This is a genomic window from Burkholderia sp. SR8, assembly GCF_052851275.1.
The window spans coordinates 114574-207985 of the sequence record NZ_JAULUC010000011.1 but is presented as its reverse complement, the minus strand read 5'-3'; the positions used below and the strand labels follow the sequence as shown (position 1 = coordinate 207985).

At 66.5% G+C, this 93412-nt stretch carries 86 protein-coding genes and 1 tRNA gene; 32 read left to right on the top strand and 55 right to left on the bottom strand.

The window, feature by feature from the left end; translation table 11 throughout:
* Positions 1-388: 388 nt before the first annotated feature.
* A complete protein-coding gene (locus tag Q3A80_RS16805) occupies positions 389-919 on the bottom strand; it encodes a cytochrome b (RefSeq protein WP_446330070.1) in 531 nt (176 codons plus the stop codon).
* A complete protein-coding gene (locus Q3A80_RS16800) occupies positions 919-2010 on the bottom strand; it encodes a catalase family peroxidase (RefSeq protein WP_446330069.1) in 1092 nt (363 codons plus the stop codon). The genes Q3A80_RS16805 and Q3A80_RS16800 overlap by 1 nt, the downstream gene beginning before the upstream one ends.
* Before the next feature lie 157 nt (positions 2011-2167).
* Here Q3A80_RS16800 and Q3A80_RS16795 point away from each other — a divergent pair, with 157 nt between their 5' ends.
* Positions 2168-2686, top strand: a complete 519-nt coding sequence (locus Q3A80_RS16795) for a sigma-70 family RNA polymerase sigma factor (protein ID WP_446330068.1) — start codon at positions 2168-2170, stop codon at positions 2684-2686.
* Positions 2683-3444, top strand: coding sequence for an anti-sigma factor family protein (locus Q3A80_RS16790; protein WP_446330067.1), 762 nt, complete (start codon positions 2683-2685; stop codon positions 3442-3444). Before Q3A80_RS16795 ends, Q3A80_RS16790 begins: the two co-directional genes overlap by 4 nt.
* A gap of 446 nt (positions 3445-3890) precedes the next feature.
* Here the strand turns inward: Q3A80_RS16790 and Q3A80_RS16785 are convergent, their stop codons facing one another.
* The 3 genes from Q3A80_RS16785 to Q3A80_RS16775 are packed head-to-tail and all read right to left on the bottom strand — an operon-like array spanning position 3891 to position 9280.
* Entirely contained in the window at positions 3891-4964 is a 1074-nt protein-coding gene (locus Q3A80_RS16785) for an Imm72 family immunity protein (RefSeq protein ID WP_446330066.1), read from the bottom strand.
* 51 nt (positions 4965-5015) lie between these two features.
* The gene (locus Q3A80_RS16780; RefSeq protein WP_446330065.1) at positions 5016-6509 is read right to left on the bottom strand and encodes a hypothetical protein; all 1494 of its coding nucleotides are present in this window, start codon (positions 6507-6509) and stop codon (positions 5016-5018) included.
* Positions 6506-9280, bottom strand: a complete 2775-nt coding sequence (locus Q3A80_RS16775; protein ID WP_446330064.1) for a type VI secretion system Vgr family protein — start codon at positions 9278-9280, stop codon at positions 6506-6508. The genes Q3A80_RS16780 and Q3A80_RS16775 overlap by 4 nt, the downstream gene beginning before the upstream one ends.
* A gap of 1052 nt (positions 9281-10332) precedes the next feature.
* Here Q3A80_RS16775 and Q3A80_RS16770 point away from each other — a divergent pair.
* Both Q3A80_RS16770 and Q3A80_RS16765 read left to right on the top strand, forming a co-directional pair.
* A tRNA-Val gene (locus tag Q3A80_RS16770) sits at positions 10333-10409 on the top strand.
* 321 nt (positions 10410-10730) lie between these two features.
* Positions 10731-11246, top strand: a complete 516-nt coding sequence (locus tag Q3A80_RS16765; protein WP_446330063.1) for a DUF2628 domain-containing protein — start codon at positions 10731-10733, stop codon at positions 11244-11246.
* 74 nt (positions 11247-11320) lie between these two features.
* On the opposite strand, the gene Q3A80_RS16760 is transcribed toward Q3A80_RS16765, so the two are convergent.
* Together Q3A80_RS16760 and Q3A80_RS16755 are read right to left on the bottom strand one after the other, a co-directional pair.
* On the bottom strand, positions 11321-12202 hold the full coding sequence (locus Q3A80_RS16760; RefSeq protein WP_446330062.1) for a sigma-70 family RNA polymerase sigma factor: 882 nt from the start codon (positions 12200-12202) through the stop codon (positions 11321-11323).
* Entirely contained in the window at positions 12202-12678 is a 477-nt protein-coding gene (locus tag Q3A80_RS16755; protein ID WP_446330061.1) for a carboxymuconolactone decarboxylase family protein, read from the bottom strand. The genes Q3A80_RS16760 and Q3A80_RS16755 overlap by 1 nt, the downstream gene beginning before the upstream one ends.
* A gap of 596 nt (positions 12679-13274) precedes the next feature.
* On the opposite strand from Q3A80_RS16755, the gene egtB reads away from it, so the two are divergent.
* The 5 genes from egtB to Q3A80_RS16730 all read left to right on the top strand — a co-directional run bounded on the left by egtB (position 13275) and on the right by Q3A80_RS16730 (position 16989).
* Entirely contained in the window at positions 13275-14513 is a 1239-nt protein-coding gene (gene egtB / locus Q3A80_RS16750; protein WP_446330060.1) for an ergothioneine biosynthesis protein EgtB, read from the top strand.
* Positions 14497-15510, top strand: coding sequence for an L-histidine N(alpha)-methyltransferase (egtD, locus tag Q3A80_RS16745; protein ID WP_446330059.1), 1014 nt, complete (start codon positions 14497-14499; stop codon positions 15508-15510). The genes egtB and egtD overlap by 17 nt, the downstream gene beginning before the upstream one ends.
* A 271-nt stretch (positions 15511-15781) precedes the next feature.
* Entirely contained in the window at positions 15782-16084 is a 303-nt protein-coding gene (locus Q3A80_RS16740; protein ID WP_446330058.1) for a hypothetical protein, read from the top strand.
* Between the two features lie 58 nt (positions 16085-16142).
* Positions 16143-16397, top strand: coding sequence for a hypothetical protein (locus Q3A80_RS16735; protein WP_446330057.1), 255 nt, complete (start codon positions 16143-16145; stop codon positions 16395-16397).
* A 217-nt stretch (positions 16398-16614) separates the two neighbouring features.
* On the top strand, positions 16615-16989 hold the full coding sequence (locus Q3A80_RS16730; RefSeq protein WP_446330056.1) for a hypothetical protein: 375 nt from the start codon (positions 16615-16617) through the stop codon (positions 16987-16989).
* Positions 16990-17223: 234 nt separating this feature from the next.
* Here Q3A80_RS16730 and Q3A80_RS16725 read toward each other — a convergent pair whose 3' ends face one another.
* From Q3A80_RS16725 to Q3A80_RS16690, 8 genes are all read right to left on the bottom strand, one after another.
* Positions 17224-20259, bottom strand: coding sequence for a type III restriction-modification system endonuclease (locus Q3A80_RS16725; protein WP_446330055.1), 3036 nt, complete (start codon positions 20257-20259; stop codon positions 17224-17226).
* Positions 20259-22277, bottom strand: a complete 2019-nt coding sequence (locus Q3A80_RS16720; RefSeq protein WP_446330054.1) for a site-specific DNA-methyltransferase — start codon at positions 22275-22277, stop codon at positions 20259-20261. The genes Q3A80_RS16725 and Q3A80_RS16720 overlap by 1 nt, the downstream gene beginning before the upstream one ends.
* Before the next feature lie 336 nt (positions 22278-22613).
* Positions 22614-23744 carry a porin gene (locus Q3A80_RS16715; protein WP_446330053.1) on the bottom strand — a complete coding sequence of 377 codons (1131 nt, stop codon included), beginning with the start codon at positions 23742-23744 and terminating at the stop codon, positions 22614-22616.
* Positions 23745-24045: 301 nt separating this feature from the next.
* On the bottom strand, positions 24046-24723 hold the full coding sequence (locus tag Q3A80_RS16710; RefSeq protein ID WP_446330052.1) for a response regulator: 678 nt from the start codon (positions 24721-24723) through the stop codon (positions 24046-24048).
* A gap of 15 nt (positions 24724-24738) precedes the next feature.
* The gene (locus Q3A80_RS16705; RefSeq protein ID WP_446330051.1) at positions 24739-26106 is read right to left on the bottom strand and encodes a sensor histidine kinase; all 1368 of its coding nucleotides are present in this window, start codon (positions 26104-26106) and stop codon (positions 24739-24741) included.
* Positions 26107-26182: 76 nt separating this feature from the next.
* On the bottom strand, positions 26183-27031 hold the full coding sequence (locus Q3A80_RS16700; RefSeq protein WP_446330050.1) for an ABC transporter permease: 849 nt from the start codon (positions 27029-27031) through the stop codon (positions 26183-26185).
* A 58-nt stretch (positions 27032-27089) separates the two neighbouring features.
* Positions 27090-27887, bottom strand: a complete 798-nt coding sequence (locus tag Q3A80_RS16695; RefSeq protein WP_098550200.1) for an ABC transporter ATP-binding protein — start codon at positions 27885-27887, stop codon at positions 27090-27092.
* Between the two features lie 119 nt (positions 27888-28006).
* On the bottom strand, positions 28007-29008 hold the full coding sequence (locus Q3A80_RS16690; protein WP_446330049.1) for an ABC transporter substrate-binding protein: 1002 nt from the start codon (positions 29006-29008) through the stop codon (positions 28007-28009).
* A 456-nt stretch (positions 29009-29464) separates the two neighbouring features.
* On the opposite strand from Q3A80_RS16690, the gene Q3A80_RS16685 reads away from it, so the two are divergent.
* The gene (locus Q3A80_RS16685; RefSeq protein WP_446330048.1) at positions 29465-30109 is read left to right on the top strand and encodes a response regulator; all 645 of its coding nucleotides are present in this window, start codon (positions 29465-29467) and stop codon (positions 30107-30109) included.
* Positions 30110-30124: 15 nt separating this feature from the next.
* Here the strand turns inward: Q3A80_RS16685 and Q3A80_RS16680 are convergent, their stop codons facing one another.
* From Q3A80_RS16680 to Q3A80_RS16595, 18 genes are all read right to left on the bottom strand, one after another.
* Positions 30125-31156 carry a fimbrial protein gene (locus Q3A80_RS16680; RefSeq protein WP_446330047.1) on the bottom strand — a complete coding sequence of 344 codons (1032 nt, stop codon included), beginning with the start codon at positions 31154-31156 and terminating at the stop codon, positions 30125-30127.
* Positions 31153-33846, bottom strand: a complete 2694-nt coding sequence (locus Q3A80_RS16675; protein ID WP_446330046.1) for a fimbria/pilus outer membrane usher protein — start codon at positions 33844-33846, stop codon at positions 31153-31155. Before Q3A80_RS16675 ends, Q3A80_RS16680 begins: the two co-directional genes overlap by 4 nt.
* A 78-nt stretch (positions 33847-33924) precedes the next feature.
* Positions 33925-34695 (bottom strand): fimbrial biogenesis chaperone, encoded by a 771-nt coding sequence (locus Q3A80_RS16670; RefSeq protein ID WP_446330045.1) that lies wholly within the window; start codon positions 34693-34695, stop codon positions 33925-33927.
* 155 nt (positions 34696-34850) lie between these two features.
* Complete coding sequence (locus tag Q3A80_RS16665; protein WP_446330044.1) at positions 34851-35393, bottom strand: fimbrial protein; 543 nt, start codon at positions 35391-35393, stop codon at positions 34851-34853.
* A gap of 211 nt (positions 35394-35604) precedes the next feature.
* Complete coding sequence (locus Q3A80_RS16660) at positions 35605-35835, bottom strand: hypothetical protein (RefSeq protein ID WP_446330043.1); 231 nt, start codon at positions 35833-35835, stop codon at positions 35605-35607.
* 109 nt (positions 35836-35944) lie between these two features.
* A complete protein-coding gene (locus Q3A80_RS16655) occupies positions 35945-36259 on the bottom strand; it encodes a hypothetical protein (protein WP_446330042.1) in 315 nt (104 codons plus the stop codon).
* Positions 36260-36358: 99 nt separating this feature from the next.
* Positions 36359-38500: a peptidase domain-containing ABC transporter gene (locus Q3A80_RS16650; RefSeq protein ID WP_446330041.1), complete on the bottom strand. Its 2142-nt coding sequence runs from the start codon at positions 38498-38500 to the stop codon at positions 36359-36361.
* A gap of 65 nt (positions 38501-38565) precedes the next feature.
* On the bottom strand, positions 38566-39681 hold the full coding sequence (locus Q3A80_RS16645) for an HlyD family secretion protein (protein WP_446330040.1): 1116 nt from the start codon (positions 39679-39681) through the stop codon (positions 38566-38568).
* A gap of 198 nt (positions 39682-39879) precedes the next feature.
* Positions 39880-41175, bottom strand: coding sequence for a TolC family outer membrane protein (locus Q3A80_RS16640; protein WP_446330039.1), 1296 nt, complete (start codon positions 41173-41175; stop codon positions 39880-39882).
* Between the two features lie 183 nt (positions 41176-41358).
* Positions 41359-42141, bottom strand: coding sequence for a flagellar biosynthetic protein FliR (gene fliR / locus Q3A80_RS16635; protein ID WP_446330038.1), 783 nt, complete (start codon positions 42139-42141; stop codon positions 41359-41361).
* A gap of 34 nt (positions 42142-42175) precedes the next feature.
* A complete protein-coding gene (gene fliQ / locus Q3A80_RS16630) occupies positions 42176-42448 on the bottom strand; it encodes a flagellar biosynthesis protein FliQ (protein WP_006750427.1) in 273 nt (90 codons plus the stop codon).
* A 16-nt stretch (positions 42449-42464) separates the two neighbouring features.
* Positions 42465-43226 carry a flagellar type III secretion system pore protein FliP gene (gene fliP, locus Q3A80_RS16625; protein WP_446330037.1) on the bottom strand — a complete coding sequence of 254 codons (762 nt, stop codon included), beginning with the start codon at positions 43224-43226 and terminating at the stop codon, positions 42465-42467.
* Positions 43227-43262: 36 nt separating this feature from the next.
* Positions 43263-43835, bottom strand: a complete 573-nt coding sequence (gene fliO / locus Q3A80_RS16620) for a flagellar biosynthetic protein FliO (RefSeq protein WP_446330036.1) — start codon at positions 43833-43835, stop codon at positions 43263-43265.
* Complete coding sequence (gene fliN, locus Q3A80_RS16615) at positions 43832-44323, bottom strand: flagellar motor switch protein FliN (RefSeq protein ID WP_446330035.1); 492 nt, start codon at positions 44321-44323, stop codon at positions 43832-43834. Before fliN ends, fliO begins: the two co-directional genes overlap by 4 nt.
* Positions 44316-45314: a flagellar motor switch protein FliM gene (gene fliM, locus Q3A80_RS16610; protein WP_446330034.1), complete on the bottom strand. Its 999-nt coding sequence runs from the start codon at positions 45312-45314 to the stop codon at positions 44316-44318. Before fliM ends, fliN begins: the two co-directional genes overlap by 8 nt.
* 22 nt (positions 45315-45336) lie before the next feature.
* Positions 45337-45873: a flagellar basal body-associated protein FliL gene (gene fliL / locus Q3A80_RS16605; RefSeq protein ID WP_446330033.1), complete on the bottom strand. Its 537-nt coding sequence runs from the start codon at positions 45871-45873 to the stop codon at positions 45337-45339.
* Between the two features lie 226 nt (positions 45874-46099).
* Positions 46100-46822, bottom strand: a complete 723-nt coding sequence (locus tag Q3A80_RS16600; RefSeq protein WP_446330032.1) for an LrgB family protein — start codon at positions 46820-46822, stop codon at positions 46100-46102.
* A gap of 13 nt (positions 46823-46835) precedes the next feature.
* Complete coding sequence (locus Q3A80_RS16595; protein ID WP_446330031.1) at positions 46836-47312, bottom strand: CidA/LrgA family protein; 477 nt, start codon at positions 47310-47312, stop codon at positions 46836-46838.
* A 140-nt stretch (positions 47313-47452) separates the two neighbouring features.
* Between Q3A80_RS16595 and Q3A80_RS16590 the strand changes: the two genes are divergently transcribed.
* Positions 47453-48379, top strand: coding sequence for a LysR substrate-binding domain-containing protein (locus Q3A80_RS16590; RefSeq protein ID WP_446330030.1), 927 nt, complete (start codon positions 47453-47455; stop codon positions 48377-48379).
* A 24-nt stretch (positions 48380-48403) separates the two neighbouring features.
* Here the strand turns inward: Q3A80_RS16590 and Q3A80_RS16585 are convergent, their stop codons facing one another.
* From Q3A80_RS16585 to Q3A80_RS16570, 4 genes are all read right to left on the bottom strand, one after another.
* Entirely contained in the window at positions 48404-48790 is a 387-nt protein-coding gene (locus tag Q3A80_RS16585; RefSeq protein WP_446330029.1) for a type II toxin-antitoxin system VapC family toxin, read from the bottom strand.
* Positions 48787-49038: a type II toxin-antitoxin system Phd/YefM family antitoxin gene (locus Q3A80_RS16580; RefSeq protein ID WP_446330028.1), complete on the bottom strand. Its 252-nt coding sequence runs from the start codon at positions 49036-49038 to the stop codon at positions 48787-48789. The genes Q3A80_RS16585 and Q3A80_RS16580 overlap by 4 nt, the downstream gene beginning before the upstream one ends.
* Before the next feature lie 109 nt (positions 49039-49147).
* On the bottom strand, positions 49148-50710 hold the full coding sequence (locus Q3A80_RS16575; RefSeq protein ID WP_446330027.1) for a DHA2 family efflux MFS transporter permease subunit: 1563 nt from the start codon (positions 50708-50710) through the stop codon (positions 49148-49150).
* Positions 50711-50885: 175 nt separating this feature from the next.
* Positions 50886-51374 carry a MarR family winged helix-turn-helix transcriptional regulator gene (locus Q3A80_RS16570; RefSeq protein ID WP_446330026.1) on the bottom strand — a complete coding sequence of 163 codons (489 nt, stop codon included), beginning with the start codon at positions 51372-51374 and terminating at the stop codon, positions 50886-50888.
* 176 nt (positions 51375-51550) lie between these two features.
* Here Q3A80_RS16570 and Q3A80_RS16565 point away from each other — a divergent pair, with 176 nt between their 5' ends.
* Positions 51551-51835, top strand: a complete 285-nt coding sequence (locus Q3A80_RS16565; RefSeq protein ID WP_446330025.1) for a multidrug ABC transporter ATPase — start codon at positions 51551-51553, stop codon at positions 51833-51835.
* Positions 51836-52144: 309 nt separating this feature from the next.
* On the top strand, positions 52145-53677 hold the full coding sequence (locus Q3A80_RS16560; RefSeq protein ID WP_446330024.1) for an efflux transporter outer membrane subunit: 1533 nt from the start codon (positions 52145-52147) through the stop codon (positions 53675-53677).
* A 27-nt stretch (positions 53678-53704) separates the two neighbouring features.
* On the opposite strand, the gene Q3A80_RS16555 is transcribed toward Q3A80_RS16560, so the two are convergent.
* From Q3A80_RS16555 to gspG, 8 genes are read right to left on the bottom strand one after another with little or no spacing between them, the layout of a single operon-like run.
* Positions 53705-54493 (bottom strand): type II secretion system protein N, encoded by a 789-nt coding sequence (locus Q3A80_RS16555; RefSeq protein ID WP_446330071.1) that lies wholly within the window; start codon positions 54491-54493, stop codon positions 53705-53707.
* 31 nt (positions 54494-54524) lie between these two features.
* Positions 54525-55031, bottom strand: a complete 507-nt coding sequence (gene gspM, locus Q3A80_RS16550) for a type II secretion system protein GspM (RefSeq protein WP_446330023.1) — start codon at positions 55029-55031, stop codon at positions 54525-54527.
* Positions 55028-56401: a type II secretion system protein GspL gene (gene gspL, locus Q3A80_RS16545; protein WP_446330022.1), complete on the bottom strand. Its 1374-nt coding sequence runs from the start codon at positions 56399-56401 to the stop codon at positions 55028-55030. The genes gspM and gspL overlap by 4 nt, the downstream gene beginning before the upstream one ends.
* Before the next feature lie 24 nt (positions 56402-56425).
* Positions 56426-57562: a type II secretion system minor pseudopilin GspK gene (gene gspK, locus Q3A80_RS16540; protein WP_446330021.1), complete on the bottom strand. Its 1137-nt coding sequence runs from the start codon at positions 57560-57562 to the stop codon at positions 56426-56428.
* Between the two features lie 2 nt (positions 57563-57564).
* The gene (locus tag Q3A80_RS16535; RefSeq protein WP_446330020.1) at positions 57565-58269 is read right to left on the bottom strand and encodes a PulJ/GspJ family protein; all 705 of its coding nucleotides are present in this window, start codon (positions 58267-58269) and stop codon (positions 57565-57567) included.
* Complete coding sequence (gene gspI / locus Q3A80_RS16530) at positions 58247-58654, bottom strand: type II secretion system minor pseudopilin GspI (protein WP_446330019.1); 408 nt, start codon at positions 58652-58654, stop codon at positions 58247-58249. Before gspI ends, Q3A80_RS16535 begins: the two co-directional genes overlap by 23 nt.
* A complete protein-coding gene (locus Q3A80_RS16525) occupies positions 58651-59199 on the bottom strand; it encodes a GspH/FimT family pseudopilin (protein WP_446330018.1) in 549 nt (182 codons plus the stop codon). Before Q3A80_RS16525 ends, gspI begins: the two co-directional genes overlap by 4 nt.
* A gap of 43 nt (positions 59200-59242) precedes the next feature.
* Positions 59243-59695 (bottom strand): type II secretion system major pseudopilin GspG, encoded by a 453-nt coding sequence (gene gspG, locus Q3A80_RS16520; protein WP_059448335.1) that lies wholly within the window; start codon positions 59693-59695, stop codon positions 59243-59245.
* 178 nt (positions 59696-59873) lie between these two features.
* Between gspG and Q3A80_RS16515 the strand changes: the two genes are divergently transcribed.
* Positions 59874-60284 (top strand): hypothetical protein, encoded by a 411-nt coding sequence (locus Q3A80_RS16515; RefSeq protein WP_446330017.1) that lies wholly within the window; start codon positions 59874-59876, stop codon positions 60282-60284.
* A 30-nt stretch (positions 60285-60314) separates the two neighbouring features.
* On the opposite strand, the gene gspF is transcribed toward Q3A80_RS16515, so the two are convergent.
* From gspF to gspD, 3 genes are read right to left on the bottom strand one after another with little or no spacing between them, the layout of a single operon-like run.
* Complete coding sequence (gene gspF, locus Q3A80_RS16510) at positions 60315-61532, bottom strand: type II secretion system inner membrane protein GspF (RefSeq protein WP_446330016.1); 1218 nt, start codon at positions 61530-61532, stop codon at positions 60315-60317.
* Between the two features lie 4 nt (positions 61533-61536).
* Positions 61537-63036, bottom strand: coding sequence for a type II secretion system ATPase GspE (gene gspE / locus Q3A80_RS16505; RefSeq protein ID WP_446330015.1), 1500 nt, complete (start codon positions 63034-63036; stop codon positions 61537-61539).
* Entirely contained in the window at positions 63033-65357 is a 2325-nt protein-coding gene (gene gspD, locus Q3A80_RS16500) for a type II secretion system secretin GspD (protein ID WP_446330014.1), read from the bottom strand. Before gspD ends, gspE begins: the two co-directional genes overlap by 4 nt.
* A gap of 368 nt (positions 65358-65725) precedes the next feature.
* On the opposite strand from gspD, the gene Q3A80_RS16495 reads away from it, so the two are divergent.
* Positions 65726-66175, top strand: coding sequence for a lytic transglycosylase domain-containing protein (locus Q3A80_RS16495; protein WP_446330013.1), 450 nt, complete (start codon positions 65726-65728; stop codon positions 66173-66175).
* A gap of 173 nt (positions 66176-66348) precedes the next feature.
* Positions 66349-67659: a GTP-binding protein gene (locus Q3A80_RS16490; protein WP_446330012.1), complete on the top strand. Its 1311-nt coding sequence runs from the start codon at positions 66349-66351 to the stop codon at positions 67657-67659.
* A 134-nt stretch (positions 67660-67793) separates the two neighbouring features.
* On the opposite strand, the gene Q3A80_RS16485 is transcribed toward Q3A80_RS16490, so the two are convergent.
* Entirely contained in the window at positions 67794-68072 is a 279-nt protein-coding gene (locus Q3A80_RS16485; RefSeq protein ID WP_006401505.1) for an HU family DNA-binding protein, read from the bottom strand.
* Positions 68073-68461: 389 nt separating this feature from the next.
* On the opposite strand from Q3A80_RS16485, the gene mnmC reads away from it, so the two are divergent.
* The 7 genes from mnmC to Q3A80_RS16450 all read left to right on the top strand — a co-directional run bounded on the left by mnmC (position 68462) and on the right by Q3A80_RS16450 (position 77352).
* Positions 68462-70408: a bifunctional tRNA (5-methylaminomethyl-2-thiouridine)(34)-methyltransferase MnmD/FAD-dependent 5-carboxymethylaminomethyl-2-thiouridine(34) oxidoreductase MnmC gene (gene mnmC, locus Q3A80_RS16480; RefSeq protein ID WP_446330011.1), complete on the top strand. Its 1947-nt coding sequence runs from the start codon at positions 68462-68464 to the stop codon at positions 70406-70408.
* A 673-nt stretch (positions 70409-71081) separates the two neighbouring features.
* Positions 71082-72296 carry a cation:proton antiporter gene (locus tag Q3A80_RS16475; RefSeq protein WP_040142724.1) on the top strand — a complete coding sequence of 405 codons (1215 nt, stop codon included), beginning with the start codon at positions 71082-71084 and terminating at the stop codon, positions 72294-72296.
* A 14-nt stretch (positions 72297-72310) separates the two neighbouring features.
* A complete protein-coding gene (locus tag Q3A80_RS16470) occupies positions 72311-73426 on the top strand; it encodes a YbdK family carboxylate-amine ligase (RefSeq protein ID WP_446330010.1) in 1116 nt (371 codons plus the stop codon).
* A gap of 505 nt (positions 73427-73931) precedes the next feature.
* On the top strand, positions 73932-74570 hold the full coding sequence (locus Q3A80_RS16465) for a MarR family winged helix-turn-helix transcriptional regulator (protein ID WP_446330009.1): 639 nt from the start codon (positions 73932-73934) through the stop codon (positions 74568-74570).
* A gap of 28 nt (positions 74571-74598) precedes the next feature.
* Positions 74599-75309 (top strand): glutamine amidotransferase, encoded by a 711-nt coding sequence (locus tag Q3A80_RS16460; protein WP_446330008.1) that lies wholly within the window; start codon positions 74599-74601, stop codon positions 75307-75309.
* Positions 75310-75522: 213 nt separating this feature from the next.
* A complete protein-coding gene (locus Q3A80_RS16455) occupies positions 75523-76635 on the top strand; it encodes an NADH:flavin oxidoreductase/NADH oxidase (protein WP_446330007.1) in 1113 nt (370 codons plus the stop codon).
* A gap of 189 nt (positions 76636-76824) precedes the next feature.
* Entirely contained in the window at positions 76825-77352 is a 528-nt protein-coding gene (locus Q3A80_RS16450; RefSeq protein ID WP_446330006.1) for an SET domain-containing protein, read from the top strand.
* Positions 77353-77468: 116 nt separating this feature from the next.
* On the opposite strand, the gene Q3A80_RS16445 is transcribed toward Q3A80_RS16450, so the two are convergent.
* Together Q3A80_RS16445 and Q3A80_RS16440 are read right to left on the bottom strand one after the other, a co-directional pair.
* The gene (locus Q3A80_RS16445) at positions 77469-78953 is read right to left on the bottom strand and encodes a sensor histidine kinase (protein ID WP_446330005.1); all 1485 of its coding nucleotides are present in this window, start codon (positions 78951-78953) and stop codon (positions 77469-77471) included.
* Between the two features lie 116 nt (positions 78954-79069).
* Positions 79070-79762 (bottom strand): response regulator, encoded by a 693-nt coding sequence (locus Q3A80_RS16440; protein ID WP_006401494.1) that lies wholly within the window; start codon positions 79760-79762, stop codon positions 79070-79072.
* A 122-nt stretch (positions 79763-79884) separates the two neighbouring features.
* Here Q3A80_RS16440 and Q3A80_RS16435 point away from each other — a divergent pair, with 122 nt between their 5' ends.
* On the top strand, positions 79885-80115 hold the full coding sequence (locus Q3A80_RS16435; RefSeq protein ID WP_014895474.1) for a DUF3717 domain-containing protein: 231 nt from the start codon (positions 79885-79887) through the stop codon (positions 80113-80115).
* Between the two features lie 93 nt (positions 80116-80208).
* On the opposite strand, the gene Q3A80_RS16430 is transcribed toward Q3A80_RS16435, so the two are convergent.
* Both Q3A80_RS16430 and phhA read right to left on the bottom strand, forming a co-directional pair.
* Entirely contained in the window at positions 80209-80517 is a 309-nt protein-coding gene (locus Q3A80_RS16430; RefSeq protein ID WP_446330004.1) for a 4a-hydroxytetrahydrobiopterin dehydratase, read from the bottom strand.
* A 133-nt stretch (positions 80518-80650) separates the two neighbouring features.
* Positions 80651-81544, bottom strand: coding sequence for a phenylalanine 4-monooxygenase (gene phhA, locus Q3A80_RS16425; protein WP_446330003.1), 894 nt, complete (start codon positions 81542-81544; stop codon positions 80651-80653).
* A gap of 138 nt (positions 81545-81682) precedes the next feature.
* Here phhA and Q3A80_RS16420 point away from each other — a divergent pair, with 138 nt between their 5' ends.
* Positions 81683-82168, top strand: a complete 486-nt coding sequence (locus Q3A80_RS16420) for an Lrp/AsnC family transcriptional regulator (protein WP_006408082.1) — start codon at positions 81683-81685, stop codon at positions 82166-82168.
* 54 nt (positions 82169-82222) lie between these two features.
* Here Q3A80_RS16420 and Q3A80_RS16415 read toward each other — a convergent pair whose 3' ends face one another.
* A complete protein-coding gene (locus Q3A80_RS16415) occupies positions 82223-82756 on the bottom strand; it encodes a class IV adenylate cyclase (protein ID WP_446330002.1) in 534 nt (177 codons plus the stop codon).
* A gap of 216 nt (positions 82757-82972) precedes the next feature.
* On the bottom strand, positions 82973-83872 hold the full coding sequence (locus tag Q3A80_RS16410) for a LysR family transcriptional regulator (RefSeq protein WP_446330001.1): 900 nt from the start codon (positions 83870-83872) through the stop codon (positions 82973-82975).
* Positions 83873-84035: 163 nt separating this feature from the next.
* Between Q3A80_RS16410 and Q3A80_RS16405 the strand changes: the two genes are divergently transcribed.
* From Q3A80_RS16405 to Q3A80_RS16375, 7 genes are all read left to right on the top strand, one after another.
* Positions 84036-85721, top strand: a complete 1686-nt coding sequence (locus Q3A80_RS16405; protein WP_446330000.1) for a GMC family oxidoreductase — start codon at positions 84036-84038, stop codon at positions 85719-85721.
* A gap of 495 nt (positions 85722-86216) precedes the next feature.
* Positions 86217-86996 (top strand): ABC transporter ATP-binding protein, encoded by a 780-nt coding sequence (locus Q3A80_RS16400; protein ID WP_040142748.1) that lies wholly within the window; start codon positions 86217-86219, stop codon positions 86994-86996.
* Complete coding sequence (locus Q3A80_RS16395) at positions 86993-87748, top strand: ABC transporter ATP-binding protein (RefSeq protein WP_446329999.1); 756 nt, start codon at positions 86993-86995, stop codon at positions 87746-87748. The genes Q3A80_RS16400 and Q3A80_RS16395 overlap by 4 nt, the downstream gene beginning before the upstream one ends.
* A gap of 77 nt (positions 87749-87825) precedes the next feature.
* On the top strand, positions 87826-89025 hold the full coding sequence (locus tag Q3A80_RS16390; RefSeq protein WP_446329998.1) for an ABC transporter substrate-binding protein: 1200 nt from the start codon (positions 87826-87828) through the stop codon (positions 89023-89025).
* Positions 89026-89139: 114 nt separating this feature from the next.
* Complete coding sequence (locus tag Q3A80_RS16385) at positions 89140-90024, top strand: branched-chain amino acid ABC transporter permease (protein WP_446329997.1); 885 nt, start codon at positions 89140-89142, stop codon at positions 90022-90024.
* A complete protein-coding gene (locus tag Q3A80_RS16380) occupies positions 90024-90998 on the top strand; it encodes a branched-chain amino acid ABC transporter permease (RefSeq protein ID WP_446329996.1) in 975 nt (324 codons plus the stop codon). The genes Q3A80_RS16385 and Q3A80_RS16380 overlap by 1 nt, the downstream gene beginning before the upstream one ends.
* Positions 90999-92160: 1162 nt before the next feature.
* Positions 92161-93318 carry an ABC transporter substrate-binding protein gene (locus Q3A80_RS16375; RefSeq protein WP_446329995.1) on the top strand — a complete coding sequence of 386 codons (1158 nt, stop codon included), beginning with the start codon at positions 92161-92163 and terminating at the stop codon, positions 93316-93318.
* The last annotated feature ends 94 nt before the right edge of the window (positions 93319-93412 follow it).

Below are 93412 nucleotides of genomic sequence, written 5' to 3'. Positions count from 1 at the left end.
CTGCGAGGAACTTCGTGTTTCTCAGCAGCGCTGCGTTTTCAGCAGCAGAGAAGCGAGATTATCAACCGTTTTTTAAAACTCGTCAACAACTTTTTTAACTACTTCGTTGCGATGACTGCGGTTTAAATCCTTGTGCGATGGGGCTCTACAACCTGCCATCAACCGCACCGCTTCCCTTCTTTCCCCGCGCTGCGTTGCCGTCAGCGCGAAAGAGGCGTGATTCTATGCACGTGCCCCAGTCTCCGCAAGCCTTTTGTGAAAATATTTTTACAAGCGGGGCCCGCGACCGTCGAGCCGCCCCACGGGTAGCCATGGAAGCGGCTCGGTACCAACTTCGCCCGATAGCCGTTGAACAGCGCCGCCCGTATCGAGCGTAACGCTCCGTCGCTCACCTCCCCACCATCGCCCTCAGCACTCCATCCCGCCGGATCAGCCCGTGATACAGCGCAGCCGCAAAGTGCAGCAGGAATGTGGCGAAGAACAGGTAAGCCAACAACCGATGCGCGAGCCGAAGCCACGCGAACGTCACCGGATCCGCCGAAACCAGCGCCGGCAATTGCACGCCGCCGCCCAACGTCACCGGATAGCCGCCCGCCGACAGCATCGCCCACCCGATCAGCGGCATCGCGAGCATCAGCGCATACAGCAGCAGATGCGACCCATACGCGGCAACCTTCTGCCACCCGGGCAAATCCTCAGGCAACGCCGGCGGCTTCGACGAGAGCCGCACCACGATCCGCACGCAAACCAGCACCAGCACGGCAATCCCGATCGGCTTGTGCAAGGCCACCAGAAAATCGTGCCGGCGGGAAACCGACGCCACCATCCCCACGCCGACGAACAGCATCGTGAGCACCATCGCGGCCATCACCCAATGCAGCACCCTCGCCGGCAAGCTAAACGTCGTAGCAGACTTCATCACCGTCCCTCCGCACTCAATTGCGCCGCACCGGCGACGCCGGCCTCTTCACTCGTCCTGCGCAGATACGAATCCGCATACGCGGCCGACCGCGCCGCCAGCAACGGATCGCCCGATACCTGAATCCCCTGCGGCAGCACCGTCGGGTCGTAATTCACGTCGCGGCACGGCCCGCTGTCCTGCGGCTCCACGCGATCGAGCACGAGCGTGCCCGCGTCGATCGTCGTGCGCTGCGCGGGCCACGTCTTCGTCGCGTCGTCCACCGGGTCGCCGGGATCGGCCAGCGTGATCAGCAGTTTCCATTTCTGCGCACCGTCCGCGATGCGCCGCGTCAGGTCCTGCTGCAGCACGTTCGGATCCGCGGCCGTCGCGACGTCGCCGGCGCCGGCCGTCTGCTCAGGCACCACGCGCCACCGCACCGCCTGGCGCTTGCCGGCCGCGTCGACGAAGTAGAACGCGTTCAGCCCGTAATAGCTTTCGGTGACGTAGCTCGCGCTCGGCTTCGCACCCTTCACCCACGCGCGGAACGCGGCCGTCTCCGGATGCGCGCCGAAAAACGCCTTCACCTTCGCCGGATCGGGCTTGCCCGTCGCCGGATCCGGCCGCGTCGCAAGCATCTGCGCGTAGAACGCCTTCGGCGTCGCCACCGGAAACACCGGCATCGCGTTCATTCCGGTCCGCCATTGCTGGCCGTCGGGCGCGGTGAGCTTCAGCGCGAGGCTGCGGATCGGCACGCTGCTGTCCGGTGCATACGGATTCCCGCCCGGCAGCGCGAACCGGCCGACCACCGGCGTGCGCACCGCCTTGAAGAACGGCGCGACCGAATACGCGCTCGCCGCGCCGTTGCCTTCGAAGTAGCCGGTCACGCACACGCCCTTCGCGTGATTGCGCCGGAAACCCGGATGCTCGCCGCCGCCGGCCGTCTGCAGCGCGTCGACGAGCCGGTGCGGCGTCAGGCGCGCCGGCGCGAGCCATCCGCCGACATACCCGAACGCCACCGCCACGCCGGCCACCGCGCCGCCGATCACGGCCCAGCGCCACCACCCGCGCCCGGGCTCGCGCGGCGGCGAAGAAGAGGAAGATTGCTTCATGGATGCACTCCCGATCGTCTGATCATTGTCGAACGCACGTAGGACGCCGGCCGCGCCGCTTTATTCCAGCAAGGAATTTTTCGTATGCTGACGGAATAAGCGGCGCCGACCGGCGTCCTACGCGGCATCTCCACGCTTATCGGCTCGCGCCCCGGCCATGCCCTCAAACGCTCCCGACGACGACGCTTTGCGCGAACTCATTCCCCGGCTGCGACGCTTCGCGCTCTGGCTGGCGCGCGACGTCCACGCGGCCGACGATCTCGTCCAGTCGACGCTCGAGCGCGCGCTGTCGCGCTGGACGGGCCGCCGCGACGACGCGTCGCTGCGCAGCTGGCTGTTCACGATCCTTTACCGGCAGTTTCTCGACGGCAAACGCAGCGCGAAGCGCTATGCGTGGCTGCTCGGGCGAATCCGCACCGATGACGCGCCGCACTGGCCGTCTGCCGAACGCGAAGTGGCCGCGCGCGCGACGCTCGAAGCGTTCGGCCGCTTGTCCGACGAGCAGCGCAGCCTGCTGCTGCTCGTCGCGATCGAAGGCTTCACGTATCGGGAAGTCGCCGACCTGCTCGACGTGCCGATCGGCACCGTGATGTCGCGCCTGTCCCGCGCGCGCCAGGCGCTGCGCCAGCTCAGCGACGGCGAGCTCCCTGCTCCTTCTCTCCGCTTGATGAAATGAACAACCTCCGTCCCGACGAACACGATCTCCAGGCCTACGTCGACGGCCAGCTCGACGACGACGCGCGCGCCGCGGTCGAGCGATATCTCGCGCTGCATCCGGAGAGCGCGGAACAGGTGAGGCAGTGGCAGCAGGATGCGCAGCGGTTGCGGGCTGCGCTCGAAAGCGTACGGATGCCTGGCGAGAATTCCGAGCTCGATCCGGCGGCGATTCGGGCTCGGCGTGCGGAGCGCTCGAGAGTGCGGTTCGCGATGGCGGCTTCGTTCGTGTTCTGTATCGGACTCGGGACGTTCGGTGGATGGCAAGCGCGCGGATGGAACGCGCCGCCGCCCATCGCGCCGATGAGCGATGCGATCGAGGCTTACCGGATGATGGTGGTCGATCAGGCCGCGAAGGTGGATTTCCGGCCGACGAGTGCGGGCGATTTGCAGCGGTGGCTCACCCGACGCGTCGGTGCGTCGGCGCGGCTGCCGGATTTGAGTGCGGCCGGGTTCAGGGCGGTTGGCGGGCGGTTGTTTACGACGGACAGCGGGGCGACTGCCGCGATGGTGCTCTATCAGGATGATGCCGGGCGGACGCTGAGTTTCTATCTCCGGCCGGCGGAATCGAAACATCGGCTGCTGCCGGCCGGGCAACGCGTGGATGGGGCGTTGCTTGCGCGGTATGGGTCGGTGGATGGGCTCAATTATGCGGTGGTCGGGCCGGCCGGGAGTCTCGGGGAGAAAGCGGTCGTGGAGGCGCTCGATCAACAGACCTGAGTGGTACGATGCGCGCCCGGTCGACGGTCGTTGGTGGTCGGCGGCTCCTTTGGCGGAGCGGCTCGGCGGGGCTTGAATGTACTTGCGCTCACCCGTTGATCGCACAGCGTTTCGACTGACTTTGCCGGTTGGTTTTCCACATCGATCAAGTGGTGCTCCATGCCGACATCGGTCGGTTCGCTCACCGTTGAGCCTGCACAGCATTTCGGGTCATTTTGAAGTGCGATGTCCACAGCCCGTGAGATAACGCGACCTTCCGCACCGAACTCGCTTACCTTCTCCCGTTCGATGCACAGCGATTCGACTGGTTGGTGTGCGAGTTGTCCACATACGGGCTGCCGGCAAGCGCACGAAGGCGGTCTCCAGGACGAGCAGCGTCGCGGTATCCTCAACGCCACCGACTCGTCCAGCGACGGCTCCCTCAGTGCATTCGTGTTGCCCACCGGCTACAAGACCTTGACCAGCCGCCACGTCACCCAGTGCACCTTCAAAGAGCCCAAATTGTCCTTGACCAGCATGTCCGGCATCGGGGCTCCGCGGTCGACGCGGATGGTTTTACCTCCATACTCGTCCGTGTGCCACTCTCCCGAAACCGGACAGATTTCCCCTGTGCGAATCGGTGCCACATTACGAGGCGCCAGCGGCTCCGGCCTTTGTTCGCGCGTCAAAAAGTACTGAGACTCGTCCGGCACGATGCCGTCCTTGTATCGGGTGTCTTCCCACAACAAACGCCAATGCGTGGATCGGAGCGTCACGTCGAACGTGTCAACGTCAACGTCCGAAAAACTGGGAGCGACCACGCCCGCAACGAAATAGTTGAAGCATCCGTTATTTCCGAACAACTTGGCGTCGAGCGGGATGACGCCGGAAATGCGACTTTGCTCAATGGTGACCGGCTCCCAAATGCCGTCGCACGGAACTGTCTGCCCCGACCGAATCACCGGACCAGCCGCGTCGGGTACGGCAGGCAACACGGCCGGAAACACGGGATAGTCGAGTTTGTAGAAGCCGTGGTCGTAATGTGCAGGATCGAGCAGCGAACTCGGCCACTCGAGACTTGCGACGTTTTCGTCGGACCACACCTCCAACGGTGCGTAGTCCATTTGAAATTGTGACGCACGCATCAATTGGTAAAGTGCGTCGACTTTGGGCGGGTAAGGAACTGCCTGGCCTCGCTCCCAATAATTGGGGTTTCTATAGAAATAGCGTCCCAGGTCGTTGAATTTACGGACCACTCGCTCCAGCGCTTGACCTGCACGCCATACGAAGCGTCGTCCCTTCCCGAGTTCAGCCACGCCCTCGTCATAGTCGCTCAGGATTTCGAAAATCGCGATTAGGTGATCCGCCTCCATCGCGTCCGGATCGCTCGCCGGCCATGTCTTGATAGCGACTTCATACGCGTCTGCGAATATCTTGAAGGCCTCGTATTTGGCTTTCCAGAGAGACCAACTCGTCAGACGCTGAAGCAACCAGAACACTTTGCGACGTGTAACGTCATCGTGCATATCGTATTTGTTCATCACTCTGCCCATCTGCTCAGTAGACGTACCCGGTCCGAAAATTATTGGGCATCATTTGCTGCGAATTTCATCGTGAGCCAGCTTCCTGGTGGATGCGGCGCCAGCATCTTCGGCGGTCTTCCCATAACCGAAAAGCTTTTCCACGTTTTCCCAATTCGTCTTGTAGAACTTGAAGACGACTCCGTTGACTTCCTTTTCATAGAAATCACCCAGCTTGCCACTCTTCATGTCCTCACCGATCGCTTTGATCGCCTCGTTGATGCCCGGTCCAAAGCTACCGAACAACTGGTCGCCTCCTCCTTCGAGATATTGCAGACGCCCCGCTTCCGTATCGTACTGCTCTGCAACCTTGCCCATCCAAAGCTTGGCCTCGGGCCAAAGCGAAGCTAGATTCTCAGGGAGATGCGCCACCGTCATGTAGCCGTTGGCATTGAATCTATCGAGGACCGCGCAAAACTCGCGCCACTCTTCTGCGGTTTCCGGGACCTTGCCCACGCCCCAGTACATGCCGCCCGCAAACGACTCGGTGCCAATGGCGCCAGCGTTACCAAATACTCGAAACACCCTTTTCCCGGCGAGTTTCGCGGCATCCCACGCGGCGATCGCACCATGAAACGACGCAATTGCCGAGTACGCCTCTTTTCCGGCAAAGACCGCCATCGGATCCTTCCTGCGAAAAAGGTCAGGCCACCCCTTCGCGATCCATGCGTCGTATTTCGCCCGTAACGCCGCAATCACGCGCTCGTCTTCGACGAGTGCCGGGTTCGCCCGATACTGCCCCTGCGGCAGCTTCCGCACTCGGACCTTCTCCTCCAGGACAGCTTCCGACTCCCGCTCTACCTTCGGCTTACCGCCCGTCGCAATCGAACGCTTCTCTCCGTCATAGGCGGCGTTCTTGAGCACACGAATCTTGTTCTCGAGTTCGTCGAGTGCCTTGGGAACCATCTTGTCCGCCATGCGCGGCAACTCGTCGAATCCACCGGCAACTGTCTGCAATTGCATTTGCCACGGATTCGGCAACATCCGGCCAACATGCGTATCCAGCACTTTATCGATCACGTGACGCATGTTCTCGCAGAAATCCTTCAGCCTTCCGAGGATCTGCGTCTGATATTGCTTCACATTCAGGGACCGCAACCACTTGAGCGCATCGCCATATCCCATCCGGTTCAAATAATGTACGACCTCCACCAGCAGCTTTTCGTCCTTCGCAACATCGCCGGTCGCGCGTAGCGCCAATCGACCCACGCCCTTGATGACACCGCCATACACGGGAATCAGCGCGAACACGAGAACGACCAGCAGAATCCACTCCGAGACTTCCTGGCGCTTCCGGGGATCGGTGCTCATTCCGATGCTTACGGCAAGCAGATCGCGCACGGCAGTCACGTCTCCAAGCACTGGAATCATGCCTATCGCCGCGTCTGTCAAAATCTGACTGATGGTCTGCTTTTCGTTGAACGCCCCCTGCATCGTTCCCCAGCACCATCTACCCACTTCCATTGAAGTTTTTTTGAAATCGTCAAGACCCCAGCTCACGCTCATGCCCCTTGGTGCTTCTTGATCAATGCATCGATATCGCTGTCAGAAAGCGACCCGCTCTTGAAGTCCGGATTCTTCGTGAGATTCTTGCGCGCATAGTCACGCGCATCCGGCCCGAGCTCGACTTTCACGATGCCCGCCGGCACATCCTCGAGATGCATCCTGCCCTGCGAATCCAGCACGCCTTGTCGCGTACCACCATCGGATAGTGTCGCGACATACTTGGCACCGCGAACCGGTTCATCGTCGTGGTAAAGGTATTGCAGGGCTGCAGCGTTCGTCGAGGTCGGCATCGCAGGCAACGGATAGGTCATGCTCGTCGGCCCCGCGAACGTATGCGATGCACCTTTGATGTCGACCTTGCCGGGCGCATGAACCTCGACGTTCCCATCCTTGATCCGGATGTACGCGCCGCCGCTCGTCAGCAGAATCCCCTGATCGGCCGCGATCTCAATCCGGTCGGTTGCAGACACAACCTTCACCGCCTTCTGCGCGGTCACCTCGACGTTGTCCGACTGCGCCTGGATCTCGACCTTGCCCTTGCCCGCGAACAGCTTCATCCCCGCGTTCTGCACGAACAGGCTCAGCTTCTGCCCGATGCTGCCAATCAGCGACTTGCCCGCCGCGACATGCACGCTCTGTCCGCTCGCGACGTTCACGTGATCGTTCGCAACCATATGCAGCGACTGCTGCGTCGACATCGCGATCCCCGACGGGCTGCCGAACAGCATCACCGGCTCCTTGAACGCATTCGCGCTGCCCGTGCCGCCGCCTGCCGTACGTCCGCCCGACGCGTTGCCCGACACACTGTCCTGCGTCGCGTCGGTGAACGCGCGCATCGTGTCGTGTGCGTCCTTCAGACTTTCCGCCTGATGCTGCTCGCTCACGCCCGACAGCGCTTCCACCAGGCTCTCGCCGTTCACGAGCTGCTGCTGCGCTTCCTTCACGTCGAGCGGCTGGCTGTTCGGCGCCTTCGGATGGGTGGTGACGTACAGGCCCTGGCTCGCGCGCACCGCGCCGTATGCGTCCGAGCGCAGGTCGAAGCCGCTGCCCAGATACGAGCCACGCGAATTGCCGTTCTGGTCGATCAGATAGCCGAGATGCAGCAGGCTGTTCGCGCTGCTGCTCAGCAGCTGCACGCGGTTCTGCCCGGTCGCGTCGTCCATCGCGAGATGGTTGTAGCCGCTGCCCGAATACTCTTTCGACCGATACCCGGACAGGATCCCGTCGCTATGCCATTGCGGCTGGTTCGCACCGTTGTACACGCGCCCGACTGCGAGCGGCCGGTCGCAATCGCCGCCCACATAGTCGATCAGCACTTCCTCGCCGATGCGCGGCACGTGCACGCCGCCGTAGCCGCCGCCGGTATCCGACTGAACCACGCGTACCCAGCACGATGCGTTCTCGTTACCGGGATTGATGCGATCCCACACGAACTGCACACGGATCCGGTTCAGTTCATCCGTATAGACTTCCTCGCCCTGCGGCCCGACGACGATCGCCGTCTCGAGATGCATCTTCGGCTTCTCGTGTTCGAACGGGCTGCGATACGGCACGCTCACGCGCTGTGCTTCGACTTCGACGAGATAGAAGCCGACCGAGCCGTCGTCGTGCGGCACCTGCAGCCCAGGCGTGTTCTCGTATCGAGCGCGTATCCGGTCGAGCACGCGCGTCAGGCTATGCGGGAAGTCCGAATCGCTACCAAGTACCGGCAGGTTGTTCTCGATCCACCATTCGACGCCGATCGCCGCGAATTCGCGCTGGTCGGCCGAATCGCGATCGTGCGCCGGATGATCGGCCAGTATGAAACGCCGACCTGCATCGATGCCGCGCACGCCGCCCGCCCCGAAGAAACGCTTCGCCCGAGACTCCCATTCCTCCATCCGAATCTTCGACAGATGGTCGCCGCGGGACTGGTCGAGATATGTGTAGCCGCCTGTGTACTCGTACACCTCGAGCTGGTCCGGCAATGCCCCTTGACCACCCATCGTCGGCAGCGACGTACCCTTGGGGTTCGCCGCCTGTGCCGGATTCTTGTAATCGAATGTGCGCGTCGTCAGGGTCACGCTCTGCAGCGTGCGCGTACCCGACCATTGCGTGAAAGCGTCGGCTTCACCGGCTGCGCCTCCGTGGTCGAAGCGCACGGTTTCTGGCGACAGCGGCGCGAACGCCTGCAGGTTGTCGGTGATCACGAGGGTATGCGACTTGCCATCATCGCCCTGTTGCCACGTGCAGTAGAGCCCTTCGTCTTCCATCAACCGATGCACGAAGTTCCAGTCCGTTTCACTCTGCCGCGTGAACGAGCGGTTCGGCAAAGGTTGCGACAACGAAAATCGGAACTGTCCGCGCGCTTCCGGATGCATGTTCAGCACATCGGAGATGACTTCCTCCGCGTTCTGCTCGATCCAGATCTTCTCGTCCCGGCGGAACCGAAGCACATGCATCCATGCATGAAGTTCCAGCTGATAGGTCGTGAGCCCGCCATTCGCGCCCAGTCGACGAGCGGTATATACGTTGCCGCTGATGGGCCGGTAGGAGTTGTCGGCCTGCTGGATCCAGAGCGTCGCTGGCTGTGCGATCAGCTTCTTGAGTTCGATACCACTGTCGCTCGATATCACATCGAGCGTGAACGAATAGTCTCGACCGATTCGCGATCGACCCACCGCTCGCTGTACAGCGAGTGCGTTGGGTCCGAGCGGCGTATCCAGCTTGAGCAAACGATCCTGCTGAAGCAAGCCACCGCGAATCGCGGCAGCGATATCCGGCATGTTCATGATTCTGCCCTTTTTTATTTCAGCACCCTCGGATGGTGTCTGTCCTGCATTCGCGCGGGATTTTACCGCTTTGTCAGGGCTTTACTGTCAATCATCGTAGGCGGGAACGTTGAGAATATTGAAGTCGGTGCCGTGCTTCAGATTTTATCGAAAGCTGCCGTCCGTGCTTCCCACACCGACCACCTCGTCCAGCGCCGTTCACCGTCGTCATCCAGCTTCCTTCTTCAGCCATTCACCGATTTCCGCGATGTCCTCACCGGACAGCCGGCCGACGCGCTCGACCGACACCGCGTGGTCGAGATCGAACTTCATGTTGAATCGCTCTCCGTTGTAACGGCGACACCGGACTTGTGCTTCCGGTATCGATACACGTTGCTCGAACACGATATCGCCCGAGTGCTGCTGCATCCGGTGTACGACGGTATCGATATCGAGTGTGTCGAGTCGGTCGATGAGGAGTCGGCCATCTGTGGTGAGCCGGTCTGTCGGTCTGGCATTCAGAGTGCCGACGATTCTACAGACCAGGCAGTTCGCCGATCGGCCGCGGGCCTCACAGCGTGCCGATCGGGTTGTCCATCCGCTGCACGCAGTGCCTATCCCGCCCGGTTCACAGTCGCGGGACTGTGCTTATCCAAAGGTGCTAACAGAGTTCGTATACATACGTAGTGATAGTTAACAAGCGCGCGGCCTCACAGTGGATAACCGGCGTAACGCACTGAATTTTCAGGACGAAGCGGATTGCATAACCACCCCCATTGCACAGGCAAATCTCTGTGGAGCACAGAACAACTTTTCGTCGATTCACAGCGGCGGCAACATATCCTCAATCGTTCCACTGTGAATCCAGAGGCTTGTCGGACGGTTATCCAGAGGGGAATGTGGATAACGTCACAGCGCATCGACGCGTTTTGCTGTGACGAGCGCGCGTGACGCTGGCACCCTCAGCATCGCGGCTACCCCTCGATTGGCAGCGTCGCCACGCGCGCGATTCAAAAAAATTCACGAAGGGGCTTGTGCTGCCCCAAAACCCTCTCTATAATTCGCGGCTTCTTAGGCTCGTAGCTCAGTTGGTTAGAGCACCACCTTGACATGGTGGGGGTCGTTGGTTCGAATCCAATCGAGCCTACCAACGAACAAAATGAAGGGGTCCGGCAGCACGCATTGCCTACAGGCAATCCGGCTTGCCAAACATACAAACGCCACGCGGCAACATCGCGTGGCGTTTTTCTTTTTGCGGCCGGAACCACATGAGCCACGCCGCCGCATCATGCGACACACGGACGGCGTCGCATCCTTATCCGATCAGCTCGCGCACAATTCGACAGCCAACGTGCGCCGGGTAGAATCGTCAGCGCATCATCACGAGATCCTGCAGCGCTGCCTGCGCGTGTCTCGAGTTCAATCCATCAAAACGACAACGCGCGATCCGCGCAACTGAGAGAGCACGACCATGTCCGAGGTCACGACCATCGCATCGTCCGCGAGCAATGACGAAATCGCCGCGTACGTCGGCAAGAAGGCCGACTGGTTCGAGAAGAAATGGGCGATCGCCGCCGCACGGAAGAACCGGCTGTCCTGGAACTGGGCGGCCTGCCTTCTCGGGCCGGTCTGGATGGCGTACCGCTGCATGTACCGGCAGGCGGCCGCCGTACTCGGCGCGTCGCTCGCGATCACGTTGATCGAGCTGCTGTATTTTCCCCAATCCTTTGAATCGACCACGCTCGACCCGATCACGATCGCGATCGCAGTGACGCTGGGCTGGTGCGGAAACGGCCTCTACAAGACGCACGTCGAGCGCCGGATCGAAACGCTGCGGCCGAGTGCGACGCCCGGCGCATCGTTTCTCGCGCTCCTCGAAGCGCAGGGTGGCACGAACTGGCTCGCGGCGCTGGGCTTCGCCGTTGCGACGCCCGTGCTCGGCTACGCGTTGCTCGTGATTCGCAATGTCGTGGTCGGGATGGGGTGAGCGCGGCAACGCGCGATAAAGATGGAGGAAGCAGGGCGGCGCCGCCGTTCCCGGCATCGGCCGCGCTGCCGCACTCAATGCAGATGCTTCAACTTGTCAGGATTGCGCACGACATAGATCGCGACGATCTTCCCGTCATCGATCTCGAGCGCGGTGGTCTGCAACTCGCCGTCGGCTTCCAGCGTGACGAACCCGGGCAACCCGTTGATGAACCCGGCCCGCACGAGCTTCGACGCATGCGTGACGAACAGTTCCGCCAGGTATTCGTGCACCTTCATCACGCGCTCGAACCCGAACACCGGCTTGCCGGCGGCCGTGCGCTTGCCGCCGCCGTCCGAATGCAGGCTCACGTCCTCGGCGAGCATCGCGCCGAGCGCGCGCATGTCGCCGCTGCGTGACGCCGCGAAGAACGCCTCGGCCAGCTCGATCCCGCGCTGCTTCTCGACATGGAACCGCGGCCGTGCCTCGCGCACGTGCGTGCGCGCCCGCGCGGCGAGCTGCCGGCATGCAGCCGGGTCACGCTGAATCGTCGTCGCGATCTCGTCGAACTCGAGGCCGAACACGTCGTGCAGCAAAAACGCCGCGCGCTCCAGCGGCGACAACCGTTCGAGCGCGAGCATCAGCGGCAGCGTGACGTCTTCCTGCTCGTCTTCGTCGACGACAGGCTCGGGCAGCCACGGGCCGATATAGGTCTCGCGCTGGTGCCGCGCGGACTTCAGCTGGTCGAGGCACATGCGTATCACCATGCGCCGCAGGAACGCCTCGGGCACACGCACCTCGGCGCGATCGACGTCCATCCAGCGGATGAACGCCTCCTGCACGATGTCCTCGGCATCCGCGACGGAACCGAGCATCCGGTACGCGACGCGGATCAGCGTGCGACGCAGCGGGTCGAAGCTTGCCGCGGCATCGGCCCGGTCTTCGGCGCTGCTAGCTGCCGGATCGAGGTTGGTCATCAGGCGACCATCTTCGCGGCAGCGGCTTTCGCCTCGGCCGGATCGACCCACAGCCCGAAGCCGACGGCCAGCCGGTTCCAGCCATTGATCACGTTGATCATCAGCGTGAGCTTCACCTGTTCCTCCTGGCTGAAGTGGTCGTTGAGCGCCGCATACGCGGCTTCGTGCGCGCCGTGGCCTTCCGACAGCCGCGTGAGCGCATCGGTCCAGCCGAGCGCCGCGCGTTCGCGGTCGGTGTAGCAGGGCGCTTCGCGCCACGCGGCCAGCAGGTGGATGCGCTGCTCGGTCTCGCCTTGCTCACGCGCCTCGACGGTGTGCATGTTAAGGCAGTTCGCGCACGCGTTGATCTGCGACGCGCGGATCTTGACCAGCTCGATCAGCGTCGGCTCGAGGCTCCCGGCCGCGGCGACCGATACGGCCATCCAGTTCTTCATCAGCGCGGGCGCAGCGGCAAACGGATTGAGTTTGGCAGTCATGGTTCCTTCTCCTTTCGTGTGGGTTCCGCTGATATGACGAGCGAGCCCCCCGCGTGTGTGACATCGGCGCAAAAAATTTTCAAAAGCAGGGAAGGACGGGGCGGCCAGAGAAGTAGTCCGGCGCGCCGAAGGCCGCGGCGCCCCCGTGCTGCCCTCGCGCTGAACGGAGCGGGTATCAGCGGCTACGACGTCGCTTTCCCGGCAGACCCCGGCCATCGGACCTTTCATGCGCACCGCGCGGCTGTCATGAGGCGTCGGTAGTGTCGAGGTGGAGGCACGCACCTTGCGCTCAGCCGCCGAGCGCCGCGCGGACAGGGACCCCGCGGTTCATCCCGCAGGCAGCCCGCGCAATTCGAATCCTTTCATTTTTCTTTCGCTTTTGTTTCACCCGAAATCCGATTCGCGACGTTCACGTTTCTGGCCCATACTGTTCTGCACGGGCAGATGCAGTGACGCCGCATTCGCGGCCCGGTGCGCGCGCCGGTTGCCCGACGACGCAGCAACGAAGGTCGCACGTCAGCCGCGCGCATCCGAGCGCAAGGCTTTCCTTTTTCCGGCAACGCAACGCAGCGAATCGCGACGTGGACGGTAAACCGATGAGCCTCCTTGCATCCGAGCTTCAGCGCCGTTACCAGGACGTGCGCTCCCATAGCGTCGCATTGACCGCGACGCTGTCCGCCGAAGACCAGGCCGTGCAGTCGATGCCCGACGCGAGTCCGGTGAAATGGCATCTCGCGCATACGACCTGGTTCTTCGAAACGGTCGTGCTGATGCGCCGCGTGCCCGGCTACACGCCGTTCGACGACGCATTCCAGTTCCTCTTCAATTCCTATTACGAAGCGCTCGGCCCGCGCCATCCGCGGCCGCAGCGCGGGCTGCTCACGCGTCCGTCGCTCGACGAAGTGCACGCGTACCGGCAGCACGTCGACGAAGCGATGCTGCGCGCGCTCGCCGGCACCGATCCGGCGCTGCTCGCCGCGAGCGCGCCCGAGATCGAGCTGGGCCTGCATCACGAGCAGCAGCATCAGGAACTGATCGTCACGGACATGCTGCATGCGTTCTCGTGCAACCCGCTGAAGCCGGCGTTTCGGCCGCGCGGCGGCGCCGACATGCACGCCGGCGCCGCACTGGCCGCAGGCGACGCCGGTCCGTTGCGCTGGCTGCATCAGCCGGGCGGGCTCGTCGAGATCGGCCACGACGGCGACACGTTTTCGTTCGACAACGAGCGTCCGCGCCATACGGCGCTCGTGCGTCCATGCGAGATCGCGAACCGTCTCGTGACGAATGCGGAATTCGCGGCGTTCGTCGCGGACGGCGGTTACGAACGGCCCGAATACTGGCTGTCCGACGGCTGGGCGACGGTGCAGCGGGAAGGGTGGTTTGCGCCTGCGTACTGGCTGCCGGCCGACGACGTCGGCGCTGCAGCACGCGCGCGTGGGTGGCGCACGTTCGGCCTGCACGGCGTCGAGCCGCTCGCGCCGGATGCGCCGGTGTGCCACGTGAGCTTCTATGAAGCGGCGGCGTACGCGGAATGGGCGGGCGCACGGTTGCCGACCGAATTCGAATGGGAAGCCGCGTTCGGCCTCGATGGCCTTCAGCAGATGCTCGGGCACGTGTGGCAATGGACGCGTTCGTCGTACGAGCCGTATCCGGGCTTTCGGCCGCTCGCCGGCGTAGCGGCCGAATACAACGGCAAGTTCATGGTCGGTCAGCAGGTCCTGCGCGGCAGCAGCATCGCAACGCCGCCGGGGCACGAACGGCCGACGTACCGCAATTTCTTTCCGCCGGCCGCGCGCTGGCAATTCACGGGAGTGCGACTTGCGCGAGACGTCTGACCTGACGGCCACGAGCGGTGGCCTGCAACCCGCCCGCGATACGCGGCCGAGCGCGTTCGAGCGCGACCTGATCGACGGACTGTCGCGCACGCCGCGCAGCATCTCGCCGAAATACTTCTACGATGCGGCCGGCTCCGCGCTGTTCGACCGCATCTGCGAACTGCCCGAGTACTACCCGACGCGCACCGAACTCGGCATCCTGCGCGACCGTGCCGCGGAGATCGTGCGGCGTGTCGGCCCGCATGCGGACATCGTCGAATTCGGCGCGGGCTCGCTCGAGAAGATCCGCGTGCTGCTCGACGCGTGCGCGGCCAACTACGCGAACGCGCCGGCACGCTACGTGCCGATCGACATCTCGGCCGACTACCTGCACGGCGCGGCCGCGCGGCTGCGTGCCGCGTATCCGTGGCTCGACGTCGCGCCGATCGCGGCCGACTACACGAAGGCCGAACAGCTGGCCGAGCTGACGGAAACGCCGCGGCGACGCATCGGCTTTTTCCCCGGTTCGACGATCGGCAACTTCTCGCCGGAGGAAGCCGATGCGTTCCTGCGCGATGCCGCGCGGCTGTTGCGCGGCGGCGGCCTGCTGGTCGGCGTGGATCTGGTGAAGGACGAGCGCACGCTGCATCACGCGTACAACGACGCGCAGGGCGTCACCGCGCAGTTCAACCTGAACCTGCTCGCGCGCGCGAACGCAGAGCTCGGCGCGGACTTCGATCTCGACGCGTTCTCGCACTGCGCGTTCTACGAGCGCGAGCGGCAGCGCATCGAGATGCATCTCGTCAGCGATATCGCGCAGACGGTGCACGTGCGCGGCCACGCGTTCCGCTTCGACGCCGGCGAGCGCATTCATACGGAGAATTCGCACAAGTTCACGATCGACGGTTTCCATGCGATTGCGCGGCGCGCGGGATTCGAGCCGGACACCGTATGGACCGATGCGGACGACCTGTTCAGCGTGCACTGGCTGCGCAGCGTCGACGATATCCGCGCGTAGCGCCGTCGCGTACCGCGCATACGGGCGCGTGCAGTTCGCATGCTCGCTGCGTGGCCGGCTCGATTTCCGGCAAAAATTCCCGCTTTCACCGATTCGACGCACCGTCGCCACGGCGTGTCGAATCGCGCGTCTTCCTTGCCCCGCAACGCTTTGCGCGCGCTGGTAAACGGCCGTTACCGGTCTCGCAGACCGGTTTCACCTGTGTCTGCCCGCGATGCCTAGACTCCCAACCGTAGTCACATCAAGCACGACACGTGCAGGGAGTCGCGAAATGAGCAAGAAACTTATTCTCGGTGCAGTTCTCGGTGTAGCGGCGCTGGCAGCTTCGGGCGTCGCATCGGCTCACGTCGACCTGTCGGTCGGGATCGGCGTGCCGGGCGTCTACACGGCGCCGGCACCCGTCTACGTCGCGCCGCCTCCGCCGGTGATGTACGCACCGGTCGGCTATCGCGACGACGACTGGCGTGCGCGTCAGTGGCGTGAACACGAGTGGCGCCGCCGCGAATGGCGCGAGCACGAGTGGCGCGAGCGCGGCTGGCGTGACGGCGACGGCTGGCGCGGCCGCTGGGACTGAAGCCCGGTGACCGGCCGGCGGCGACAGCACTGATCACGACGACAAGGAGAGTGATCGCATGAATCCCATTCGACACATCAGGTTGTGCGCAACGGCCGCAGTCGTTGCGTTCGCAACGATCGGCAGCGCGCATGCGGCGGGCTGCATGAAGGGCGCGGTGGTCGGCGGCGTCGCCGGTCACTACGCGGGACATCACGCCGTGGCCGGCGCGGTCGGCGGTTGCGTGGTCGGCCACCACCTGGCGAAGAAGCACGAGAAGGAGGAGGCTGCCCAGCGCAAGGCAGCCGCGCACGACGACCAGGCGTCGCAGTAACCGCGTTCACCGGCGGAACGGCGAACGCCGGTTCCGCCTTTCAAATCCCTTGTTCGACGGTGTCGGCCGCGTATTCCGCGCACGTGGCCGACACACCGGAAATTGATCTGACGAATGCGCGCCGCGCGCGCCGTTACGATCATTTACAACGCCGCGCAGCGCGGAAATCGCGCGTTCCTAGAATGCAAGCATTCAAACGCGCTCCAGGGAGCAAACAATGAAAACGCAACGATATCTGTCCGTACTGGCAGCCGTGCTGCTCGCGCTCGGTGCCGTCTCCGCGCATGCGGCGGGCGGCGGCAATGGCGGTGGTGGCGGTGGCGGCAACGGTGGCGGTCATGGCGCAGGCGGCATGGGCGGCAACGCGGGCGGCATGTCCGCGGGCCACATGAGCGGCCAGGCGCTGAGCAACTCGAACAGCTTCAGCGCGGGCGACCGCGACAAGGGCCTCGCGCGCGCAGCCGATCGCTCCGACACGATCGCAGACCGTGCGGGCACGCAGCCGGGCAAGGGGCATACGCACAGCCATACCGCGCATACGAAGACGTCGATGCATCACGCGCATCGCAACGCGTTCGGCCGCACGCTGTAAGCCGGCGCATCCGGCATCGAGAAGGGCGCTTCGGCGCCCTTTTTTCATCGCGGCGGCACCTGTGCGTGTCGCGGCGGAACGTCGAACCGACCCGATTTGCAACCAGCCGTAACCGCGTGCGTGAGCGCCCGACAATACGAAGCGCTTTCAGCGGGATGACAGCCGGATTCATCGTGTCGAAGCGGGCAGCCGGGCCGCGCATGAAAAAAGGGCGGCTCGACGCCGCCCTTCGTTTCAGCGCGCCGCGCCCGCCAGCGGCGGCGCAACGGATGCAGGCTCGAACAGCGCATCGACCTGCCTGACGCGCACGAAGCGCGCCGCATCTTCCCCGTCGACCAGCGCACGGAAATGCGCTTCGCCGCAGGCGAGCTTCGCGCGCTCGTGCTCGCTCGCGACGTCGCCGTCCGCATTCGGCGTATCGACGACGAAGTACAGCCGCTCGCCGCCATCCTGTTCCGCGAGCACGGCCCAGTCCGGGTGATAGCTGCCGAGCGGCGTCGGCACGCGGAACCACGCAGGCAGCTTCGCGTACAGCTTCACGCCGTCGTGCGCTTCGAGCGCATCGGCGAACGCGCGCTCCGCGTCGGTCTCGCACACGACCGCCTCATGGATCGACTTGCGCGCATCGAGCCGCAGGCTGCGCAGATAACCGGTCAGCGCCTCGCTCTCGAACGACTCGAGCGCATGCACGTGGCGCTCGCCGAGCTTGCGGTATGCGATGCCCGCGACCAGCGCGAGCCGCTTGCAGCGATTGATCGCATCGGCGGCCAGCGCGATGAACTGCTGCGGATTCACGCGGAAATCGTCGAGCCGGCCGCTGTCGGCGAGGATCGTCGCGAGCGAACGGCGCGTGAGCTGCGTGCGGTCCTGCAGTTCGGTGAGCAGGTCGGGCAGCGGCAGCTCGCCTTCGTCGATCAGCACCGTGCCGGCGCCGGCGACTTCGATCGCCTCGATGCCGGCCTTGCCGATGTCGATCTCGGCCTTGCGCCACTGCAGCCGCGCACGGGCGATGTCCGGTGCGTCGCGCAGCGCGGCCGTGCAGTCGCGCACGAGCTTCGCGTTGTCGAACTCGACGCTGTACACGGTGCGATGGCGGATGCGGTCCCACAGCGCGCGGAAGTCGTCGCCGAACACGACGGCCTTGCCCGACGCATCGCGCCGCAGCGCGATCGCGCGACGCTCGTCCGCATTGCGCACCGCGAAGCGGCCCGACAGCTTGCGCAGCGTCGCGACGATCGGCGCGCGCAGCGCCTCGAACGCTTCCGGCAGCACGAGCGCGCTCTGGCGCAGCGCATCCTTCAGCCGATCGAGCACCTTGCCCTGCGCGTCGACGTAGCCCTGCTCGCGCAGATGGTTCCACAGCACGCGCGACAGCTCGATGCCGAGCGCATGCGCGGGCCCGTCGCCTTCCTGCACCGGCAGTGCCGCGAACTGGTGTTCCTCGACGATCCCGAAACGGATGCCGGTGTCGGCCTCGATTTCCTTCTGCAGATTCTCCGCGAACGACTCGTAGCGCTCGGTCGCGATCACGGTGAGCGTGTTCACGCCCGGATCGCGCACGCGTTCGCCGTCCTGGTCGACCGCGAGCCGCAGCCCGCGGCCGAGCGTCTGGCGGCGCTCGCGTTCGGTCTGGATGTCGCGCAGCGTACAGATCTGGAACACGTTCGGGTTGTCCCAGCCTTCCTTCAGCGCCGAGTGCGAGAAGATGAACTTCAGCGGCGTGTCGAACGACAGCAGCGCTTCCTTCTCGCGCATGATGAGGCCGTACGCGCGTTCCGCGTTCTCGCGCGCCGCCGCGCTGCTTTCGCTGGTGTCGGTCCAGCCGCCCTTGCGGTCGATCGAGAAGTAGCCGTTGTGCGCGCGCTCGACCTCGAGCGCGACGTCGACGCCGTCGAACAGCGCACGATAGGCCGGCACACGCGCCGCGCGCGCATATTCCTCTTCGAAGATCAGCGCGTACTCGCCCTTCACGGGCATTCCGTTCTCGTCGTAGCGGCGATAGCGTTCGACCGAATCGACGAAGAACAGCGACAGCACCTTCACGCCGCGCTCGGCCAGGCGCAATTCCTTGTCGAGATGCTCGCGGATCGTGCGGCGGATCATCTCGCGCTGCACGGCGAGCGTGTCGATGTCGCCGAACGCTTCGCCGAGCGACAGGAACGCCTCGCCTTCCGGATGGCGCAGCTCGACGTATTCGGCGCCCTTCACCGCATGCACTTCGCCGATCCGCAGCCCGGCGTACAGCGCACGCCGGGTCAGCCGTTCGAGATCGTCGCCGTCGGTCGCCGATACGATCTGGCGCTTCACGCCGGCCGCGGTCGCGACGTCGAGCTCGATGCGCGCGCTGATCGCGCCGCGCCGGTTCGACACGCCGACGAGCCGCACGTACGGCTTGTTGTGCGCGTCCTCGACGATCGCCGAGGCGATCTCGATCTGCTTGACGAGCTTGCGCTCGTACGCGTCGACCGCATCGAGCCGGTACACCATGTGGTGGCGGTCGACGTGCGTGGCCGAATAGCGCAGCGTGCAGAGCGGCGCCATCGCGGCGAGCGCTTCGCGGCCGCGCCCCTCGAGGCCGCCGTCCACGCTCTGCGGCTCGTCGACGATCACGATCGGCCGCGTCGCGCGGATCAGGTCGATCGGTTTCTCGCCGCCGGTCTTCTCGCTGTCCTTGTAGAGGTTGTTGATCTCTTTCTTGTTGATCGCGGCGACCGTCATCACCATGATCTGGATTGCCGCGCTCGCCGCGAAGTGGCGCACCTGACCGAGCTTCGCGGAGTCGTACAGGAAGTAGTCGTACGGCACGCCCGCGTACAGCGCGCGGAAATGATCCTCGGTGATCGACAGCGTCTTGTGCACGCCTTCCTTGATCGCGATCGACGGCACGACGATCACGAACTTCGTGAAGCCGTAGCGGCGGTTCAGCTCGAAGATCGTGCGCAGGTACACGTAGGTCTTGCCGGTGCCGGTCTCCATCTCGACGGTGAAGTCGCGCGAGCCGGGCAGGCCGGACGGCGGCAGCCCGCCGCGCAGCTGCACGTCGGCGAGATTGCGCGCGAGCGCGTCGTCGGTCAGCGACAGCCGGTTGCCGACGCCTTGCTCCGACACCGCGAAGCCGAGCGAGCCTTGCGCGGCGGCGGTCGTGCCGGGTGCGGCATTCGCGAGCACGCTGAAGTCGCCGCGATACGACTCCTGGCCGCGAAACAGGTCGCAGACGGCGTCGATCGCTTCGCGCTGGTAGTCGAGATCCGCTTCGAAATGCAGCCGCATCACAGGCTCCGCACGCGCTTCACGCCGTGCTGTTCGAGCAGCGCGGCGAGATTGAGCTTCGCGACGTCGTCGACGAAACCGCTGTCGCGGAACAGGCACGTCACGTCGCGCGTCGCGCCGGTCGCATCGAGCAGGTCGACGATGCCGTCGGCGAGCGGGCCCGCGTCGTCGCGCGACAGCCGCGCATCGAAGCACGCGACGATCGCGCGGCCGATCAGGTGCACGGTCTTGCCGGCGACCTGGTGATGCTCGACCGGCGTGCACAGGTCGAGGCCGAGCTTCAGCGTCAGCTCGGCGAGCAGGTCGTCTTCCGTGCGGCCCGTCTTCACGTGCTCGACGGACGCGAACAGCGCATGGTCGAAGTCGTCGCGGCGCGGATCCCACTCGATCACGTTGGTCGTGTCGAGCCGGTATACGCGGAACCCGAGGTCGCCATAGCTTTCCGGATAGTCGCGCGCGACCTGCTGCGCGGCGCGGCGCAACCGCTCCTTGGTGATTTCCGCGAGCGTCAGCGGCTTCTTCAGCTTCGCGCAGAAATCGGCGGCGGCCAGCTGCGTCTTGTCGCGGCGGTCCAGCGCTTCCGGCAGCTGCACGAGGATGTAGCGGCGCGCGCCGCCGTCGGTCGCGTTCACCTGCATCACCGCGTGGCCGGTCGAGCCGGAGCCCGCGAAGCAGTCGAGCACGATGTCGTCGCCGCGCGTGCACCAGCCGATCACGGCCGCCGCGAAGTCGACCGGCTTCGGCTGGTCGAACGGGATCCCGAGCGTTTTCAGCAGCGCGTCGTCGGAGCCCGCGAACGGCAGCACCGACGGCACGTTCTCGTACATGTTCTCGTCGAGGTAGTAGATCCGCTGCGGCTGCGTGGTTTCGTCCGGGCCGAATTCGATCTGGCCGCGCTCGATCAGCGCCTGCATCGTCGCCGGCGGATTGCGCCAGCCGCGCGCCGGCATCGCGCACGGCTTGCCGGTGACCGGGTGGATCAGCGGCGTGAAATACTCGTCCGGCGCCTTCTTCTTGTTCGGCCACGCCATCGACACGAGGCGGTACACGCGCCCGTCGGCCGACAGCCGGTCGTACATCACCTCGCCGCCGGACAGGTTGGTCTGCGCCTTCATCCACGCGCGGTACGCCTTCTGCGCGTCCTTCGCGTTGCCGCTGCGGTACACCGCGTCGTGCGCGGCGTCGAGCATGCGCTGCGCGTTGCGCTTCGGGCGCTTCAGCGGTGCCTGTTCGAGCAGCGTCTCGGCGTTGCGCGCGAACAGCACCAGCGATTCGTGCTGGTACGCGACGCCGCGCGCGTCGCCCTTCGGGTTGCGCTTGTCCCACACGGCCACGCCGAGCTCGTTTTCCTCGCCGAAGATCTCGCGCAGCATCAGCACGAGCGCGTGCACCTCGTGCTCGTCGATGTGCACGGCGATCAGCCCTTCGTCGGACAGCAGCGCGTGCGCGAGCTTCAGGCGCGGGTACATCATGTTCAGCCAGTCGGTGTGGAACCGGCCGTTCGCCTCGGTATTGGTGCTGCGCTTCATCCCGCCGTCGGTCTGGCCCGTCATCGACAGGTAGTGGCGGATGCTGTCGCTGAAGTCGTCCGGATAGACGAAATCGCTGCCGGTGTTGTACGGCGGGTCGATGTAGACGAGCTTCACCTTGCCCGCGTAACTCTTGTGCAGCAGCTTCATCACGTCGAGGTTGTCGCCCTCGATCACGAGATGGCGCGTGTCGTCCCATGCGACGCTGTCGTCGGGGCACGGGCGCAGCGTGCCGGTCGACGGCGTGAGCGCGGCCTGGCGCGCGCTGCGCTTGCCGTGCCAGTGAAAGCCGTAGCGTTCGTCGGCGTCGCCGACGGTGCGCTCGCCGACCAGCGCCTTCAGCACGTCGACGTCGACCGATGCGCCGTGCGGGCCTTCGGTCACGAGTTCGGGGAACAGCGCCTTCAGGCGCGCGACGTTGTCGGCCGTGAAATCCGTCGACATCGCCTGCGGGCTCTCCGCATCGAGTTTCTGCATCGTTTTTTCCATCGGAGCCCGGCCGCGGCGCCAGGACATCGGGCGCACTCGCGGCACCGGCGGCAATGGCCACCCGGGCAAACCCGAAACGCTAGCGAGTCGGTCGGCGCAGGTCAAGCACCGATGTGCGGCGATCGTGCGCGCATCGGCCGCGAAACGCCCGCCGCACGGGCCGCACGCGGCTTCCGGCGGGCCGCGCGCACGGGCCGGCCGGCGCCCGCTTGCCGCGCGCTGCGCCTGCCCGCGGCACCGGCGAAAAAAAGGGCACGGTCGGCGCAGTGCGCCGGCGTGCCCGCATGGAGAATCCCGGATGGAGGATGCGGCGGGGCCCGACGGCCCCGCTTCGTGTCAGAACCGCGTGCGGATGCCCGACGTCAGTTCGAGCTGGTTCTTCGCGCCGAACGTCGACGACACCGTGTAGCCGCCGTGCAGGCGCATGTAGTCGCCGGCCAGGTACAGCTCGGTGCGCTTGCTCAGGTGGTAGAACACCGACCCGTAGATCGTTTCCTTGAAGCCGTTGCCGACGCCGTTGGTCAGGCTGAACGCGCCGAGGTTCGCGTTCGGCGTGAAGCCGTCGGCGTTGTACGCGGCGTTCTTCACGCGCATCTGCTGGTAGCCGAGCTCGTAGTCGAGCGGGCCCTTCGGCGCGATCTTCATCGACACCGTCCACGAATCGTCGTGACGCTGGCCGAGCGAGCCCTGGTCGCCGTTGTAGCGGAAGTAGCCGGCATTCAGGCGCACGATGCTGAATGCGTAGTTGCCGCCGACCGAGAACGTCTGGTTCCGGAAGCCGTTGTGGTTCACGTGGTTGTAGAAGCCCGACACGGCGAACGGGCCGCCGTTGTAGCCGAGCGCGACCTGGTACGCGGAGCCGGTCGCGAACGACGTCGAGTTGCTGAACTGGTAGCCGGCGCTCGCGAAGATGCCGTTGCTGAACAGCTTCTTCCACGCGAGGCCGTTGTTGTAACGCGTGCCGGTCGGGCCGGCCGCGTAGAAGATCATCTGCTTGAAGTTGTTCGAGTTGGTCCAGCCGCCTTCCTCGGTCGTCAGCTTCGCCGAGCCGTACGCGTCGCCGTAGATCGCCGATGCGTCGCGCGCGATCGTGTTCTGGAAGCCGGCCGTCAGCTTGCCGAAGCGTTCGTCCTCGACGCCGACCCACGCGTCGCGGTCGAAAATCTGGCCTTCGTCTTCCATCTGGCCGTTCGCGACCACGAATTCGCTTTCGAGGCGGAAGATGATCTTCGTGCCGCCGCCGATGTCTTCAGCGCCTTTCAGGCCCCAGCGGCTGCCGCTGAACCACGGCTCGCCTTCGTTGCCCATGCCGATCACGTGATTGCCGTTCGCGTCGGCGTGGGTCCGGTAGGTCGGAAAGCTCAGGTCCATCAGGCCGTAGAGCTGCACGCTCGACTGCGCGTACGCGTGGGTGCCGGCGCACAGGCCTGCCGCCGCGATGGAAAGGGCAAGGGTTTTTCGTTTCAAGATCGTCTCCTCCGAGCTGCCGCATTGAAATCTGTTCGTTGGCAGTACGTAATGTATGCCGATTGTTGCCGACCATAGCGAGAGGGTCGACGCATAGCATCGTAGAGGGTGCAATCCTTCACGACGCTTTCCCGGAGGAAAGAATCGGATCGGTGAAAACACCGAATTCGCAATAATCGGGAATCGGGCAAGACGGGCGAATGCGAGTTCGAGCGCGAGCCCGCGCCCGGCGCGCGACCGCCGGGCGCGCGACACGTTTCGTGCTGCGAATCGGTTTTCAGCGTTGACGCACGCGCGCCCGTCAGTCCTGCGCGCTCTTCGCGCGCAGGATATAGCCGAGCCCGCGCAGCGTGATGATCTCGGCCGTGCTGCCCGCGAGATGCTTGCGCAGCCGGTGGATGTAGATGTCGATCGCGTCGGCGCTCGGTTCGTCGTCGAGCGCGAACACGCTGTCCATCAGCCGCGCCTTCGACACCGTCTTGCTCTGCTGCAGCATCAGCGTTTCGAGGATCGCATGCTCGCGGCGGCGCAGCGCGAGCACCGCGTCGCCGCAGCGGAATTCGCGCGTGCCGAACGCATAGACGAGGTCACCGCACACGAGCTGCGTCGTGCCGACGCCGGCCTGCCGGCGGATCAGCGCGCGGATCCGCGCGACCAGCTCGCGCGATTCGAACGGCTTTACCACGTAGTCGTCGGCGCCCGCGCCGAAGCAGTCGACCTTGTCGTCGACCGAGCCGTGCGCGGTCAGCATCAGCACCGGCACGTTGTCGTTGCGGCGCCGCAACCGCGCGAGCACTTCCTTGCCGCTGATGCCGGGCAGCCGCATGTCGAGCAGCACCGCGTCGTAGCGTTCGGTCTTCAGCACGGTATCGGCGCGCTCGCCGTCGCCGACGCAGTCGACCGCGAAATCCTCGCCGCGCAGCAGGTTCACGATCCAGTGCGCGAGTTCGGCGTTGTCTTCGACCAGCAGGAGTTTCATGACGGCAGTTTCTCTTCAGGCGTACGCGGGCAACCGCACAGTCACGACGATACCGCGATTGCCGGGCCCTGGCGCAAGTGTCGCGCTGCCGCCGTGCGCCTGCGCGATCTCGCGGACGATCGCGAGGCCGAGGCCCGAGCCTTCGGTATCCGCCGACACGCGGTAGAACCGCTTGAACACGTGCGGCCGCGCTTCGGCCGGAATGCCCGGGCCGTTGTCGACCACGTCGAGCACGACCGCGTCGCCGTCGCGCCGCGCGGCGACCGTCACGCACCCGCCCGGCTGCGTGTAGCGCACCGCATTGTCGACCAGGTTCATCACCAGCGCGGTCAGCAGGCTGTCGCTGCCCGCGACGTCGAGCCGCTCGCCGAGGTCGGCGCCGAGGTCGATGTCGCGGCGCTGCGCGAGCACGATCGTTTCCTCGAGCACGCTCGATACCACGGCCGCGAGATCGACGCGGTGCGTGAGCAGCGTCGACGGCGTCGCTTCCGCATGCGCGAGCAGCAGCAGCTTGTCGGTCACGTCGGCCATCTTGCGGCTGCTGCGCTGCATGCTGTCGAGCACCGCCGCGAGGTCCGCATCGTCGTTGCCGCGCTGCTGCGCGTACTGGATCTGCGTGTCGAGCACCGCGATCGGCGTGCGCAGCTGGTGCGCGGCATCGGCGATGAAGCGGCGCTGCGTGGCCGTGTGCGTATTGAGCCGCGCGATGCACTGGTTGATCGCGTCGACGATCGGCCGCAGCTCATGCTGCAGCCGCTCCGGGCGGATCGGCTCCAGTTCCATCGGCCCGCGGTCGGCGACGTCGTCCTTCAGCTTCATCAGCGGGCGCAGCTCGAGCGTGAGGCCGAGATACACGAGCACGATCGCAAGCACCAGCATCAGCGACAGCCGCACGAGCTGCGGCCGCCAGATCGTCGCGACCATCGCGTCGTACGAGCGCGTCGTCTTCGCGACGACCACCGTGACCGTCTCGACCTGCCCCTCGTCGTACAGCTGGCGGTCGTACGCGACCGCGCGCAGCCGCACGTCGTCGAGCGACGTGTCGTACAGCGTCGGCTCGACGCCATGCTGGGCCGGCACGTCGAGCGTCGGGTTGCCCGCGAGCAGCCGGCCTTGGCTGTCGATCACCTTGTAGAACACCGAATCGCGCGACGGCGATTCGAAGATCTCCAGCGCGGCCGGCGGCACGTCGGCGGCCGGCATCCCGTTGCGCCACTCGACGTCCTCGCCGATCGTGCGCGCGGACGCGACAAGCGCGCTGTCCTGCACGAGCGCGGCCGTGCGCCGCGCGGTGTCGTACGACATCGCGCCCGCGATCAGCACGAAGGCCGCGAGCGGCAGCAGCAGCCACCACAAGAGCCGCCCGCGCAGGCTGTGCGCCATTCCGTCTCCTCAATGCCGAACCGCGCCGGGGGTGCCGGCGCGGTTCGCGTGTGTCGTCCGATGTTGCGTGCGCTGCTCAGAACGCGGCGGGCCGCCACTTCAGCAAGCGCTTCTCGACCCAGGTCAGCAGATAGTCGGCGGCCAGCGCGACCACGGCCAGCACGATCATCGCCGCGAACACGCCGCTTGCGTTGAACGCGCCCTGGGCGGTGGAGATTAGCAGGCCGATGCCCTGCTTGGAACCCAAGAATTCGCCGACCACCGCACCGACCAGCGCGAAGCCGAAGCTCACGTGCAGGCTCGCGAGAATCCAGCTGAGCGCGGACGGAATCACGACCGACGTGGTGATCTGCCGGCGCGACGCGCCGAGGATCTGCGCGTTCGCGATCAGGTAGCGGTCGGCTTCGCGCACGCCCTGGAACGCGTTGCCGAACACGACGAAGAACACCATCACGACAGCCAGCGCGATCTTCGACGCCATCCCGAGGCCGAGCGCGATCACGAACACCGAACCCAGCACGACGCGCGGAATCGAATTCGCGATCTGGATGTACAGGCCGAACACGTCGGCCATCAGCTTGTTGCGGCCGAGCACGATCCCGCAGATCACGCCGGCGACCGAGCCGATCAGGAAGCCGATCGCGGTTTCCTCGAGCGTCACCCATACCTGCGTGAGCAGCGGGCCCTGCGACGTGCCGTTCACGAACCAGTCCTGGATCTGCGCGAAGATCAGCGACGGCATCGAGAAGAAGAACGGATCGATCCACTTGAGGCGGGCGGCCAGCTCCCAGCCGCCGAGCACGACGACGAGCACGGCGATCCGCAGCGTGACGATCAGGTTGCGCCGGCGGCGCAGCCGGCGTTGCGCGGCGCGCTCGTCGTCCTCGAGCGTCGTCGCCGGAAGGGCGGTGGTGGGAAGCGTCATGTCGGTCATGCTCCTGTCCTTGCTGTTCGTTGCCATTGCTTGCCGTGCGGCCGATGCGTCAGCCGATCTGCACTTCTTCGCGCAGGTCGTGCCAGATGTCCTTGGAAATCTCGATGAAGCGCGCGTCGTAGCGCACTTCCGACATGACGCGCGGACGCGGCAGGTCGATCTCGTACACGCGCTTGAGCGTCGCGGGCCGCGCGGTCAGCACGAACACGCGGTCGGCGAGGGCGATCGCTTCCTCGAGATCGTGCGTGACGAACACGACCGAGCCCTTGTTCGCGGACCACAGCTGCAGCAGCTCGTCCTGCATCAGCGTGCGGGTCTGCATGTCGAGCGCGGAGAACGGCTCGTCCATCAGCAGGATTTCCGGCTGGTTGATGAAGGTCTGCGCGAGCGCGACGCGCTTGCGCATCCCGCCGGAGAGCTGGTGCGGGTAGTGCTTCGTGAACTTGTCGAGGCCGACCTTGCGGATCCATTCCTCCGCCTGCGCGTACGCGACGTCCTTCGAGCGGCCGCGGAACAGCGGGCCGGCCGCGACGTTGTCGATCACGTTGCGCCACGGGAACACGGCATCCGCCTGGAACACGAAGCCGATGCGCGGGTCGATCCCGTCGACCGGGCGGCCCATCACGCGGACCTCGCCCGACACCGGCTTCAGCAGCCCGGTGATCATGTTCAGCGTGGTCGACTTGCCGCAGCCGGTCGGCCCGACGATCGCGATGAACTCGCCGCGCGCGACGCTCATGCTGAAGTCGCGCAGCGCGACGGTGGCCTTGCCTTCCGGCGAAATGAAGCGGCACGACACATTGCGAAACTCGATCGCCGGTGTGCTCGGGGAAACTGCCTGGTTCATTACATTCGTCCTGCGGGTGAGGAGGGCGTCGCATCGTGGCGCCGCCGGGCCGGTCAGCCGGGCCGGAACGGGGCGCGCACGGCGGGGATCGCCGCCGCCGGCGCGTGTGCCAGCGTCGATTACTTCGCGTTCACGAAATCGTTGGTGTAGGTGCGTGCCAGGTCGATATGCTTGCCCTTCACCGACGGGTTGAATGCCGACAGCACCTTCAGCACGGTCGCCGGGCCGTCGGCCGGCATCTTCGCGTCGGCGGTGTACATCGGCAGCGACGCCTTCAGCGCGGCCACGTACAGCGCCTTGTCCTTCTGGTAGTCGGCCGGCATCTTCGCGGCGATTTCCTCGGCGCTGTGCGTGTGGATGAACTGCATCGTCTTCGCGAACGCGTGCGCGAGCTTGGTCGCTTCGGCCTTGTGCGAATCGGCCCATGCGGACTGCACGTACAGGCTCGCGGCCGGGTAGGTGCCGCCGAGCGCGGCGCGCGTGCCGTCGACCGTGCGCATGTCGACCAGCACCTTCGCGTCGCCCATCTTCTCGAGCGCGGACACCGTCGGCTCGGTCGTCATCCCGGCGTCGATGCGGCCCTGCTTGACCGCGGCGATGAAGCTCGCGTCGGCGCCGACCGGCAGCATCGTGTACTGCGTCGACGGCACGCCGTGCTGCAGCGCCAGGTATTGCGTGAGGAAGCTCGTCGACGAGCCGAGGCCCGTCACGCCGAGCGTCTTGCCCTTCGCGTCGGCCATCGACTTGAACGTCGGCGCCGCCTTCGTCGACACCATCTCGACCTCGCCCGGCACCTGGCCGAACACGGCGATCGCCTTCACGTCCTTGCCCTTGCTCTGCAGGTCGATCGTGTGGTCGTAGAAGCCGACGACGCCCTGCACGGCGCCTGCCAGCAGCTCGTTCTCGGCGTCGACGCCGGCCGGCTGCGACAGCAGCTCGACGTCGAGCCCTTCGGCCTTGAAGTTGCCGAGCTCCTGCGTGAGGCGCGCGGGCAGGTAGATCAGCTTCGCGATCCCGCCGACCATGATCGTGATCTTGCCGTCTTCGGCGAAAGCGGGGTGAGCGGCGAGCGCGCAGCTCAGGCTGGCTGCAACGGCGAGGGTGCGCAGGATGGGTCGCATCGGGGTCGTCTCCTTCGTTGTATTCGTATGGCGCGATGCTTGCTGCATCGTCTTAACGAGTATAGGGAGGCGAAACCTTCTGCAACCTTTCGCGGGTGGGTGAATCGTTTAGGGGTTTTCCTGCAATTCGATCGAAGTCGACGGCATCCCATGCCCGCCACGCTGCGCGCCCTGCAGCCGGCCGCAGAACCTTCCTGCCATCACGCGACGCGCGCATTCGCGTCATCGCGCGATGCGCCGATCAAAGCCGGCGCGTGCCCATGCACGACTAGGCCACGTACCCAACTCTATCGTGGCACCCGAAATTCCCTTTCCGAATCAAAGCTCTATATCGATATTAATCGTACAAATACTATTGCCTAATAATATCGAGATATTAATACTTTTGCTTTTGATCGGTTATTTAAAACGATATTCTCTATTGTTGCGTCTATTTAACATTGTTGGACTTGCTTCATGACCGCAATCACTATCGCGATCGCCGACGATCATCCCATCGTGGCGGATTGGCTCAAGAGCCTGCCGCACTGGCCCCCCGGCTACCGCGTCTTGCATTGCAGCACCAGTGGTGCGATGCTCGTCGAGTCGTTGACGCGAGCGCCGGCCGACATTGTCATCAGCGATTTTGCGATGAGCAGGGGAAACCGGTCGCTCGATGGATTGATGTTGCTGCGCAAGCTGCGCGAGATCGTGCCGGATGCCCGGCGCGTATTGTTCACTGCCCAATCGAACCCCAGCGTTTTCACGGCCGCGACGAAGCTCGGTGTGAGCGCCATCGTCAGCAAGGAGGATGCGGCAGAGGAGATCGTCCGCGCGTGCCGCCATCTGTGCTCGGGTGGCATCCGCTATTTCTCGCCGACGGTGCGCTCGATCATCGAGCAGACCGGGTCGCTACCGGACAGCGTCCAGCCCACGCTCAGCAGAAAAGAGCTGGAAGTCGTACGGCTGTTCGCCTCGGGTCATTCGCTCGTCAGCATCGCCGAGCAACTCGGCTCCTCCGTGAGTACCATTTCGACGCAGAAGCACACGGCGATGCGGAAATTGCAGGCCGAGACGAACGTTCACTTGCTGCGCTATGCGTACGAGAACGGGCTTGTCTAATGGGCGCGCGGTACATTATCGATAGATGATCGTAAACATGGCCGTGCCATTGGCCGTGCCGGGTTTCGCGGTCGCGTTCGCCTGATAGTAGCGGGCGGACAGCGGCACCAAGAAGTTCGACGACCTGCCCTGCGATGACGGTGAATCGGCGATCTTCCACGGCGTACCGAGCTGCACCGGCCGACCGTCAGACTTCAGCAACTGAATCCCGACGCCCGATGCGTTGCTCCCCGACGACAGCGCTACCACGCCGTTCTCTGCGTCAAGTGCGTTGCCCTCGAGCATCATGTTGACGACGAAGTCGCCGGCAACGCCGGAGTCGCACTGAATTCCGACCGCGAAACCCTTCGACGGCGACGTCGAGCCGACCCCGGAACCGATCCCGCCCGCCTTGCCGAGCGTGTGCGTGCCGAGCTCAACCTGCAGAGAAGGGGTCGTCGTTGCGCAGGTCGTCTTCTGGAATGAGACATTCTCGAAACCGAACAACATATAGCGCGCGCTGTCGGACTGTTCGTTCGGTGCGGCGATCACCCCGGCCAGCACCGACCGCATCGGGAGATCCGTCGGCATGGACGGCGTCGCGCCGATTTTGACCAGCTCGATGTCGACCGTCGCCGTTACCCTCGCCTCGCCGGTTCGCGGGATCATCGTGCCCGTCGGAATCGCCGCGCTCCCGTGCCCGCGATTGCCGTTGTAGGTGACGTACAGCGCGATGCCGTTCGCGATGAGCAGAGGATCGTCCAGGTATCGATAGAAGATCGCCTCCATGTCGCCCGACATGGGCAGCACCTGCCAGCACCGCGCAGAGATCTGGATCCCGCTCTGCTTCCATAGGACCGTATTGATCGGCGCGTCCGATGAAATCTTCAGGTTGTCGGGCAGCGTGGCCAATATCCCGCCGGTCAGCGACTCGCACTTCGCCAGCGCGGCCGCTTGCGCGGAGCCGATGCCGGCCGTCCCGATCAGCAGCGCAGCCGCGGCCGCGCGCAGCAGCGTCGGGCCGTATCCGCTGCGGCTGCGCATCATTCTTGTCGTGTTGCGTTTCATCTGATGTTCTCCTGCAATTCTCGGTCAAGCGGACGGACGCTGTTGCGCTCGGTGGTCGACACCGGCACGCTTTCATCGATTTCGCACGGTGCGTCGATGCGCTCGATCGCGGCGGCTGCTGCACGTTCGTCGAGCGAAGGCAATGCGACCTTGATCGAACATTGCCACGCATCGGCATGGCCCCATTTCACGGTGAGCCGCTCCGCCGGGCCCCACAGGCGCGCATAAATCTGCCCGCCCTGCGACACCATCCCGACGTTGTTGCCGTTGTCGTCGAATACGGGTGCGCCAAGCGGGAGCTCCGTGCCGTCGGACGCCTGCGTCTGAATCAGCACCGGGCGCCCCGTCACGGTCGGGTAGCGCACCATCACGACCGCACCGTGATGCGGTGCGACCTGCTGACTCGTCGACTGCAGTTCGACGTCGGCCGGCAGGCCGCGTGGATCGATCTCGATCTCGTTCAGCCGATAGGGACTGAGGTACGGCACGACCGCGTAGCCGCGCGCGTCGAGTCGGACACCGCCATAGCCGGACACCGTTGCGCCGCGTGCGCGCGGGGCCTCGACGATCGCCATCGTGTCGGATGCGTAGGGTGTCGCCGTTACGCCGCCGGGATGCGCGACGAGCGTCCCGCTCAGGCCGAACGAGGTCGACCCGTAGCCGCTCCCCTTGCCGAACGCGCCATGCACCGCCGAGTATGGCGTCCGGTACTGGGCAGCGACGTTGCCGGCATAGGTTGGCCCGGCATTGCGCGCGGCCGACACCGAATAGCTCCCCTCGCTGCCGGCACCGATCAGGCCGGTTACGCTTGCCATCGACGTGACGCCGCTCGAGCCGTCGCGTGCGACATTGACGCTCATCCGTGGCGCACGCTCCTTCGGCCCGAGCGGCATCGACACGGTTAGCATGTACTGCGTGTCGGCGACGCCGGAGAATGAGCGCGAGCGGTTCGCCGACAGGTTGTAGTCGAATACGCGATAACGGTTGCTGTAGCCGACCTGGAACTGCGTGTCGGTACCGCCGCGCCCCCAGTAGTTCTGCGTGTAACCGCTCACGTAGAGTTGGCCGCCGCGCTCGCCGAAGCGCTGGCTCGCCGTGATCGACATGCGATTGCGCGCGCGCCACGCAGGCAGCGCGGCGTTATCCGTCAGGTTGCGTTGCACGTTGTCGACGAACGCCATCGCGTTGTTCAGATCGAGGTAGCCGGACGAAGAGAAGCGGTACGCGGCCACCGATACGTTACTGTTCGTCGCCTCGATCGTTTTGCTGTACGTGACGCGCACGCTCGACCCATTCATCCGCTGGCCATACTTCGACGTGAACGCGCCGGACACGTCGATCGCCAGCGCACCGATCGGCATGTTGAACGCGCCGCCGAGCAGCACGTTCTGATAGTGCTCGTTGGCGAGCACGCCGCCGTACAGCGTCAGCAGGTTGTTGATGCCGCGCGTATAGGTAGCCTGAACGATGCGCGGCATGCGCGACAGGTTCTGGTCGCGCACAGTGCCAGCGACGAAGCTGAACCGGCTCCGGCCGGGGCGCAGCGATTGCGGGACCGCTGCATAAGGCACCTTGAAACGGCGCTCGGTGCCGTCCGCTTCGGTGACGGTCACGTCGAGATCGCCGCCATAGCCGGTCGGATACAGATCATCGATCACGAACGCGCCGGGCGGCACCGACGCGTCGTAGATGATTGCGCTGTTCTGGCGTACCGTCACGCGCGCGTTCGAATTCGCGATGCCGCGCACGACGGGCGCATAGCCGCGCTGCGAGTCGGGCCACATCCGGTCGTCTGTCGCAATCTGCACGCCGCGGAACGCGAAGGTGTCGAATATCTCGCCGGACGTGTTCGCGTCCCCGATCCGGACTCGCGCGGCGACGGCGTGGATGTCGCGCTGCACGTACGTGTTGATGGCGCCGTAGCGCCGGCCTTCGTGCTGTTGCCAGTTCAGTGCGCCATCGTGCCGGAAGTACCAGCCGCCGATGTTCAGGCCCGCGTTCACGCCGACATACGCGGAGTTCGCGCTTTCACCGTGCGATACGTTGCGGTAGACGTTCGCGTTGTAGCCGAAGATCCCGGCCGTGACGCCACGGTCCCACATCGACGGGTCGACATAGCCGCGTGCGGTGCGGCGCAGAAGTGCCTGGGGGATCTGCACGTCGACGCGCGCGGCTGCGGGATCGAGCGACAGCGACGCGTCCGGCACCAGTTCGTCCAGCGACACGCACGCGCCGGCATCGTCGAGTGCCGCGAGTTGTTCGGCCGGGATTCGGCCGATGTCGAGATTGAGCTTGCCGAGCAGCCCACGTGCGACGCAGACTTTCGCGACGCCGCTGCGCACTTCCCGCACCGTCACGTCGTCGCGATCGAGCAGCGTGCCGTTCAGATAGAAATCGACGCGATACTGGCCGGGCCAGACGGGGTTGCCTTGTTCGTAGCGCGACAGGTCGATCGTGCTGCCGGGCTCAGACAACACGAAGTCCGGATTGAATTGCACGCCCGATGGGGTGTCCTGCCTGGCAGTGCGTTCTCCGATGCCGGGTTGCCGGTCGGAGGTGGGCGCGAGCGTGTTCGCCGCGACGCCGAACGGCATCGCGGAACACGCGAACAGCACCATCGCGTACATGCGGCGCAGAGCGGGCGCAGACGGGCCCGCGCACGGCTCCGCCGAGCGGCATGCGTGTTCCATGATTGTGTTCCTGATAGTCGGTGCGAACGCGCCGGGGGACCGGCGCGACAACTGCGGGAAGGCTCCCGCTCGTTCGGGTCAGGGCGCGGGCGTGATCGCCGCTTCCCACTTCGACTCGGAGCCGAAGTCGTTGATCGTCGAGTAGCCGAGCTTCGCGCCCGCCGGCAGGTCGGGGAGCGGGGCGTCGAATGCGAACGTCAGAGAGCCGCCAGGTGCGACCATCGCGCCGTCTTTCGTTGTGAACAGGCGGCCGTCGTGTTCGACTCGCGCATTCAGCACCGTGACATTGAACGCCGATGGATTCGTCGCGCGCAGCACACGACCTTTGCCGTCGTCGGCCGGCACGATGGACCACTCGATCGTCTTCGCCGCGGCCACCGCGCCATCGCCGTCAAGCCCGACCGGCCGGAAGAACAGCTTGATTCGAGAGCGGAACGCGAGCTGCAACGCGGTCGTCGACGTCGACTCCTCGACTTTCGGCGGAATGTCGAGCACGTTCAGCCAGAACACGGACTCCTTGTCCTGCGGGAGCGGATCGCCGGTGTAGACGATTCTGACCGTCTGCCCCTTGGCAGGATCGACGCGGAATACGGGCGGCATCAGCACGAACGGAACCTTCACGGTGCCTGGACGTGACTTGATATCGCCGGCGTCGATCCATGCCTGAACGAGCGCCGGCTGCTTGCCGGTGTTGTCCATCTTGACGGTGATTTCACGATCGCCCGCCGGATAGATCACGCGCGTGCCGGAAATGATCACGCTTGCTGCCGCCTGCTGCACGAAGCAGGCAAGCGCGATGCATGCACATGCCACCGCGCGGCGCGAAATGAACGAGGAAATTGAAAACATGGTGCGTGTACTCAATGGGCGGGAAACACCGCTTGCCGGTATTTCCCGCGGTGCGCAATCGGCAGCCATCGGGCGATGGGCCAACCGACGATCCTGCGCGGCATCGTGCTGGATAGGCGGCGACACCGCGCAGGTCGCCCGACGTGCGCCGAGGCTTACAGGTAGTCGATCGAGTACGTGACCGACGTGTTCACGCTACCCGCAGTGGTCGCGGCCGTCGCGTAGTACTGCGCGCCATAGACGAGCTTCGCGGCATTGTTCACGAGAGCGATCGGCGTAACGGTGCGCTGGCTGTCGTGGCCGGCTTTCAGCGCGTTGCCGAACGTATCGAGCAACTGCACCGCGACATTCGTCGCGGCGTTGGTGCCCGCACGGTTGATCAGCGTGCCGTTGGCGTTGTCGACGTTCGGGCCGGCCTCGAAGAATGCGCGGACCGAGTTGCCTGCGTTCTGGCACTTGCTCAGTTCGATCGTGAAGTTTGTCGCGCCCGACACCTTGCCCGCGGAAGCGAGCTGGGCTGCGCCTACCGACGGGAGCTGGACCGTGCCGTTGTTGTCGGCGCCGTTGACCTTGATTTCACACGATGCGCCGCTCAGCGCGCCGGTGAAGCTCACGCTGCCGTCGTAGGCGTGCGCGGCCAGCGGTGCGAACGCCACGATTGCCGTGGCGATCGACGCCAGGGTAAGTTTTTTGCTCATGTTTTGGTTTCCTTGAGAGTCTCTAAAAAGCGCCGACTTTTGATGGTTTCGGCCCGGTAAATTTATTTCGAGAGCAGCACCGACCACAATCGCAATCCGTCCAGAAACGAACCGCGGCGTGCGAACCGAGATTCGTCATCAAACTGCATTCGACCGATGGAGTAGGACTGCGAATCATATCGATCACACGAAGTCCTGCCGGCGAAACGGCCTACCGGTTCGCTGCAAGCCGGAACATGGCTGCGATGCCTGTGAGCGCCGCCACGACGATGATCTTTCCGATCGTCTTGATCACGTTCATGTTGGCGCTGTCGCTTGGAAACGGATTGACGTAGTCGTCGTTGGGTTTCGGCCGCAGGAGGTTTGAGATCCAGTCCTGCACGTCGCTGGTCGTCAATCCGCCCGAAACGGCTGCATGCTCGGTGTGGTTCAGTTCACGCATGATTTGATTCTCGATTGAGTGAGAAACGCGCCCCACCGCTCGGCGGTGCGGGCCGTGGGGCTGCGATACCGTCCTGCCTGCAGAAAACAGTGGCTGGACGTGTCCGTCATTACTTCGGAGTCGGCGACAGCCAGTTGAAGATGTTTTCCATCAGCGCGTTGAAAAGCTTGACCGTCTGCTTCTCGTCATTGACCGCGCCATAGATGACACCGCCGATCGTACTGACCACCGCGCCGATGATCATGCCGGCGGCGCCGGTGATCAGGCCGACGCCGAGCAGGCCGCCCTGCGCCCCACCCACCACGGCCCCCTTGGCAAGCCCCGAGATGAAGCCGGTGAGCCCACCCAGCCCCATTGCGCCGACGCGGCTGAAGAATCCGCCGCCGCTCACTTCGTTGATTTCCATCATGGTCAATTCACGCATTGAGGTTCTCCTTACGTAGCGTGTTACCGGTCTTGACAGGCCGAACCGGTAGCGGCCGCCGTCGCGGCATGCGACGGCAATTGCGGATGCGGCAACGCGCTATGCCGGCTCGGCCGCGAACAATGTGCCGACGTCGGCTTCCCGCGCGCGGCCCCCTGCGAGCAGGACCACCCGGTCCGCACTGCGTATGGTTTCCGGGCGGTGTGCAACGATGATCCGGGTGATATTCATTGCCCGCACCGCGTCGCTGATGAGCCGTTCGCGCTCGACGTCGAGATGACTCGTCGCCTCATCGAGGATCAGGATGGCGGGCTTGCGATAAAACGCACGCGCGAGCAGCACGCGCTGGCACTGGCCGCCTGACAGAGACGAACCCATGTCACCGACGAGGGACTGATATGCCATCGGCATCGCGGTGATGTCGTCGTGAATCTGCGCGAGCCGCGCAGCCTCTTCGATGCGCGCCTGGTCGGGCTGCGGATCGAAGAAGCAGATGTTGTCGGCGATCGAGCCGGCGAACAGGATGTCGTCCTGCATCACGCAGCCGATTTGTTCGCGATACCCGTGCAGCCCGAGCTTGCGGATGTCCACGCCATCGATCGTCACGCTGCCTTGTTCCGGGGTGAGCAGCCCGAGCAGGATCTTCGCCATCGTCGTCTTGCCCTGGCCCGACGGGCCGACGAGCGCAACCGATTCACCGGGCGCGATGGAGAACGAGCAATCTTCGAGCACCCACGGTTCGGTTTCCGCGTAGCGGAAGCTCACGCCCGACACGTCGATCGCCGGCACCGGATCGCGGCCCGCACACGCCGGCTCGCGCACGATCTTCGCTTCCATGTCTGGCTCGACGTCCGTCAGCACGATGTCGGCGAGACGCTCACCGTGCAGGCGCAGCATGCGGAAATCGATGATGGTGCCGACCAGGCCCGCTCCGCGTGCCATGAACTGATCGGCGAAGCTGACGAACGCGACGAGCATGCCCGCCGAGAACTGGCCGTCGAGCACCTGCTTTGCGGCGAGCCACACCAGCACCACGCGGCCCGCGCCCGATATCACGCCCTGCAGCGTCGAGAAGCCGATCGACAGCCGCTGGATCGCAACGTTCTTGTTGGTTGTCTCGACGACCGCATTCGCATAGGTGGCGACGCGCGCTTCCTGCTTGTTCGCGAGCTTGATCGCCTGCACACCGCGAATCGATTCGAGCAGGTTCGACTGTGCGCGCGCGTCATAGATGATCTGTTCCTCGTTCGCCTGCCGGAACGGCCGGTACGCGACCCAGCGGATCAATGCGTACGTGGCGAACAGGCCGATCACGAGCCACGTCAGCGTCGTGCTGTAGACGAACAGCATCGCGAGCGTGACGATCGCCATCACGCCGTCGAGCAGCGCGCCGACGAATTGTGTGGTCAGCGTGCTCTGAATCGAGCCGATCGCACCGAACCGCGACACCACGTCGCCGATATGGCGCTGCTCGAAATACGTCATCGGAAGCTTGAACAGGTGAGCGCAGACGTTCGCCGTCCATTGCACGCCAAGCAGACTGGAGAACCATGTAACCACCCAGGAACGCAGCGCCGACACCGCGTTCTGGAACAGCACGACGAGCAGGAAGCCGATGCCTAGCAGGGTGAGTAGATCGGCGTCGGCCGATACCAGCACCTGGTCCATCACCCATTGCATGTAGAACGGCGTGATGATGCCGAACACCTCCAGTGCCGCCGACAGCAGCAGAACCTGCGCCAACGTCGCGCGAATACCGATCACGCCGCTGATCAGCTTCGCCATCGAAATCGACTCGCGTGCCTGCGCACGCTTGAATGAAGGCGAGGGCATCAGCTCCAGCGCGACACCGGTGAAGTGGTCCGACACCTCTGCGAGCGGGACGTCGCGGATGCCGCGCGCCGGATCGTGGATCGTGATCTTGCCACGCGACACCGACTTCAACACCACGAAGTGATTCATGTCCCAATGCAGGATGCACGGGCGGCGCAATTTGCCCAGCTCGTCGAGCTCGAGCCGCAGCGCTCGCGACGCGAGGCCGAGCCGGTGCGCGATCAGCATCACGTCGCCGAGCGTCGCGCCCTTCAGCGACGGGGGGAAACGGCGGCGCAGACTGACCAGGTCGATGTCGTGGCCGAAATAGCCCGCAACCATACCGACGCAGGCAAGGCCGCATTCGGCCGCCTGGGTTTGCAGCATGTTCGGCAGGCGACGGCGCCAGCCGAACTGCAGGGCATCCATCCATTTCATCGTTCAATCAACTCCGTAGCGAATACGTGTGTGCGAGGCAGCGCGTGGCCCGGCGGTCATGCGGAAGTCCGTCGGCCGAGTGCGTACAGCGGTTCGAGTACCCATTCGATCAACCGTCGCTTGTCGATCAGTACGTCGGCCTCCAGCGCCATGCCGGGACGCAATTGCTCCCGCTTGCCGTACGCGTCGATGTTCTGGCGGTCGAGCGTGACGATCACGCGGTAAAGCTGCTCCTGCACGTTGTTGCGGCCGGTGAGATTGGCGACCTCCTGCGGCGACAATGCGGTGCGAGACACTTCGGTCACGCGCCCGAACTGCTGGCCGAATTTCTGGAATGGGTAGGCCTCGTAGCGCAATACGACGCGCGCACCGGTGCGCACGAAACCAATCGCGCGGCTCGGCACCATCAGTTGTGCTTCCAGCTGCGCGCCCTGCGGCAACAGCGAGACGACCGACTGGCCGGCGTTGACGATCTGTCCGGGCTTCGCCAGCAGCGCGGCGACGACGCTTGCGTGCGGCGCACGCAAAATCACCGCGCGGCGCGCCTCGTTTTCCGCAATCGACTGGTCGACCTCGGCGAGCTTGCGCTCGATGTCGTTTCGCTGGCTGCGGGTATTGAGTGGGAGTTCGCGAAGCTGCTGCCGCACCTGATCGAGCTGCTGCATGACGTCGAGCCGCTGGCGCGCGAGATCCTGCAGTCTCGCCCGGGCGTCGAGCAACACACCTTCCTGTTGTTCGACCTGGCTGTTCGACGCATAGCCTTGCTCGCGCATCGATTGCAGCTTGTCGAGCTGGCGCTCGATGAGTTCGACCTGGCGCGTCCGCTGGTCCTTTTGTAGTGCGATTTGTGCGAGCTGGTCGTTGAGCGCGTCCGCGCGCGCGAGCAGGCCGCGCCGCGCTTCGCCGCTCAGTTGCGACTGGCTGGCAATGTCCGTCTCGAGACGTGAACGCTGGAACTTCAGCTGCCGGCCAACCATCTCGCGCGTACCGCCGAGTTCCGTCGCCACTTCGGCCGATACGGCCATCAGCTCGTCGCCGGCCGCGATGGCCTGCCCCTCGCGCACCCGCAAGTCGATCACGGTGCCCATCAGCGGGGGCGCAACGGACAACAGCCCCGTCACAGGCAGCAACTGACCCTGGACGCGCTCACGTTTCGTATAGGTGCCGAACACGAGAAACGCGACGATCGCGACTGTCAGCGCCGTCGCGACACCGATCATCAGCCATCGCCACGGGGGCGAATAAAGGCTGACGGTGCCCATCAGCTTGTGCTTGGTCGCGTCGAGCGCTTCCTGCCTGAATAGTGAATCGGTCATGAGCCACCGAGAAACAGTGATCGATTGAAGAAGATGCGGGAAGGGGACGGCCGCTCAGCAAGCGATCGCGGATACGTCGGCATCGCGGAGCGTGCCGAGCGCGGCGGACAGCTGCAACCGTGCGCGCAGGTAGCGATAGCGCGCTTCGGCAAGGTCGCGGGTCGCCTCGAAGTAACGTTGCTGGGCGTTCAGCTCATCGATCTGCGTACGCAGTCCTACTTCGCGGCCGAGATGGGTCGACCGGACCATGCCTGCCGCCGATGCGAGCGCACGCTCCCGAGCGCGGATCAGTGCGAGGCCGTTGGTGATGCCGAGATGCGCGCTGCGTGCGTGTTCGCGCGCCTTGCGACGGACATCCTCGAGCGCATCGCGCGCCTGGTTGCGCCGTCGATAGGCTTCACGGCTGGCCGACAAATGGCCGCCACCGGCGAACAATGGAATCGTGACGGTCACGCCGATCATGGACGCGCGCGTCTTCGACGTCGTGCCGAAAATGTCGTCGAGACCATTTTGATTGGCGCCGCGGCTCCAGTTCGTTCCGTAGCTCGCCTGAAGGTTGACAACGGGCAGGTTGGCGCCCGTGGAGGCAACCACGTCGGCACTTGACTGATCGAACTGCCTCTCGGCAAGGCGTACGTCGACGTTGAAGCGGGCAGCTTCGTCCATGGCCGTCGCGAGATCCGCCGGCGCCGCCGGCGCTGTGCACTGCCACGTGATCGGCGCGATGTCGCCCGGTGCCAATCCGGTGAGTCGTCGCAGCGTGCCTGCGGCGATTTCCAGGTCCGTTTGCGCGCTGACCTTGCGTGCGAGCGCGTCGTCGAGATTCGCGCGCGCTTCATCGACGTCGGTACGTGTGCCATCGCCGACTTCCAGCGCGGCCTGTGCCTGATCGAGTTGCTTCTGGAATGCCTGCCGTGCGGCGTCGGATGCCTGTAGTACATCGCTCGCGTAGAGCGTGTCGAAGTACGCGTCGGAAACGTCGACGAGCAACGTTTGCTCGGCCTTCTCGTATTCGATTTCAGCCTGTGTGGAAAGCGCGCCACCGCGCCTGAAATCCGCGATCCGCGTCACGTCGAAAATCGGCTGCGTGAGCGTGGCCGCCACGTTGTGGCGCCGAACGGCCGCTGCATATGCCGCGGTGGGCTGATCCTGCCGCGTGTAGCTGCCTTCGAGCTGAACACGCGGCAACAGCCCGGCGAGACCTTGCCAGCGTTTTTCCCGGCCTGCGAGCCGCGCCTCGCGTGCTGCGGCAATGCCCGAATCGAACGTGCGGGCGGCATTGACCGCGTCGAGAAGCGTGGCGGCGTGAGCCGGCAATGCGGCCGCAAGCCAGCCGAGCGCGGCGAACAATCGTATGACTCGAATGAATATCATCTGTAACAACACGCGACGACTGTCTAGTCGAACGCGTTGCGATCTCTGCTTCGTCCGTAAAGGAACGCATTATTGAGCGTCGCAAAACACAGTGATATCGCAGTTCGTCCATTTTGGAGTGCGGTTCATTCGATGTCGATTGGACACCGAAGCTACCGCCTAGCGCCACCCCATCAGCACCCGCCCCATCGCATCGAGCCCCATGTCGAACAGATGCGACACGAACGGCACGAGGTTCGGGATCATCAGTTGCACCAGCAACAGCCCGACCAGCATCGTGACCGGAAAGCCGATCTGGAAGATGCCGATCTGCGGCGCCGCGCGGTTCAGGATCCCGAGCGCGAGGTTCGCGATCAGCAGCGCGGCGACGACCGGCAACGCGAGCAGCAGCCCCATCTCGAACACGGTCGCGCCGAACGCGGCGAGCGTGCGCCAACCGGGCGCATGCAGCAGGTCGGCCGACACCGGCAGCGTCTGGAACGACGCAGCCAGCGCCGCGAATACCTGCAGGTGGCCGTCGACTGCGAGGAACGCGAGCATCGCGATCGCGTTCAGGAAGCGGCCCATCACCGGCGTCGCGCCGTTCGAATGCGGGTCGAAGAAGGTCGCGAAGCCGAGCCCCATCGACAGCCCGATGAAGTCGCCGGCCGCCTCGACGGCCGCGAACACGATCTGCATCGTGAAACCCATCGCGACGCCGATCAGGAACTGCGTGACGACGATCCAGATGCCCTGCGCGGAGAACACGGTCACACTCGGCATCGCGCCGAGCGTCGGCGCGACGACCAGCGCCATGAACGCGGCGATGCCGATCTTCACGCGCACCGGCACCGCCGCGTGGCCGATCACGGGCGCCGTCGCGACGAGCGCGAGCATCCGCACGAACGGCCACAGGAAGGCGGTCAGCCAGCCGTTGAGCTGCGCGTAGGTTACCGAGAACATCGCGGGAAACGGGGAGCGGAAGCGGGCGCGCGGCTCAGCCGGCGCCGAGCGTCGCGACGTGCAGCAGCGTCTGCCGCAGGTAGTCGAGCATCGTCGTCAGCATCCACGGGCCGGCGATTACGAGCGTCGCGGCCACCGCGAGCAGCTTCGGGATGAACGACAGCGTCGATTCGTTGATCTGCGTCGCGGCCTGGAACAGGCTCACGACGAGGCCGACCGCGAGCGCGACCAGCAGCAGCGGGGCGGCGAGCAACAGGCCGACCATCATCGCCTGGTGCGCCAGCGTCATCACCTGTTCGGGCGTCATCGCGCGTATCCTCCGCTTACGTGAAGCTCTGCGCGAGCGAGCCGATCAGCAGCTGCCAGCCGTCGACCAGCACGAACAGCATCAGCTTGAACGGCAGCGACACGGTGGACGGCGACACCATCATCATCCCCATCGACATCAGCACGCTCGCGACGACCATGTCGATGATCAGGAACGGGATGAAGATCGTGAAGCCGATCTGGAAGCCGGTCTTCAGCTCGCTCGTGACGAACGCGGGCACCAGCAGCGACAGCGGCACGTCTTCCGGACCCTGCATCGGCGCGGCCTTCGAGATCTTCGCGAACAGCGCGAGATCGGTCTCGCGCGTCTGCTTCAGCATGAAGGTCTTGAACGGCGCGACGCCGCGCTGCACGGCCTGCTCCATCGGCATCGCGCCGTCGGAGAACGGCTTGTAGCCGTCGGTGTAGGCCTTGTCGAGCACCGGCGACATCACGAAGAACGTGAGGAACATCGCGAGGCCGACCAGCACCTGGTTCGGCGGCGTCGTCGCGGTGCCGAGCGCCTGGCGCAGCAGCGACAGCACGATGATGATGCGCGTGAAGCTCGTCATCATCAGCAGCATCGCCGGCAGGAACGACAGCATCGTGAGCAGCAGCATCGTCTGCACGCTCAGCGAATACGTGGTGCCGCCGTTCGGGCCCGGGCTCGTGTTGAACGCGGGCAGGCCGGCCGCCTGCGCGCACGCGAGCGCCGGGGCGAGGCCGAGGATCAGCACGGGCGCGACGCGCGCCACGCGACGCAGGAATTCGTGTTTCATCGGAATGCAGAGACAGAAATGGGGCGCGACACCATGTCAGCGGTCCTTGCCGCGCCCGAAGCGCTTCGCGGCTTCGCCGGCGAGCGCGTCGCGAAACCGCGCGCCGAACGAGCCGGGCTGGCCCGCATCGGCCGATGCGGCGCCGGCGCCGGCACCGGGGGCGGCCGGCGCCGACAGCGCCGCGGGCACCGAACCGGCCGGCAGCGTATGCAGCAGCCGCACGTTGCCCGGCGCGACGCCGAGCACGAGCCACGTATCGCCGATCTCGACGATCGTCGCGCTTTCCTTCGCGCCGAGCCCGACGCTCGACACGACCTTCAGCGGGCCGCCGCGCCGCGCGGGCTGGAACCCGAAGCGGCGAGCGAGCCACGCGCAGCCGAACACGAGGCCGATCACGACCGCGAGTCCGACGAGCGTCTGCAGCACCGCACCGAAGCCGAGCGACGGCGCGGCCGAGCCGACCATCACGCTCGACGCGATCGCGCCGGCGTTGTTCACCGCGTTCATGTCGGCGGCGCCGGCCGGCGCGCATGCGAACGATGCCGCTGCGGCCAGCACCGGCGCGATCGCGAAACGGCGTGCGCGGTGGCCGGGCTTCACGACGTTCACCGATTCAGCTTCCGGATGCGTTCGGCCGGCGTGATGATGTCGGTCAGCCGGATGCCGAACTTGTCGTTGACGACCACGACTTCGCCCTGCGCGATCAGGCAGCCGTTCACGAGCACGTCCATCGGCTCGCCGGCGAGGCCGTCGAGCTCGACGACCGAGCCCTGCGCGAGCTGCAGCAGGTTGCGGATCGCGATCTTCGTGCGGCCGAGCTCCACGGTCATCTTGACCGGGATGTCGAGAATCATCTCGATGTCGTTGTGCGTCGAGCTGGGCGCGGCCTTCGACAGCGGCTGGAACACGCCGGCGCCGGTCGCGCCGGCCTGCACCGGTTGCTCGTTCTGCTCGGCGAGCGCGGCGGCCCAGTCGTCCATGGCCAGTTCCTCGTCCGCAGCGGCGGGCGCCGCCTGCACGGCCACGGCCGATTCCGCCAGCGCCGCGTCGGCAAGTGCCTGCGGGTCGAGTTCGGGCGTCGGGTTCAGCTCACTCATATCCACCTTCCTTCATCGTGTCGCCCGCGCTGATCATCTTCTGCACGCGCAACGCATATTGACCATTGAAAATGCCGTAGCCGCATTCCATCACCGGCACGCCGTCGACCTTCGCGGTGATGGTGTCCTCGATCTCCAGCGGCAGCACGTCGCCCGCGCGCAGGTTCAGGATCTTCTCGAACGTGGACGGGATCTCCGCGAGATTCGCGGTCAGTTCGACCTCGGCCGACTGCACCTGCTGCGACAGCACGCGCACCCAGCGGCGGTCGACTTCGAGCGCCTCGCCCTGGATCGGCGACGCAAGCACGTCGCGGATCGGCTCGACCATCGAATACGGCATGCAGATGTGCAGCGTGCCGCCCGTCGGCCCGAACTCGATCGAGAACTGCGTGACGATGACGATCTCGTTCGGCGTCGCGACGTTCGCGAACTGCGTGTGCATCTCCGAGCGCACGAACTCGAACTGCAGCGGCCGCACGCTTTTCCACGCGGTCGTGTAGTGCTCGAACACGAGGTTCAGCAGCTTGCCGATGATCCGCTGCTCGGTGGCCGTGAAGTCGCGGCCCTCGACGCGCGTGTGGAAGCGCCCGTCGCCGCCGAACAGGTTGTCGACGACGAAGAACACGAGGTTCGGGTCGAACACGAACAGCGACGTGCCGCGCAGCGGCTTCACGTGCACCAGGTTCAGGTTCGTCGGGATCGGCAGGTTGCGGGTGAACTCGCTGTACTTCTGCACCTTCACCTGGCTCACGGAGATTTCCGCCGTGCGCCGCATGAAGTTGAAGATGCCGATCCGCAACAGCCGCGCGAAGCGGTCGTTGATGATCTCGAGGCCGGGCATCCGGCCGCGGACGATCCGCTCCTGCGTCGCGATGTTGTAGGGGCGGACGCCCGACGTGTCGCGGTGCTCGTCGACTGCGTCGGATTCGCCCGTGACGCCCTTCAGGAGGGCATCGACCTCCTCCTGGGACATGAACTCCTGGTGGCCCATGCGCGCTCCTTGTCCGGCCGCGTTACTGGACGACGAATTCGGTGAACAGCACGTCGTCGACCTTCGCGCGCTGGTTGCCCGGCTGCGTCGGCTGCTCGATCAGCTCGCGCAGTTCCGTCGCGAGCGAACGCTTGCCGTCCGGCGTCGCGAGATCCTCGGGATGCTTGTTCGACAGCGCGAGCAGGATCCGGCTGCGGATCTCCGGCATCCGCGCGGTCAGCTGCTCCTGCGCCTTCGGATCGGTGAGCTTCAGCGACAGGCCGACGCGCAGGTAGTGCTGCGCGCCGTCGTCCGACTGCAGGTTCACGGTCAGCGGGTCGAGCGGGAAGAACACCGGCGCGGCGAGCGGCGCCGCTTCGGCGGGCGCGCTCGCATGGCCGACGCCTGCCTTGCTCAGGAACACGTACATGCCGCCGGCGGCGGCGGCAGCCGCGCCCAGGGCGATGACGGCGATGAGCGCGATGCGCTTGAACTTGCCGGACGAAGCCGGCTTGTCGGCAGTCGGGTTTGCGGTCGTGGAGGCCATGTGAATGCGTGCGTGATGTCTCGTAGCATGCATTGTTCGGCATCCGGGCCGAGCCCGATGGGTGGAAAAGAGGGGGGAATTGCGGCTATCTCAGCCGATTGTCGGGCCGGGGACGGCCTGGTATCGGGGCGATGCGCGGTGCGGGCCGGCGGGAGAAATCCGTCACGGCCAGCGGGGGCGCGGCCGGCGGCCGTCCGGGCCGGCGCGAGAGGGAGATGCGGAGGCGGGCGGGCAGCCAGCGGCGCCCGCCCGCACGTGGTCAGATCGGCAGCAGCGACAGCAGCGGCGCGATCAGCACCATCGCGACGCCCGCGATCATCATCGTGAGACTCGACACGACGCCTTCCTCGCTGCCGATCTCGCGCGCCTTCGCGGTGCCCACGCCGTGGGCCGCGGCGCCGAACAGCGCGCCGCGCGCGAGCCGCGTGCGCATCGGCACCAGTGCGAGCACGATTTCGCCGAGCAGCATCCCGCAGATGCCGGTCGCGATCACGAACAGCGCGGTGAGGTCTTTCGGCGCATGGATCTTGTCGGACACGGCGAGCGCGAACGGCGTCGATACCGAGCGCGTCATCAGCGAGCGCTGCAGTTCCGGCGACAGGTGCAGCAGCTTCGCGAGCAGCAGCGACCCGCACACGCCGGCGCCGATTCCGACCGCGACGCCGACCGACAGCGACAGCCAGTGCCGGCGGATCAGGTCGCGATACTCGTAGATCGGCACCGCGAACGCGATCGTCGCCGGCCCGAGCAGCCACATCAGCCAGCGCGTGTCGCGGAAGTAGACCGAATACGGGATGCCGGTCAGCAGCACGAGCAGCACCAGCACGCCCGGCACGAACACGAGCGGCGAGAACAGCAGCGTCTTCTTGTACGCGTAGAGCCGCTTCGACGCGAAATACAGCGCGACCGTCAGCACGAAGCAGCCGACGGAGATCGCGGTGTTCACGCGATCGGCGGACAGGTTCGACAGCAGCGCGTGCATCGCGGGCTCCCGCTCAGTGGGCGGACACGGTGGCGACGCGCGCGCGGCGGCGTTCGGCGAACACGCGCTGCGCGGCGAGCCGGCGCTCGAGCTTCGCGGCGAGGTCGACGGCAACAGCCACCGCGACCATCACGAACGCGGTGCCGGCGAGCATGACGAGCGCGATGCGCCAGCCGTCCTCGCGGAACAGCCCGCCGTACTGGACGGCCGCGACCGCGGCCGGCACGAAGAACAGCAGCATGTCGGACAGCAGCCAGTTCGCGCCGTCCTTGACCCATGCCGGCGCGACGCGGCCCGAGAACAGCAGCGCGAGCAGCACCGCGAGGCCGATCACGCCGGACGGCACCGGCAGTCCGATCGCGCGCACCGCCCAGTCGACGCCCATCCACAGCACGCCGAGCGCGGCGGCCTGCAGCACGATCCGGCCCGTGCGCGCAACATTGCCGGAAGCGGCGGGGCGGGCGGCAGTGGCGGTGGTCGGCTTGGTCATGGCGGGCTCCATACGGATCGTGCTGTCAATGGCCCTAGTATAGGGTTTCCCCTAACCATAAATAAAATGACTTGTCTCTATCCTTGTCATTCCGATTCGGAATTTAGTGGCGCTTGCCGCACCAACTTGGGGAGTGATCGATGGAATTGCGCGCGCTGCGGTACTTCGTCGAGGTGGTTCGCCAGCAGAGTTTCACGGCAGCGGCCGACCGGCTGTTCGTCACGCAGCCGACCATCAGCAAGATGGTGAAGGCGCTCGAGGACGAGATCGGCTCGCCGCTGCTGCTGCGCGACGGCCGGCAGATGGTGCTGACCGACGCCGGGCGGATCGTGTTCCAGCGCGGCCAGGACGTGCTCGCCGCGCAGGCGCAGTTGCAGTCGGAGCTGAAGGATCTCGGCACGCTGGGCCGCGGCGAGCTGACGATCGGGATTCCGCCGCTCGGCGGGTCGCTGTTCACGCCGATCATCGCCGCGTACAAGCAGCGCTATCCGAACATCGAGCTGAAGCTGTTCGAGCAGGGCGCGCGGATGATCGAGGCCGCGCTGATGTCGGGCGAACTGGAACTCGGCGGGCTGCTGGAGCCTGTGGATCCCGGCACGTTCGACCGGCTGCCGATGGTGCGCGCGCCGCTGTGGCTCGTCGCGCCGCGCGAGTCGCGCTGGGAGGATCACACGGCCGTGCCGCTCGCGGACCTCGCGCGCGAGTCGTTCGTGTTCTACGCGGAAAGCCTCGCGCTGCACGACGCGGTGCTCGATGCGTGCCGGCAGGTCGGCTTCACGCCGTCGATCGTGAGCCGCAGCGGTCATTGGGACTTCATGGCCGCGCTGGTGCATGCGGGCGTCGGCATCGCGCTGCTGCCGGAGCCGTACTGCCGGCGGCTCGATGCGCGGCAGTTCACGTGCCGGCCGATCGTCGAGCCGGAGATCACGTGGGCGATCGCACTCGGCTGGCTGAAGAAGGGCTATCTGTCGCACGCGGCACGGGCGTGGCTCGACGTCGCGCGGGCGACGCTGCCGATCGCGTCGGGCGACGATCTGGCGTTCGGCGGATTGCGCGCGCGGGAGTGAGGCCGGCGGACGCCGGTGCAGAAATCAGACGTGCTGAATCGGGCCCGCATACCGGGCGATGGTGCTGTCGTGCGTGAGCAACGTGACACCTTCCGAAATCGCCTGCGCGATCAACAGGCGATCGAACGGGTCGCGATGGACCGCCGGCAGCTGCTCGATTGCGAGAACGTGCGCGCTCGTGATCGGCAATTCCACGTAGCCGACGTCGAGCAGGTTGCGACGCAACACGTGGGGATCGACCTGGAAATCGTCCCGATCGAGCCCGCGCTTGATGACGATTTCACAGAGGCTCACGACGCTGAACAGCAGGGTATAAGCCGAATTCTCGATGATCGAGCGGGCGCTGCGCGGCAGCTCCGTCGCGTCGGCGGCTGCCCAAAGCAGCAGATGGGTGTCGAGCAGGACTTTCACGTGTCGTCACCCTCGAACAAATTCCGAATGGCCTCGTCGCCCATCGTGTCGAAATCGTCCGGCACACGAATCTGTCCCCTCATGAAACCGATCCGTGCCGGAGGACGCGCGTCGGGCGCATCGATCGGGACTACCTTGACGAGCGGCTTGCCGGCCTTCGCGATCACGAACGGTTCGCCCGCATGGACTGCTTCGTCGATCAGACGCGACAGGTTCGTCTTCGCATCATGCATGTTATAGGTCTGCATCACCTCACCTCAGATAAACTAAGTTCATTAATTCGTTTAGCTTAGTCCAGAGCGGAAGGGCGTGCAAGAACGGCCGTTCAGTCCAGGAAGCACAGCCGGGCCTTCCGGTTCAATGCCCCATCGCCGGCCCCGCGCCCTTCTTCGGCTTCGTGATCCACACGAGCGCCGCGAGCGCGATGAACACGCCTGCCGACAGGTGGAAGAAGTCGTTGGTCGCCATCATGAAGCCCTGCTGCGTGACCAATTGGTTCAGCTGCGCATTGGCCGTCTGGCCGAGGATCCCGAGCTGCGCGAGTGCGCCCTGGTAGTCGGTCGTGTTCTGCGCGTAGACGCTGACCGACTCCGACAGCCGCGCGTGGTGGTAGATCGCATCGTTCTCCCAGAACGTCGAGCTGGCCGCGGTGCCGATCGCGCCGGACAGCGTGCGCAGGAAGTTCGACAAGCCCGACGCGCTCGCGAGCCGCTCGTCGGAGATGCTCGACAGCGTGATCGTCGTCATCGGCACGAAGAAGCACGCGACGCCGATTCCCTGCACGAGCCGCGGCAGGATCACGTGATTGAACGGCACGTCGAGCGTGAACGTCGAATTCCACACCGATACGCCCGCGAACACGATGAACGCGAAGCTCGCGACCATCCTCAGGTCGAGCCGGTGCATGTTGCGCCCGATCAGCGGCGACAGCACGAGCGCGAGCAGCCCGACCGGCGCGGTCGCGAGACCCGCCTTGCCGGCCGTGTAGCCCATCACCGTCTGCAGCCACAGCGGGAAGATCACGACCGAGCCGAAGAACGCCATGAAGCCGAACGAGATGATCAGCGCGCCGAGCGCGAAGTTGCGGTCCTTGAAGAGCGTCAGGTCGACCACCGGCTCCTTCTCGGTCGCCTCCCACACGAGCATGAACGCGAGCGACACGACCGCGATCAGCGCGAGCGCGACGATGAAGGTCGAGTTGAACCAGTCGCGGTCCTTGCCGAGGTCGAGCATCATCTGCAGGCACGACACGCCGATCACGAGCAGCGCGAGGCCGACCGCGTCGATCCGCTGTTTCGTCGTCTTCGTCTCGCGGCCGCGCAGCAGGAAGTACGCGCAGGTCGCGGAGAACACGCCGATCGGCAGGTTGATGTAGAAGATCCACGGCCACGTGTAGTTGTCGCTGATCCAGCCGCCCAGCAACGGGCCGAAGATCGGCGCGACGATCACCGTCATCGCCCATAGCCCGAGCGCGAGCCCGCGTTTCGCCGGCGGATAGCTGCGCATCAGGATCGTCTGCGACAGCGGCACCATCGGGCCCGACACGAGGCCCTGCAGCAGCCGGAACGCGATCAGCGTCTCGAAGTTCGACGCGAGGCCGCACAGCGCCGACGCGATCGTGAACGCGAGCACCGACAGCGTGAACAGGCGCACCTCGCCAACCCGCCGCGCGAGCCAGCCGGTCAGCGGCACCGCGATCGCGGACGCGACCGAATACGACGAGATCACCCACGTGCCTTCGCTCGTCGCGACGCCGAGGCTGCCCGAGATGGTCGGCACCGCGACGTTCGCGATCGACGTGTCGAGCACTTCCATGAACGTGCCGAGCGCGAGCCCGACGGTGAGCAGCGCGAGCGCACCGCCAGTGAGCGGCGCCGGTTCGGCGGCAGGGGAGGCGGCGGATGCCGTGGTGGCGGACATCGGAATCTCCTAGACGCGGCGCGCGCAACGCGCCGGCACAACGCACGGGCGCGCAGTACCGCGCGGCCCGGCCGGGTCGAATGAACACGGGGAAGGATGGAGCACGTGTCTCGTCATCTTCTGCCCAGACAGAGAAATAAGTGAATGCTTAACCTAGACACCGTGGCCTCCGCGCTCAGCAGTCCGGTTCGTCGGGCGTCGGGCAGCCGACGTCGCCGGGTCCGTTCGCGATGAAGCGCTGCAGCAGCCCGGTGAGCGTCGCCAGTTCGTCGGCCGAGAAGCCGGCGAGCTGCGCGTTCAGCGCGGTCGCGACGAGCGACGGCAGCGCGCGGGCCGCATCGGCGCCGCGTTCGGTCAGCGTCAGCTCGATCACGCGGCGGTCCTGCTCGCTGCGCGAGCGCGCGACGAGCCCCTTGCGTTCGAGACGGTCGAGCATCCGCGTCATCGAGCCGCTGTCGTACGACATCTTGCGCGACAGCTCGAACGGCGTGCGCGCATAGCCGCGCGACAGCAGCAGGATCACGCCGATCTGCTGCGCGGTGAGATCGAGCGGCTCGAGCGCGCGGTCCATCCGCTCGACGAGCGCCTGCCGTGCCTTGGTCAGGTAGTAACCGAGGCTCGTTTCCAGCTCGATGGTGTCGGGATCGTAGAGGCCGCCGTTCATGCGATTGCGCGCGCAGCAACAGTGCGTTTCAGGTCAAAACGCGCCCAGTATCTTGAAAAATGATTGCTTAGTCAATATTATTTCAGTCAACCAGTTACGACGTGCATGTTGCACTGCCGGAGACTATGTTCTGACCGCTTCGCCCGCACTGCCGGGCACCCCCGAGGATGTTCGCGATGCTGTTCCTGAAAAATGCCGCCGGCGCGCTGCGCCGCAACCTGACCGATACCGCTCATCATGTGTTCTCCGGGCCGCACCGCGGCTGGAAGATCGCGCTGTACGTGACGATGCTGGTGGTGCCGGGCGGCTCGCTCGCGGCGCTCGGGTTCGCGTGGTTCGATCATCGCCGGCAGCGTAACGCGAAGGGCGCCGCCCGCCGCACGGGTCGGCCGGCGGCCACGGAGCCGTCGACATGGCGGTCCGCCGCCGAGCCCGTTCCCGTTCCGGTGCGTTGCCACTGAAGCCGCGCGGTTCATGCCAATCCGACCGCCTTCGACCGACCGACTGACCGACGGGTACGCCTGCGGCCGGGTCGCCGTTCGTCGCGTAGACGGGGCTTCGTTGCTGTCGAGGCCGCCAGCGCGGTAATGACCGGTAAACCGGCCGGCCGCGCCGGTAACACATGCGCGCGGCCGCGCACCGTACCCTTAGGGCTGCGCAGCTTTCCCGCCGTCAGTTACCATTTGTCCGCCAGCGGCCAACGACCGCACCGCATGACCGCACCGCGCGACGCCGCTCGCCGGCCGTCGCGCCCAGACAGGAACATCACGATGCCGTACGCCTCCCTCCCGCGCGCCCTTCGCCCGCTGAGCGCCGCCGTCGCCGTTGCGACGGCCGTGCTGCTCGCCGGCTGCGCCGTCGGGCCCGACTATCACCGGCCCGACACGTCGATCCCCGCCGCCTTCAAGGAAGCGCCGGCCGGCTGGAAGGTCGCGCAACCCGCCGACCGCGCCGACCGCGGCCCGTGGTGGACCGTCTACAACGATCCGCAGCTCGATGCGCTGATCGGCAGGCTCAACGCGTCGAACCAGACCATCGCGCAATCGGCCGCCGCGTACCGGCAGGCCCGCGCGCTCGTCACCGAGGCGCGCGCCGCGTACTTCCCGACCGTCGGGCTGACCGCGTCGGGCACGCGCTCGCGTACGGGCCGCACGTCCACGTCGTCGAGTACGTCGAGTTTCGGCAGCAGTTCGTCGATCGGCAACAGCTACAGCGTCGGCCTCGACGCGAGCTGGGAGCCCGACCTGTGGGGCAAGGTGAGCCGCAGCGTCAGCGCGCAGCGCGCCGGCGAAGCGGCCGCCGCGGCCGATCTCGCGAACGCGCGGCTGTCGCAGCAGGCGCTGCTCGCGCAGACCTACTTCCAGCTGCGCACGTCCGATGCGCTGCAGAAGCTGCTCGACGATACCGTGAAGTCGTACGGCGAATCGCTGAAGCTCACGCAGAACCAGTACGCGCAGGGCGTGGCCGCGCGCGCGGACGTGATCCAGGCGCAGACGCAGCTGCAGAGCGCGCAGGCCGCGGCGATCGACAACGGCGTCGCCCGCGCGCAGTACGAGCATGCGATCGCGACGCTGATCGGCGAACCGGCATCGACGTTCTCGCTGCCGCCGAACCCGCTGACGGCCGAACCGCCGGTCACGCCGGTCGACGTGCCGTCCGCGCTGCTCGAGCGCCGGCCCGACATCGCGGCCGCCGAGCGCCGCGCGGCCGCGGCGAACGAGCAGATCGGCGTCGCGATCGCCGCGTTCTTCCCGACGCTGACGCTGTCGGCCACCGGCGGCTTCCAGAGTTCGGTGTGGTCGCAACTGTTCACGCTGCCCGCGCGGTTCTGGACGGTCGGCCCGCAACTCGCCGCGACGCTGTTCGATGCCGGCCTGCGCGCCGCGCAGACCGATGCCGCGCGCGCGACCTACGACCAGGACGTCGCCGCGTACCGCCTCGCGGTGCTCACCGCGTTCCAGGACGTCGAGGACAACCTCGCGTCGCAGCGCATCCTCGCGCAGGAAATCGACGTGCAGCGGCAGGCCGTCGACAGCGCCGAACACTCGCTCGCGATCGTCACGAACCAGTACAAGGCCGGCACGGTCGCGTACCTGAACGTGCTGACCGCGCAGACCACCGCGTTCACCGCGCAGCAGAAGCTCGCGACGATCGCCGGGCAGCGGATGACGTCGTCGGTCGGGCTCGTGAAGGCGCTCGGCGGCGGCTGGAACGTGTCGGAGATGGCGCGCGAGACGGGCGACGTGGCGGCGCCGGCGCCGCTGCCGGCATCCGGTGCTGCGGCGCCGCTCGCGCAGAAGTAACGGGGAAAAGGGCCGGGCGACGCGCGCTCAGCGCGTCGCATCGCCGAAGATCAGCGACACCTGGTTGCTGCCGATCGGATGGCCGAGCAGGTTCAGCAGCCCGGCGAGGTTCGCCTGCTGCTCCGGCGCCGCATGCGCGGTGCCGCGAAACGACCCGTGGCCGGGGCCGAAGCTGCCGTGCCCGTCGAGGAACAGCGGGCCCTGCGTCGTCGACAGGTCGAGATCGGCATCCGTGCCCTTCGCCTGCAGCACCGCACGGTACGAGCCGAGCGGCTTCACGCGCGACACGCGCGAACTCATCGAATCGATCGTCACCGTCAGCTGGCCGAACGCGTTGTGGCCGATCATCCGCCAGTCGGTCCAGCCGAGCCGCACGTCGCCCTGCAGGTCGAGCGTGTTGAACGGTGTGCCGAGCCCGGCGAGCAGCGACGCGGGCACGGCCATCGAGCCGGCCGACAGCGTCGCGCCGCGCCACGTCGCGTCGAGCGTGACCGCGTCGGGCATCGCTTCCGTCTGTCGCATGCGCATCTGCACGCGCCCCGTCAGCAACGGCCAGAACCGCGTCGTCCATTCGACGCGGCCCGGCAGCAGCGTCGCCGCGCTCTGGTCCGCGCCGGGCGCGAGCATCAGCGTGCCCGAGCCGTGCCACAGCGAGCCGTCCGGATCGACGAGGTTCACGTGGCCGCCGGTCGCGCGCGCAAACTGCGGCGCGATCCACGCGGCCGGCGCGAGCGCGACGAGCGTGAGCGCCGTCGCGAGGCCGCCGGCCGCGACCCACGGCAACACGGCGACGAGCCGCCTGATTCCCGGCCTCATCGGCCGACCGCCGCTGGTTTCGTCCACTGCGTCATTTCTGCATCGACGGTTGCATTACGGCCGTCAGGTCGACCTGGCCGTCTTCCTTCAGCGCGGCCACATGCGCTTCGCCGACCTGCACCTTGAACTGCCGGCGCGCGTCGTCGAGCCACTGCGTCCACGCCGGGAACGGTACGTTCTTCATCTGGACCTGCACGCCGTTGCCGACGACCTGCACCTGCGCGCCCTGCAGCCCGTGGTCGGACAGCGATGCGGTGAGCGCGTCCTTCAGCGCGAGGCCGGTCGGCGCGACGCCCTGCGCGGCGGCCGTCAGCGACTTCGCCTCGTTGGCCTGCGCGGTCATCTGCGCGAGCTCGCGGCGCATCGTCGGCAGTTCGCGGCGGATGCGCGCGCGGCCTTCCTGCGCGGGCGCCCACAGCACCGAATAGGCGATCGCGACGACCAGCACGGCGCCGCCCCAGCCGAGTAGCGTGCGCTCGCGCGGTGTGCGCTCGCCCCAGAACTGGGCGAGCGTCTGGTTCAGTTGTTCGGTGTTCATGAGCGGCTCCGGATCGTCCATTTGCCGGTACTGCTGTCCACTTCGCCGGTCAGCCCGTTGCGCGCGAGCCGCTGCGGGAAATCGGGGTCGACCTTGACCTCCGGCTTGAAGCCGACGTCGAGCCGCCGGTCGTGATAATCGAGCGACGCGATGCCGTTCAGCGGCAGCGCGCCCATCGACCGCGACAGTGCGCTCGACAGCGCGAGGAAATCGTTCGGCGACAGCTCGCCGGCCGCGAGGCGCAGCTGATCGAGCTGGCGCTGCATCTGCGCGGGCGGATCGAGCACCGTCGTCGTCTTCGGGAACGCGGACAGCAGCGTCTCGGTGATCTGCGCGGACAGCGCGTCGCGCTCGCGCGACAGCTTCCACCAGTGCAGGTTCATGCCGATCACCGCGATGCCGAGCGTCGCCGCGGCGAGCGCGATCGGCACGCGCAGGCGCTTCACCGTCGCGCGATCGAAGCGCCACGGCTGCGACTCGAATTCGAACTGGCACAGATCGAAACGCTCGGCGAGCGCGCGCCGCGCGAACGCGTCGAACGACAGCGGCTGCGCGCCCGGCAGCAGCGGGCCGTCGGCGCGGCCGACCGACGCGAGACGCGGCTCCGCGCCCGGTTCGCCGAGTTCGTACAGTTCGACGTCGGCACCGCCGGCGAGCGCGGCCAGCGTACCGGCGGCGCGCGCCGCGGGCGCCGCGAAGCCTTCGCCGAGCGCACCGCGCGCGATCGCGAGCTCGAGACGCGGCGCGCCGGCCGCGGCAAGCTGCGCGCCCGCTTCGACGAGCGCCGGTTCGACCGACGTCGCAAGGCCGAGCACCGCGGCCACCGCGTTCGGGCGCGCGAGCGGCTCGGCTGCCGGGGTGACCGCAGCGGGTTGCGCGAGTTCGCCGTCGACGGGCGCCGACGGCGCGGCATCAGCCGCCAGCGCACGCGGCGCGGGCAGGCAGCGTGTCGCGGGCACCGCGCTCAGGTGCCGGTGGCCGGCCGCGGTGAACGCGTCGCAGATCGCGCGGAACCACGCGCGGTCGACCACGGCCAGCACGCGGCGGCCGTCGGGCAGCGCGACGGGGTCGAGCGCGATGTGGCAGCCGAGCGGATCCTGGATCAGCTGATCCTCGACGATGTTGGGCAACGCCTGGCGCAGCTTCGGCCCCTTGAGCGGCGGCACGGTCGCGGCCAGCAGCAGCACGTCGCGCGCGGCGACGATCAGCAGCGTCGCATTCGCGCGCGGCAGCAGCGCGAGCGCGGCACGGCCCGCGCGCTGCACCTGGCCGGCCTTGTCCACGAGCGTGAACGGCAACTCGGGCCACTGCCATTCCTGCAACGGCACGGCCGGCTCGCGCGGCGGCAAAGAAACAATCAGCGTGCTCAAGAGCTCCTCTCCCGGATGGCGTCGTTATAGCTGGTCGCGGATGCGCACGACCCGCGTCGAATGCGTCGTCGGATCACGATACACGAGCGAGGTCCGGTCGACCTCGGCGCGATCGTGCTGGATCCGGCCATGCACGATGAAATAACTGGAATTGACGTCGACGAGGCTCGAGTCGATCGTCACGTTCGGCGCGCCGGCGCCGCGCAGCGCGAGCTGCACGTCGCCGACGTTGCGGAAAAACACGGTCTCGCGGCGCGCCACGAGCGCCTGCGCGGACGACACGCTCATCCCCGGCACCAGCGCCGCGATCACCTCGGCCGGCGCGGTGTTCATGTTCACCGGCGTCGTGGTCGGCAGCACGGTGACGAACGGGCGCAGCCGCGCGACCATTTCGGGCGTCACGCCGTCGACGTCGAGCAGGCTGTCGACGCTCGTCATCACCAGCGGTGCGGGCCCGCGCTCGGTGTCGGACATCCCCGGCTCGTCGGTGAAGTTGCCGGTCATGTCGCCGCCCGGTACCGGCGCGGTCGCGGCCGTCGCGGCGCCGGGCAGCGTCGGCGTCTGGAAACGCGTCGCCGAGTGCATCAGGCCCGCGCGCATCTGCAGCGCGATCCGCTTCGCGAACGCGCCGTCGTAGCCGAGCGTCGCGAGCAGCCGCTGGAACGTCTGCAGCTGCATCGCGTTCAGCTGCAGCACGCCGGGCGCCGGCGACGACACGAGATTGCGCAGGTTGTACTTCGCCTGCGCATCCTCGATCGACCCGGAGATGTAGGTGTCTTCGCCGCCGCCGTCGTTCGGCGCGCCGATCCGGCCGAGAAAGTCCGACAGCTTCGTCTTCGCGATCGGCACGGCCCAGATGCCGCCGAGATAGGTGATGCCGGGCGCCGTATCGCCTTCGGAGCGCAGGATCATGCGCGTCCAGTCGAGCGCGCCGCGCGCGACCCACTGCGCCTGCGCGATCACGCGCTGGTTCTCGATGCGGCGGATCTGCACCTGCTGGCGCCACAGCATCCCCGACACGAGGATCGCCGACAGCGCGACGACGAGCAGCGCGGTAATGATCGCCGCGCCGCGCTCGCGGCGCGCGCGGGCGATCGCCGGTGCATGCGTGCGGGCACGGCCGCGAGCGGCGAACCGGGAACGATGAAGGCGCGCGCGCATCGTCATTCCCCGACGAGGAAGATGCGCGTGACGGGCACGCGCAGCGACGTCGCGCCGATGCTGACCTGCAGCCCCGTCACCGCGCGCGTCGGCGGCGCGTTGCCGATCTGCGGCACCTTCAGCGCATCGTTGTTCTGCGACAGCGCGTCGTTGGCCGTCTGCAGGTTGGTGGTCCAGCCGACGCGCGGCACGTACAGCTTCGCGTCGATCGCGCCGACGCCGCCCATCAGCGCGACCCAGCTCCAGCCGTCGACGCTGCTGTCCTTCAGCACGTCGCGCAGGCGGTTCGCGTCGTCGAGCGGCGGCGACGCATAGCGGACGACGCGCCCGCCGGCGATCCGGTAGCGGACCACCTGCAGCCGCGGCGCGGCGCCCGGCACGTCGAGTTCGCGCACGATCTGCAGCGTGTTGCCGGCGACCCCGATCGCCGGCTGGCCGGCTTCGTCGTCGGTCGCGGCGAGGCGCGCGTCGATGCGCATCTGGTCGAACATCTGCGCGAACACGCGCTCGTCTTCCATCGCGGACGCGACCTTGTCGCGGCCGCGCATGATCTGGTCGAGCCCGCGCCACGACAGGATCGCGACCACCGCGAGGATCGCGATCGCGATCATCAGCTCGATCAGCGTGAAGCCCCGCACGCGGCGGGAACGGGCGGAACGCGCGGGCCGGCGCCGCAGCGGCGCGTCAGAGCGGACGGCTGGTTTCATTCGCGACCACCGTCACCATTTGAGCGAGCACGCCGGCGCGCCCCGGCATGCTCACCGACACCTGCACGCGCCGGAACACCGGATTCGGCGTCGTGCTCACGCGCTGCGTGCATACCAGCTGCACGTTGCCCTGCGAACAATCGAAGCTCTGCTCGCCGACCTCGGGCCACGCATGCGTGAGGCGCAGTTGCGCGAGCGCGTTGTCGGCGCTCCAGCCGGCGAGCAGCCGGCGATGGAGATCGGATGCATTGGTCGCCATCGTGCCGACCGCGCGAATCGACGCGGCGAGCGCGACCGCGATGATCGCGAGCGCGACCAGCACCTCGATCATCGTGAAGCCTCGGGAACAAGCAGCCGGGAAGGGCACGCGACGACGCATCGTCATTGCACCTCGTAGCGGCCGTTGCCGGTGCCGACGATCGTCGCGCTGCCGACCGCCGAGTGCAGCGTCACGCGCACCGGCGTGTCGATGCTTTCCGTGCCGAACACGACGCGGCTCGCGCGCGTGTCCGACCCCGGATAATCGATGTCGGCGCCGGTGACGCCGCCGTCCCAGTCGCGCGGGCGCAGCAGGTCGTCGCGCAGCATGCGCCAGCCGTCCGGCGAACTCACTTCGAAACGGAACCCGTGCGCGGTCGGCAGCCACGCGATCGGGCGCGCGCGCACCTGCGCTTCGTCGCCGGCCGTCTCGAACAGCAGCGCGATGCGCTGCGCTTCCTCGCGCAGGTCGGTGCGCGGATTGCGCGTCAGCGACAGCGACGCGAGCGACACCAGCAGCCCCGCGATCACGAGCACGACCAGCATCTCGAGCAGCGTGAAGCCGCGCGCATGCGCGTGCGCCGCGGTCACGGCCGCGCCGCGCCGCACGCGGCGGGCGCGGACATCGCGGCGGGCGCGAGCGGCGCGCAGCGGCGTGCGAAGGGCGGGCATGAAGTGCAGGGCGGGGGAGAACGTCGGACCGGTCAGCGCGTGCTTACTGCCACGATCCGATGTCGGAATCGTTGTTCTCGCCGCCTTCCTTGCCGTCGGCGCCGTAGCTGAACACGTCGATCTCGCCGTGCACGCCCGGGTTCAGGTACTTGTACCCGTTGCCCCACGGATCGTTCGGCAGGCGCTCGAGATAGCCGCCGTCCTTCCAGTTGTTCGGGATCGGATCGGTGGTCGGCTTCTGGATCAGCGCGTTCAGGCCCTGTTCCTGGGTCGGATAGCGGCCGTTGTCGAGACGGTACAGCTTGAGCGCCTGCATGATCGTGCCGATGTCCTGCTTCGCGGCGATGCGGCGCGCCTCGTCGGGGCGGCTCATGATCTTCGGCACGATCAGTGCCGCGAGGATCCCGAGGATCGCGACCACCACCATGATCTCGATCAGCGTGAAACCGCGCTGACGGCGCACGGCCGCATTACGGCGAGTGATCCACGTTTGCATGACTGACTACCTCTTTCCAAAAAATGTCGTCGATTGAGTGACGCACCCTGCGGATCGCGGCATGCGTGCCTGACGGCAAGCTTCCGATACCCGGGGCGCGGAGCACGCATTGTAAGGCGCGCATTGCCGAGGGCTTTCACCCAACGCAAATTTCATATTGATCCGTACAATAGCGCGCATGAACGCGCTCTCGATCCGGATCCTCTCCCTAGCCCTCTTCGCGGGTTTGTGCGCGACGGCCACCTACTGGGCCGTCACGCTGTCCGCCCGCGAAGCGCCGCTGCCCGCCGCCGCCGCGCGGCTGCCGATCCGCACCGAGGACGCCGCCGCGCTCTTCGGCGGACAGCTCGACAAGAATCCCGTGCAGGACATCCACCTGTTCGGCATTCTCGCGCTCGATCATGGCGGCGCCGCGATCGTCGGCATCGGCGGCGAACCGCCGCGCGCCGTGTCGCTCGGCGCGGAGCTCACACCCGGCGCGAAGCTCGCCGAAGTCCGCAGCCGCTCGATCATCGTCGACCGCAACGGCGCCCGCGCGGAAGTCCAGCTCCCTGCCAACACGCCGTCCCCCGCGATCTACATGCGCTGAACCGCGGCGGCCCGACCGGCGCTCAGGCCGTCACTGCACCATGTTGTTCAGCTCGATGATCGGCAGCATCACGGCCAGCACGATCACGAGCACGATCCCGCCCATCGCCAGGATCAGCAGCGGCTCGAGCAGGCTCGTCAGGAACATCGTGCGCCGTTCGAGCTCGCGCGCCTCGCCTTCGGCCGCGCGGTCGAGCATCGTCGTCACGTCGCCCGTCGCTTCGCCGGAACGGATCAGGTGCACGAGCACCGGCGGAAACGTCTTCACGTTGTTCAGCGCGCGCGACAGCGCGGAGCCTTCGCGCACGCGCACGATCGCATCGTCGATGTTCGCGCGCATCGCGCGGTTCGACAGCGTCTCGCCGGCCGCCTGCAGCGCGCGCAGGATCGGCACGCCGGCCGCGGTCAGGATGCCGAGCGTGCTCGCGAAGCGCACCGTGTTGTAGCCGCGCACGAGCTTGCCCGCGAGCGGCGCGGTCAGCACCCAGCGGTCGAACGCGAGCCGGGGCCCGGCGCGCGACAGCGTCGCCTTCACGAACCACACGACGAGCGCGACCGCGATCAGGATCGCCCACCACCAGTGCCGCACGAAATCCGACAGCGCCATCATCACGATCGTCAGCAGCGGCAGCTGCTGCTTCGTGCTCGCGAACACGTTGACGACTTGCGGCACGACGTAGCTCAGCAGGAACGTGACGATGCCGAACGCGATGATCGTGACGATCCCCGGATACGTGAACGCGAGCAAGATCTTCTGCTTCAGCGCATTGCTCTGTTCGATGTAGTCGGCCAGCCGCGACAGCACGATCCCGAGCTTGCCGGTGTGCTCGCCCGCGGCGACGAGCGCGCGGTAGATTTCCGGGAAGTCGCGCGGATGCTGGCCGAGCGCATTCGCGAGCGAATGGCCGCCGAGCACTTCCGCGCGGATCGCGGCCATCAGCTCGCGGATGTAGTCGCGCTCGGCCTGCTCGGTCAGCACGCCGAGCGCCTCGTCGAGCGGCAGCCCCGCGATCAGCAGGCTCGCGAGCTGGCGCGTGAGGATCGCCTGCTCGCGCTGCGACAGCTTGCGGCCGAACGCGAGGCGCTGCGAACGCGCGCCGCGGCCCGCGCTCGCGGCCGGCTCGACGACGAGCGGCGTGAGCCCCTGCGTGCGCAGCTGGCCGCGCGCGGCGCGCGCGCTGTCGGCATCGATCACGCCTTTCTGCGCACGCCCCGCCGAGTCGATTGCTTCGAAACGGAATGCCGGCATCGCGCTATGCGCCTCCCGTCACGCGCAGCACTTCCTCGAGCGACGTCGCGCCGGCCGCGAGCCAGCGCTCGGCATCGTCGCGCAGCGTGCGCATCCCTTGCGCGCGGCCCGCGGCGAGAATCTCCGCATCGGCCGCGTTGCGGTGGATCAGCGAGCGGATCGAATCGTCGATCACCAGCAGTTCGTACACGCCGCGCCGGCCCGCATAGCCCGACTGCCCGCACTTCGCGCAGCCGACCGGATGCCACACGGTACGGCCGTCCTCGTGCCGCTCTTCCTTGCAGACCGGGCACAGCTGGCGCACCAGACGCTGCGCGAGCACGCCGAGCAGCGACGACGCGAGCAGGTACGGCTCGACGCCCATGTCGGTCAGACGCGTGACGGCCGACGCCGCGTCGTTCGTGTGCAGCGTCGCAAGCACGAGGTGGCCGGTCAGCGACGCCTGCACCGCGATCTGCGCGGTTTCGAGGTCGCGGATTTCGCCGATCATGATCACGTCCGGATCCTGACGCAGGATCGAACGCAGCGCGCGCGCGAAGGTCATCCCGATCCGCTCGTTCACCTGCGTCTGGCCGATGCCGGACAGGTCGTATTCGATCGGATCCTCGACGGTCATGATGTTGGTCGTCGCCGTTTCGAGCCGCGACATCGACGCATACAGCGTCGTCGTCTTGCCCGAGCCGGTCGGGCCCGTCACCAGCACGATGCCGTGCGGGCGGCCGATCAGCTTGTCGAACTGGCCGAGCGTGTCGCGGCCCATCCCGAGCGCTTCGAGGTTCAGGCGCTGCGCGTCCTTTTCCAGCAGACGCAGCACCGCGCGCTCGCCGTGGCCGGTCGGCAGCGTCGACACGCGCACGTCGACCGGCCGGCCGCCGACGCGCAGCGTGATGCGGCCGTCCTGCGGCAGGCGTTTCTCGGCGATGTCGAGCTGCGCCATGATCTTGATCCGCGAGATCAGTGCGCCGTGCAGCGCCTTCTTCGGGCGCACGACGTCGCGCAGCGTGCCGTCGACGCGAAAGCGCACGACCGACGCGTTCTCGAACGGCTCGATGTGAATGTCCGATGCCTGCTCGCGCGCCGCTTGCGTGAGCAGCGCGTTGATCATCCGGATGATCGGCGCGTCGTCTTCCGACTCGAGCAGATCCTCGACCTCGGGGATGTCCTGCATCAGCCGCGACAGGTCGACTTCGCCCTCGACCTCGCCGACGATCTGCGCGGCGCTGCCGTCCTGGCGCGCATACGCCTGGTTGATCGCCTGCGCGAGCTCGTCGGCCGGCACGCGATGCACGGAGATCGAGCCGAAGTTGCGCGCGATTTCGGCGAGCGCCGCGTCGCTCGTGCGTTCGCTGATCCACACCTCGAGCGTGTCGTCGAGCTGGTGCGCGACCAGCACCTGGCCGCTCTTCGCGAAGCCGTACGGCAGCAGGCGCGCGGCGAGCGGCGACGGCGGCTGCCGTTCGTCCGGCGCGCCGTCTGCGGCGGAAGACGCGAGCACGTCGCTCACTGCGTGGCTCCCGGCGTCGCGGTCAGCGGTTGTTGCGGCACCGCCTGCTGCGGCACGCTCTGCGGCTGCACGGGCGTCTGCTCCGGCAGCGGCTGCGCCGGGACCGGCACCACCTGGCGCTGCGCCTGCTGGCGGCGCATCTTGTCGAGGTCGAACAGGTTGCCCGCCGGCGTGCCGCCCTGGCTCGGGCCGATCGGCATCGGCGGGACGACCGGGTCGTCCTTGTCGCGCATCACGTTGTTGTCGGACTTGTACGCGCCCGTCACGCCCTGGATGTAGTCGTAGCGGTTCGCCGTGACTTCCTGCGCGACGTTGCGATCGGTGATGATCACCGGGCGCAGGAACACCATCAGGTTGGTTTTCGCGCGCTGCTTCGTCTCCGAGCGGAACAGCTGGCCGATCCACGGGATGTCGCCGAGCAGCGGCACCTTGCTGTTCGATACCTGGTAGTTGTCCTGCATCAGGCCGCCGAGCACGATGATCTCGCCGTTGTCGGCCAGGATCGTCGACTGGATCGAGCGCTTCGTGAAGGTCGGGCCCGTCTGCGCGCTCGTCGTGCCGGCGACGACCGCCGAGTCCTCGGTATAGAGCTGCAGCTTCAGGATCCCGCCGTCGGTGATCTGCGGCTTCACGTGCAGCGTCAGGCCGACGTCGCGACGGTCGTAGGTGTTGAACGCGTTGCTCGTCGTGCCGCTCGTCAGGTTCGAATACGAACCGGTCGCGATCGGCACGTTCTGGCCGACGACGATCTTCGCTTCCTCGTTGTCGAGCGTGATCAGGTTCGGCGTCGACAGCACGTTCGCGTCGCTCACGCCGGAGAAGTACTGCAGCAGCGCGCCGAGTCCCTGCACGCCGAACATGTTGTGCAGCCAGCCGATGTTGAGGCCCTGGGTCAGCGTGCCGAGATTGGCGGCCAGCCCGGCGCTCGTGGAGCCCGAGGTGCCCGCCGTCAGGTTGACGATGCTGTTGCCGAGGCCGGACGTCGGGTTCAGGTTCGTGCCGCCGAGAAACTGGCCGCTCGCGACCTGCCACTGGATGCCGAGGTTGCCCTGCGTCGTCGAGTTCAGCTCGACGATCAGCGCTTCGATGTAGACCTGCGCGCGCCGCGCGTCGAGCTGGTCGATCACCGAGCGCAGGTTCCGGTAGACCGGGTCGGGCGCGGTGATGATCAGCGAGTTGGTGGCCGCATCGGCCTGGATCATCCCGCCCGGCTGGTTTTCGTCGCTCTTGTCCTTGTCGCCGCCGAGCAGGCCGGCGCTGCCGAGCCCGCTGCCGGACGACGCGCCGTTGCCGTACGACGACGACGACGAGCCGCCGAGGCCGCCCGACGGCAGCGGCGGGGTGCCCGACGTGCCGGTCGAAAAGTTGCCGCTCGACGACGAGCCGCCGTTCTGGTTGAAGCTGTTCGCATCGTTGGACGACGCCGACGAGCCGCTGTCGTTGCCGCTCTTGCCGAGCATCCCGCGCAGCGTCTTCGCGAGCTTCACCGCATCCGCGTTGCGCAGCGGCACGACGTGCATGTTGCCGGGCACCGCGCTCGGCGCGTCGAGCTGCTGCGCGAGGCGCTTCGCGGCGGCCAGACGCGCGCCGCTGGAGGCGCGCAGCATCAGCGAGTTGGTGCGCGGATCGGCCGTGACCGACACCTTCAGCGTCGCGTCGCTGTTGCCGATCGCGCCCGGGTCGAGCATCTTCTGCATCTGCGCGGCGAGGTCGATCGCGTTCGCGTTGCGCAGCGGCACGACCTGCACCTGCGCGCCCGCGGCGCTGTCGACGCCGGCGATGATCTGCGCGATGCGGCGCACGTTGTCCGCGTAGTCGGTGACGACGATCGTGTTGTTCGCCGGATAGGCGGTGACCGTGTTGTTCGGCGAGATCAGCGGCCGCAGCACCGGCAGCAGGTTGTTCGCCGATTCGTTGTGCAGCTCGAACACCTGCGTGATGACCTGGTCGCCGCGCGCCTGCGGCGCATTGCCGACGTAGGTCGGCACGCCCTGCAGCTTCGCATCGGCTTCGGGCACGACCTTCAGCACGCCGTGGTCCTGCACGAGCGCGAAGCCCTGCATGCGCAGCGCCGACTGCAGCGTCTTCAGCGCCTGGCTTTCCGGCACCGGCCGCTCGGCCACGAGATTGAGCTGCCCCTTCACGCGGGGGTCGACGATGATGGTCTTGCCGGTTGCGGCGCCGATCGCCTTGGCGACCTGGTCGATGTCCGCATTCACGAAATTGAGCGTGACCTGAGCGTAGGCTGCCTGCGAGACGATGATGCCCGCGACGATCAGGGTCGTGGCGACGCGCCGCATAACGAAGCGATTTCTTGTCATGGATGAATGGGTCGATGCCGGCTCGGGCCACTTCCGGCGGTAGTGCTGGGATCCAGGTCCTAAAGAGGCGACATTAGCAGTTTTTCATGTCCGAAATATCACATTGATCCGAGGACTGTCTCACATACGACATCTATTCGGCGCACCGTATGCAATATGTAAGATTCCGGCGCGGTGTCGGCATTTCGGCCATCCCGGTCATATTGCGATGAATCGACACGGAAATGCGGTATAAACGGGCTGCCGTCTGTCCGCATGTCGCGACGCGACGGACTGCCGGTATGATACGGGCGGCGCGTTTCCCGTCGTACGAGTCACGGACACGGGTTTTCCCGACCCTTGCGTCATTTCCTTATCGTTTTCGCACCATGAAAAGACGGTTCGCTTCGCTTGCGTTGATTGCCGCCGGCGTGTGGTTCGCCTGCGGAAACGCTCGCGCGGATTGTTTCGACGAAGCGGCGCGATATCAGAAGGTCAATCCGCTGATCCTGCGCGCAATCGCGTGGCAGGAATCGCGCAATCGCCCCGATGCGCTGAACAAGAATACGAACGGCTCGGTCGATTACGGCCTGATGCAGATCAATTCGGTCCATCTGTCTGCGTTGTCGCGCTACGGAATCGGCCGCGACACGCTGATGGAGCCGTGCAAGAACGTCTATATCGCCGCGTGGCATCTGCGCCAGAAGATGAATCGCTACGGCAACACGTGGCAGGCCGTCGGCGCCTATCACTCGGAAACGCCGTCGCTGCGCGACAAGTACGCGCGGCAGATCGCCGGGATCCTGTCGCAATGGAAGCTGCTGCCGCCCGAGCAATGACGCGGCGCCGCGGCGCGGGCTGACGCCGTGCCGCTCGGCCGGCGCGCGTTTGATGCACAATGCGGATCTCGAGCCGCGATTTCGACCGCTCCCGGGCGACCGGCTCCGGGCCGATCCCGCCCCGCCAGGGCGCCGCGGCCGCTTTTTCATCCTTTCCGTTGGTGCAAATCGTTATGAATCCGGCAATGAACCAGCCGTTGCCCGTCACCGTGCTGTCCGGTTTCCTCGGCGCCGGCAAGACCACGCTGCTCAATCACATCCTCGCGAACCGTGCAGGGCTGAAGGTCGCCGTGATCGTCAACGACCTCGCGGCCGTCAACATCGACGCGTCGGTCGTGCGCGATGCGCAGGCACTGTCGCACGTCGAGGAGCGTCTCGTCGAGATGTCGAACGGCTGCATCTGCTGCACGCTGCGCGACGACCTGCTCGTCGAGATCCGCAATCTCGCGACGGACGGCCGCTTCGATGCGATCGTGATCGAATCGACCGGCATCGCGGAGCCGATGCCGATCGCCGAAACCTTCACGTTCGTCGACGACGACGGCGCATCGCTCGCGAACGTCGCGCGGCTCGACACGCTCGTCACCGTGGTCGACGCGTACAACTTCCTGCGCGACTACGGTTCCGACGATGCGCTCGCGACGCGCGGCATCGCCGCATCCGACGAAGACGATCGCACGCTCGTCGAGTTGCTGATCGAGCAGATCGAATTCTGCGACGTGCTGGTGATCAACAAGGCCGACCTCGTCGCGGCCGACGACCTCGCGCGGCTGCAGCACATCCTCGCGCGGCTCAACCCGCGCGCGCACCAGGTCGTGTCGACGTTCGGCAACGTGCCGCTCGACGAAGTGCTGAACACCGGCCGCTTCGATTTCGACGAAGCCGCGAATGCGCCGGGCTGGCTCACGTCGCTCGATCGCGAGCACACGCATTGCGACGATCCCGAGTGCCACGATCCGCATCATGCGCACGTGCACGGCGAAGCCGACGAATTCGGCATCGGCAATTTCGTGTACCGCGCGCGCCGGCCGTTTCACCCGGCACGACTGTGGGCGCTGCTGCATCAGGAGTGGCCGGGCGTGCTGCGCAGCAAGGGCTTCTTCTGGCTCGCGACGCGCAACGACATCGCCGGTTCGCTGTCGCAGGCGGGCGGCGTGTGCCGGCATGGTCCCGCAGGGCTCTGGTGGGCCGCGCAGGATCGCGCGGAATGGCCGGACGACGACGAACTGCTCGCCGAAATTCGCACGGAGTGGCAGGGTGAGCTCGACGACCGCTCGATCGGCGATCGCCGTCAGGAACTCGTGCTGATCGGCATCGGACTCGATGCCGACGCCTGGCGCGCGAAACTCGATGCGTGCCTGCTCACCGATGCGGAATTCGCGCTCGGTGCCGAGCACTGGCGCGCATTCGACGATCCGTTCCCGGCGTGGGACGTGGACTCGCACGACGACGACGATCCCGACGCGCAGATCGTTCACGCGTAATACGCGGTAAAAACCGGTCGCGAAACGTAACCGTTAAATCTTGAAAGAGTGGCGCGAACTGTGGCGAAAATGCCGCGTGCGCCCAACAAAAAACCCGCCGGAAGGCGGGTTTTTTTCCTGGAACAGGCGCTGAATTAACGCTTGTTGACGGCGTCCTTGAACGCCTTGCCAGCCGTGAACTTGACCGTCTTGGCTGCCGGGATCTTGATGGTTTCGCCGGTCTTCGGGTTGCGGCCCGTACGTGCTGCGCGCTTGCCCGAACCGAAGCTGCCGAAGCCGATCAGCTGAACCGCATCACCCTTCGACACGGCCTTCTTGATGACTTCGAGCAGCGTGTCCAGCGTTTCGCCGGTTTGAGCCTTGCTGGCGCCCGTTTGGGCGGCGACGGCGTCGATCAGTTCCTGTTTGTTCATTAAGGTTCCTTTTTCAGGTTAGGTTTGACACGAACAGCGCGAACGCGCCGATTATACGTGCGCGAACCGTGCCGTCGAGAGTCAGACTCCGACGGCACAGCGCCGAATCCTGGCCCGCGCGACGTGCCGTCCGGCTTGCCGGCGGCCACCCCGCGGTACGGCGTTGCTATGATAGCGCAGCGCAAACCCAATAACGACAAGGGTTTCAAAGATTTTCATCGGTATTTCGCCGAATGAATCGCCGATTGCCCGTTTTTTGACCTGCGCCAACCGGACAGGATGCGCAGCCGGGTCCGCCCGCACGCCACGCCGTTGGTTTTTGCCAACGGCGCGCCGGACGCCTCCGCGCAAACCCTTGCCAGGCTTGGCTGCCACGTTTTTTGTTTCGCATGCCCGACCGACTCGTTCCCGCCACGCTCGCGCTCCGCGACGACGGCATTCTCGTCTCGCCCGAGTACGGCGAGCTCTCTCGCGACGCGTCGCACGCGAACCGGATGCTCGCCGGCAACGGGCTGCCGGCCCGCTGGCAGGGCCGCCGCACATTCACGATCGTCGAGACGGGATTCGGCGCGGGCAGCCGTTTTCTCGCGACGTGGGCCGCGTGGCGCGACGATCGCGCACGCTGCGAGCGGCTGCATGTCGTCGCCGTCGAGCCGCATCCGTTCTCGCGCGACGACCTGCGCCGCGCCGTTGCGCATATCGTTGCGGACACAACCATATCGGCGCATGCCGATGCGCTGATCGATGCGTGGCCGATGCGCGTACCGGGTCTCCATCGGCTCGAATTCGACGAAGGCCGCGTCGTGCTCACGCTGGCATTCGGCGCGATGCGCGACATGCTGCAACGGCTCGTCGCGCGCGCCGATGCGTTCTATCTCGGCAATGTCGGATCGGCCGTGCACGGCGACCTGCTGTCGGCCGACGTAGTGCGCGCACTCGCGCGCATCGCCGCGGAAGGCGCGACCTTTGCGACGCATTCGCACGACGCCGCCGTGAAACAGGCGCTCGAGGAAACGGGTTTCACGCACCGCGACGTCGACGATTGCGCAGGCGAACCCGCGTTGCGGGTCGGCGAGTATGCGCCGCGCTGGCGGATGCGCCGGCACGAGCCGCCGCGCGCGTTGCCGGTTGCCGCACGTGACGCGATCGTGATCGGCGCGGGTCTCGCCGGCTGCGCGGTCGTCGAACGGCTCGCCGCGCGCGGCTGGAGCGTCACGCTGATCGAACGGCACGAGCAGATTGCACGCGACGCATCGGGCAATCCGGCCGGTGTGTTCCATCCGCTGATGACGCGCGACGACAACGTCGCGAGCCGCCTCACGCGCAGCGGTTTCCTGCATGCGCTCGCTCGCTGGCGCGCGCTCGAAGCGGCGGGCCATGCATTCGCACGCAGCACGCAAGGGATGATTCATCTCGCGGAATCGGCCGACGATTTCGCGCGGATGCGCGATGCGTTCGACGCGCTCGGTGCACCGCACGACTATGTCGCACTGCTCGACGCCGACGCGGCCCGTGCGCATCTGAACCTGCCTGTCGCCCACGGCGGCCTGCTGTTTCCGCACGGCGGCGCCGTATGGCCGGCCGGCCTCTGCGCCGCGCAAGTCGCGGCCGCCGGCGAGCGCGTGACACTGCTGACCGGCACCGCCGTCGAGCGGCTCGAACGCGACGGCGACACGTGGCGCGCGATCGATGCGTCCGGCACGACGCTCGCCGAAGCACCGGTCGTCGTGCTCGCGAACGCAGGCGACGCGGTGCGTCTCGCCGGCCTGCGGCACGTCGCGCTGCAACCGGTGCGCGGCCAGCTCACGCTGCTGCCGGCCGGCAGCACGGCGCCGCTGCCATGCCCCGCGATCGGCGACGGCTACGCGGTCCCGCTCGACGACGGCACGCTGCTGATCGGCGCGACGTTCGAGCCGGACGACGTCGATCCGGCGATGCGTACCGCCGGACATATCGAAAACATCGCGCGCGTGCGGCACCTGCTGCCCGGCCTGATCGGTGCGCTGCCGGATGCCGGCACACTGCGCGGGCGCGTCGCGTTTCGCTGGGTCGTCGGCGACCGCGTGCCGGTGATCGGCGCGCTCGCCGACGAAGCGCAGGCCGTCGCCAATGCGCGCGCGCTGAGCGGGGCGAAGGCGCGCGACCTGCCGCGCACCGCGGGCCTCTACGGCGCGTTCGGCTACGGCTCGCGCGGCCTCGTATGGGCGGCGCTCGGCGCCGAACTGATCGCGTCGCAACTCGAAGGCGAACCGCTGCCGCTCGAACGCGACCTCGCCGATGCCGTCGACCCGGCCCGCTTCCTGATCCGCGCGCTGCGCGGCCGCCAGATCGGCTGATCCGCTCGGCCGGCTCATCACAGTTCTTCGATTTTTCCGCGCAAGGTTATCCACGGGATGCTGTGGATAACCGCGCAGAATCCGCGCGCAGTTCGTGTGCAATCACAGTGGACGTAAACTGGGCAACTCGGCACAGCCGTGACGGGGCCCGAAAGTTGCTCAACTCGAACCGCTGTGAGCAAACAGCCTGTACAACGGGTTATGGCTGCGCCAACGTATTGATCTTGTTGTGTAAACCGAAGTTATCCACAGAACTGTGCGTGCCTTGTTAACTTCTACTACGTATATATACAGATAAACCTTTGAAACCAAAGACCTGTGGCGCCTCACAGCGCCGCGAGTCGATTCGGCCGGTTCCGGAGCGAAAAAGCTGTGGCACAATCGGTTTCCTTCGCGTTCGTTCGGCCCAGCGCCGGACATGCATCAATGGAACGGTCGGCACGATTTCGAATCTGAATCTTCGAGACTGCGCAGTCCGTTCACACACCAGGCCGACAATCCAGATCGGCAGCCTGAACGACAGTTCCGCCGGACGGCGGAAGAGGCGGATCCCATGTCCGCCGTCGTCGACCACAACAATCACATTCGGGGCGATACCCAGCCGGCGCGCATCTCATTTCTGACGCTTGATTCCGCGCCGCTGGCGATTGCTTCCAAAGGAGAAGTCACCACGATGAAGTCGGCGTTCTCATTCCTGCCCAACTGGCCGCTCGCGCCGGATGCCGTGTTCTGGGCCGGGCTCGCGTTGTTCGCGGCCGGTCTGTGCGGCGAGCTCTGCTATCGCGCATGGCGGTTGCCGCGCATCACCGGTTATGCGGTGATCGGCCTGATCGCCGGGTCGTTCGGCTTCGGCGTGATCGACGCGAGCACCGACGAAACGTCGCGGCTCCTGATCGACGTCGCGCTCGGGCTGCTGCTGTTCGAGCTCGGCAGCCGTCTCGACCTGAAGTGGATTCGCCGCAATCCGTGGCTGATCGCATCGAGCCTCGCGGAAGCGACACTGACGTTCGTGCTCGTGCTGTTCGTGATGCTTGCGCTCGGCGTGTCGGGGATGGTCGCGCTCGTGCTGTCGGCGATCGCGATCGCGACGTCGCCGTCGATGGTGATCCAGCTGAAGACCGAGCTGCGCGCGGAAGGGCAGGTGTCGCAGCGCCTCATCACGCTCACCGCACTGAACAGCGTGTACGCGATCGTGCTGACCAAGCTCGTCACGAGCTGGCTCCACCAGGAAGCGTACGGCAACGTTTTCGCGACGATCCTGCAGCCCGTCTACCTGATCGCCGGCTCGTTCATCGTCGCGTATCTGGTCGCGCGCGCATGCAATTACCTGTTCCGCCACATGACCGCGACGATGCGCGACGAGCATTCGTTCGTCGCGCTGTTCGGGCTCGTGATGCTGGCGATTGCGGTCGCGCAGGCGCTGAAGCTGTCGACGCTGCTCACGCTGCTGCTCGCCGGCATCATCGTGAAGAATCTCGAAGCGCGTCCGCAGCTGTGGCCCGAGCATTTCGGCACGGCCGGCTGGCTGCTGACGGTCACGCTGTTCGTGCTGACGCTCACGTCGTTCACGTGGGGCGACATCGCACTCGGCGGGCTGCTCGCGATCGCGCTGATCGTCACGCGGCTCGCCGCGAAGCTGGCCGGCGTCGTCGTGTTCGCGAAGCCGAGCGGGCTCGGGATGAAGCAGGGCGTCGCGCTCGGTATCGCGCTCACGCCGATGTCCGCGCTGTCGTACCTGCTCGTCGACGACACCTACCAGCTCTACCCGAATTTCGACCCGCACCTGCGCGCGATCGTGATGTGCACGATCGTGATCCTGCAGCTCGTCAGTCCGTTCGTCGTCTACCGCTGCCTGTCGGCGGTCAGCGAACGCAGCGACAGAAACTGATTCCGGAACCTGCCATGGCACTCGAAACCTTCGTCAATTCCGAACCGTTCACGTTCGGCGTCGAACTGGAGATCCAGGTCGTCAACACGCACAACTACGATCTGACCAAAGCGGCATCCGACCTGATGCGCCTGATCCAGGGCGAGACTTTCCCCGGCAACATCACGCCGGAAATCACCGAGAGCATGATCGAGCTGTCGACCGGCATCTGCCATTCGCACGAGCAGGCGTTGTCGGAGCTGCATGCGATCCGCGACGTGCTGGTGAAGGCGGCCGACCAGCTCAACGTCGGGCTCGGCGGCGGCGGCACGCACGCGTTCCAGCAATGGAGCGACCGGCAGATCTACGACGCGCCGCGCTTCCAGTACATCTCCGAGCTGTACGGCTATCTCGCGAAGCAGTTCACCGTGTTCGGCCAGCACGTGCACATCGGCTGTCCCGATCCGGACAGCGCGCTGTTCCTGCTGCACTCGATGTCGCGTTTCATTCCGCACTTCATCGCGCTGTCCGCGTCGTCGCCGTTCGTGCAGAACGTCGACACCGGCTTTCATTCGGCGCGCCTGAATTCGGTGTTCGCGTTCCCGCTGTCGGGCCGCTCGCCGTTCGTGCTGACCTGGGACAGCTTCGAGGAGTACTTCACGAAGATGGTCAACACGGGTGTCGTCAACTCGATGAAGGACTTCTACTGGGACATCCGGCCGAAGCCCGGCTACGGGACGATCGAGGTGCGCGTGATGGACACGCCGCTGTCGGTCGACCGCGCGGCCGCGATCGCGTGCTACATCCAGACGCTCGCGCGCTACCTGCTGACCGACCGGCCGCTGAAGCTGTCGGAAGACGACTATCTCGTCTACACATTCAACCGTTTCGAAGCGTGCCGCTTCGGGCTCGAGGGCACCTGCGTCAATCCTCAGACAGGTGAGCGCCGCACGATCGCGGAAGACATCCTCGACACGCTCGACCGGATCGCACCGCATGCAGCCGCGCTCGGCTCGCGTGCGGCGCTCGACGAGATCGGCGCGCTCGCGAAGGCGCGCGTGAACGACGCGTCGTGGCTGAGAACCGTTTTCAAACAGGAAAAATCGCTGAACGAGACGGTTCGCCAGCAGTGCCTGCGCTGGCGTGAATGAAAAAATGTTTTGCAGATTACGGGCTCGACCGCGCGGCGATTCGCTGAAGCGCGGTCGACGCCGAGTGCCGCGCGCGACGTCGCCAGTCGTCCTGAAAATCTGTGGATAACCGGAGATTCCGCTGCAAAGTCAACGCTCTGCAGGACGGATAACCCGGTGGACACACGCGGCCGCCATATCGGCCGATCGGAACAGGAAAATGTTTTCACGTGGTGCCGCGGTGCCGGCACGGATGGCCGGCACAACGAAAAAATGCGGTTATCCAGCGATTTTCCACAGAGCGAAGGGGATAACTTAGCTGTGCGATTTTCCGCTCTCGCTTAGAATGTCGGCTTTGCGGACACCGGAACGACGTGTGTCTCACCGGTCGCCGCGAACGCGACCGCCGCGTGTGCCTCGCGACGGCCGTGTCGACGCTCTTCAACGAGCGTCTGTTTTGAGATAGACATTCGATCTCCACACTACGGCTGCTCGGCAATCCGGGCGGCGGCAAAGCGAAAAGACTATGAGCGAAGGCGTTTACGGGAATCAGGCTTCGGGACGTGTGACCCACAGCTTGCTGCGATTGAGTACGGCCATGCGAAGCCAGGCATGGGATTGGGCGGAAGGCGCTGGCCTCACGCCGACGCAGGGCGAGATCCTCGTGCTGCTGCTGCAACGCAAGGGCCCGATGCGGCTCGGCGAGATCGCGCGCGAGACGCAGCTCACCGCTGCGACCACCAGCGACGCGGTCAGCACGCTCGAGACGAAGGGGCTGGTCGAGAAGCGCCGCGCACTGGACGACGGCCGTGCGCTCGCCGTGCGCCTGTCGGCCCGCGGCCGTACCGCGGCGAAGAAAGCGCTGCAATGGCCTGAATTCCTGTCGAAAGCGGTCGGCAAGCTCGGTGCGGACGAGCAAGGCACGCTGTACCGCGCGCTGCTGAAGACGCTGCGCGAACTGCAGGTGGCCGGTGCGACGCCGCCGCAGCGCATGTGCCTGACGTGCACGCATTTCCAGCCGGGCAAGCAATCGAAGAAGACCGTGCATTACTGCGCGGCGCTCGACATGTCGATGGCCGACAGCGATCTGCGTCTCGACTGTTCGGTGCACGAAGAAGCCGACGCGGCGACGCAGAAGAAGACCTGGAAGGTGTTCGCCGGCTGACGTCCGTCGATCGACCGGGAGGCCGATGATGAACGCTGAAGTGGTGGCGATCCGCCACGTGCATTTCGAGGACCTCGGCAGCTTCGAGCAGGTGCTCGGGGAGCGCGGCCGGCGCGTTCGCTATGTCGACGTCGGCGCGTCGCGCGTCGAGGTGCTCGACGCGCTGCAGCCGTCGCTGCTCGTCGTGCTCGGCGGGCCGCTCAGCGTGTACGACGATGCGCAGTATCCGTCGATCGCGCCGCTCGCGGCGCTCGTGCGCCAGCGCATCGACGCGGCGCTGCCGATCCTCGGCATCTGCCTCGGTGCGCAGTTCATTGCCCGCGCACTCGGTGCGCGCGTGTATCCGGCGGCCCGGAAGGAACTCGGCTGGACGCCGCTGACGCTCACCGACGCCGGCCGCGCGTCGCCGATGCGCCATCTCGACGGCGCCGCGACGTCGATGCTCCACTGGCACGGCGACACGTTCGACCTGCCCGGCGGCGCGATCCATCTTGCTTCGACACCGGCATGTCGCCATCAGGCGTTCGCGTGGGGGCAGCACGTGCTCGCGCTGCAATGCCATCCGGAAATCCGCACCGAGCGCTTCGAACCCTGGCTGATCGGCAATGCCGGCGAAATCGCATCGACGCCCGGCGTCGACGCGCGCCAGCTGCGTGCGGATACCGTGCAGCACGGCCCCGCGCTCGAGACGGCCGCGCGCCGCATGTTCGCGGAGTGGCTCGACAGCGTCGGGCTTTGAATCCGCGCGTGCGACGCCGCGCTTGACCAGCTCGAGCCGATGCCGGGCGGTGCGGCGCTGCCGCTGCATGCGGGTCGCGCATCGTATCTTCCGCGCGACCGGCGTCACGCCGGCCCGACCTGACCATCCGCTTACTGCCGGGCCGGCCGCCTGCAGGCTTCGGGCCCGCGTGCTACGCTCGTTCGCTCTTTCCTTTCCTCGCGAGCGGCATCCATGACTGCGCTGTTTTCTCCGTTCACGCTGCGCGGCGTGACCCTTCCGAACCGGATCGTGATCTCCCCGATGTGCCAGTACTCGGCCGAGCGCGGCGAGGCGACCGACTGGCACATGATTCACCTCGGCCATCTCGCGCTGTCCGGCGCGGGCCTGCTCTGCATCGAAGCGACCGCCGTCGAGCCCGACGGGCGCATCACGGCCGGCGACCTCGGCTTGTGGGACGACGTGACCGAAGCGGCGCTGAAGCCGGTGCTCGCGGCGATCCGCAAGCACTCGCCGGTCCGCATCGCGATGCAGCTGTCGCATGCAGGGCGCAAGGCGTCGAGCGAGGTGCCGTGGAAGGGCGGTCAGCTCGTGTCGGTCGCCGATGGCGGGTGGCTGCCGCATGGGCCGTCCGCGTTGCCGCACAAGGACGGCGAGACGCCGCCGCTCGCGCTCGACGCGGCCGGCCTGAACCGGATCCGCGAAGCGTTCGCGGCGTCCGCGAAACGCGCCGCTCGCCTCGGCATCGACGCGATCGAAGTACATGCGGCGCACGGCTACCTGCTGCATCAGTTCCTGTCGCCGCTCGCGAACCGGCGCACCGACGAATATGGCGGCTCGCGCGAGAACCGGATGCGCTTTCCGCTCGAGATCTTCGAGATCGTGCGCGCGGCGTTTCCGGAGGACCGGCCGGTCGGCGTGCGGGTGTCCGCGACCGACTGGGTGGAAGGCGGCTGGGAGCTCGACGACACGATCGCGTTCGCGCACGAGCTGAAGCAGCGCGGTTGCGACTGGATCGACGTGTCGTCCGGCGGCGTGTCGCCGCTGCAGAAGATCCCGCTGTCGCCCGGCTACCAGGTGCCGTTCGCGCAGGCCGTGAAGCGCGCGGTCGGGATGCCGACGATCGCGGTCGGCCTGATCAACGAGCCCGCGCACGCGAACCGGCTGATCGAGGCCGGCGACGCCGATTTCGTCGCGATGGCGCGCGCGATGCTGTACGACCCGCGCTGGCCGTGGCATGCGGCCGCCGAGCTCGGCGCGCAGGTGTCGGCGCCGCCGCAGTACTGGCGTTCGCAGCCGCGCGAGCACAAGGCGCTGTTCGGCGACATCGCGTTCGGCCAGCGCTGAGCGCAATGCGCGCGTGAAGGCGGGATCGTGCGCGCGATGTTGAACGAAGCAATCTCGAACGTGTAGGATGCGGGTGATTCGCCGCACGTCCCGACGCGGCACCGAGCGGTGCCGCGTTTTCGTTTTGCGCGTGCAGGGCCGTGACCGCGGCCGTCTTCCATTCAAGTCGTCTTCACAAGGATTCGTTCGATGAGTTCACGCAGGATCGCGGTGCGCCGCTCGGGAGTACACGGCAAGGGCGTATTCGCGGTGGAACCGATCAAGGCCGGCGAGCGCGTCGTGGAATACAAGGGCGAGCGGATTTCGTGGAAGGAAGCGCTGCGCCGCCATCCGCACGACCCGAACGAGCCGAACCATACGTTCTACTTCGCACTGGAAGAGGGCGGGGTGATCGACGGCAAGATCGACGGCAACAGCGCGCGCTGGATCAACCATTCGTGCGCGCCGAACTGCGAGGCCGAGGAGATCAAGGGCCGCGTGTTCATTCATGCGTTGCGCGACATCGGGCCGGAAGAAGAGCTGTTCTACGACTACGGCCTCGTGATCGACGAGAAGCTGACGAAGAAGCTCAAGCGCGAATACGCGTGCCATTGCGGCGCGGAAGCATGCCGCGGCACGTTGCTCGCGACGCCGGACGAAGACAAGAAGAAAAAGAAGAAGGACAAGAAGGACGGCAAGTCCGAGTCCGGCACGAAGGACAAGAAAAAGAAGAAGTGAAGTGACGGCGGCCGGCCGCGCATCGCGCGCGGCGGCTTCACCTGGCGGCCGCCGCGCGCCGACGCACCGCGCGGATATTCCTTTTTCTATCGAAGCGAAGCGCGCGCCGGCGCGATTCAGTGTGTCGGCGCGGCGGCCGGCGTCTCACTCGCCGGCTTCTCGGTGCGCTTCGCGATCGGCACCCGCACGACGAAGCGCGAACCGCCTTCCGGCGCATCCTCGTACGACACCGTGCCGCCGTGCATCGCGATGATGTCGTGCACGATCGCGAGGCCGAGCCCCGCACCCGTCTCGACGCCGTTGCCGCTTTGCGCGTCGCCGCGGAAGAAGCGCTTGAACAGGTCGGCCTGCTGGTTGGCCGGCACGCCCGGGCCATTGTCCTCGACGACGATTTCCGCGGCCGGCTGGCCGTCGTCGAGCATGCCGCGCGCGACGTTCACCGTGATCCGCGCGCCTTCCGGCCGCGCGAGCGGCACGTACTTCAGCGCGTTGTCGAGCAGGTTCGCGATCACCTCGCGCAGCAGCACGGGATTGCCACGCACGTTCAGCGTTTCGTCTTCGCCGGGATCGTCGCTGCGCTGAAAGCCGAGGTCGACGTGCGACGCGAGCGCGCGCGGCACCCACTCGGCGCCCGTCTCGAACGCCATCGCGGCCAGGTCGACGTCGACGAAGCGCGCGGCCTGTTCGCCGGGCTCCGCGCGCGCGAGCGACAGCAGCTGGTTGGACAGCCGCACCGCGCGGTCGGCGGCCGCGCGCAGTTCGCGCACCGCCGCGTAGGTCTGCTGCGGATCGCGCGCGACGGCGGCCTGCTCCGCATGCAGCTTCACGGCGGTGAGCGGCGTGCGCAACTGATGCGCGGCATCGGCGATGAACTTGCGCTGCGCGTCGAGCGCGGTCTTCAGGCGGCCGAGCAGCGCGTTCATCGCGCTCGTCAGCGGCCGGATCTCGAGCGGCACGTCGGTCTCGTCGACGGGCTCCAGCGACGTGTGGGTCTGCCGGTTCAGCGAGTCGGCAAGATGCGTGAGCGGGCCGAGCTGCTGGTTCACGACGCGCCATACGATGCCCCAGCCCGCGAGCAGCAGGAGCAGCAGCGGCATCATGATCGCGACGAGGAATTCGGCCGCGATCCGGTAGCGGTGCCGCACCGGCTGCGCGACCTCGACCACCATCGGCCTGCCGCCTTCGACGTTGTCGACGCGCACCTGCGCGACCCGCACCGCGCGATTGTCGTATTCCGCCTCGAACACGTACGCATGATGCATGCGGCGCACGTTGATGCCGCGCAGCGGCAGCTTCGGGTCGCCCGCGAGCTCCTGTTCGCCGTCGCTGATCCGGTAGATGAGTGCCTCGGCCGGATCGGAGAACATCGCCTGCGCGAGCGGCGGCACCGTGAACGGCGCGTCGGGGCCGGCGATCTGGATCTGCTTGGAGATGGCGGTCGCGAGATCGGCGAGCGAGCGGTCGATCACGTGTTGCGTGTATTGCCACGCGAGCCAGTAGGCAATCAGGCCGCTCATCAGCGCGAGCATCGACAGCGGCGCGGCGAGGCGCCGGAGCAGCGAGCGGCGCAGGCTGGTGGTCACAGCCGGATCAGAAGACATTTCGACGGGCAAATGGATAAGCGCCGCTCACGGGGAGCGGCGCGGGCGTGCGTCGGACGGCGACGCGGGCAGGGCGGCTCGCCGGCGGCATGCGGCCGGCCGGCGCGCGGCACCGCTCAGACGCTCGCGGTCTGGCGGATTTCCTGCAGCAGGTAGCCGAAGCCGCGCACCGTGACGATTTCGACACGGCACTGCTCGAGTTTCTTGCGCACGCGGTGCACGTAGACTTCGATCGCGGTGTCGCCGAGATCGCCGCCGAAGTGCGTGAGGTGATCCTGCAGCTGGGCCTTGCTGACGACGCGGCCGTGGCGCAGCAGCAGCATTTCCAGCACCGCGAATTCGCGCGGCGACAGTTCGAGCGGCTTGTCGTCGTTGAAGATGCGGCGATCGACGCCCGACAGGCGGACGCCGCCGAGCGACACTTCCGGACGCGGCATGTCGCTGTGCGGGCCGCTGCGGCGCATCACGGCACGGATGCGCGCTTCGAGCTCGGCCGGCTCGAACGGCTTGAGCATGTAGTCGTCGGCGCCCGAGTTCAGGCCCTGGATCCGGTCGTTCAGCTCGTCGCGCGCGGTCAGCACGATGACCGGCGTGTGGCGGTTGGTCTGGCGGAAGCGCGTGAGCAGCGTCATCCCGTCGATGCCCGGCAGCCCGAGGTCGAGGATCACGAGTTCGTGGCGGTTTTGTGCCAGCGCCTGTTCGGCAAAGATGCCGTCATGCACCATGTCGACGGTGAAGCCAGCCTGCTCGAGGCTGCTCTGGATACCGCGTGCGATGGGGCGGTCGTCTTCGATCAGAAGGAGTCGCATGAAGTTCGCTCAAGTACAATGGGTTGGCGGTTCAGGCACGCGGACAGCACGACGCCGTTTCCACAGGGGCGCCGCATCGCCTGACATCAAGCATGGCGGCCAGCGAACGATTAAATCCAATCATGTCCGATATTTCGATCCACGACCTCGAAGCCGCGATCAATTTCTGGCGCGCCCGCTCGCCGTCGAGCGGCGACGAACTCAAACTCTGCGAAGAGGCCAGCGCGCTCTCCAAGCCGTATGCGCTGCTGATTGTACAGCGCGGAAGCGCGCTGCAACTGGAAGGTTTGGACCCCAAGGCGCGGAAAGCGTACGAGACTTACGCGCGCCTTAAGGATGGCTTGGAAAGCTGAAGGCTTTCGCTGAATACATCGTAGAAAACGTTCAGCGAAATGAAAAGTTGACGCGCCGCGCGCACTTTCGACGCGCGGCGCTGGTGGAAGGCCTCAGGCGGCCGGCCGGATGTGCGCGCACACGTGGTCGATGAACTGCGCGAGCTCGATGTCGCGCTCGGTCAGGCCGTCCGCGTCGTGGGTCGACAGCGTCACATCGACGCGGTTGTACACGTTGAACCATTCCGGATGGTGGTTCATTTCCTGCGCCTTGATCGCGACGCGCGTCATGAAGCCGAACGCCTCGTTGAAATCGGCGAAGCGCAGGCTGCGCTGGATCGCGTCGCGGCCCGGCACGGCCGTCCAGTGCGGCAGGCCGTCGAGCCGGGTCTTGCGTTCTTCTGATGTGAGCTTGTGGATCATGTTGCACCTCGTTCGGTAGCGGCGCTTGCGTGCGGGCAGAAGCCGCGCGGCGAAGCCGGTACCGGTCATTGTTTCATAGTTGGGTGACGCGCATCGGCACGCGCGGGCCCGCGCGCCGGCGTGCCGCGCCGCTTCACGCGTCCGCGTCGTCCGCCCAGCCTTCGCCCGTGCCGCGCTGCAGCACGGCATCGGTATCGAGCACCGCGCCGGCCGGGATTTCCGGCAGCGCGGCCAGCCGGGCGGCCAGCGCGCGGCCGTCGACGTCGGCGAGCGCGAACAGCTGCGCGAAATCGTCGATCACGAAGTAGGTCTTCTGGAACGTGTCGATCCGGTACTTCGTGCGCATCACGCGCTCGAGGTCGAAGCCCAGCCGGTTCGGCGCCGCGCTTTCGACGCTGTACAGGCTCTCGCCCTTGCTCGATACGATCCCGGCGCCGTAGATCGACAGCCCGTTCGTGCCATTCGGGTCGCGGATCAGCCCGAATTCCACCGTATACCAGTAGAGACGCGCGAGCCGTGCGAGCGCCGCTTCGTCGTCGGCCACCGCGAGCGCGGTGCGGCCGTATGCCTGCATGTAATCGGCGAACACCGGTTCGATCAGCAGCGGCACGTGGCCGAACAGGTCGTGGAAGCAGTCGGGTTCCTGCAGATAGTCGAGCTGGTCCGGCCGGCGCATCCACCAGGTGACCGGAAAACGCCGGTTCGCGAGGTGCTCGAAGAACACGCGATCGGGCACGAGGCCCGGCACCGCGACGATTTCCCAGCCGGTCGCCGGCTTCAGCTGGCGGTTCACGTCCGCGAACGACGGCACGCGGTCGGCCGGCAGGTCGATCTTGCCGAGCCCGGCGACGAACGCGTCGCACGCGCGCCCGCGCAGCAGCGCCGACTGGCGCGCATAGAGCTGCTGCCACACCGCGTGGTCGACCTGGCCGTAGCGTTCGAGCGGCTGGTCGATGGTGAAATCGGCGCGGGTTTCGAGGCCCGCATCGAACTGCTCCTGCAGTTTCGCGGTGACGACGGTCGACATGGTGACGCTCTGCGTGCTGTGGTGGAAACCATGCAAGTGTAGAGCGGGCTAGGTGCGGAATGGGCGCAAAGATGGCGTCGATTCGCTTGATGATGCGATAATCGCGCATCAAAACACGAATGGATGCGGAGAATGCTCATGCTGGAACTCGATCACTTCGATCTCGCGCTGCTCGACGTGTTGCAGCGCTTCGGCCGCGCAACCCATCAGCAGCTCGGCGAGGAGGTGCCGCTGTCGCCGTCGCAGATCGGCCGGCGGCTGCAGCGGCTCGAGGCGGCCGGCGTGATCGAAGGCTACCGCGTGATGCTGCGCCCGGAAAAGCTCGGGCTCGGCGTCACCGCGTTCACGAGCCTCAAGCTCAAGCACCACGGCGATTCGATCATCGAGCAGTTCCAGCAGCAGATCGACGTGCTGCCCGAAGTGCTCGAATGTCATGCGGTCGTCGGCGATGCCGACTATCTGCTGCGGATCGTCGCGCCGGACCTGAACGCGCTGTCGCAGTTCGTGATGAAAAAGTTGATGCGCGTGCCGGGCGTAGACAGCGTGCGTTCGAACATCGTGCTGACGACCTTCAAGCGCAACGGCGCACTGCCGCTCGCGCATCTGGCGCCCGGCGCCGCGTGACGCGGCGCCGCGGCCGGCGGCTGCGCGCAAGGCCCGGCCGCTCATCGGGCCCGATCAGGCCGCTTCGGATTGCGCGTCGGCGTTCAGCAGGTCGACGTACGCGACCGCGACGAGATCTTCCTGCGCGACGCCGAGCTTCGCGAACACGTCATGCGCTTCGGCTTCGCCGTCGGCTTCGTCGTCGTCCGGGCCGAGCACCACTTCCAGTTCGATGAAATCGCCGAGGCCGTCGACGCGGTCGAGGTGAATGCGCGTGCGGCCGGCGAGGTACACGTGCCGCTCCTTCGTCACGATCCCGCGTGTGGTCAGCGCGGTCGCGAGCAGCGAATGCATCGCGGCCGGGTTCGTCACCGGGCTGCGCGTGTAGTACGACGCCTTCGGGCCGTCACGGTCGTCGCGCTGATAGAAGATCAGTTCGGCCGGCGTGCCGTCCTCGAAGCGGCGCAGCTTCAGCCGGCCGCGCGGCACGTCGTAGAAGAAATCCTGCTGGCGGTAGAAGAGCGGCGCTTCGGTCGCGAGCTTCGCCGCCTGTTCGCGCAGCCGGTCGAATTCGCGGGCGCGGGCTTTGATCTCGATGTTGCGGGCCATGCGGGTCTCCTTCGATCAGGGGTCTCGCGGTGTGCGAACGCACAATCTAGCAAAAAGCCTGCGATGGTGGCGTGACGAGCGGCCGGACCGCCGCGACGCGACGCCGGGCCCGCGACCGGGTCCGTCGGCGCTTCGGCCCGCGACAGCACCCGCGCCCGGTGCAGCACGCGCCGCAGCCCGCTGCACGACCGGCGCGCGTATCGACATCAGCGACGCTCATATCGCCCATTGAGCCTCGATCAGCCGCAGCGCGGCCCCGATCGCCGGCTCGTCGCGGCGCTCGGCAAGCGTCACGAACGTCAGCTCGGTCGGCACCGTCACGCGTTCGACGATCGTCAGCGCATGCGCGTGCGCTTCGGCCAGCGCGGTCGAGTCGCGCGCGAGCGTCAATCCGATCCCCGATTTGACGAGATCGAGCATCGACTGCTCCTGGTCGACCTCGGCGACCTTCACCGGCTGCGCGCCGGCTGCTGCGAACAGCCGCGACAGCAGCCGGTGGTGGGCGGATGCGGGCGGCGTCCAGATCCACGGCAGCGCGGCGAGCGCGCGCCAGTCGTGCGCGCGCTGCACGCGCTCCTTCCAGCCGGCCGGCGCGAGCACGCGGTACTGGAAGCGCGTGAGCGTGACGGTGTGGAACAGCGCGTCGCCGCGCGGCGCGTCCTCGTCGGGCTGGCCGATGTAGTAGCCGACGTCGAGCGCCTGCGCGCGCACCTGCTCGAGCACCCAGCCCGACATCCCGTGCCGCAGCGCCGTTTCGATCTGCGGATGGGTTTCGACCAGCGCGCGCAGGAAGCCGCCGAGCCGCAGGAAACCGGGATCGAGAATCGTGCCGATCCGCAGCCGGCCGCGCACTTCGTGCCGCAGCGCGATGGCGGCGCGCTGCACGTCGGCGGCCGCGGCGAGCGCGCGCTCCGCGTGCGGCAGCAGCGTCTGACCGTCGCGGGTCAGCGCGAGCCCGCGCGACGTGCGCGTGAACAGCACGACGCCGAGCGTTTCCTGCAGATGCTTGATCTGCAGGCTGACGGCCGGCTGCGTCAGGTGCAGCTGCACGGCGGCGCGCGTGAGGTTGCCTTCGCGGGCGACCGTCGCGAACGCGCGAAGCAGGGTGAGATCCATCGTCGTGATATGAGCGCGGCTTATAACGCAGTTCAGCATAACTCATTGGATCGGCGGCAGGCGGCCGGAGTACGCTGCATCCGTCGCGTCCGTTCGCGACGGACTATGCTGAAAACGTCGCACGGCTCGCACGCGCGATGCACAACAAACCAGGAGACACGTCGTGACGACTCACCGCACGCTCGAGGGCGAATTCGATTACGTGATCGTCGGTGCGGGCACCGCGGGCTGCGTGCTAGCGAACCGCCTGACCGAGGATCCCGAGATTCGCGTGCTGCTGCTCGAAGCGGGCGGCAAGGACGACTATCACTGGATCCACATTCCGGTCGGCTATCTGTACTGCATCGGCAATCCGCGCACCGACTGGCTGTACAAGACGCAACCCGAGGCGGCGCTCAACGGCCGCGCGCTATCGTATCCGCGCGGCCGCGTGCTCGGCGGCTGCTCGTCGATCAACGGAATGATCTACATGCGCGGCCAGCGCGAGGATTACGACAGCTGGGCGCAGGAAACCGGCGACGCCGGCTGGTCGTGGGACAGCGTGCTGCCGATCTTCAAGCGCAGCGAGGACCACCACGCGGGCGCGAGCGATGCGCACGGCGCGGGCGGCTACTGGCGCGTCGAAAAGCAGCGGCTGCGTTGGGAGATCCTCGAATCGTTCGCGCAGGCGGCGCAGCAGACGGGCATTCCGGCCACCGACGATTTCAATCGCGGCGACAACACCGGCGTCGGCTATTTCGAGGTGAACCAGAAGCGCGGCGTGCGCTGGAATACGTCGAAGGCATTCCTGAAGCCCGCGATGACGCGCCCGAACCTGACCGTGATCACCGGCGCGCATGCGCAGCGCGTGATCTTCGACGGGCGGCGCGCGGTCGGCGTCGAATACCACGGCGGCGGGACCGACTACGTCGCGCGGGCGCGCGCCGAAGTGTTGCTCACTGCCGGTGCGGTGAATTCGCCGCAACTGCTCGAGCTGTCGGGCATCGGCGCCGGCGCACGGCTGCACGCGCTCGGCATCGACGTCGTGCAGGATCTGCCGGGTGTCGGCGAAAACCTGCAGGATCACCTGCAGCTGCGCATGGCGTTTCGCGTCGAAGGCGTGCGCACGCTCAATACGCTGTCTGCACACTGGTGGGGCAAGCTGATGATCGGCGCCGAATATGCGCTGCTGCAGCGCGGGCCGATGTCGATGGCGCCGTCGCAGCTCGGCGCGTTCGCGAAATCCGATCCGGACGATCCCGCGCTCACGCGTCCCGATCTCGAATACCACGTGCAGCCGCTGTCGCTCGAACGCTTCGGCGAGCCGCTGCACAGCTTCAACGCGTTTACGGCGTCCGTGTGCCATCTGCGGCCGAGCTCGCGCGGCAGCGTGCATATCGCGAGCCCCGATGCGGGCGTGGCGCCGACGATCGCGCCGAACTACCTGTCGACCGACCACGATCGTCATGTCGCCGCGAATGCGCTGCGCCTCACGCGGCGGATCGCGTCCGCGCCGGCGCTCGCGCGCTATCGTCCGCAGGAGATCCTGCCGGGCACGCAGTACCGGACCGAAGCCGAACTGATCGACGCGGCCGGCGCGGTCGGCACGACGATCTTCCATCCGGTCGGCACGTGCCGGATGGGCCGCGCGGACGACGAACGTGCGGTCGTCGACAGCCGATTGCGTGTGCGCGGCATCGCGGGGCTGCGGATCGTCGATGCATCGGTGATGCCGTTCATCACGTCGGGCAACACGAATTCGCCGACGCTGATGATCGCGGAGCGCGCGAGCGACATGATTCGCGCCGATCGCCGCGCGGCGCAGGAAGCGGCGCAGGTGCGAACCGAAGCTGCGATGACGGCGGCGTGACACGGTGCTGACACGCGCGACAGCGGGCCGCCAGCCGTGGGCCGGCTGGTTCGCTCATTCGCGATGCGAAGCAAGTCCGCGCGTGCGGCTTGCAACGAACCGATCGACGCCATGAACTGCGCTGGCGCAGCACGCCGTGTTCACACGCAGCTTTTTGCTGCGCGACGACATGACGCGCGGCGCAACGTATGGCCCTGCGCGCAGGCACGGGCCGTGCGCTCGCGCGGCGCCGATGCGGTGCGTGTCAAAAAAAACGCGCCGAAGATTGACGCTCAGCCGCGTCCCATATGGCGGCCAGCCCTATAAGTGCAAATCCCGATGATTGCACTGCACCAACGGGGCGACAATGGCCAGCAGTGTGCATACGCGTCGGCGCGGGAGACCACCCTCGATGCGTAATACGGCGTCCGGGGACAGCCCGCTCATCCGCTGAACTGTCGCGGTCGCTTGCGCGAATCTTCCCGGTGCTTCGCCTGACTTCGTACGGAAGGGAACATGATTCTCGGCGACACGATTCTGGAAACACGCGGACTGACGAAGGAATTCAGGGGCTTCACCGCCGTGAACGGTGTCAACCTGCGTGTGCGCCGCGGCGCGATTCACGCGTTGATCGGACCGAACGGCGCGGGCAAGACCACCTGCTTCAACCTGCTGACCAAGTTCCTGACACCGACGGCCGGCCAGATCGTCTTCAACGGTATCGACATCACCGACGAGCGGCCCGCGCAGGTCGCGCGCCGCGGCATCATCCGCTCGTTCCAGATCTCCGCGGTCTTCCCGCACCTCACCGCATTGCAGAACGTGCGCATCGGCCTGCAGCGCGCGCTCGGCACCGAATTCCATTTCTGGCGCAGCGAGCGCACGTTGCGGCGTCTCGACGATCGCGCGATGGACCTGCTCACGCAGGTCGGCCTCACCGATTTCGCGCACGTGCCGACCGTCGAGCTCGCGTACGGCCGCAAGCGCGCGCTCGAGATCGCGACGACGCTCGCGATGGAACCCGAACTGATGCTGCTCGACGAGCCCACGCAGGGGATGGGCCACGAGGACGTCGACCGCGTGACCGCGCTGATCAAGAAGGTCGCGAGCGGCCGCACGATCCTGATGGTCGAGCACAACATGAACGTGATCGCGGGGATCTCCGACACGATCACCGTCCTGCAGCGCGGCGAGGTGCTGGCCGAGGGTTCGTATGCGGAGGTGTCGAAGAATCCGCTCGTGATCGAGGCATACATGGGCAGCGCCGACGCGGCGCTCGCGGGGGCGCACGCATGAAGCACAGCGAACGGGAGGAACGCGAATTGAGCGGCGTCGAAAGCGGCGCGCCCGCGCTGGAGATCACGGGCCTCGAGGCCTGGTACGGGGAATCCCACATATTGCACGGTGTCGACCTGACCGTTCATCGCGGCGAGGTCGTCACGCTGCTCGGCCGCAACGGCGCGGGCCGCACCACGACGCTGCGCGCGATCATGGGCCTCACCGGCCGCCGCAGCGGTTCGATCAAGGTCGCGGGCAACGAGACGATCGGCCTCGCGACGCATCGCATCGCGCATTTCGGCGTCGGCTACTGCCCGGAGGAACGCGGGATCTTCTCGAGCCTGTCGTGCGAGGAGAACCTGATGCTGCCGCCGCCGATCGGCCCGCGCGAGCACGCGATGTCGCTCGACGAGATCTACGCGATGTTCCCGAATCTCGCGTCCCGCCGGCAGAGCCAGGGCACGCGGCTTTCCGGCGGCGAGCAGCAGATGCTCGCGGTCGCGCGGATCCTGCGCACCGGCGCGAACCTGCTGCTGCTCGACGAAATTTCCGAAGGCCTCGCGCCGGTGATCGTGCAGGCGCTCGCGCGGATGATCGTCGCGCTGAAGGCGCGCGGCTACACGGTCGTGATGGTCGAGCAGAATTTCCGCTTCGCCGCGCCGCTCGCCGACCGCTTCTACGTGATGGAGCACGGCCGCATCGTCGAGCATTTCCGCTCGTCCGAACTGGAAGGCAAGATGCCGATCCTTCACGACCTGCTCGGGGTGTGACGCCGCCCCGTTTCCCTTGCCGCGAGCCGTAGCGGCCGTCGAACAACCACAACGCATCAGAACAACAGGAGACGTCAATGAAAATGAAGACCCTCGCACACGCGTGTCTCGCGGTCGCGACCGCAGCGTTCACCGCCGGCGCCGCACACGCCGCAGATAGCGTGAAGATCGGCTTCATCACCGACATGTCGGGGCTGTACGCGGATATCGACGGGCAGGGCGGCCTCGAGGCGATCCGGATGGCCGTCGCCGATTTCGGCGGCAAGGTGCTCGGCAAGCCGATCGAGGTCGTCTATGCCGACCACCAGAACAAGGCGGACATCGCCGCGTCGAAGGCGCGCGAATGGATGGACCGCGGCGGGCTCGACCTGCTGGTCGGCGGCACGAACTCCGCGACCGCGCTGTCGATGAACCAGGTCGCGGCGGAGAAGAAGAAGGTCTACATCAACATCGGCGCGGGCGCCGACACGCTGACCAACGAGCAGTGCACGCCGTACACGGTCCACTACGCGTACGACACGATGGCGCTCGCGAAAGGCACCGGTTCGGCGGTGGTGAAGCAGGGCGGCAAGACCTGGTTCTTCCTGACCGCCGACTACGCGTTCGGCAAGGCGCTCGAGAAGAACACGTCGGACGTCGTGAAGGCGAACGGCGGCCAGGTGCTCGGCGCGGTGCGCCACCCGCTGTCGGCGTCGGACTTCTCGTCGTTCCTGCTGCAGGCGCAGGCGTCGAAGGCGCAGATCCTCGGCCTCGCGAACGCGGGCGGCGACACGATCAACTCGATCAAGGCCGCGAAGGAATTCGGCATCACGAAGACGATGAAGCTCGCGGCGCTGCTGATGTTCATCGACGACGTGCACAGCCTCGGCCTCGAGACGACGCAAGGCCTCGTGCTGACCGACAGCTGGTACTGGAACCGCGATGCGGCATCGCGCCAGTGGGCGCAGCGCTACTTCGGCAAGATGAAGAAGATGCCGTCGAGCCTGCAGGCGGCCGACTACTCGTCGGTGACGACCTACCTGAAGGCCGTGCAGGCGGCCGGCACGACCGACTCGGACAAGGTGATGGCCGAGCTGAAGAAGATGAAGATCAGCGACTTCTACGCGAAGGGCTACATCCGCCAGGACGGCAGCATGATCCACGACATGTACCTGATGGAAGTGAAGAAGCCGTCGGAATCGAAGGAGCCGTGGGACTACTACAAGGTGCTCGCGACGATTCCGGGCGAGCAGGCTTTCGGCACCAAGCAGGAGACGCGCTGCGCGCTGTGGAAGTAAGCGCGGCGCGGTAGCGCGTGGCGGCGCAGCAGCGATGTGCTGGCTGCGCCGCGCGCGTGCGCGACGGTTTGAAACGTTGCGCACGCAACGAAACTCAACCTGACGGCTAAGTCGATGGAAATCTTTGGCATTCCGTTGCCGGCGATGCTGAGCCAGTTGCTGCTCGGGCTCGTCAACGGCTCGTTCTACGCGATCCTGAGCCTCGGGCTCGCGGTGATCTTCGGGCTGCTCAACGTGATCAACTTCGCGCACGGCGCGCTGTTCATGCTGGGCGCGATGCTCGCATGGATGGGGCTGTCGTACTTCGGGCTGCCGTACTGGGCGATGCTCGTGCTCGCGCCGGTGCTCGTCGGCGCATTCGGGATCCTGATCGAGCGCTCGATGCTGCGCTGGCTGTACAAGCTCGATCACCTGTACGGGCTGCTGCTCACGTTCGGGCTCACGCTCGTCGTCGAAGGCGTGTTCCGGTCGATCTACGGATCGTCCGGCCAGCCGTACGACGTGCCGTCGCAGCTGTCGGGCGCGACCAACCTCGGCTTCATGTTCCTGCCGAACTACCGTGCGTGGGTGGTCGTCGCGTCGCTCGCGGTGTGTCTCGCAACCTGGTTCGTGATCGAGAAGACGCGCCTGGGCGCGTATCTGCGTGCCGGCACGGAGAATCCGAAGCTCGTCGAAGCGTTCGGCGTGAACGTGCCGATGATGATCACGCTCACCTACGGCTTCGGCGTCGCGCTCGCCGCGTTCGCGGGCGTGCTGGCCGCGCCGGTGATCCAGGTGTCGCCGCTGATGGGCCAGCCGATGATCATCACCGTGTTCGCGGTCGTCGTGATCGGCGGGATGGGCTCGATCCTCGGCTCGATCATCACCGGGCTGCTGCTCGGCGTGATCGAAGGCTTCACGCGCGTGTTCTATCCGGAAGCGTCGGCCACCGTGGTGTTCGTGATCATGGCGATCGTGCTGCTGATCCGCCCGGCGGGCCTGTTCGGCAAGGAAAAATGATGCAGAGAAAAGTGCTCTACGGCGCGCTGCTCGCCGCACTGCTCGCGGCGCCGTTCATCGGTGCGTATCCGGTGTTCGTGATGAAGGTGCTCACGTTCGCGTTGTTCGCGGCCGCGTTCAACCTGCTGATCGGCTATACGGGGCTGCTGTCGTTCGGTCATGCGATGTTCCTCGCGACCGCCGGTTACGCGACCGGCTATACGATCCAGACGCTCGGCTTCACGCCGGAGCTCGGCGTGCTGGTCGGCACGGCCGCGGCGACGGTGCTCGGCCTCGTCGTCGGGCTGTTCGCGATCCGCCGGCAAGGCATCTATTTCGCGATGATCACGCTCGCGTTCGCGCAGATGGTCTACTTCATCTATCTGCAGGCGCCGTTCACGCACGGCGAGGATGGGCTGCAGGGTGTGCCGCGCGGGCATCTGTTCGGCGTGCTCGACCTGTCGAACGACGTCGCGCTGTACTACGTCGTGCTCGCGGTGATCGTCGCCGCGTGCGCGTTCATCGTGCGGATCGTGCATTCGCCGTTCGGCCAGGTGCTCGTCGCGATCAAGGAGAACGAGGCGCGGGCGATCTCGCTCGGCTACGACACCGATCGCTTCAAGCTGCTCGCGTTCATCCTGTCGGCCGCGCTCGCGGGGCTGGCCGGTTCGCTGAAGGTGCTGGTGCTCGGCTTCGAGACGCTGTCGGACGCGTACTGGACGATGTCGGGGCTCGTCGTGCTGATGACGCTCGTCGGCGGGATGGGCACGCTGTTCGGGCCGCTGCTCGGCGCGGCGCTGATCGTCGCGCTGGAAGACCGGCTCGGCGACATCGGCGAATGGCTCGCATCGGCGACGGGCATCGGCTGGTTCCATTCGCTCGGCGAATCGGCGACGATCGTCACCGGCCTGATTTTCATCGCATGCGTGCTTGCGTTCCGGCGCGGGATCGTCGGCGAGATGGTCGCGCGGGTCAGGACGCTCCGGCCGTCCTGATCGCAGCGCGCGACGCGCCGGTCCGCGTTGATGCGAAGCACCATCCGGCGCGGCCGGGACAGGGCGCCGCAGCGGGCTCGGGCCGGCGGCGCGTGGCCGGACTGGTGCCCCATTTTCGTGCGGCGATGCACCATAGGGGTAAATGCTAAGTTGTCGCAGGGTGAAAGCTCCTTTAATCTTCGTTTCAGTTCTGATGCACCGCGAAACGAATTTGCAGGTGGAGAACGAGGAGACAATCGAGGCACAAAGTGCCCGGACCCCAAAGCGCTGTTGGACGGAATCCAACAGCGCTTTTTCATTTGTGTGCGCGAATTGGCTTCGGTGGTGCAGGCGAGGGGGCCGCGTTCTCCGCGCCCGTATCCCGCGCCACCGTCTTGCCGCTTCACCGCCCCGCGCTTCACCCGTCCCCCGTTTTCGTCCGTTCCTGCCGGTCGCTCGCCGCTGGCGCGTCTCCGCTTCCATTGCCGTTCGGGCTTACCCGGTTGGCGTGCGCAAAACGCGTCCGTTACACTCGGCTTTCGCCGACCGAGCGGTCGGGAAAATCGGTCAGCAGTTCTCCTACAAGCACAATGCAGAAGAGGGAGTACGGTTGGATAGCAAGCGCAGGACGATGGATCGGGGCACGAGAGGCTGTAGGCGCCGCTCGTACGGGGTCGGGTACGCATCGGTATGGCCGGGCTGCGGCGAGCCGTCCTGCAGCCGGTATGCGCGCTCCCGCGCGAGAGGCCGGTGCGCTGGCCGCTCGGGTCGTTGCGTTCGCATCGAGTGCGCCGTTCGCGTTCGCGTCGGCCTTCGCCCCGGCTTCCGCATTCGCATGAGCTGCCGGTTTTTCGATGTTGCGCCATTCGTGCACGTGGCCGAGCCAGCCGCGGCCGGCCGACCTTTTGACGATCGTTGCGTCCGCACCGATCGCGCGTCGCATGACGGCGCCTTCCCCCGCGTGCTTCATCCTGACGACATTGCCGCCGTGCATCGTGGCGGCCGGACGCCCGTTTCGGCGCGTGCGGCGGCGTGCGTGCGCGGCGTCGGCGGTGTCGGCGTTTCACGGGAAAACGAGCGTAGACGCGGTATGGCGAGATAGTTAATGTATTAACTTGTTTGAGGACCGGGAGCCGCCCGAGCGACCCGCGGATTTTTCGAGCAGCGTTTGGAGACAACCTAAATGAAGATGAATCGATGGATGGAGGTTCTGCTTGCCGCGGGCCTCGTGTGTGCGGCGGCCACGGCGTCGGCGCAGGTGAAGATCGGCGTGACGCTGTCGGCCACCGGGCCGGCCGCGTCGCTCGGGATTCCGGAAAAGAATACGATCGCGCTGCTGCCGAAGGAAATCGCGGGCAAGAGCGTCCAGTACATCGTGCTCGACGATGCGTCCGACACGAGCCGCGCGGTGCAGAACGTGCGCAAGCTGATCGACGAAGATCACGTCGACGCGATCATCGGTTCCTCCGTCACGCCGAACTCGCTGGCGATGCTCGACCCCGTCTCGCAGGGCAAGACGCCGACGATCTCGCTCGCAGCGAGCGCGCAGATCATCGCGCCGATGGACGCGAAGCGCGCGTGGATGTTCAAGGTGCCGCAGAACGATCAGCTGATGGCCGACGCGATCGCCGGCTACATGGCGAAGCACGGCGTGAAGACGGTCGGCTTCATCGGCTTCGCCGACGCGTACGGCGACAGCTGGTACAAGACGTTCGACGCGGCTGCCGCGAAGAACGGGCTGAAGGTCGTGTCCAACGAGCGCTACAACCGCACCGACGCGTCGGTGATGGGGCAGGTGCTGAAGCTGATGGGCTCGAACCCGGACGCGGTGCTGATCGCCGGTTCCGGCACGCCGGCCGCGCTGCCGGCCAAGACGCTGAAGGAGCGCGGCTACAAGGGCAAGGTGTACCAGACGCACGGCGTCGCGAACAACGACTTCCTGCGCGTGTGCGGCAAGGACTGCGAAGGCGAGATCCTGCCGGCCGGCCCGGTGCTGGTGACCGACCAGCTGCCCGATTCGAACCCGGTGAAGAAGCCGGCGCTCGGCTACAAGGCCGCGTACGAGAAGGCATACGGCGCCGGCTCGCTGTCGACCTTCGGCGGGCATGCGTGGGATGCGGGGCTGCTGCTGCAGCGGGCGATTCCGGAGGCGCTGAAGAAGGGCCAGCCGGGCACCGAGGCATTCCGCGAAGCGCTGCGCGCGTCGCTCGAGAGCGTGAAGGATCTGCCCGTGTCGCACGGCGTGATCAACATGACGTCGACCGACCACAACGGCTTCGATACGCGTGCGCGCGTGATGGTGCAGATCGTCGACGGCAAGTGGAAGCTGCAGGCCGAATAAGCATCACGTGAAACCGGCGCGCGCGGCGCGCAGGGCGCCGCGCGTGCCGTCGGCGGCGCGGCGGGCCTCGCGGCCCGCATCCGCGCTGCATGCA

Bases quoted from the DNA above. Each gene is read 5' to 3' on its own strand.
- mnmC (WP_446330011.1), top strand. From the start codon at position 68,462: ATGCCCGACCGACTCGTTCCCGCCACGCTCGCGCTCCGCGACGACGGC.
- Q3A80_RS16525 (WP_446330018.1), bottom strand. From the start codon at position 59,199: ATGCCCGCCCTTCGCACGCCGCTGCGCGCCGCTCGCGCCCGCCGCGAT.
- gspI (WP_446330019.1), bottom strand. From the start codon at position 58,654: ATGACGATGCGTCGTCGCGTGCCCTTCCCGGCTGCTTGTTCCCGAGGC.
- gspG (WP_059448335.1), bottom strand. From the start codon at position 59,695: ATGCAAACGTGGATCACTCGCCGTAATGCGGCCGTGCGCCGTCAGCGC.
- Q3A80_RS16470 (WP_446330010.1), top strand. From the start codon at position 72,311: ATGGCACTCGAAACCTTCGTCAATTCCGAACCGTTCACGTTCGGCGTC.
- Q3A80_RS16655 (WP_446330042.1), bottom strand. From the start codon at position 36,259: ATGCGTGAATTGACCATGATGGAAATCAACGAAGTGAGCGGCGGCGGA.
- Q3A80_RS16690 (WP_446330049.1), bottom strand. From the start codon at position 29,008: ATGCGACCCATCCTGCGCACCCTCGCCGTTGCAGCCAGCCTGAGCTGC.
- Q3A80_RS16455 (WP_446330007.1), top strand. From the start codon at position 75,523: ATGACTGCGCTGTTTTCTCCGTTCACGCTGCGCGGCGTGACCCTTCCG.
- Q3A80_RS16775 (WP_446330064.1), bottom strand. From the start codon at position 9,280: ATGAACATGCCGGATATCGCTGCCGCGATTCGCGGTGGCTTGCTTCAG.
- Q3A80_RS16800 (WP_446330069.1), bottom strand. From the start codon at position 2,010: ATGAAGCAATCTTCCTCTTCTTCGCCGCCGCGCGAGCCCGGGCGCGGG.
- Q3A80_RS16555 (WP_446330071.1), bottom strand. From the start codon at position 54,493: ATGAGGCCGGGAATCAGGCGGCTCGTCGCCGTGTTGCCGTGGGTCGCG.
- Q3A80_RS16515 (WP_446330017.1), top strand. From the start codon at position 59,874: ATGAACGCGCTCTCGATCCGGATCCTCTCCCTAGCCCTCTTCGCGGGT.
- fliR (WP_446330038.1), bottom strand. From the start codon at position 42,141: ATGTTCTCGGTAACCTACGCGCAGCTCAACGGCTGGCTGACCGCCTTC.
- Q3A80_RS16790 (WP_446330067.1), top strand. From the start codon at position 2,683: ATGAACAACCTCCGTCCCGACGAACACGATCTCCAGGCCTACGTCGAC.
- Q3A80_RS16495 (WP_446330013.1), top strand. From the start codon at position 65,726: ATGAAAAGACGGTTCGCTTCGCTTGCGTTGATTGCCGCCGGCGTGTGG.
- Q3A80_RS16400 (WP_040142748.1), top strand. From the start codon at position 86,217: ATGATTCTCGGCGACACGATTCTGGAAACACGCGGACTGACGAAGGAA.
- Q3A80_RS16390 (WP_446329998.1), top strand. From the start codon at position 87,826: ATGAAAATGAAGACCCTCGCACACGCGTGTCTCGCGGTCGCGACCGCA.
- Q3A80_RS16565 (WP_446330025.1), top strand. From the start codon at position 51,551: ATGCTGTTCCTGAAAAATGCCGCCGGCGCGCTGCGCCGCAACCTGACC.
- Q3A80_RS16415 (WP_446330002.1), bottom strand. From the start codon at position 82,756: ATGGCCCGCAACATCGAGATCAAAGCCCGCGCCCGCGAATTCGACCGG.
- Q3A80_RS16665 (WP_446330044.1), bottom strand. From the start codon at position 35,393: ATGAGCAAAAAACTTACCCTGGCGTCGATCGCCACGGCAATCGTGGCG.
- Q3A80_RS16435 (WP_014895474.1), top strand. From the start codon at position 79,885: ATGTCCGATATTTCGATCCACGACCTCGAAGCCGCGATCAATTTCTGG.
- Q3A80_RS16420 (WP_006408082.1), top strand. From the start codon at position 81,683: ATGCTGGAACTCGATCACTTCGATCTCGCGCTGCTCGACGTGTTGCAG.
- Q3A80_RS16395 (WP_446329999.1), top strand. From the start codon at position 86,993: ATGAAGCACAGCGAACGGGAGGAACGCGAATTGAGCGGCGTCGAAAGC.
- Q3A80_RS16450 (WP_446330006.1), top strand. From the start codon at position 76,825: ATGAGTTCACGCAGGATCGCGGTGCGCCGCTCGGGAGTACACGGCAAG.
- Q3A80_RS16600 (WP_446330032.1), bottom strand. From the start codon at position 46,822: ATGCACGCGCTGCTGTCGAACCTGTCCGCCGATCGCGTGAACACCGCG.
- Q3A80_RS16580 (WP_446330028.1), bottom strand. From the start codon at position 49,038: ATGCAGACCTATAACATGCATGATGCGAAGACGAACCTGTCGCGTCTG.
- Q3A80_RS16590 (WP_446330030.1), top strand. From the start codon at position 47,453: ATGGAATTGCGCGCGCTGCGGTACTTCGTCGAGGTGGTTCGCCAGCAG.
- Q3A80_RS16705 (WP_446330051.1), bottom strand. From the start codon at position 26,106: ATGGCGCACAGCCTGCGCGGGCGGCTCTTGTGGTGGCTGCTGCTGCCG.
- Q3A80_RS16440 (WP_006401494.1), bottom strand. From the start codon at position 79,762: ATGCGACTCCTTCTGATCGAAGACGACCGCCCCATCGCACGCGGTATC.
- Q3A80_RS16735 (WP_446330057.1), top strand. From the start codon at position 16,143: ATGAATCCCATTCGACACATCAGGTTGTGCGCAACGGCCGCAGTCGTT.
- Q3A80_RS16430 (WP_446330004.1), bottom strand. From the start codon at position 80,517: ATGATCCACAAGCTCACATCAGAAGAACGCAAGACCCGGCTCGACGGC.
- Q3A80_RS16720 (WP_446330054.1), bottom strand. From the start codon at position 22,277: ATGGAAAAAACGATGCAGAAACTCGATGCGGAGAGCCCGCAGGCGATG.
- Q3A80_RS16680 (WP_446330047.1), bottom strand. From the start codon at position 31,156: ATGAAACGCAACACGACAAGAATGATGCGCAGCCGCAGCGGATACGGC.
- Q3A80_RS16695 (WP_098550200.1), bottom strand. From the start codon at position 27,887: ATGAACCAGGCAGTTTCCCCGAGCACACCGGCGATCGAGTTTCGCAAT.
- Q3A80_RS16755 (WP_446330061.1), bottom strand. From the start codon at position 12,678: ATGACTGCCAAACTCAATCCGTTTGCCGCTGCGCCCGCGCTGATGAAG.
- Q3A80_RS16685 (WP_446330048.1), top strand. From the start codon at position 29,465: ATGACCGCAATCACTATCGCGATCGCCGACGATCATCCCATCGTGGCG.
- Q3A80_RS16730 (WP_446330056.1), top strand. From the start codon at position 16,615: ATGAAAACGCAACGATATCTGTCCGTACTGGCAGCCGTGCTGCTCGCG.
- Q3A80_RS16760 (WP_446330062.1), bottom strand. From the start codon at position 12,202: ATGACCAACCTCGATCCGGCAGCTAGCAGCGCCGAAGACCGGGCCGAT.
- Q3A80_RS16780 (WP_446330065.1), bottom strand. From the start codon at position 6,509: ATGAGCGTGAGCTGGGGTCTTGACGATTTCAAAAAAACTTCAATGGAA.
- Q3A80_RS16725 (WP_446330055.1), bottom strand. From the start codon at position 20,259: ATGCGGCTGCATTTCGAAGCGGATCTCGACTACCAGCGCGAAGCGATC.
- fliM (WP_446330034.1), bottom strand. From the start codon at position 45,314: ATGGGCCACCAGGAGTTCATGTCCCAGGAGGAGGTCGATGCCCTCCTG.
- gspK (WP_446330021.1), bottom strand. From the start codon at position 57,562: ATGCGCGCGCGCCTTCATCGTTCCCGGTTCGCCGCTCGCGGCCGTGCC.
- Q3A80_RS16660 (WP_446330043.1), bottom strand. From the start codon at position 35,835: ATGCGTGAACTGAACCACACCGAGCATGCAGCCGTTTCGGGCGGATTG.
- fliP (WP_446330037.1), bottom strand. From the start codon at position 43,226: ATGAAACACGAATTCCTGCGTCGCGTGGCGCGCGTCGCGCCCGTGCTG.
- Q3A80_RS16485 (WP_006401505.1), bottom strand. From the start codon at position 68,072: ATGAACAAACAGGAACTGATCGACGCCGTCGCCGCCCAAACGGGCGCC.
- Q3A80_RS16560 (WP_446330024.1), top strand. From the start codon at position 52,145: ATGCCGTACGCCTCCCTCCCGCGCGCCCTTCGCCCGCTGAGCGCCGCC.
- Q3A80_RS16375 (WP_446329995.1), top strand. From the start codon at position 92,161: ATGAAGATGAATCGATGGATGGAGGTTCTGCTTGCCGCGGGCCTCGTG.
- Q3A80_RS16380 (WP_446329996.1), top strand. From the start codon at position 90,024: ATGCAGAGAAAAGTGCTCTACGGCGCGCTGCTCGCCGCACTGCTCGCG.
- Q3A80_RS16535 (WP_446330020.1), bottom strand. From the start codon at position 58,269: ATGAAACCAGCCGTCCGCTCTGACGCGCCGCTGCGGCGCCGGCCCGCG.
- Q3A80_RS16570 (WP_446330026.1), bottom strand. From the start codon at position 51,374: ATGAACGGCGGCCTCTACGATCCCGACACCATCGAGCTGGAAACGAGC.
- Q3A80_RS16475 (WP_040142724.1), top strand. From the start codon at position 71,082: ATGAAGTCGGCGTTCTCATTCCTGCCCAACTGGCCGCTCGCGCCGGAT.
- Q3A80_RS16595 (WP_446330031.1), bottom strand. From the start codon at position 47,312: ATGACCAAGCCGACCACCGCCACTGCCGCCCGCCCCGCCGCTTCCGGC.
- fliQ (WP_006750427.1), bottom strand. From the start codon at position 42,448: ATGACGCCCGAACAGGTGATGACGCTGGCGCACCAGGCGATGATGGTC.
- phhA (WP_446330003.1), bottom strand. From the start codon at position 81,544: ATGTCGACCGTCGTCACCGCGAAACTGCAGGAGCAGTTCGATGCGGGC.
- Q3A80_RS16785 (WP_446330066.1), bottom strand. From the start codon at position 4,964: ATGAACAAATACGATATGCACGATGACGTTACACGTCGCAAAGTGTTC.
- Q3A80_RS16805 (WP_446330070.1), bottom strand. From the start codon at position 919: ATGAAGTCTGCTACGACGTTTAGCTTGCCGGCGAGGGTGCTGCATTGG.
- gspM (WP_446330023.1), bottom strand. From the start codon at position 55,031: ATGAACACCGAACAACTGAACCAGACGCTCGCCCAGTTCTGGGGCGAG.
- gspD (WP_446330014.1), bottom strand. From the start codon at position 65,357: ATGACAAGAAATCGCTTCGTTATGCGGCGCGTCGCCACGACCCTGATC.
- gspF (WP_446330016.1), bottom strand. From the start codon at position 61,532: ATGCCGGCATTCCGTTTCGAAGCAATCGACTCGGCGGGGCGTGCGCAG.
- fliN (WP_446330035.1), bottom strand. From the start codon at position 44,323: ATGAGTGAGCTGAACCCGACGCCCGAACTCGACCCGCAGGCACTTGCC.
- Q3A80_RS16795 (WP_446330068.1), top strand. From the start codon at position 2,168: ATGCCCTCAAACGCTCCCGACGACGACGCTTTGCGCGAACTCATTCCC.
- fliL (WP_446330033.1), bottom strand. From the start codon at position 45,873: ATGCATGCTACGAGACATCACGCACGCATTCACATGGCCTCCACGACC.
- Q3A80_RS16740 (WP_446330058.1), top strand. From the start codon at position 15,782: ATGAGCAAGAAACTTATTCTCGGTGCAGTTCTCGGTGTAGCGGCGCTG.
- Q3A80_RS16675 (WP_446330046.1), bottom strand. From the start codon at position 33,846: ATGGAACACGCATGCCGCTCGGCGGAGCCGTGCGCGGGCCCGTCTGCG.
- Q3A80_RS16445 (WP_446330005.1), bottom strand. From the start codon at position 78,953: ATGTCTTCTGATCCGGCTGTGACCACCAGCCTGCGCCGCTCGCTGCTC.
- Q3A80_RS16410 (WP_446330001.1), bottom strand. From the start codon at position 83,872: ATGGATCTCACCCTGCTTCGCGCGTTCGCGACGGTCGCCCGCGAAGGC.
- Q3A80_RS16460 (WP_446330008.1), top strand. From the start codon at position 74,599: ATGAACGCTGAAGTGGTGGCGATCCGCCACGTGCATTTCGAGGACCTC.
- Q3A80_RS16385 (WP_446329997.1), top strand. From the start codon at position 89,140: ATGGAAATCTTTGGCATTCCGTTGCCGGCGATGCTGAGCCAGTTGCTG.
- egtB (WP_446330060.1), top strand. From the start codon at position 13,275: ATGAGCCTCCTTGCATCCGAGCTTCAGCGCCGTTACCAGGACGTGCGC.
- Q3A80_RS16765 (WP_446330063.1), top strand. From the start codon at position 10,731: ATGTCCGAGGTCACGACCATCGCATCGTCCGCGAGCAATGACGAAATC.
- Q3A80_RS16700 (WP_446330050.1), bottom strand. From the start codon at position 27,031: ATGACGCTTCCCACCACCGCCCTTCCGGCGACGACGCTCGAGGACGAC.
- Q3A80_RS16710 (WP_446330052.1), bottom strand. From the start codon at position 24,723: ATGAAACTCCTGCTGGTCGAAGACAACGCCGAACTCGCGCACTGGATC.
- Q3A80_RS16650 (WP_446330041.1), bottom strand. From the start codon at position 38,500: ATGGATGCCCTGCAGTTCGGCTGGCGCCGTCGCCTGCCGAACATGCTG.
- Q3A80_RS16465 (WP_446330009.1), top strand. From the start codon at position 73,932: ATGAGCGAAGGCGTTTACGGGAATCAGGCTTCGGGACGTGTGACCCAC.
- Q3A80_RS16575 (WP_446330027.1), bottom strand. From the start codon at position 50,710: ATGTCCGCCACCACGGCATCCGCCGCCTCCCCTGCCGCCGAACCGGCG.
- Q3A80_RS16490 (WP_446330012.1), top strand. From the start codon at position 66,349: ATGAATCCGGCAATGAACCAGCCGTTGCCCGTCACCGTGCTGTCCGGT.
- Q3A80_RS16670 (WP_446330045.1), bottom strand. From the start codon at position 34,695: ATGTTTTCAATTTCCTCGTTCATTTCGCGCCGCGCGGTGGCATGTGCA.